104 protein-coding genes, 1 tRNA gene and 1 pseudogene (2 of these 106 only partly in view) are annotated in these 115,343 nt (G+C 67.9%); 75 read left to right on the top strand and 31 right to left on the bottom strand.

From position 1 onward, the window contains the following. The 3 genes in view from paaD to C8D78_RS06970 are tightly spaced (at most 52 nt apart) and all read left to right on the top strand, a layout consistent with a single transcriptional unit that may run on beyond the window. Positions 1–197: the 3' end of a 1,2-phenylacetyl-CoA epoxidase subunit PaaD gene (paaD, locus tag C8D78_RS06980; protein WP_120951437.1), read on the top strand. Its footprint begins 376 nt before the window's first position; 197 of the gene's 573 nt are visible here — the last part of the coding sequence; the start codon falls outside the window, past its left edge; it ends in the stop codon at positions 195–197. Between the two features lie 10 nt (positions 198–207). Then, the gene (gene paaE / locus C8D78_RS06975; protein ID WP_120951435.1) at positions 208–1,434 is read left to right on the top strand and encodes a 1,2-phenylacetyl-CoA epoxidase subunit PaaE; all 1,227 of its coding nucleotides are present in this window, start codon (positions 208–210) and stop codon (positions 1,432–1,434) included. A 52-nt stretch (positions 1,435–1,486) separates the two neighbouring features. Beyond that, positions 1,487–2,266 (top strand): enoyl-CoA hydratase/isomerase family protein, encoded by a 780-nt coding sequence (locus C8D78_RS06970; protein ID WP_120951433.1) that lies wholly within the window; start codon positions 1,487–1,489, stop codon positions 2,264–2,266. A gap of 48 nt (positions 2,267–2,314) precedes the next feature. Here the strand turns inward: C8D78_RS06970 and C8D78_RS06965 are convergent, their stop codons facing one another. Continuing rightward, positions 2,315–2,779 (bottom strand): Lrp/AsnC family transcriptional regulator, encoded by a 465-nt coding sequence (locus C8D78_RS06965; protein WP_120951431.1) that lies wholly within the window; start codon positions 2,777–2,779, stop codon positions 2,315–2,317. A 159-nt stretch (positions 2,780–2,938) separates the two neighbouring features. Between C8D78_RS06965 and C8D78_RS06960 the strand changes: the two genes are divergently transcribed. From C8D78_RS06960 to C8D78_RS06930, 7 genes are all read left to right on the top strand, one after another. Next, positions 2,939–4,234, top strand: coding sequence for a thiamine pyrophosphate-dependent dehydrogenase E1 component subunit alpha (locus C8D78_RS06960; RefSeq protein WP_120951429.1), 1,296 nt, complete (start codon positions 2,939–2,941; stop codon positions 4,232–4,234). Beyond that, entirely contained in the window at positions 4,231–5,343 is a 1,113-nt protein-coding gene (locus C8D78_RS06955) for an alpha-ketoacid dehydrogenase subunit beta (protein ID WP_120951426.1), read from the top strand. Before C8D78_RS06960 ends, C8D78_RS06955 begins: the two co-directional genes overlap by 4 nt. Positions 5,344–5,345: 2 nt before the next feature. Continuing rightward, positions 5,346–7,001 (top strand): dihydrolipoamide acetyltransferase family protein, encoded by a 1,656-nt coding sequence (locus C8D78_RS06950; protein WP_120951424.1) that lies wholly within the window; start codon positions 5,346–5,348, stop codon positions 6,999–7,001. Positions 7,002–7,212: 211 nt separating this feature from the next. Continuing rightward, positions 7,213–8,028 (top strand): MBL fold metallo-hydrolase, encoded by an 816-nt coding sequence (locus tag C8D78_RS06945; RefSeq protein ID WP_120951422.1) that lies wholly within the window; start codon positions 7,213–7,215, stop codon positions 8,026–8,028. Between the two features lie 119 nt (positions 8,029–8,147). Then, positions 8,148–9,434, top strand: coding sequence for a MinD/ParA family ATP-binding protein (locus C8D78_RS06940; RefSeq protein WP_120951420.1), 1,287 nt, complete (start codon positions 8,148–8,150; stop codon positions 9,432–9,434). 35 nt (positions 9,435–9,469) lie between these two features. Further along, positions 9,470–10,207 carry a GAF and ANTAR domain-containing protein gene (locus tag C8D78_RS06935; RefSeq protein ID WP_120951418.1) on the top strand — a complete coding sequence of 246 codons (738 nt, stop codon included), beginning with the start codon at positions 9,470–9,472 and terminating at the stop codon, positions 10,205–10,207. Positions 10,208–10,244: 37 nt separating this feature from the next. Beyond that, positions 10,245–11,459: an MFS transporter gene (locus tag C8D78_RS06930; protein WP_120951416.1), complete on the top strand. Its 1,215-nt coding sequence runs from the start codon at positions 10,245–10,247 to the stop codon at positions 11,457–11,459. A gap of 29 nt (positions 11,460–11,488) precedes the next feature. On the opposite strand, the gene C8D78_RS06925 is transcribed toward C8D78_RS06930, so the two are convergent. After that, positions 11,489–12,535, bottom strand: a complete 1,047-nt coding sequence (locus C8D78_RS06925) for a phosphatase PAP2 family protein (protein ID WP_425266678.1) — start codon at positions 12,533–12,535, stop codon at positions 11,489–11,491. Between the two features lie 295 nt (positions 12,536–12,830). Here C8D78_RS06925 and C8D78_RS06920 point away from each other — a divergent pair, with 295 nt between their 5' ends. From C8D78_RS06920 to menD, 3 genes are all read left to right on the top strand, one after another. After that, complete coding sequence (locus C8D78_RS06920) at positions 12,831–13,859, top strand: o-succinylbenzoate synthase (RefSeq protein ID WP_120951412.1); 1,029 nt, start codon at positions 12,831–12,833, stop codon at positions 13,857–13,859. A 148-nt stretch (positions 13,860–14,007) separates the two neighbouring features. Next, positions 14,008–15,837 carry an arginine--tRNA ligase gene (gene argS / locus C8D78_RS06915; protein WP_120951409.1) on the top strand — a complete coding sequence of 610 codons (1,830 nt, stop codon included), beginning with the start codon at positions 14,008–14,010 and terminating at the stop codon, positions 15,835–15,837. Then, entirely contained in the window at positions 15,834–17,567 is a 1,734-nt protein-coding gene (menD, locus tag C8D78_RS06910) for a 2-succinyl-5-enolpyruvyl-6-hydroxy-3-cyclohexene-1-carboxylic-acid synthase (protein ID WP_120951407.1), read from the top strand. The genes argS and menD overlap by 4 nt, the downstream gene beginning before the upstream one ends. An 81-nt stretch (positions 17,568–17,648) precedes the next feature. Here the strand turns inward: menD and C8D78_RS06905 are convergent, their stop codons facing one another. From C8D78_RS06905 to C8D78_RS06890, 4 genes are all read right to left on the bottom strand, one after another. Further along, positions 17,649–18,425, bottom strand: a complete 777-nt coding sequence (locus C8D78_RS06905) for an amino acid ABC transporter ATP-binding protein (protein WP_120951405.1) — start codon at positions 18,423–18,425, stop codon at positions 17,649–17,651. Next, on the bottom strand, positions 18,422–19,396 hold the full coding sequence (locus C8D78_RS06900; RefSeq protein ID WP_120951403.1) for an amino acid ABC transporter permease: 975 nt from the start codon (positions 19,394–19,396) through the stop codon (positions 18,422–18,424). Before C8D78_RS06900 ends, C8D78_RS06905 begins: the two co-directional genes overlap by 4 nt. 38 nt (positions 19,397–19,434) lie before the next feature. Beyond that, positions 19,435–20,385, bottom strand: a complete 951-nt coding sequence (locus C8D78_RS06895) for an ABC transporter substrate-binding protein (protein ID WP_120951401.1) — start codon at positions 20,383–20,385, stop codon at positions 19,435–19,437. Positions 20,386–20,642: 257 nt separating this feature from the next. Further along, a complete protein-coding gene (locus C8D78_RS06890; protein ID WP_120951400.1) occupies positions 20,643–22,073 on the bottom strand; it encodes an isochorismate synthase in 1,431 nt (476 codons plus the stop codon). A gap of 153 nt (positions 22,074–22,226) precedes the next feature. Between C8D78_RS06890 and C8D78_RS06885 the strand changes: the two genes are divergently transcribed. The 4 genes from C8D78_RS06885 (at position 22,227) to C8D78_RS06870 (ending at position 26,912) form a co-directional block, all read left to right on the top strand. After that, entirely contained in the window at positions 22,227–23,018 is a 792-nt protein-coding gene (locus C8D78_RS06885; RefSeq protein ID WP_208641892.1) for a demethylmenaquinone methyltransferase, read from the top strand. A gap of 12 nt (positions 23,019–23,030) precedes the next feature. Continuing rightward, positions 23,031–24,467: a geranylgeranyl reductase family protein gene (locus tag C8D78_RS06880; protein ID WP_120951395.1), complete on the top strand. Its 1,437-nt coding sequence runs from the start codon at positions 23,031–23,033 to the stop codon at positions 24,465–24,467. Next, a complete protein-coding gene (locus tag C8D78_RS06875; RefSeq protein ID WP_120951393.1) occupies positions 24,464–25,564 on the top strand; it encodes a polyprenyl synthetase family protein in 1,101 nt (366 codons plus the stop codon). Before C8D78_RS06880 ends, C8D78_RS06875 begins: the two co-directional genes overlap by 4 nt. A gap of 490 nt (positions 25,565–26,054) precedes the next feature. Further along, positions 26,055–26,912, top strand: coding sequence for an endonuclease domain-containing protein (locus C8D78_RS06870; protein WP_120951391.1), 858 nt, complete (start codon positions 26,055–26,057; stop codon positions 26,910–26,912). A 201-nt stretch (positions 26,913–27,113) separates the two neighbouring features. Here C8D78_RS06870 and C8D78_RS06865 read toward each other — a convergent pair whose 3' ends face one another. Beyond that, positions 27,114–27,542 (bottom strand): hypothetical protein, encoded by a 429-nt coding sequence (locus tag C8D78_RS06865; RefSeq protein WP_120951389.1) that lies wholly within the window; start codon positions 27,540–27,542, stop codon positions 27,114–27,116. Positions 27,543–27,562: 20 nt separating this feature from the next. Further along, a complete protein-coding gene (locus tag C8D78_RS06860; protein ID WP_120951387.1) occupies positions 27,563–28,228 on the bottom strand; it encodes a trimeric intracellular cation channel family protein in 666 nt (221 codons plus the stop codon). Positions 28,229–28,288: 60 nt separating this feature from the next. Here C8D78_RS06860 and C8D78_RS06855 point away from each other — a divergent pair, with 60 nt between their 5' ends. The 13 genes from C8D78_RS06855 (at position 28,289) to C8D78_RS06795 (ending at position 43,363) form a co-directional block, all read left to right on the top strand. Beyond that, positions 28,289–29,131: a sirohydrochlorin chelatase gene (locus tag C8D78_RS06855; protein WP_120951385.1), complete on the top strand. Its 843-nt coding sequence runs from the start codon at positions 28,289–28,291 to the stop codon at positions 29,129–29,131. Between the two features lie 54 nt (positions 29,132–29,185). Beyond that, positions 29,186–30,931 carry a nitrite/sulfite reductase gene (locus tag C8D78_RS06850; RefSeq protein WP_120951383.1) on the top strand — a complete coding sequence of 582 codons (1,746 nt, stop codon included), beginning with the start codon at positions 29,186–29,188 and terminating at the stop codon, positions 30,929–30,931. Further along, entirely contained in the window at positions 30,928–31,638 is a 711-nt protein-coding gene (locus C8D78_RS06845; RefSeq protein WP_120951381.1) for a phosphoadenylyl-sulfate reductase, read from the top strand. Before C8D78_RS06850 ends, C8D78_RS06845 begins: the two co-directional genes overlap by 4 nt. Further along, complete coding sequence (cysD, locus tag C8D78_RS06840; RefSeq protein WP_244208284.1) at positions 31,635–32,738, top strand: sulfate adenylyltransferase subunit CysD; 1,104 nt, start codon at positions 31,635–31,637, stop codon at positions 32,736–32,738. The genes C8D78_RS06845 and cysD overlap by 4 nt, the downstream gene beginning before the upstream one ends. Next, positions 32,738–34,162, top strand: a complete 1,425-nt coding sequence (locus tag C8D78_RS06835; protein WP_120951379.1) for a sulfate adenylyltransferase subunit 1 — start codon at positions 32,738–32,740, stop codon at positions 34,160–34,162. Before cysD ends, C8D78_RS06835 begins: the two co-directional genes overlap by 1 nt. 160 nt (positions 34,163–34,322) lie before the next feature. After that, complete coding sequence (locus C8D78_RS06830) at positions 34,323–35,489, top strand: RtcB family protein (protein WP_120951377.1); 1,167 nt, start codon at positions 34,323–34,325, stop codon at positions 35,487–35,489. A gap of 240 nt (positions 35,490–35,729) precedes the next feature. Next, on the top strand, positions 35,730–36,953 hold the full coding sequence (locus C8D78_RS06825; RefSeq protein WP_244208283.1) for an ABC transporter substrate-binding protein: 1,224 nt from the start codon (positions 35,730–35,732) through the stop codon (positions 36,951–36,953). A gap of 62 nt (positions 36,954–37,015) precedes the next feature. Then, positions 37,016–37,741, top strand: coding sequence for an ABC transporter ATP-binding protein (locus tag C8D78_RS06820; RefSeq protein WP_120951373.1), 726 nt, complete (start codon positions 37,016–37,018; stop codon positions 37,739–37,741). Further along, positions 37,731–38,687 carry an ABC transporter permease gene (locus tag C8D78_RS06815; protein ID WP_120951371.1) on the top strand — a complete coding sequence of 319 codons (957 nt, stop codon included), beginning with the start codon at positions 37,731–37,733 and terminating at the stop codon, positions 38,685–38,687. The genes C8D78_RS06820 and C8D78_RS06815 overlap by 11 nt, the downstream gene beginning before the upstream one ends. A 189-nt stretch (positions 38,688–38,876) precedes the next feature. After that, positions 38,877–39,173 (top strand): putative quinol monooxygenase, encoded by a 297-nt coding sequence (locus tag C8D78_RS06810; protein ID WP_120951369.1) that lies wholly within the window; start codon positions 38,877–38,879, stop codon positions 39,171–39,173. A gap of 144 nt (positions 39,174–39,317) precedes the next feature. After that, a complete protein-coding gene (gene cobA / locus C8D78_RS06805; RefSeq protein WP_120951367.1) occupies positions 39,318–40,610 on the top strand; it encodes a uroporphyrinogen-III C-methyltransferase in 1,293 nt (430 codons plus the stop codon). 89 nt (positions 40,611–40,699) lie between these two features. Beyond that, the gene (locus C8D78_RS06800) at positions 40,700–42,166 is read left to right on the top strand and encodes an FAD-dependent oxidoreductase (RefSeq protein ID WP_120951365.1); all 1,467 of its coding nucleotides are present in this window, start codon (positions 40,700–40,702) and stop codon (positions 42,164–42,166) included. A gap of 174 nt (positions 42,167–42,340) precedes the next feature. After that, positions 42,341–43,363 carry a DNA topoisomerase IB gene (locus C8D78_RS06795; protein WP_120951363.1) on the top strand — a complete coding sequence of 341 codons (1,023 nt, stop codon included), beginning with the start codon at positions 42,341–42,343 and terminating at the stop codon, positions 43,361–43,363. A 19-nt stretch (positions 43,364–43,382) separates the two neighbouring features. On the opposite strand, the gene C8D78_RS06790 is transcribed toward C8D78_RS06795, so the two are convergent. Together C8D78_RS06790 and C8D78_RS06785 are read right to left on the bottom strand one after the other, a co-directional pair. Continuing rightward, positions 43,383–43,964, bottom strand: coding sequence for a hypothetical protein (locus C8D78_RS06790; protein WP_120951828.1), 582 nt, complete (start codon positions 43,962–43,964; stop codon positions 43,383–43,385). A gap of 114 nt (positions 43,965–44,078) precedes the next feature. Continuing rightward, complete coding sequence (locus C8D78_RS06785) at positions 44,079–44,897, bottom strand: DUF1206 domain-containing protein (RefSeq protein WP_120951361.1); 819 nt, start codon at positions 44,895–44,897, stop codon at positions 44,079–44,081. 235 nt (positions 44,898–45,132) lie between these two features. Between C8D78_RS06785 and C8D78_RS06780 the strand changes: the two genes are divergently transcribed. Next, positions 45,133–45,669, top strand: coding sequence for a hypothetical protein (locus C8D78_RS06780; RefSeq protein ID WP_120951359.1), 537 nt, complete (start codon positions 45,133–45,135; stop codon positions 45,667–45,669). 90 nt (positions 45,670–45,759) lie between these two features. On the opposite strand, the gene C8D78_RS06775 is transcribed toward C8D78_RS06780, so the two are convergent. The 5 genes from C8D78_RS06775 to C8D78_RS06755 form a co-directional block, all read right to left on the bottom strand. Continuing rightward, positions 45,760–48,528, bottom strand: coding sequence for a cation-translocating P-type ATPase (locus tag C8D78_RS06775; protein ID WP_244208282.1), 2,769 nt, complete (start codon positions 48,526–48,528; stop codon positions 45,760–45,762). Between the two features lie 29 nt (positions 48,529–48,557). Then, positions 48,558–49,388 carry a polyphosphate kinase 2 gene (gene ppk2 / locus C8D78_RS06770; protein WP_120951357.1) on the bottom strand — a complete coding sequence of 277 codons (831 nt, stop codon included), beginning with the start codon at positions 49,386–49,388 and terminating at the stop codon, positions 48,558–48,560. Between the two features lie 395 nt (positions 49,389–49,783). Beyond that, positions 49,784–50,464: a FadR/GntR family transcriptional regulator gene (locus C8D78_RS06765; RefSeq protein ID WP_120951355.1), complete on the bottom strand. Its 681-nt coding sequence runs from the start codon at positions 50,462–50,464 to the stop codon at positions 49,784–49,786. Next, complete coding sequence (locus C8D78_RS06760; RefSeq protein WP_120951352.1) at positions 50,461–51,735, bottom strand: MFS transporter; 1,275 nt, start codon at positions 51,733–51,735, stop codon at positions 50,461–50,463. The genes C8D78_RS06765 and C8D78_RS06760 overlap by 4 nt, the downstream gene beginning before the upstream one ends. Positions 51,736–51,895: 160 nt before the next feature. Beyond that, positions 51,896–53,338: a PucR family transcriptional regulator gene (locus C8D78_RS06755; RefSeq protein ID WP_120951351.1), complete on the bottom strand. Its 1,443-nt coding sequence runs from the start codon at positions 53,336–53,338 to the stop codon at positions 51,896–51,898. Positions 53,339–53,484: 146 nt separating this feature from the next. Here C8D78_RS06755 and C8D78_RS06750 point away from each other — a divergent pair, with 146 nt between their 5' ends. The 7 genes from C8D78_RS06750 to C8D78_RS06720 all read left to right on the top strand — a co-directional run bounded on the left by C8D78_RS06750 (position 53,485) and on the right by C8D78_RS06720 (position 65,013). Beyond that, the gene (locus C8D78_RS06750) at positions 53,485–54,915 is read left to right on the top strand and encodes a gamma-aminobutyraldehyde dehydrogenase (RefSeq protein WP_120951823.1); all 1,431 of its coding nucleotides are present in this window, start codon (positions 53,485–53,487) and stop codon (positions 54,913–54,915) included. A 105-nt stretch (positions 54,916–55,020) separates the two neighbouring features. Beyond that, complete coding sequence (gene gabT, locus C8D78_RS06745; protein WP_120951349.1) at positions 55,021–56,376, top strand: 4-aminobutyrate--2-oxoglutarate transaminase; 1,356 nt, start codon at positions 55,021–55,023, stop codon at positions 56,374–56,376. Positions 56,377–57,606: 1,230 nt separating this feature from the next. Then, positions 57,607–58,290 (top strand): hypothetical protein, encoded by a 684-nt coding sequence (locus tag C8D78_RS06740; protein ID WP_120951347.1) that lies wholly within the window; start codon positions 57,607–57,609, stop codon positions 58,288–58,290. Between the two features lie 2 nt (positions 58,291–58,292). Continuing rightward, positions 58,293–59,633 carry a glycosyltransferase family 2 protein gene (locus C8D78_RS06735; protein WP_120951345.1) on the top strand — a complete coding sequence of 447 codons (1,341 nt, stop codon included), beginning with the start codon at positions 58,293–58,295 and terminating at the stop codon, positions 59,631–59,633. A 19-nt stretch (positions 59,634–59,652) separates the two neighbouring features. Continuing rightward, the gene (locus tag C8D78_RS06730; RefSeq protein WP_167467867.1) at positions 59,653–61,476 is read left to right on the top strand and encodes a polysaccharide deacetylase family protein; all 1,824 of its coding nucleotides are present in this window, start codon (positions 59,653–59,655) and stop codon (positions 61,474–61,476) included. A gap of 58 nt (positions 61,477–61,534) precedes the next feature. Next, positions 61,535–63,322, top strand: a complete 1,788-nt coding sequence (locus C8D78_RS06725; protein ID WP_120951341.1) for a polysaccharide deacetylase family protein — start codon at positions 61,535–61,537, stop codon at positions 63,320–63,322. Next, the gene (locus tag C8D78_RS06720) at positions 63,310–65,013 is read left to right on the top strand and encodes an endo-1,4-beta-xylanase (RefSeq protein WP_244208281.1); all 1,704 of its coding nucleotides are present in this window, start codon (positions 63,310–63,312) and stop codon (positions 65,011–65,013) included. The genes C8D78_RS06725 and C8D78_RS06720 overlap by 13 nt, the downstream gene beginning before the upstream one ends. Positions 65,014–65,057: 44 nt before the next feature. Here C8D78_RS06720 and C8D78_RS06715 read toward each other — a convergent pair whose 3' ends face one another. After that, positions 65,058–65,813, bottom strand: coding sequence for an AMIN-like domain-containing (lipo)protein (locus C8D78_RS06715; RefSeq protein WP_120951339.1), 756 nt, complete (start codon positions 65,811–65,813; stop codon positions 65,058–65,060). 240 nt (positions 65,814–66,053) lie between these two features. Here C8D78_RS06715 and C8D78_RS06710 point away from each other — a divergent pair, with 240 nt between their 5' ends. After that, a complete protein-coding gene (locus tag C8D78_RS06710) occupies positions 66,054–66,926 on the top strand; it encodes a universal stress protein (protein WP_120951337.1) in 873 nt (290 codons plus the stop codon). Here C8D78_RS06710 and C8D78_RS06705 read toward each other — a convergent pair. From C8D78_RS06705 to rarD, 4 genes are all read right to left on the bottom strand, one after another. Beyond that, complete coding sequence (locus tag C8D78_RS06705) at positions 66,893–67,708, bottom strand: class I SAM-dependent methyltransferase (RefSeq protein ID WP_167467866.1); 816 nt, start codon at positions 67,706–67,708, stop codon at positions 66,893–66,895. The genes C8D78_RS06710 and C8D78_RS06705 overlap by 34 nt on opposite strands. Positions 67,709–67,893: 185 nt before the next feature. Beyond that, entirely contained in the window at positions 67,894–69,426 is a 1,533-nt protein-coding gene (locus C8D78_RS06700; RefSeq protein WP_120951333.1) for a putative bifunctional diguanylate cyclase/phosphodiesterase, read from the bottom strand. Next, entirely contained in the window at positions 69,413–69,811 is a 399-nt protein-coding gene (locus C8D78_RS06695; protein ID WP_167467865.1) for a DUF7793 family protein, read from the bottom strand. Before C8D78_RS06695 ends, C8D78_RS06700 begins: the two co-directional genes overlap by 14 nt. A gap of 95 nt (positions 69,812–69,906) precedes the next feature. Beyond that, on the bottom strand, positions 69,907–70,908 hold the full coding sequence (rarD, locus tag C8D78_RS06690) for an EamA family transporter RarD (RefSeq protein WP_244208280.1): 1,002 nt from the start codon (positions 70,906–70,908) through the stop codon (positions 69,907–69,909). Positions 70,909–71,038: 130 nt separating this feature from the next. Between rarD and C8D78_RS06685 the strand changes: the two genes are divergently transcribed. The 9 genes from C8D78_RS06685 (at position 71,039) to C8D78_RS06645 (ending at position 81,865) form a co-directional block, all read left to right on the top strand. Beyond that, positions 71,039–72,487, top strand: a complete 1,449-nt coding sequence (locus C8D78_RS06685) for an FAD-dependent oxidoreductase (RefSeq protein WP_120951329.1) — start codon at positions 71,039–71,041, stop codon at positions 72,485–72,487. A gap of 192 nt (positions 72,488–72,679) precedes the next feature. Next, on the top strand, positions 72,680–74,134 hold the full coding sequence (locus C8D78_RS06680) for an amidase (protein WP_208641891.1): 1,455 nt from the start codon (positions 72,680–72,682) through the stop codon (positions 74,132–74,134). 168 nt (positions 74,135–74,302) lie between these two features. Then, on the top strand, positions 74,303–74,590 hold the full coding sequence (locus C8D78_RS06675) for a hypothetical protein (protein WP_120951327.1): 288 nt from the start codon (positions 74,303–74,305) through the stop codon (positions 74,588–74,590). Between the two features lie 111 nt (positions 74,591–74,701). Further along, positions 74,702–76,114, top strand: coding sequence for a GAF domain-containing protein (locus C8D78_RS06670; RefSeq protein WP_120951325.1), 1,413 nt, complete (start codon positions 74,702–74,704; stop codon positions 76,112–76,114). A gap of 144 nt (positions 76,115–76,258) precedes the next feature. Continuing rightward, a complete protein-coding gene (gene exaC, locus C8D78_RS06665) occupies positions 76,259–77,782 on the top strand; it encodes an acetaldehyde dehydrogenase ExaC (protein WP_120951323.1) in 1,524 nt (507 codons plus the stop codon). Between the two features lie 151 nt (positions 77,783–77,933). After that, positions 77,934–78,956 carry an alcohol dehydrogenase AdhP gene (gene adhP / locus C8D78_RS06660; protein WP_208641890.1) on the top strand — a complete coding sequence of 341 codons (1,023 nt, stop codon included), beginning with the start codon at positions 77,934–77,936 and terminating at the stop codon, positions 78,954–78,956. Further along, a complete protein-coding gene (locus C8D78_RS06655; RefSeq protein ID WP_120951319.1) occupies positions 78,956–79,366 on the top strand; it encodes a DUF779 domain-containing protein in 411 nt (136 codons plus the stop codon). The genes adhP and C8D78_RS06655 overlap by 1 nt, the downstream gene beginning before the upstream one ends. 163 nt (positions 79,367–79,529) lie before the next feature. After that, positions 79,530–81,131, top strand: a complete 1,602-nt coding sequence (locus tag C8D78_RS06650; RefSeq protein WP_120951317.1) for an amino acid permease — start codon at positions 79,530–79,532, stop codon at positions 81,129–81,131. Positions 81,132–81,259: 128 nt separating this feature from the next. Then, positions 81,260–81,865, top strand: coding sequence for a TetR/AcrR family transcriptional regulator (locus C8D78_RS06645; RefSeq protein WP_120951315.1), 606 nt, complete (start codon positions 81,260–81,262; stop codon positions 81,863–81,865). Between the two features lie 100 nt (positions 81,866–81,965). Here C8D78_RS06645 and C8D78_RS06640 read toward each other — a convergent pair whose 3' ends face one another. The 3 genes from C8D78_RS06640 to C8D78_RS06630 form a co-directional block, all read right to left on the bottom strand. Further along, the gene (locus C8D78_RS06640; RefSeq protein WP_120951313.1) at positions 81,966–82,601 is read right to left on the bottom strand and encodes a DUF2461 domain-containing protein; all 636 of its coding nucleotides are present in this window, start codon (positions 82,599–82,601) and stop codon (positions 81,966–81,968) included. 241 nt (positions 82,602–82,842) lie between these two features. Beyond that, a complete protein-coding gene (locus C8D78_RS06635; RefSeq protein ID WP_120951812.1) occupies positions 82,843–84,324 on the bottom strand; it encodes a catalase in 1,482 nt (493 codons plus the stop codon). 40 nt (positions 84,325–84,364) lie between these two features. After that, entirely contained in the window at positions 84,365–84,832 is a 468-nt protein-coding gene (locus C8D78_RS06630) for a Fur family transcriptional regulator (RefSeq protein WP_120951311.1), read from the bottom strand. Between the two features lie 102 nt (positions 84,833–84,934). On the opposite strand from C8D78_RS06630, the gene C8D78_RS06625 reads away from it, so the two are divergent. Together C8D78_RS06625 and htpX are read left to right on the top strand one after the other, a co-directional pair. After that, complete coding sequence (locus tag C8D78_RS06625) at positions 84,935–86,206, top strand: MFS transporter (RefSeq protein ID WP_120951309.1); 1,272 nt, start codon at positions 84,935–84,937, stop codon at positions 86,204–86,206. A 78-nt stretch (positions 86,207–86,284) separates the two neighbouring features. Further along, positions 86,285–87,160: a zinc metalloprotease HtpX gene (gene htpX / locus C8D78_RS06620; protein WP_120951307.1), complete on the top strand. Its 876-nt coding sequence runs from the start codon at positions 86,285–86,287 to the stop codon at positions 87,158–87,160. Positions 87,161–87,292: 132 nt separating this feature from the next. On the opposite strand, the gene C8D78_RS06615 is transcribed toward htpX, so the two are convergent. Beyond that, positions 87,293–87,784 (bottom strand): YajQ family cyclic di-GMP-binding protein, encoded by a 492-nt coding sequence (locus C8D78_RS06615; protein ID WP_018773569.1) that lies wholly within the window; start codon positions 87,782–87,784, stop codon positions 87,293–87,295. A gap of 198 nt (positions 87,785–87,982) precedes the next feature. Between C8D78_RS06615 and C8D78_RS06610 the strand changes: the two genes are divergently transcribed. Together C8D78_RS06610 and C8D78_RS06605 are read left to right on the top strand one after the other, a co-directional pair. After that, positions 87,983–88,237 carry a hypothetical protein gene (locus C8D78_RS06610; RefSeq protein WP_120951809.1) on the top strand — a complete coding sequence of 85 codons (255 nt, stop codon included), beginning with the start codon at positions 87,983–87,985 and terminating at the stop codon, positions 88,235–88,237. Positions 88,238–88,410: 173 nt separating this feature from the next. Beyond that, a tRNA-Tyr gene (locus C8D78_RS06605) sits at positions 88,411–88,492 on the top strand. Positions 88,493–88,665: 173 nt separating this feature from the next. On the opposite strand, the gene C8D78_RS19575 is transcribed toward C8D78_RS06605, so the two are convergent. After that, positions 88,666–89,304, bottom strand: coding sequence for a LysM peptidoglycan-binding domain-containing protein (locus tag C8D78_RS19575; protein WP_147429558.1), 639 nt, complete (start codon positions 89,302–89,304; stop codon positions 88,666–88,668). 120 nt (positions 89,305–89,424) lie between these two features. On the opposite strand from C8D78_RS19575, the gene C8D78_RS06595 reads away from it, so the two are divergent. The 4 genes from C8D78_RS06595 to C8D78_RS06580 all read left to right on the top strand — a co-directional run bounded on the left by C8D78_RS06595 (position 89,425) and on the right by C8D78_RS06580 (position 91,923). Continuing rightward, positions 89,425–90,018 (top strand): DinB family protein, encoded by a 594-nt coding sequence (locus C8D78_RS06595; protein WP_208641889.1) that lies wholly within the window; start codon positions 89,425–89,427, stop codon positions 90,016–90,018. Between the two features lie 71 nt (positions 90,019–90,089). After that, positions 90,090–90,467 (top strand): META domain-containing protein, encoded by a 378-nt coding sequence (locus C8D78_RS06590; protein ID WP_244208278.1) that lies wholly within the window; start codon positions 90,090–90,092, stop codon positions 90,465–90,467. Between the two features lie 131 nt (positions 90,468–90,598). Next, a complete protein-coding gene (locus C8D78_RS06585; protein WP_120951301.1) occupies positions 90,599–90,775 on the top strand; it encodes a DUF1059 domain-containing protein in 177 nt (58 codons plus the stop codon). After that, the gene (locus C8D78_RS06580) at positions 90,772–91,923 is read left to right on the top strand and encodes an EAL domain-containing protein (protein ID WP_120951299.1); all 1,152 of its coding nucleotides are present in this window, start codon (positions 90,772–90,774) and stop codon (positions 91,921–91,923) included. Before C8D78_RS06585 ends, C8D78_RS06580 begins: the two co-directional genes overlap by 4 nt. Here the strand turns inward: C8D78_RS06580 and C8D78_RS06575 are convergent. After that, positions 91,920–92,423, bottom strand: a complete 504-nt coding sequence (locus C8D78_RS06575) for a DUF1810 domain-containing protein (RefSeq protein ID WP_120951297.1) — start codon at positions 92,421–92,423, stop codon at positions 91,920–91,922. The genes C8D78_RS06580 and C8D78_RS06575 overlap by 4 nt on opposite strands. 117 nt (positions 92,424–92,540) lie before the next feature. Between C8D78_RS06575 and C8D78_RS06570 the strand changes: the two genes are divergently transcribed. The 6 genes and pseudogenes from C8D78_RS06570 to C8D78_RS20100 all read left to right on the top strand — a co-directional run bounded on the left by C8D78_RS06570 (position 92,541) and on the right by C8D78_RS20100 (position 96,978). Beyond that, on the top strand, positions 92,541–93,473 hold the full coding sequence (locus C8D78_RS06570) for an ABC transporter ATP-binding protein (protein WP_120951295.1): 933 nt from the start codon (positions 92,541–92,543) through the stop codon (positions 93,471–93,473). Further along, positions 93,466–95,058, top strand: a complete 1,593-nt coding sequence (locus C8D78_RS06565) for an ABC transporter permease (protein ID WP_120951293.1) — start codon at positions 93,466–93,468, stop codon at positions 95,056–95,058. The genes C8D78_RS06570 and C8D78_RS06565 overlap by 8 nt, the downstream gene beginning before the upstream one ends. A gap of 155 nt (positions 95,059–95,213) precedes the next feature. Then, a complete protein-coding gene (locus tag C8D78_RS06560) occupies positions 95,214–95,906 on the top strand; it encodes an MgtC/SapB family protein (RefSeq protein WP_341867111.1) in 693 nt (230 codons plus the stop codon). A gap of 111 nt (positions 95,907–96,017) precedes the next feature. Further along, positions 96,018–96,560, top strand: coding sequence for a GNAT family N-acetyltransferase (locus tag C8D78_RS06555; protein WP_120951289.1), 543 nt, complete (start codon positions 96,018–96,020; stop codon positions 96,558–96,560). After that, positions 96,560–96,754: pseudogene (locus C8D78_RS20105) on the top strand (VOC family protein); the annotation flags it as partial. The gene C8D78_RS06555 and the pseudogene C8D78_RS20105, both read left to right, overlap by 1 nt. 77 nt (positions 96,755–96,831) lie before the next feature. Then, positions 96,832–96,978: a VOC family protein gene (locus C8D78_RS20100; RefSeq protein ID WP_341867113.1), complete on the top strand. Its 147-nt coding sequence runs from the start codon at positions 96,832–96,834 to the stop codon at positions 96,976–96,978. 13 nt (positions 96,979–96,991) lie between these two features. Here C8D78_RS20100 and C8D78_RS06545 read toward each other — a convergent pair whose 3' ends face one another. Beyond that, positions 96,992–97,426, bottom strand: coding sequence for a DUF7144 family membrane protein (locus tag C8D78_RS06545; protein ID WP_244208277.1), 435 nt, complete (start codon positions 97,424–97,426; stop codon positions 96,992–96,994). A gap of 187 nt (positions 97,427–97,613) precedes the next feature. Between C8D78_RS06545 and C8D78_RS06540 the strand changes: the two genes are divergently transcribed. The 3 genes from C8D78_RS06540 (at position 97,614) to C8D78_RS06530 (ending at position 99,516) form a co-directional block, all read left to right on the top strand. Beyond that, entirely contained in the window at positions 97,614–98,342 is a 729-nt protein-coding gene (locus tag C8D78_RS06540) for a Type 1 glutamine amidotransferase-like domain-containing protein (RefSeq protein WP_120951800.1), read from the top strand. A 136-nt stretch (positions 98,343–98,478) separates the two neighbouring features. Continuing rightward, the gene (locus C8D78_RS06535; protein WP_120951287.1) at positions 98,479–99,024 is read left to right on the top strand and encodes an acyl-CoA thioesterase; all 546 of its coding nucleotides are present in this window, start codon (positions 98,479–98,481) and stop codon (positions 99,022–99,024) included. 78 nt (positions 99,025–99,102) lie between these two features. Beyond that, on the top strand, positions 99,103–99,516 hold the full coding sequence (locus tag C8D78_RS06530; RefSeq protein WP_120951285.1) for a thioredoxin family protein: 414 nt from the start codon (positions 99,103–99,105) through the stop codon (positions 99,514–99,516). A gap of 97 nt (positions 99,517–99,613) precedes the next feature. Here C8D78_RS06530 and C8D78_RS06525 read toward each other — a convergent pair whose 3' ends face one another. Next, a complete protein-coding gene (locus tag C8D78_RS06525) occupies positions 99,614–99,892 on the bottom strand; it encodes a putative quinol monooxygenase (RefSeq protein ID WP_120951283.1) in 279 nt (92 codons plus the stop codon). A 111-nt stretch (positions 99,893–100,003) separates the two neighbouring features. On the opposite strand from C8D78_RS06525, the gene C8D78_RS06520 reads away from it, so the two are divergent. Next, positions 100,004–101,680 (top strand): AMP-binding protein, encoded by a 1,677-nt coding sequence (locus tag C8D78_RS06520; RefSeq protein ID WP_120951281.1) that lies wholly within the window; start codon positions 100,004–100,006, stop codon positions 101,678–101,680. Between the two features lie 146 nt (positions 101,681–101,826). Beyond that, complete coding sequence (locus C8D78_RS06515) at positions 101,827–102,747, top strand: PDDEXK family nuclease (RefSeq protein ID WP_167467864.1); 921 nt, start codon at positions 101,827–101,829, stop codon at positions 102,745–102,747. Positions 102,748–102,829: 82 nt separating this feature from the next. Here the strand turns inward: C8D78_RS06515 and C8D78_RS06510 are convergent, their stop codons facing one another. Next, positions 102,830–103,810, bottom strand: coding sequence for a DNA-3-methyladenine glycosylase family protein (locus C8D78_RS06510; RefSeq protein ID WP_120951277.1), 981 nt, complete (start codon positions 103,808–103,810; stop codon positions 102,830–102,832). A 187-nt stretch (positions 103,811–103,997) separates the two neighbouring features. Here C8D78_RS06510 and C8D78_RS06505 point away from each other — a divergent pair, with 187 nt between their 5' ends. After that, on the top strand, positions 103,998–104,435 hold the full coding sequence (locus tag C8D78_RS06505) for a VOC family protein (RefSeq protein ID WP_120951275.1): 438 nt from the start codon (positions 103,998–104,000) through the stop codon (positions 104,433–104,435). Between the two features lie 23 nt (positions 104,436–104,458). Here C8D78_RS06505 and C8D78_RS06500 read toward each other — a convergent pair whose 3' ends face one another. Beyond that, on the bottom strand, positions 104,459–105,592 hold the full coding sequence (locus tag C8D78_RS06500) for an SLC13 family permease (RefSeq protein WP_120951797.1): 1,134 nt from the start codon (positions 105,590–105,592) through the stop codon (positions 104,459–104,461). 130 nt (positions 105,593–105,722) lie between these two features. On the opposite strand from C8D78_RS06500, the gene C8D78_RS06495 reads away from it, so the two are divergent. From C8D78_RS06495 to C8D78_RS06475, 5 genes are all read left to right on the top strand, one after another. Continuing rightward, complete coding sequence (locus C8D78_RS06495; protein WP_120951273.1) at positions 105,723–107,108, top strand: cystathionine beta-synthase; 1,386 nt, start codon at positions 105,723–105,725, stop codon at positions 107,106–107,108. Positions 107,109–107,125: 17 nt separating this feature from the next. Then, on the top strand, positions 107,126–108,346 hold the full coding sequence (locus C8D78_RS06490) for a cystathionine gamma-synthase (RefSeq protein WP_120951271.1): 1,221 nt from the start codon (positions 107,126–107,128) through the stop codon (positions 108,344–108,346). An 81-nt stretch (positions 108,347–108,427) separates the two neighbouring features. Further along, positions 108,428–108,976, top strand: coding sequence for a winged helix-turn-helix transcriptional regulator (locus tag C8D78_RS06485; protein WP_244208276.1), 549 nt, complete (start codon positions 108,428–108,430; stop codon positions 108,974–108,976). After that, complete coding sequence (locus tag C8D78_RS06480; protein WP_120951267.1) at positions 108,973–110,382, top strand: MFS transporter; 1,410 nt, start codon at positions 108,973–108,975, stop codon at positions 110,380–110,382. The genes C8D78_RS06485 and C8D78_RS06480 overlap by 4 nt, the downstream gene beginning before the upstream one ends. Before the next feature lie 99 nt (positions 110,383–110,481). Next, a complete protein-coding gene (locus C8D78_RS06475; protein ID WP_120951265.1) occupies positions 110,482–111,900 on the top strand; it encodes a glycosyltransferase 87 family protein in 1,419 nt (472 codons plus the stop codon). 133 nt (positions 111,901–112,033) lie between these two features. Here C8D78_RS06475 and C8D78_RS06470 read toward each other — a convergent pair whose 3' ends face one another. Beyond that, positions 112,034–113,224 carry an acyl-CoA dehydrogenase family protein gene (locus tag C8D78_RS06470; protein WP_120951263.1) on the bottom strand — a complete coding sequence of 397 codons (1,191 nt, stop codon included), beginning with the start codon at positions 113,222–113,224 and terminating at the stop codon, positions 112,034–112,036. Between the two features lie 237 nt (positions 113,225–113,461). Between C8D78_RS06470 and C8D78_RS06465 the strand changes: the two genes are divergently transcribed. Both C8D78_RS06465 and C8D78_RS06460 read left to right on the top strand, forming a co-directional pair. Then, positions 113,462–114,115, top strand: a complete 654-nt coding sequence (locus C8D78_RS06465; RefSeq protein ID WP_120951794.1) for an MOSC domain-containing protein — start codon at positions 113,462–113,464, stop codon at positions 114,113–114,115. A gap of 390 nt (positions 114,116–114,505) precedes the next feature. Further along, positions 114,506–115,343, top strand: the 5' end (the start) of a protein-coding gene (locus C8D78_RS06460; RefSeq protein WP_120951261.1) for a DEAD/DEAH box helicase. 1,289 nt of this gene lie beyond the right edge of the window; 838 of the gene's 2,127 nt are visible here — the first part of the coding sequence; its start codon is at positions 114,506–114,508; its stop codon lies off the right edge, out of view.

The raw sequence follows: 115,343 nt of genomic DNA, 5'->3' as shown, positions 1-115,343 counted from the left end.
ACGGCATCGCACCGCCCAGCGGCCGGAGTGCTGCCGGCGGACATTCCGGACCCGTCAGGCTCTCACTTGCCGTCAAATGCCCGCAGTGTTCATCGCTGAACACCAAGGAACTCACCCGCTTCGGCTCCACGTCCTGCAAGGCGCTTTACGTCTGCCAGGACTGCAAGGAACCGTTCGACTACTTCAAAGTTTTGTAAGGAAGCACCTATGCCTGTTGTCCGCCAGACAGCCGCCGAGTCCGCCGCAGCCACCGGCCGCCGCCGCGCGTCCTTCCACACGCTGACCGTTGATGAAGTCCGCCGGCTCACCGACGACGCGATCGAGGTCACGTTCGGGGTCCCGGCCGCGCTCGCCGGGCAGTTCGACTACCTGCCGGGCCAGTACGTCGCCCTGCGGACCACATTGCCGGATGAGACCGGCGAGCCCCACGAGATCCGCCGCAGCTACTCCATCTGCGCCGAACCGCGCAGCTTCGAGGACGGCAGCAGCGAGATCAGGGTGGCCATCAAGAAGGACCTCGGCGGCCTGTTCTCCACCTGGGCCAACGCCGAACTCAAGGCCGGGGACGCCCTGGACGTCATGAGCCCCATGGGTGCGTTCGTCTCCAAGCACGGCCGGGACGGCAAATCGGTTGAGCAGAACGTCATGAACTCGATGAACCATCCGGAAGAGCTGGCGGGGGAGCCCGGCTCGTTCGTGGCCATCGCCGCCGGCTCCGGTATCACTCCGGTAATCGCCATCGCCCGCACCCTGCTGGCAGCCCACCCCGAGACCCGCTTCGATCTCATCTACGCAAACAAGGCCGCCATGGACGTGATGTTCCTTGAAGAACTCGCGGACCTGAAGGACAAATACCCGGCCCGGCTCGCGTTGCACCACGTGCTCTCCCGCGAACAGCGGATTGCGCCGCTGCTCAGCGGCAGGATCGACGCCGAGAAGCTCCAAGCGCTGCTGGGCACCGCCATCCACGCTGACGACGTCGACGAATGGTTCCTCTGCGGCCCGTTCGAACTCGTCCAGCTCTGCCGGGATACCCTCGCCGCGCGCGGCGTCGCCCCGGAGCACGTCCGCTTCGAACTGTTCACTTCGGGCAAGCCGGATCGCCCGGAGGGCAACATCGGCAGGCCCGTCATCGCCGACGAGTCGCAGGACACGTACAAGATCACGTTCAAGCTGGACGGTCTGCAGGGCGAAGTTTCGAGCCCCACCCACGCCCGGGAATCCATCCTCAACGCCGCCCTCCGGGTCCGCCCCGACGTGCCGTTCGCCTGCGCCGGCGGCGTCTGCGGCACCTGCCGGGCCAAGGTGGTTTCCGGCAAGGTCACCATGGATGAGAACTATGCCCTGGAACAGGACGAGCTCGACAAGGGCTACGTCCTGACCTGCCAGTCCCACCCCACCACCCCGGAAGTCACGGTCGACTTCGACGTCTAGGTTCTTTCGACGCCCGTTTTTCGACGCCCGGCTTTCCCACCCAAGGAGTCCCATGATTTCCCTCTCCATTGCCGACGGCGTCGCCGAGGTAGTGCTCGACGCCCCGCACAAGCTGAACTCCCTCGACGAGCAGGCACTGGCTGACTTGTCCCGGGCTTACGACGACGCCGCCGACGCCGCCTCACGCGGCGAGGTCCGGGCGCTGCTGCTCCGCGGAGAGGGCCGCGCCTTTTGCGCCGGCCGCGACATTGCCGGCGTGACCCCGGAGAGCGACGACGCGCAGGCCTATCTGGGCGGCCTCGTCCAGCCGCTGCTCAAGAAAATGAGCGCGTTCCCGGCGCCCACGTTCGCCGCGGCCCAGGGCGCCTGCCTCGGCGTCGGGCTCGGCCTGCTGCTGGCCACGGACGTGGTCTACGTGGCGGACAACGCCAAGTTCGGCTCACCGTTCGCGAAGCTCGGCGCCACCCTGGATTCCGGCGGGCACTGGTATTTCACCGAACGCCTCGGCATGCACCGGACCCTGGACCTGATCTACACGGCCGAGCTCATGAGCGGTACCGAGGCCGTGGCGCAGGGCCTGTTCAGCCGGGCCATGCCGGCGGCGGAGCTGCTGGCGAACACCCGTGCCATCGTGGCCACCGTGGCTACCGGCGCCACGGGTGCCTTCACCGCCAGCAAGGAGCTCGTGGCGCACATCCGAGACCAGCGTCTGGGGCTCTGGGAGGCCATGGAAGAGGAGAACGCCGAGCAGGCGCGGTTGTGCAAGAGCGAGGACTACGCTGAGGGCTTCCGCGCTTTCCAGGAGAAGCGCACCCCGGTTTTCAAGGGCTGACAGCCGCCCGGGCGCCGGCCCCCGGGCCCGGATGAAGGGATGCGTGCACTAGCGCGTATCCAGGTCCTCGAACACCAGGAACGTCTGGGTGTCCAGGACCCCCGGCATCGACTGGAGCTGGTCGAAGATCACCCGGCGCAGGTCGATGTTGTCCACCGCGCGCACCAACAGGATGACATCGAAGTCGCCGCCCACCAGCGCGATGTGATGGACCTCGGGGATGGCGCGCAGGAGCTCACGGAGCTCGCGCCAGGAGTGCTGGCGCACCTTCAGCGTCACATAGGCCGAGGACTTCAGGCCGGCCTTGATGGGATCGACCAGGGCCGTGAACTTGGTCAGGACCCCCTCGCCGGTGAGCCGGGCAATCCGGGTATAGGCGTGGGCGCGCGAAATGTGGACGTTTTCCGCCACCTGGGTCACGGACATCCGGCCGTCCCGGGTCAGCTCCGCAATGATGTTCCGGTCCACGTCGTCCAGCGGGACCGCCACTTGGTCTGCCTCGAGCTCTGCCATTCGTCTACAACCTCCGCCGGTAATCCAGCTCACACTTACGATTTGTCTTCAAGATTAGGGCAAATATGTGGACTTCTCCATGATTCTCCGCGGGGCTGGATACGAAACATCACCCGACGGCATACTTAGAAAGATTAGTGGCTACAGAAGGACGGACCAATGACGATCTCCGCAGACCACGCTGCGCAGCAGCCCGCGACGGCGGAGCCGGGGGCGGCGCCCGCCGCCCGGCACGCCTCGCAGCAAGCCGGCTCGCAGCATACTGAGCAGCAGGATCCAGCCAGCGAGGCCGTGCGGAAGTTCGGCATCACGGTTGAGGACTACATGCTCCCCGCCCGCCACCAGATCCAGATGGTCGGCCCCGACGGCACCCTGCACCCGCACACCGAGCAGGGCACCCAGCCCGGGCACGAGTACACCCTGCCCGGCGAGGCCGAACTACTGGCCGCCTATGAGCAGCTGGTCGTCGGCCGCCGCGTCAATGACCAGAACTCCGCGCTGGTCCGGCAGGGCCGGATGGCCGTCTACCCGTCCAGCCACGGCCAGGAGGCCTGCCAGGTCGCTGCGGCGCTGTGCCTCGCCGACGGCGACTGGCTGTTCCCCACCTACCGTGATTCGGTGGCCGTGATGGCCCGCGGCGTGGACCCCGTCCAGACCATGACGCTGTTCCGCGGCGACTGGCACGGAGGCTACGACCCCTCCAAGCACAAGGTCGGCATCCAGTGCACCCCGCTGACCACCCAGCTGCTGCACGGCGTCGGCGTCGCCCACGCCGCCAAGCTGCGCGGCGAGGACACCGTGGTCCTGGCCATGTGCGGCGACGGCGCCACGAGCGAGGGCGACTTCCACGAGGCCCTGAACTTCGCCGCCGTCTTCCACCTGCCGGTGGTCTTCTTCGTCCAGAACAACCAGTACGCGATCTCCGTGCCGCTCGCCCACCAGTCTGTCGCGCCGTCGCTTGCGCACAAGGCCGTGGGCTACGGCATGGCCGGTGAACGCGTGGACGGCAACGACGTCGTCGCGCTGCTCGCCGTCCTCGGCCGCGCCGTCAAGCTCGCCCGGGAAGGCTCCGGCCCCCTGCTTGTGGAGGCCCACACCTACCGGATGCAGGCGCACACCAACGCCGACGACGCCACCCGCTACCGGCAGGACAGCGAAGTTGCCGAATGGGTAGCCAAGGACCCGCTGAGCCGGATGACGACCTACCTGACGGACCGCGGGCTGCTCGACGACGGCCTCGCCGCCAGGATCGCCGACAAGGCCGAGGCGGTTGCCACGCAGCTGCGCGAAGGCCTCAGCGAAGAGGTCCCGGTGGAGCCGCAGGACCTCTTCAAGTACGTCTTCTCGACACCCACCCCACAGCTGAAAGAACAGTCCGCCATGCTCGCCGACGAACTCGCCCGCGACGCCGCGTCCACCGCGGCCGCATCCACCGCAAAGGGGTCCGGAAAATGAGCCCCACCATCACCACGTCCTCCGAGGCGAACGGCAACGTCAGCGCCGCCACCGCCCGCGCGGCCGCCCGGGCCGCGGTTGAGGCCGAGAAGACCGGCCCGCAGACCATCACCCTGGCCAAGGCCCTGAACACCGCCATGGCCGACGCCATGCACGCGGACGAATCGGTCCTGGTGTTCGGCGAGGACGTCGGCATGCTCGGCGGCGTCTTCCGCATCACGGACGGCCTGACCAAGACGTTCGGGACCAGCCGCTGCTTCGACACCCCGCTGGCCGAATCCGGGATCGTGGGTATGGCCGTGGGCATGGCCATGAACGGCATGCGCCCGGTCATCGAGATGCAGTTCGACGCCTTCGCCTACCCGGCCTTCGAACAGATCGTCAGCCACGTCGCCAAAATGCACAACCGCACCAAGGGCACCGTGAAGCTGCCCATGGTCATCCGCGTCCCGTACGCGGGCGGCATCGGCGGGGTGGAACACCACTGCGATTCCTCCGAGGCCTACTACGCCCACACCGCGGGCCTGAAGGTCTTCACCCCGGCCACGGTCGCGGACGGCTACCGGATGCTCCGCGAAGCCATCGACTCCGACGACCCCGTCATGTTCATGGAGCCCAAGAAGCTGTACTGGTCCAAGGACCTGGTGGACCTGGACGCGCTGCGCGACGAACACACCGCGAACACCGAGCGCGGCACGTCCTCCGAGGGCCGTGCCGCCGTCGCCCGCCCCGGCACCGACGCCACCCTGATCGCCTACGGGCCGTCCGTCCCGACGGCGCTCGCCGCCGCTGCGGCCGCCGCCGAGGAAGGCCGCTCGCTGGAAGTGATCGACGTCCGCTCGATCGTGCCGTTCGACGACGAAACGGTGTGCGCCTCGGTCCGCAAGACCGGCCGTGCCGTGGTCATCGCCGAGGCCCACGGCTTCGCGTCCGTGGCCTCGGAAATCGTGGCCCGGGTCCAGGAGCGCTGCTTCCACCACCTGGCCGCGCCGATCCGCCGCGTCACGGGCTTCGACGTGCCGTACCCGGCGCCGAAGCTTGAGCATTTCTACCTGCCCGGCGTAGACCGCATCCTCGACGCCGTTGACGACCTCCAATGGGAAGACTGACCATGAGCGAACCGAAAGTATTCCTCCTGCCGGACCTCGGCGAAGGCCTCACCGAGGCCGAGCTCGTCAACTGGCTCGTGGCCGTGGGCGACGAGATCCGCGTGGACCAGCCGATCGCCGAGGTCGAGACCGCCAAGTCCATGGTGGAGGTGCCCTCCCCGTACGCCGGCACCGTCGCCGTGCTGCACGGTGAGCCCGGTCAGACGCTCGACGTCGGCAAGCCGCTGATCTCGGTGATGCCGGTTGGGGCTGCCGCTTCTTCCGGTGGGGCCGGTCGGGCCGGCACGGATGATGCCGCCCCCGGTAGTTCCGTTGCGGGTGGCGCCGCCACAGGCGATGCCGCCCCCGCCCCTTCGCCGGACAGCATACGTCCTGCGGACGATGCTGCCGGCTCCGTCAGGCCCGATGCCACTCCCGGGGCGGCATCGCCTGCGTCGGCTGGGTCTGCGTCGCAGGCTGTTGTTGACGACTCACCTGACGCCGTCGCCGAGTCGTCGGCTGATGTCGCCGCCGAGGTTTACCGCGAGGAGGAGAAGGCCGGGTCCGGGAATGTCCTGATCGGGTATGGGACGCCGGGCGGGCATGGGGTTGCCCAGCGCACCCGGGCTCCTAAGCGGGCTACGGGGGCTGCCCCCGTTGCTCGGCTGTCGGAGGCCGAGAAGGCTGCCGATGACCTTTTGCTCCTTCGCACCCGGGTCCCGGGCAAGCTGGGGGCGGTTATTTCTCCGCTGGTCCGCCGGATGGCGCGCGATCATGGGGTCGACTTGGGGGGACTCCAGGGGTCGGGGGCCAGCGGGCTCATCATGCGGCGGGACGTTGAGGCGGCCATCAACCCCGCTCCGGAGACGGAGCGCCCGGCGGTTGAACCTGCCAGGCCCGTCGCGGCGGTTTCGGCGGACACAGCCAGTGCGTCCGGGGCCACGGATTCGCGCACCGGGCTGGGCATCGCCGGACGCACGCCGGTCCGCGGGGTGCGGAAGGCCGTCGCGGCAAACATGACGCGCAGCCGGTCCGAGATCCCGGAAGCAACAGTGTGGGTGGACGTGGATGCCACCGCACTTGTGGAGATGCGTGCCGCACTGAAGAAGTCGGACCCGCACAACACGCCGGGCCTGCTGGCGTTCATCGCCCGGTTCGTCACGGCCGGACTGAAGAAGTACCCCGAGCTCAACACCAGGATCGTCACCACTGAGGACACCACCGGCGGTGCCAGCCAGGAGATCGTCGCGTTCGACGGCGTCAACCTCGGTTTTGCGGCGCAGACCGACCGCGGGCTCATGGTCCCGTCCGTCCGCAATGCCGACAGGCTCAGCGCCCGCGAACTGGACACCGAGATCCGCCGGCTGACCGCCGTCGTCCGCGAGGGCAAGGCGACCCCGGCGGAACTGGGCAGCGGCACATTCACGCTGAACAATTACGGCGTGTTCGGGGTGGACGGCTCGGCCGCGATCATCAACCACCCCGAGGTCGGGATTCTCGGCGTCGGGCGGATCATCGACAAGCCCTGGGTAGTCAACGGGGAACTCGCGGTCCGCAAGGTCACCGAACTGACGCTCACCTTCGACCACCGCGTCTGCGACGGCGGCACGGCCGGCGGCTTCCTGCGCTACGTCGCCGACGCGATCGAGAACCCCGGCTCGGCACTCGCGGACATGTGAGGCCCGCCCGGGGATCCGGGCCGTCGGCTCGCGCCGCACCGCGGCGCGGCGCGAGCCAGTCGGGGGGCTTCCGGGCATCCCCGCAATCGCCGCGGGACGGGCACGTCCTGAAGGGAACTTCCGGCCGTCGCGGGTAGAATCGAGGCCTGAACTGCGCACGATCAGCGCCGCACCAACAACGCCGGAAAAGCGTCGGAAATACGGAGATTCAATGTCACGATGGCTCGAAGTCGGTCCGGACAACTACGTACTGACAACTCAAGGTTCGTCGCTCAACACCGGTCTGGTGGTCGGCAGTGAGCGCGCCATGGTGATCGACACCGGCGGCGGGCCCCGGCAGGGACGCGAGATCCTCGCTGCGGTGCGCCAGAAGACGGCGCTGCCTCTCGTCGTCGTCAACACGCACGCCCACTACGATCACTTCTTCGGCAACGCCGTCTTCGCCGCCGACGGCGTCACGGAGTTCTGGGCGCACGAGAACTGCGCCGCCGAAATCGAGGAGAACGGCGACGAGCAGCGCAGGTTCGTGGCCCAGGCCGAGCCGGAGATGGCGGCCGGGGAGGGCACCGACGTTGAGCTGGTGGTTCCCAACGCGATCGTGAAAGACCAGCCGGTCCTCGTGGACCTTGGCGGACAGGCCGTCACGTTGTTTTATCTGGGCCGCGGCCACACCGACGGCGATCTGCTGGTCGGCACCGCGAGCACGCTCTTCGCCGGCGACCTCGTGGAACAGGGTTCCCACCCATCATTCGAGGACTCCTTCCCGGAAGACTGGGCCGACGCCCTCCGGCACCTGTCCGCGCTGCGGCACCGCTACGAGTTCCTTATTCCCGGCCACGGCGAGCCGTGCTCGGACCAGTTCGTCAAGACCATGGCCCACACCATGACCACCGCGGTGCGCCAGGCCATCCAGGCCACCCGCGAAACCCCGGACGACGCGACCAAGGCCATCCCGATCCTGCCGTACGGGCCCGAGCAGTCGCGCTGGTTCATCACGCGTCTGCAGGACACGCGCGCCCACCGCTAGCCGCGGGATTTTCGGCATCCGATGGTAAGGGTGCGCACTACTGCCCCTAGACTTGTCCCTTGAACGATGTCAATCGAGCACTGCAGCGGTCTGCGCTGTGATCCCTGGGGGGAACAAACATGCCAGAACCGGTCGAAAACAAGACCGCCAACGCCCTCGCTGAAGCTGAAGAAGCTGCAGAGCAGGCCCAACTGCCGCGCCGGAGAGACCGCCGCCGCGGCGACGACTCCGACGCCTGGACAGGAACCATGCCCATTATTTCCAGCAACCAGGCTGAACAGCGCCCCACAACTCCGAGCAGTTCCTGGGCGGAGGCCGCCGCTGCAGCCGACGCGCCCGCGAGGCCGCAACCGGCGAAGCCGGCCAACGACCCCGTTAGGACGCCGCCTGCCCCCGAGGCCGCGCCCGCAGTGCCTGCACAGCCGACCCGCTCCACCCGGTCGGCCAGCCGGGCCGCGGCCCTGGCCGACGCCCCGGTGCCTGACTTCATCAGTTCCCCGGGTCTCTTTGTTCGCGAGCAGAAGCCCCGGCCCGTCGGCGGGTTCCGCGGCGCTCTGTACAACCTGACCGGCGGGGGGCTCAACCTGGGTCCGAGCCCCCGCCAGCGCGAGGAAGACGAGCTGGCCCGGCGCATCTCCCGCCAGCTCCAAGGCAGCTACAACACTGCTGTCCTGAGCCTCAAGGGCGGCATCGGCAAGACCTCCACCACGGTCGGGGTAGGACTGACGCTGGCCGAATTCCGGGGCGATCCGCCGTGCGCGATCGACGCCAACCCCGACTCCGGCGATCTCGTGGAACGCGCCCTCGGCGAGGGCATCTACCAGCAGCAGAGCCCGCGCACCATCACGGACCTGCTCAAGAACATCGAATCCGTGGATTCCCTGACGGCCCTGGCCCGCTACATGCACCATGCCGGCAGGCTCCATCTCATTGCCGGCGAACAAGACCCCGAGGTGTCGGATTCACTGACGGCGGAGGAATACCTCCGGATCCGCAAGCTCATCTCCGCCTACTACTCGGTGGCGCTGATCGACTGCGGCACCGGCGTGACGCACAATGCCATGAGCGGGATCCTGCAGTCGGCGGACAACCTCATCATTGCGGCCGGGTACGCCGTCAGCGGGGCCAAACGGGCGCGCAGCACCCTGCACTGGCTGGCCAGCCACGGCTACGAAGACCTGGCCCGCAACGCCGTCGTGGTCATCACGGACAAAGACGAGGTCTCCACCCGGGTGGACAAGGACGCGATCGAGGAACACCTGTCCGGCATCTGCCGGCAGTTGATCGCCGTTCCGCACGACCGGGGAGTGGCCGACGGCGACCTCGTGACCCTGGACGTGCTCCGCCCCGAAACCCGGCGTGCGTACCGCGAGATCGCCGCGGCGATTGTCGACGGGTACGTCTAAACGCGCCCGCACAGCCCCCCGCGGTAGATTTAGCCATGGCCAACAACTCAATCGGGCACGACGCCGCCCTGCACCTCCAGGACCTGCTCCTGGGGACTGACAACGTCGAGGACTTCCTGGGCCAACTGGCCGTGTTCTCGGCAGCTGAGCTGAGCCGCGCCGCCGGCGCCGAGATCGAATGCGGCGTCACGCTGCAGCGACGGAAGCGCACCATGACGGTGGCCGGCAGCAGCCCGCAGGCGGTCACCCTCGACCGCATCGAGCAGAGCCTCGGCGACGGCCCCTGCATCGAGGCGCTGCGAACCAAGGCCGTGGTCCTGCTGGCGGATGTCGACACCGATCCCCGTTGGCCCGCCTACCAACGCCAACTCGCGGCCAGCGGCTGCCGCAGTACCCTGGGCGTTCCGCTGGAAATCGGCGAGGACGCCGCGGCGGCCCTGAACTTCTTTGGTTCGGAAACCGGGCTGTTCACCGAGGACATCATCACGGAAGCAGCCGGATTCGCCGATCTCGCGGGACGCGCCCTGAGGCTGGCCGTCCGGCTCGGAACCTTCCAGTCCCGGGCCGAGGACCTGCAGGCCGCCCTGGAAAACCGTACGTCCATCAACCTCGCGTGCGGCGTGATCATGGCCCAGAACCGCTGCTCCCAGGATCAGGCCATGGCGATCCTCACCCGGGTGTCCAGCAACCGAAACCAGAAGCTCAGGGAAGTCGCCGCTGACGTGCTCCGGAACGTCACCAGCGAAGAAGTCCGCACCCACTTCGACGCCTAGGCCGGGGACCGCCCGCCGGTTGCCTAGGATGAAGGGGATGACCACCACACGCCTCGCCCCGTTCAGCCTCCGCAGTATCGCCGTACCCGCCTTCGGGCCGGCCCTGATGTTCAGCCTGGGCGAAGGCGCGATCCTGCCGGTGGTTGCCCTGTCCGCCCGCGACCTGGGCGCCTCTGTGGCCGGTGCTGCGCTGATCGTGACGCTGATAGGCCTCGGATCCTGGTTCTTCAACCTGCCGGCGTCACTGATCACCCTAAAATTCGGCGAACGCTGGGCGATCGTGGGAGCCGCGGCCGCCAGCGCGTTCGCCCTCGCCGCCGCGGCCGTCGCGCCGCTGGTTCCCGGCGGTCTCTGGGTGCTGGCGGCGGCGATGGTGGTGGTAGGCATGGCTGCCAGCGTCTTCAGCCTCGCCCGGCAGAAATACCTGACCGAGGCCGTGCCGGTCATGCTCCGGGCGCGGGCCCTGTCCACGCTCGGCGGCGTAAACAGGATCGGGATATTCATCGGCCCGTTCATCGGCGCCGCCGTGATGCAGTTTGCCGGCATCAGCGGCGCCTACTGGGCCGGCGCCGTGGCGATGGCCGCCGCGGCGGCCGTGTCTGTCACCATCCCCGACCTCGAGGCGAAGCCGCTGCCTGCCGACGGCGTCGCCCCGCCGCAGCCCACCCTCCGCAGCGTCGCGGTGTCCCACTCCGGCGTGTTCATGACCGTGGGAGTGGGGGTCCTGCTGCTGAGCGCGCTCCGTGCCTCGCGCCAGGCGGTCATCCCGCTCTGGGCCGACCACCTCGGCATGGACCCCACCCATGCCTCCCTCATCTACGGGATCTCGGGGGCCATCGACATGCTGGTGTTCTACCCGGCCGGAAAGCTGATGGACCGCAAAGGCCGGCAATGGGTGGCCGTCCCCTCCACGCTCATCATGGGGGTAGCCATGGTGCTGATCCCGCTGAGCACGGACTTCGTCTCCCTCATGCTGGCGGCACTCCTGATCGGCTTCGGCAACGGGATCAGCTCAGGCCTGAACATGACGCTCGGGGCCGACTTCTCGCCCGACAACGGCCGCGGCCAGTTCCTCGGCATCTGGCGCTTCATGGCTGACGCCGGGGCCACCGGGGGACCCGTCCTGCTCTCAGCGGTCACCGCCGCCGTGGCGCTCGGTGCCGGCGTTGCCGCGACCGGTGTGCTCGGCTTCGCCGCCGCCGCGGTGTTCGCCGTCACCATCCCGCGCCTCAAACACCGCCGCAACTACTGACCGGGCTGGCTGCCGGGTCACAGGGCCGGCTAGGACCCTGCCGGAGGGCTGTCCGCAGCCGGCGTCCGGGCGGCCAGGCCGAACAACCAGACGCCGGCCACGGTGGCGAGGTAGCCCGCGATGATGATCAGTGACGTTCCCGCCCAGAAATAGCTGATGGTGCTGATCTCCTGCCCGCCGGGGCCAAGGCTGAGCAGGGCGTAGGCTGCCACGCCGGCCGCGGCAACGCCCGTGAGTACGGGCAGCACCACCCACAGCCTGGCGGAGGCCCAGTGCCGGTTGTAGCCCTCCCAGACGTTCCAGCTCCGGCCCCGGCGGATGACCAGCCAGCCGGCCGGGAGCATGAAGGCGCCCACCACCAGGAAGGCAGCCACGACGTCGGCGGGCCGGTGCCACTGGTTGATCAGGGTGGACACGCCCGTGGCGACGGCGAAGCTGCCGCCCAAGTAGCCGGCCAGCGGCCGCCAGCGCGGCGAGACCAGAATGAAGACAGCGGCCGCGGCAGAGGCCGCCAGGGTGGTGTGGCCCGAGGGCAGCGAATTCAGCTCAAGGGTCTCCACCCCGCGGTACGGCCGGGCCGGGAGAAGGTCTTTCAGGATCTGCGTGGCAAGGTTGGCACCCACGCAGGCAGTGATGGCGATTCCTGCGGCGGACCAGCGGCGCCGCAGGATAGTGACGAATACGACGACGATCGACGCAAACACCACTGAGATCGCCGGCAGCCAGTCCAGCAGTTTAGTGGCGGCCTTGCCCGCGGCACCGCTGAGCGCCACCGCTTCCACGAGGGCCGACTCGTCGATGAACTGGCCCGTGGTGGTACGGACAAAGAAAAAGTAGGTGGCGGCCAGGGCGGCGACGCAGGCCAGCGTGGCCAGCAGGAACAAGGCGGCAGGGCCCTTGCCGGGGGAGTCCTCTGCACGCGGATCCGGCGTCATGCCGGTGCCATTCCCGGGGGCCTGCGCCTCGAGGACCTGTGTCTCCGGGGCGCCTGCGCCAGGGCTTTGAAGTTCCGGGACCTGTGCCTGGGGGCCTGGGGCAGACGGGTCCCATGGGGTACGTTCCTGCCGAAAACTCATGCCATCAAGGCTCCCACAGAACCCTGCGCGCCACCTGAAGGGCCCGGCGCGCGGCCGGGGGAGTGGTGCCCCCGCCAATAATCGAGTACCCACCACTCGTGCCAGACCGGCCAACCAAATCATAGAGTCGTTCTTGCCGGCGCGGTTTGTCCCCGGCATCACGCTCCTTGAGCGGGGCCGGCGGAGACGAGTTTCCTGGACCAGGAACTCACCCCCAGTCGACGCCGGCCCATCAAGGAGTTCAGGACTTTTCCCTAATGACTCCCCAGTGCAGTGGAATTAGTACAGTGGAATTATGGCTGACCTTCCGCTGGACCCCGCAGGACGTGCTGCCGCCTGCCTGCCGGGCCTCGATGAACTCCTCGCCGATGCCCATGTTGTCAGCCTGCCCATGCGCGTGAAGTTCCGGGGCATCCTGCAACGTGAAGCCCTGCTGGTCCGCGGGCCGGCGGGCTGGGGCGAATTCTGTCCTTTCCCCGAGTACGACGACGCCGAGGCCTCCCGCTGGCTTACAGCCGCGATCGAGGCCGGCTGGTCCGGCTTCCCGGCACCGCTGCGGGACCGCATCCCGGTCAACGCCACGGTCCCTGCGGTGCCGGCGCACCGGGTGCCCGAAGTCCTGGCCCGCTTTGGCCGGGTGGACGCGGTCAAGGTCAAGGTCGCCGAACGCGGCCAGAGCCTCGATGACGACGCCGCCCGGGTCGCCGCTGTCCGCCAGGCCCTGCCGGACGCCGCGATCCGCGTGGACGCCAACGGCGGCTGGGACGTTCCCGACGCCGTCACGGCGCTGCGGCGGCTCGCCGTCGTCGGACTCGAATACGCCGAACAGCCCGCGCCGGACATCGAGGGCCTCGCCGAGGTCCGGCGGCGGCTTCGCGCCGCAGGCGTGCCCGTGCTGATCGCCGCGGATGAAAGCGTGCGCAAGGAGGAGGACCCCCTCAAAGTCGCGCGCGCCGGTGCCGCGGACCTGATCGTGGTCAAGGTCGCCCCGCTCGGGGGAGTGCGGCGGGCCCTCGAGATCGTGGCGCAGGCCGGGCTGCCCGCCGTCGTGAGTTCGGCGCTGGACACCTCCGTGGGAATCCGGGCCGGGCTGGCGCTCGCCGCGGCACTGCCCGAGCTGCCCTACGCCTGCGGCCTGGGGACGGTGTCCCTGCTCGCGGCCGACGTCACGCCTGATTCCCTGGTACCCGACGACGGCGCGATCACCCTCCGGGAGGTCCGTCCGGCGCCGCAGCTGCTGGCCGAGCACGCCGCATCGCCGGAACGCAGGGACTGGTGGCTGGAACGGGTGCGGCGCGTGCATGCGGTGCTGGCCGGTCCGTAGGGCCGCCCGGAGCCGCGCCGCCGCCACAACAACGCGGGGTCACTTCGCGCCCATTCAAGGCCCCGGGACGGGCGCTATCTGACCCCGCGTTGCTTTTGAGCCGCGGGGTCGGGGCTGCGGCGGGGGCTGGTACTGATAATTTGGGACTGTGAATAATCCGGCCGAATTGGTTGTCCCCAGAGTCCAGGCTGCAATTGCCACCGCGTTCGGCGAAGAGTTCCGGCACACGGACCCGGTGGTCAGGCCCTCCCAGTTCGCCGACATCCAGATCAACGCCGCCATGGCCCTGGCCAAGAAGGCCGGCCTGCCGCCCCGGGACGCCGCCGCAAAGATCGTGGACGCCCTGGACCTGGACGGCATCTGCGCCGGCGTGGAAATCTCCGGGCCCGGCTTCATCAACCTGAGCTTTGACGGGACGTGGATCGAGGAACTGCTCAATGCGGAGGCGGCGCAGGCAGCGTCCCCTGCCACGGCGGTCACACCGGCGGCGACACCGCGCCGCGTCGTGGTCGACTATTCCTCTCCCAACGTCGCGAAGGAAATGCATGTGGGCCACCTGCGCACCACGGTGGTGGGGGACAGCGTGGTCAAGGTCCTCGAAGCCCTCGGCGACACCGTGATCCGGCAGAACCACATCGGCGACTGGGGCACCCCCTTCGGCATGCTGATCGAACACTGGCTGGAAATCGGCGAGGACTCCCCGGAGGCGGCCCTGCTGGTGGAGGACCCCAGCGCGTTCTACCAGGCCGCCCGGGCCAAGTTCGATGCCTCGGCCGCCGACGCGGACGGCTTCGCCACCCGCGCCCGGCTCCGCGTCGTGGCCCTGCAGGGCGGCGACGCCGAGACCTTCGCCGTCTGGCAGCGGCTCGTCGCCCAGTCCAGGCGATACTTCAACGCCATCTACTCCATGCTGGGCATCAGCCTCACCGACGACCACATCGCCGGCGAAAGCTCCTACGACGCGCATCTGGCACAGCTGTGCCAGGAACTCGAGGAGCGCGGCCTGGCCCGGATCAGCGACGGCGCCCTGTGCACGTTCCCCGAGGGCTTTACCGGCCGCGACGGGCAGCCGCTGCCGCTCATTATCCGCAAGTCCGACGGCGGCTACGGCTACGGCACCACGGACCTCGCCACCATCCGCTACCGGGTCCGCGACCTGGAGGCCGACAGGGTCCTTTACGTCGTGGGCGCCCCGCAGAACGTCCACCTGCGGATGGTCATGGCCACCGCACGCGATGCCGGCTGGCTGCCGGACACGGTCGAGGCCGTGCACGTCCAGATCGGCAACGTGCTCGGCGAAGACGGCAAGATCCTCAAGTCCCGCTCGGGCGCCCCCGTGAAGCTCATGGCACTGCTCGAGGAGGCCGTGGACCGCGCCCGCGCCGTCATCGACGCGTCCCGGCCCGAGCTCAGCGACCAGGAACGCGCCGTGACCGCCCGCCAGGTGGGCATCGGCGCAGTCAAATACGCCGACCTCTCCACCGGGCACGACACCGAGTACGTCTTCGACTTCGACCGGATGCTCGCCCTCACCGGCAACACCGGACCGTACGTGCAGTACGCGGCCGCACGCATCCGCTCCATCCTGCGCAAGGCCGGGGTCCTGGAGCAGTTCGCCGACGGCGGCGACGCCGGCGGCCTGGGTGGCGTCACCCCGGCACCTGACGCCGCGGAAACCGCGGACAGCGGGCCCGCGACGGCGATCGCCGTCGTCGAACCCGCGGAACGCGCCCTTGCCCTGCACCTGCTGGAGTTCGACGCCACTCTGAATAAGGTGCGCGACGCGATCGAGCCGCACCGGCTTTGCGGCTACCTGTTCGAGCTCGCGCAGCTGTTCACGTCCTTCTACGACCAATGCCCCGTACTCAAAGCCGAGGAATCAGTCCGGGACTCGCGGCTGGCCCTCTGCGCCCTGGTGCTGCGCCGCCTGTCGGGCGGCCTGGACCTGCTGGGCATCGAGACGCCGGAGAACATGTGACGCCGGCAGATTCCGCCGCCGGGCCGTCCGCCTCCGACGGCCTGGGAGCGGTGGAGGCCGCCCGCATCGTCGTCGACACCTTGCTCGACGCCGGGGTGCGCCACGTGGTGCTCTCGCCGGGGTCGCGCTCCGCGCCCATGGCCTACGCCCTGGCCGAGGCCGAAGCCGCCGGCCGGGTGGAACTGCTGGTCCGGATCGACGAGCGCTCCGCCGGGTTCACGGCCCTCGGCCTGGCGCTGTCCACCGGAGCCCCGGCCGCCGTCCTCACCACATCCGGAACCGCGGTGGGCAACCTCCTTCCGGCGGTCATGGAGGCGAACCATGCCGCCGTCCCCCTCGTGGTCCTCTCCGCCGACCGGCCGGAGGAACTGCGCGGGACCGGCGCCAACCAGACCACCGTGCAGCTTGACCTGTTCGGCGAGCACGTCCGGTTCGCCGTCGACGTCCCCGCGGGCAGGGATCCGCGGCGCGCCGTCGAAACGGCCCTCAGCGCCGCCACCGGAGTCTTCGAGGAGACGCCTCCCGGGCCGGTCCAGCTGAACCTGGCCTTCCGCGACCCGCTGGTCCCGGCCGTGGGCGACGGCCTGCCCGAGGTTGCCGGGCGCCGCGCATACCGGGCCGCCCGGCATCCGCTGGCGCTGGACTTCCCGGCCGCGTCCTCGGCCCTGCCGGAGCGGCGGACCGTGGTGCTGGCCGGGCACGACGCCGGCCCGGTGGCCGAGGCCTTCGCGCGCGCCCACGGCCTGCCGCTTCTGGCCGAACCTTCCTCCAACGCCCGGTTCGGGCCCAACGCCGTCGGGCCCTACCGGCTCCTCATCGGCCACTTCGGCGCGGGCTCGGCACAGCCGATCGAGCGGGTGGTCCTCTTCGGCCGGCCCACCCTGTCGCGCCCCGTGAGCCAGCTGCTGGCCCGGGCCGATGTCCCCTCCGCCCTGTACCAGCCCGTCCCGGTGGCCTGGTATGAACCGGGCCGCCGCACCGACCTGCCGCTGCAGACCCTGACCGACCTGGCGGAGTTCGCCGGCCGCGGCACGGCCGCCTGGCTCGATGCCTGGCTCCTGGCCGGAGCCGCCGCGCAGCATGCCGTGGACCTGGCCCTGTCCGCTTCGCCCGCCGCGACCGGGCCGTCCGTCGGCGCCGAGGTCTGGAAGCACGCCCGCGGGCAGCTGGTCCTGGGCTCCTCGAACGGCATCCGTGACGTGGATCTTGCCGGGACGCCGCCGTCAGAACCGCAGGCCACCATGTTCGCCAACCGGGGCCTCGCCGGGATCGACGGGACCACCTCCACCGCCACGGGCATCGCGCTCGGCGGCGGCCAGGAAACCACGGTGCTGATGGGTGACGTCACGTTCCTGCACGACGCCGGCGGGCTCCTGCTCGGCGCCGGAGAGACCGAACCGCAGCTGCGGATCGTGGTGCTCAACGACGCCGGCGGTGCCATCTTCGGGCTCCTGGAGCACGGCGCGGTGGCCGCGGCCGGAGGCTACGGCGACGCCGTCGAACGCCTCTTCGCCACCCCGCAGCAGGTGGATCTCGGCGCGCTGGCCGCGGCCTACGGCGTCGCGCACCACCCGGTGACCACGACGGCGGAACTCGCCGAGGCACTGTCCCGCCCGGTGGAGGGCCGGAGCATCATCGAAGTGCGCACGGACCGGCACCGGCTCGGGGAACTGCACCGCGCCATCCGGGCTGCGGTGGCCACGGCCGTGCAAGGCCTCCCGCAGCCCTAGCCCCGGTTTCCGCTACGAAAAAAGACAGCCGCTACGTGGATCCACGTAGCGGCTGTCCGAAATCGGTGCGGAATTCCGGAACTACAGCACCCGGCTCAGGAACTCCTTGGTGCGGGAGTGCTGCGGGTTGGCCAGGACCTCCCGCGGATCGCCGGACTCGACGACGACGCCGCCGTCCATGAACGTCAGGCGGTCACCGACCTCGCGGGCGAAGCCGATCTCGTGGGTCACCACGATCATGGTCATGCCGGACTTGGCGAGGTCCTTCATCACGTTCAGCACATCGCCTACGAGCTCCGGGTCAAGCGCGGACGTGGGCTCGTCGAAGAGCATGAGCTCGGGGTCCATGGCCAGCGCCCTGGCAATCGCAACACGCTGCTGCTGGCCGCCGGAGAGCTGGTTCGGGTAGTGGCCGGAGCGGTCCGCGAGACCCACCCGGTCCAGCAGCTCCAGGGCCCGCTTCCGTGCCACAGCCTTGGACTGGCCCTTGACCTGTACTGGGGCTTCCATGATGTTCTGCAGCGCAGTCTTGTGCGGGAACAGGTTGAAGCGCTGGAACACCATGCCGATCTCACGGCGCTGGGCGGCGATTTCCTTGGTCTTCAGGTCGTGGAGCCTGCCCTTGACCTCGCGGTAGCCGATCAGGTGGCCGCCGACGGAGATGCGTCCGGCGCTGATGGTCTCCAGGAGGTTCACGCAGCGGAGCATGGTGGACTTGCCGGAACCGGACGGGCCGATCACGACCGACACCTCGCCCTGGTTGACGTTCAGGTCGATGCCGCGAAGCACATGGTGGTGGCCGTAGTACTTGTGAAGACCCTCGATCTTTACCAGCGGTTGCTCGGTGGTGATCGTCATTTTGCCTCCTCCTCGGGGAAGTCCATCTTGAGGGCCGGCTCGGCGTCGGCGCTCGGAGCGCCAGCCGCGGCCGCCTTGGCCGCCGCGGGATTCACCGCGGCCGGAACCCTGTTGTCCACGCCCTTGCCGTAGTGCGCCTCAATGAAGTGCTGGCCCACCATCAGGAGGCTGGTGACGAGCAGGTACCAGAATGCGGCGACGATCAGCAGGGGAATCGGAAGGTAGATGCGGTTGGCCAGTGCGTTGGTCGCAAAGGTCAGATCCAGGGTGAACGGCACGGCCAGAACCAGGGAGGTGGTCTTGAGCATGCCGATGGTTTCATTGCCGGTCGGCGGCACGATGACGCGCATGGCCTGCGGCAGGATGATCCGCCGCATGATCTTGCCCTTGGTCATGCCGAGCGCCTCGGCGGCCTCACTCTGGCCCTGATCCACGGACTTCAGGCCGGCCCGGAAGATCTCGGCGAGATACGCGGATTCGTTCAGGCCCAGGCCAAGGATGGCCGGGATCAGACCGTGCGTGGGGTCCGAGGTCACCCAGGTGAAGGCGGCCGGACCAAAGGGGATTCCGAGGGCGATCGTCGGGTAGAGAACAGTGGCGAGCCCCCAGAAGAGCAGCTGGGTGTAGACCGGGGTCCCGCGGAAGAACCAGACCCAGGTCCAGCTGGACCAGCGGAACACGGGGTTCTCGGACTGCCGCATGAAGGCCAGCAGGATGGCCAGGACAATCGCCAGGACCATGGAGGCAAACGTCAGAACCAGGGTCCAGACCACGCCCTGGACCACCTTGGTGTCCAGGATGTAGGTCCCGACGACGTCCCAGCGGAAGTTGGGGTTCGTGAACAGGCTCTGCAGGAAGGCGGCAAGGACGCCGACGATGATGACGGCGCTGATCCAGCGGCCGGGGTGCCGCACGGGTACTGAATTATTCAGTACCGGTGCAGCAGTGTGGCCCTCAGCATGACTGTCCATCGTTGCCCCTGATGTGCGCTCGGTTGAAGGGATACTCATTAGCCGACCGCCGGGTTGACCTCGGACTTGGTGATGGCGCCGTCAGCGGCTCCCCAGCCCTCCAGGATCTTCTTGTACGAGCCGTCTTCCATCAGTTTGGTGACGGTCTTCTGGACGACGTCGGCCAGGGCCTTGTCGGACTTGGCGACGGCGATGCCCTGCGGCGCGGCGTCGTAGACCTCGCCGAGCTTCTCGAGCTGGCCATTGGTCTGCGTCAGCGCGTAACCGATGATGGGGGAGTCGGCCGCCATCGCATCGATGCTGCCGTTGACCAGGCGGGTGGTGATATCGGTCTGGGTCTTGAGCGTCACGATGTTGATGGGCTGCTTGCCCGCGGAGACGCACTTTTTGTTGCGGCCCGAGAGGTCCGGGTCTTCCTGGATGGTGCCGGTCTGCACGCCGACGGACTTGCCGCAGAGGTCATCCAGGGAGACCTTTTTCGGGTTGCCCTTCTGTACTGCCCAGGCGGTGCCGGCGTTGAAGTAGCTCACCATGTTCACCGCGGCCAGCCGCTCCGGGTTGATGGTGAAGGAGGAGATGCCGAGGTCGTACTTCGGGCCAAGGGCCGGAAGGATGCCGGTGAACTCGGCCGTCTGGACCTGGACCTTGAGGCCCAGCGCGGCGCCGATCGCCTTGGCGATGTCGACGTCGTAGCCCACGGGGGTCTGGCCATCGGTGCCGAGGAATTCCGCGGGTGCGTACGAGGTGTCCGAGCCCACGGTCAGGGTGCCCTTGGACTTGATCGCCGCGGGCAGCATGGCCGCCAGGGCGTCGTCCTTCTGGACCGTGCTGGGGTCGAAGCTGGCCTTGGCGCTGCCAGAAGCGGAGGCCGCGCCCGAGCCGCCGGTCTCGGAGGCGTTCGTGCAGGCCGACAAGGCCAATGCGCTCACGGCGAGGACCGTGGCGGCCTTCAACGCGGGGTTGCTCAGGAGCGAACGGGAGATCTGCATTTGATTACCTTTTGTTGCCGAAGGGATGCGTAACGAGGCCGGTTTATAGTCTAGCGCCGAACAAGAGATGTACGTCACAGAAAACTAAGTTTCACTATTGGATAACTAAACCAGACCCAAATGCAATATCCCCAACGGGCCGTCTGTCTGTAATCCCGGAACCTGTTGCTCGCGAGCCCCCGCCGGCCCGGCCGCGCCGGCCCCCGCGAGCCCCGCCGGCCCCGAACCGGAACCGCGCGGTGCCTCGGCCTCTCCGGCTAGCTGCTGATGCCGAGCGACTCCAGCATCGGGCGGAACTTCGCCCAGGTCTCTGCGAGTTCTGTCTCGGGCACCGAGCCGTCCACCACGCCGCAGCCCGCGTACAGCCGGACGGTCTGCGGGGATTCGATCACCGCACCCCGCAGGGCAATGCCCCACTCGCCGTTGCCGGCCGCGTCGAGCCAGCCGACCGGGCCGGCATAGGGGCCGCGGTCCAGATGCTCAAGCTTGCGGATCAGTGCCCCCGCCACGTTGGTGGGTGTGCCGCACACGGCGGCGGTCGGATGCAGCGCGTTGATCAGGGCCAGGCACGTCGGGACATGGCCTTCCACCTCGGCCAGCTCGGCCTTGACGTCAGAGGCCAGGTGCCAGACATTGGGCAGCTCAAGGATGAACGGCTCGTTGTGCGCGTTCATGGCCTCGGAGAACGGCGCCAGCTGGGTGGTCAGGGACTGGATCGCGATGTCGTGTTCGTGCCGCTGCTTCTCGGAACCGGCCAGCACGCGCTCGGCGAATTCCAGCGGCGAGCCTGCCATGCCGTCGGCGTCGCGGCGGTCCAGGGTGCCGGCCAGGACACGGGCCTGCGCGGTGCGCCCCTCCACCTGGATCAGCATCTCCGGGGTGGCGCCTACCAGCCCGTCCACCCCGTACGTCCAGCATTCGCGGTACCGGGCGGAGAGCTCGCGCAGCACCTGGGCGGCGTTGACGCCGGTGGGGACGGTGGCGACGACGTCGCGGGCCAGTACCAGCTTCTCCAGGGCGCCGGTCCGGATCTCCCGTACCCCGGCGGCGACGGCGGCCATCCAGTCCTCCTCGCTGAGCGAGCCGGTGTGCAGCGTTGCCCCGGCAGCCAACGGCAAGGGGCGCACGACGGCGCCGCCGGCCTGCGCGGCGCCAGGCAAGGGCGCGGCCGTTACCGCGCCTGCATCCGGTGCCGGGCCGTCCGCCGGGGAACCGGTGGTGCCGGGGACGTCGGCACCGGGGCTGGAGCCGGTGCTGCCGGTTCCGAGCCAGCGGGCCAGGGCGGCGCGGGCGCCCGCTTCGGTGAGTTCGCCGTCGTCGAGCGTGAGCTGGGTCAGCCAGGCCTGGCCGTCGCGGAGTCCAACGACGATTTCGGGGACCAGGAGGCGGGACTCGTGGGCGGAGACTTTGGAGAAGGCGAAGGAGCCGAACGCGACCGGGCCCGTGCCGGGGCAGTCCACGGCGTCCTCGATGTCCGCCTCCAGGACCAGGTGGCGCCACCAGATGTCCGCCTCCAGGAAGCGTTCGGGGCCGGTGGCGGTGAATCGGGCGATCTCGCCGAAGCCCACGAGCCCTGCCTCGCGGCGGGTCCAGCAGAGGACATCGTCCCGGACCAGAAACGACGGCAGGCCCCCGGGGAATGTTTCGGCATCGAGGGGAACTGTCAAGGTGCGGAACGTGCTCGTCATGATGGCATAACACTAGCCCGTGATCGCCCGGGGAGTGGATAAACCGGTGCAGGCCGGGGCGGCACTCCGCCGGCGCGGCCGTTGCCGCAGGTGAAAGCGGCCTTGATTGGCGGCCCGTTCGTGGGGGAGCCGATCATTTGAGACAATGTGATGGTGAACCGAGCATCCTTGGATAAGCGTCCGGACGAAGTAGCCACGATGTTTGACGACGTCGCCCCCAAATACGACGTCGTCAACGATGTTCTGTCGATGGGGCAGACCCGTCGTTGGCGCAAGGTAGTGGTGGAGGCCGTGGGCGTATCGCGCGGCCAGAGCGTGCTGGACCTCGCCGCCGGCACCGGCACTTCCAGCGAGCCGTATGCCGACTCCGGCATCAACGTCATCGCCTGCGACTTCTCCCTCGGCATGCTCAAGGTCGGCAAGCGCCGCCGCCCGGACATCGACTTCATCGCCGGGGACGCCACCCGCCTGCCGTTCGCCGACAACACCTTTGACGCCAGCACCATCTCCTTCGGCCTGCGCAACGTCAACGAGCCCAAGAAGGCCCTGGCCGAAATGTTGCGGGTCACCAAGCCCGGCGGCCGGCTGGTCATCGCCGAGTTCTCCCAGCCCGTGGTGCCGCTCTGGCGCACCATGTACACCGAATACCTCATGCGCGCCCTGCCGGCCATGGCCGTCAAGGTCTCGTCAAACCCGGACGCCTACGTCTACCTCGCCGAGTCGATCCGTGCCTGGCCGGACCAGGACCACCTGGCGGCGTGGCTGCAGGAGGCAGGCTGGGAATCCGTCACCTACCGCAACCTCAGCGGCGGCATCGTCGCCGTGCACCGCGCCCAGAAGCCGGCCGGCACCGCGACTGATCCCGCGGCAGGCGCGGCTGCACTGGCGAACCACACCGGCCCCGTGGCCAAGCTGCGCCGCAACATCGCCCGGCCCGGACGTTAGCCGATCCGCATCGTGAATGTACTGATCGTTGGAGCGGGCCCGGCCGGATCCACCGCCGCCTACTACCTCGCCAAAGCCGGCATTGACGTCACGGTCCTGGAGAAAACCAGTTTCCCGCGCGAGAAGGTCTGTGGCGACGGACTCACCCCGCGCGCGGTCCGGGAAATCCAGAAGCTGGGTCTCCCGCATCCCGAAACGGAGGGCTGGCGCCGGAACAAGGGCCTGCGCCTGATCGCCGGGGGCCGCACAATCGAACTGCCCTGGCCCGAGGTCGCCGACTTCCCGCAGTACGGACTGATCCGGACCCGCCTCGGCTTCGACGAGGAACTGGCCCGCCACGCCCAGTCCGCGGGTGCCGTCGTGCTGGAGCGCCACAGCGTCACCGAAGCCCTGCGTGCCGAGGACGGCCGCGTCACGGGCGTCCGCGCCGCGCTGCTGGACGACGCCGGGCGGAAGACGGGTGAGACGCGCGACTTCACCGCCGACGTCGTGCTCGCCGCGGACGGCAATTCGACGCGCACCGCCGTCTCGCTGGGCATCGGCAAGCGCGACGACCGGCCGCTCGGCGTGGCCGTGCGGACGTACTTCACCTCGCCCCGGCACGAGGACGACTGGATGGAAGGCTGGCTGGAACTTCCCGGCCGCGACGGCAAGCTGTTGCCCGGCTACGGCTGGGTGTTCGGCGTCGGTGACGGCACCTCCAACGTGGGCCTGGGCATCCTGAACTCCTCAAAGGACTTCGGCAAGCTGGATTACAAGCAGGTGCTGCGCGAATGGACCGCCGGCATGCCCGCCGACTGGGGCTTCACGCCGGAGAACCAAGTGGGGGAGATCCGCGGCGCCGCGCTGCCCATGGGCTTCAACCGCACCCCGCATTACTCGCCGGGCCTGCTGCTGCTTGGCGACGCAGGCGGCATGGTGTCCCCGTTCAACGGCGAGGGTATCTCCTACGCCATGGAGTCCGCCCGCTACGCGGCCGAATTCATTGCCGACGCCGCCGCCCGGTCCGCGTCGGCGGGCTGGGGCCCGGCCGACGCCGACGCGCACCTGGCCCGGTACGCCGGTTACGTGCAGGATCAGTGGGGTTCCCACTTCACGCTGGGCCGGGCGTTTGCCGCCCTGATCGGGAAGCCGGCCGTGATGAAACTGGCGCTCCGGACGGGCATGCCCATCCCCGTGCTCATGCGGTTCGTGGTCCGGATGCTGGCCAACCTCACCGATCCTGCGGCCAAGGGCTTCGAGGACCGGGTCATCCGCGTCCTCGAGTCCCTGGTACCTGCCACCTCCAACCAGGCCGCGCCCACCAAAGCTGCCGCCACCAAAGCTGCCTCCACCAGGGCCGCGCCGGCCAATGGCAGGCCCACCCATGCCACGTCCACCACGGACAGCGTTCCGCACTCCGGCGCCAACTCCGCGGATTCCGCAACAAAAGTTAGGGTTAACCCGTGACCAACTCTGCAGACCAAAGCTGGACGCACGCCGGACACGGCCTGCCGAGCTCTGAGCCCAGCCTCAACACCACGGCGATCGCCACCGGCCTCCAACTCCCGGCAGGCTTCGCGGCGATTGCGGGCGACCCCGATCTGGGCCCGGCGATCACCACCAACCTGGCGCGCGTCGAGAAGAAGCTGCGCGAGGCCATTGCCAACTCGGATCCGCTGGCTGATGCGACGTCGCGTCACCTTGTGGAAGCCGGAGGCAAGCGCATCCGGCCGCTCCTGACGCTGCTGTGCGCCCACCTCGGCGACGCCTCGCTGCCTGCCGTGGTGCAGGCCGCCGTCGTCGTTGAGTTGACGCACCTTGCCACCCTGTACCACGACGACGTCATGGACTCCGCGCCGTTCCGCCGCGGCGCGCCCACGGCCCATGAGGTCTGGGGCAACTCGGTCGCGGTGCTGACCGGCGACCTCATCTTTGCCCGCGCCTCCATCCTCGTCTCCGAACTCGGGTCCCGCGCGCTGGGCATCCAGGCCCGGACCTTTGAGCGGCTCTGCCTGGGCCAGCTGCACGAGACCGTGGGCCCCCGGCCGGACGAGGACCCCTTGGCGCACTACTTGTCCGTCATCGCGGACAAGACGGGCTCGCTGGTGGCGGCCTCAGGCCAGCTCGGCGCGATCTTCTCCGGCGCCGACGAGGCCTACGAGTCCCTCCTGGTCGAGTACGGCGAGAAGGTGGGCGTAGCCTTCCAGCTCGCCGACGACGTCATCGACGTCACCGGAATCAAGGTCAAGTCCGGCAAGTCGCCGGGAACCGACCTGCGCGAAGGCGTCCCCACCCTGCCCGTGCTCCTGCTGCGCAACGCCGCCCGCGACGGCGACCAGTCCGCCGTCGACCTGCTGACGCTGATCGACGGCGATCTCAGCTCGGACGAGGCCCTGACCGCGGCCGTGGCCGGACTCCGGGAACACCCCGTCACGGCGGAGTCCTGGGTGGTGGCGCGCGAGTGGGCCGATGAGGCCATTGCCGCGCTTGCCCCGCTGCCCGAGGGCGTCGTGAAAGCCTCGCTGACCAGCTTTGCGCACGCCGTAGTGGACCGCAGCAGCTAGGGCAGATTTCCGCCGCCGGTGCCGCCGGTTGGCCCGCGCCGCCGGCTCTGCCGCCGGTTGGCCCGTGCCGCCGGTTCTGCTGGCACTGCCGGCTGGGCGCTTCCGGCTTGCCGCTTCTTAAACGGAATGGCCCCGGTTCCTCACAACGTTCGAGTCTTCCGTTGTGCCGAACCGGGGCCATTTCTCCGTTCGCATCAGATCCACCGGAGGCATTTGGTGAACCCAGAAATGACTCTATGACAGTTGTGTCATAGAGTCTAGTCTTTTCTGTAAATTTGTTGTCATAAGATTTCGATCTGTTGCCGAACGTTGTCGCGCTGGAATTTCCCACCTTTGCTCGGGCATCGGCGGGACGCGCGGCCCGGTGGGGCGACACGCCGTCGGGCGTCCTCAAAACCGGAGAAAACCAGCAGCGCCAGGTGGTGCGGACTTATCCACATAGCCGAGGTTGTGGCTGCCCGGTGTGTCATTCCACGAGTGTGCTTGCGGCATGGACCTTGCGAGTTACCTGGAATACGTCGGCTCGGTTGCCCGCACGGCCACGTTGCTGCGGGCCGGTTTTACGTCGACCGGAATCCGCGCCGCGGTGGCTGCCGGGGAATTTCGTCGTCTTCGCCATGGAGTAGTAGCGCTGCCCGGGGCGCGGGCGGACTTCGTGGCCGCCGTGCTCGCGAACGGCACGCTCACCTGCGTCTCCGCCGCGCCGTTCCAAGGCATATGGCGCCTCCATGAGCCCGAACGGCTGCACCTGCTGTGCGCACACGGACCAGCCCCGGGATTAGAACCCGGATCAGCGCCCGGATCCGCACCCGGCGCTGTCATCCACCGCGTAAGCCTCGTTCCGCGGGAATGTCCGCAGCCCGTGGCCAGTCTGACGGACACCTTGCTCCATGCGCTGCGCTGCCGGCCCCCGGTGGATGCCGCCGTCATGGTGGAAAGCGCTCTGCTGCAGGGCCGCACCACCCTTGATTACCTCAGGGTGCGCCTGCCGGGAAACCGGAACGGGGCCGCCCGCGCAGTCCTGGAACTGGTCGACGGCACCGCTGATTCGGCAATCGAGGTCGTAGCCAGGCTGCTCTTCAGGAGCCAGGGAATCTACACCCAGACTCAGGTGAACCTTGCGGGGATCGGCTTTGTGGACTTCCTGCTTGAAGGATTCCTGATCGTGGAGATCGACGGGAGCACCCATCTTGAGCGCCCGCAGGTCAAGAAGGACCGGGCGCGGAACAACGCCAGCACGCTGGCCGGTTACGCCGTCCTCCGGTACGGGTATCACGACGTCGTCTACAACCCGCAGAAGGTGGTGGATGAGGTGTGGCAGGTGCTGCGCGGCCGCGTTATCCGCTGAATTTCCCCAGGTATGAACTTCCGACGCCGCAGAAGACCGGCGGTTCGGCCGGACACTCCGGTGAGGGACGCCAAAGCTGGGGAGAATCGGCGGCACCGCCGGGGCCGGGGGAGGCGTAAAGGGTTATGGCAGGGCGGCAATGCCACCTAGGGAGTCAGGACGGCTGCGGCAGGAGTAGCGGCCGGCAGGAGGAAGCGGAGCCTAGTCCTCGTCCTCGTCGTTGAAGGCCCACTCGAACATGTCGAAGACGAACTCCGAGAAGGTCCCTTCCTCGCTCTTCCACTGGCCGCGGGCGTTATTGCGGCGGTACACGATCGGGTCCGGGACGCTGAGGTCCCCCACGCGGAAGCCCCAGGTGAACTGTTCTTCCTCGTCCTCGAGGAACATCAGGAAGCCCTCGTCATCGACTTCGAGCTCTTCGGGGTCCCAGAAGTAGTGGTAGGCCTCCATGAGGTCCTCGCAGCCGCCGAGGGCCAGGTAGAACTCGCGCAGCACCAGCGGGATCTCGAACTGGTGTTCGGCGAGGGCCGCGTCGAGCTCGTCGGCCGGGAGGCCATCTTCTTCCTGCCATTCGTCTTCGAGATACTTCGGAACAAGCGCGCGGAATTTCTCGAGGAACATGTCAGTCATGCTCTTATCCTAGCTAATCCTCAGCTGTCACTTTCCGCCGAGTCTAGGCCCAGCCGGTGCCAGCCGCGGACCGCCAGGGGAACGTACCAGTGGCGCCGCCAGGCCGTGACCCGGAAGGCAAAGACGAGGGCGGCGACGGCCGAGGCAGTCACCGCTGTGAAGGTCCCCGTGAGGGACAGGATCACGGTCGATGCCGCCCCGGCGAACGCGGGGAGCGCATACAGATCCCCGGGGTCAAAAAGCCGCGGCACCTCGTTGGCGGTGATGTCGCGCAGCAGCCCCCCGCCCACCGCCGTCGTGACGCCCAGCAGGACGGCTGCCACGGGATTCATGCCGGCGGCCAGGGCCTTGAGCGTGCCCGTGATGCAGAACAGGGCCAGTCCGCCGGCATCGAAGAGGACCAGCAGCGAGGTGTAGCGCTGAACACTGGAGAACAGGAAATACACCAGCACCGTGGCGAGCAGGGGCGGCGCCAGATATGCCGGGTTGGTGAAGGCCGCGGGCGGACCCGCGTTGATGATGATGTCGCGGATGACGCCCCCGCCCAGGCTCACCACTGAGGCCAGGAGCAGCGAGCCGATGATGTCGAACTGTTTGCGGGCCGCGAGCAGCGAGCCGGAGACCGCAAAGAAGAAGACGCCGGCGAGGTCGAGCCAGACCAGGACAATGCTGAAGGAGAAGGTCACGAAGCATCCCGGTCGATATCAAGGGGCGGATAGGGCGGCTCCAAGGTTACGCTAACGGCTATGAATAGCCCCATCCTGATCGCCTGCGCCCACGGCACGTCCAGCCCGCTCGGAGCCGCGGAGGTCAACGCCCTCCGGGACGGCATCGCCGCGCTGCGTCCCGGACTCGACGTCCGCGAGGCCTACGTCGACGTGCAGGAACCGGACTTGCCGGCCGTCGTGGCGGGGCTCCCGGCGGGGGAAACCGCCGTCGTGGTTCCGTTGCTGCTCAGCGTCGGCTATCACGTCAAGGTGGACATCGCACGGGCCGTGAAAAGCCGGCCGGGCACTGTGGCGGCCGCGCCGCTGGGGCCGGACCCGCGCCTCGCCGCGCTGCTGGACCAGCGTTTGCGCGAGGCCGGCGTAACGGACAACGACGCCGTAATCCTCGCTGCTGCCGGGTCCTCCGACCCCACCGCCGCGAAGAATGTCGAGGAACTCACCGGCCAGCTCCGGGCGCTGCGGTCGAACCGGATCGTGGCCGCCTACGGCGCGTCGGCCAAGCCCTCGGTTCCCGACGCCGTCGCCATGCTCCGCGAGGAGGCCGCGGGCGGTGCCGGCGCGGGGGAATCGGCCGGGGCTGTGGATCTCGGCGGAAGGGTGGTCATCGCCTCGTACCTCCTGGCGCCGGGCTTCTTCCACGACCAGCTGGCCAAGGCCGGCGCGGACCTGGTCACGGCGCCGCTCCTGCCCTCGCCCGTCCTCGCCGACATCGCGCTCGAACGCTACGACGCCGCGCTGGAACGCTACGACGCCGCGCTCGCCGCGCCCCTCCAGACCCGGCCTGAGGCGCCGGCCGAAGCACAGGCAAAGGGCGTGTTCAAGGCTTTCCGGCGGTTCGTGACGAAATATTTCCCTAGGTGACTCCCCGTTTCTGACCCTTTGTGACGGCATTAGAGCCGCCCCTACAGTCGATGCATGACTGATACAGCTCTAGCCGGAGCGTCTACGGACGAGGCTGCCGCCGGCCGCCCCAAGCGCCCCTCCCGTCCCGCCGCGAAGCCGCACGGGCAGTGGAAGGTGGACGGCACCGCGCCACTGAACGCCAACGAAACGTGGAAGCAGGAAGACAACGGCCTCAACGTCCGTGAGCGTATCGAGTCCGTCTACGCCAAGCACGGTTTTGATTCCATCGACGGCACGGATCTGCACGGCCGTTTCCGCTGGTGGGGGCTCTACACCCAGCGCAAACCCGGGATCGACGGCGGCAAGACGGCCACGCTGGAGCCGCACGAACTCGAAGACAAGTACTTCATGCTCCGGGTCAGGATCGACGGCGGCGCACTCACCACCGAGCAGCTGCGCGTCATCGGCCAGATCTCCGTGGACTTCGCGCGCGACTCGGCCGATCTCACGGACCGCCAGAACATCCAGCTGCACTGGATCCGGGTAGAGGACATTCCCGAGATCTGGCGACGGCTTGAGGGCGTGGGGCTGTCCACCACGGAAGCCTGCGGTGACGTCCCCCGCGTGATCCTCGGCTCCCCGGTTGCGGGCATCGCCAAGGACGAGATCATCGATCCCACGCCTTTGATCCAGGAACTCGCCGAACGCTTCATCGGGGACCCGGAACTGGCCAACCTGCCGCGCAAATTCAAGACCGCCATCACCGGCCACCCCAGCCAGGACGTGGTGCACGAGATCAACGACGTCGCCCTGGTGGGCCTGGTCCACCCCGAACTCGGCATCGGCTACGACCTCTGGGTGGGCGGCGCACTCTCCACGAACCCCATGCTGGGCAAGCGCCTCGGCGCCTTTGTCCGGCCGGACCAGGCCGCCGACGTGTGGCTCGGCGTGACCAGCATCTTCCGCGACTACGGCTACCGGCGCATGCGCACGAAGGCCCGCCTGAAGTTCCTGCTGGCCGACTGGGGGCCGGAGAAGTTCCGGCAGATCCTCGAGGACGAATACCTCGGCTATAAACTCAGCGACGGTCCCGCCGCGCCCAAACCGTCCACGCCCGGCGACCACATCGGCGTGCACGAACAGAAGGACGGCAAGTTCTTCATCGGCGCCACCCCGCTTGCCGGACGCCTCTCCGGCGGCCAGCTCGTCAAGCTCGCGGACACCCTGGAAGCCCGCGGCTCCCAGCGCCTGCGCACCACCCCGCACCAGAAGCTCGTGGTCTTGGACGTCCCCAAGGACCAAGTGGAGCCCCTTGTGGCCGAGCTCGACGCCCTGGGCCTGTCCGCGCGGCCGTCCGTGTTCCGCCGCGGCACCATCGCCTGCACGGGCATCGAGTTCTGCAAGCTGGCCATCGTGGAAACGAAGGTGACGGCGGCGACTGCGGTTGCCGAGCTGGAGCGCCGCCTGGCCGACCTCGTCGAGAGCAAGCAGCTGCCCCAGGCGCTGTCCCTGCACATCAACGGCTGCCCCAACTCGTGCGCCCGGATCCAGACGGCGGACATCGGACTCAAGGGCATGATGCTGCCCACGCCCGACGGCGATCCCACCCCCGGGTTCCAGGTCCACCTCGGCGGCGGGCTGGCGTCCGACAGCCGCGAGGAGGCGGGCCTCGGCCGCACCGTCCGCGGCCTCAAGGTCTACGTCGAGGACCTCCCCGACTACGTGGAGCGTGTGGTCCGGAAGTTCGTCGCCGACCACGCCGAGGGCCAGACCTTCGCCGAGTGGGCTCACGCTGCTGAAGAAGGAGACCTGCAATGACGGCTGCGCTCCGCACGCATGACGAGCTGAAGGCCCTCGCCGAGGCCGGCGCCGCCGAGCTCGGCTGGGACGCCCCGGCCCGCGATGTCATCGCCTGGGTGACCCGGAATTTCGAGCTGCCCGCGGTCGCCGTCGCCTGCTCCATGGCCGACGCCGTCCTGCCGGCGCTCGTCGCGGACCAGCTCCCCGGCGTCGACGTCCTGTTCCTCGAAACCGGCTACCACTTCCCGGAGACGTACGCGACGCGCGACGAGGTTGCGGCCAACCTGCACGTCAACGTCGTGGACGTCCTGCCGGAGAACACCGTGGAGCAGCAGGACCGGCTCCTGGGCAAGGACCTCTTCGCCCGCGACCCCGCCCAGTGTTGCGCCCTGCGCAAGGTGGCGCCCCTGCGCCGCACCCTCGCCGGCTACGAGCTCTGGTTCACCGGAGTCCGCCGCGACGAGGCCCCCACCCGCACCAACACCCCGCTGGTCACCTGGGACGAGGCCAACGGCCTGGTCAAGGTCAACCCGGTGGCGGCATGGAGCTTCGACCAGCTGGTGCAGTACTCCGACGACAACCTCCTTCCCGTCAACCCGCTGCTTTCACAGGGCTACCCGTCCATTGGCTGCCAGCCCTGCACCCGCAAGGTGGCGCCGGGCGATGACCCCCGCGCGGGCCGCTGGGCAGGAACCGACAAGACAGAATGCGGACTACACGTATGAGCAACTTCCCTTCCGTGGCCGTCGACCCCGATGCCGCCCCCATCACCAACGAGGACCTGGAGCAGTCTGTGCAGGACAACGACGCTGCTGAGACGCCGATTGCCGCCCCGGGAGTGGCATCGGGCCTGTCGGAGCCGCGCGCTGGGCTGATCGAAGATCAGCCGCGCGGCGCAGGGGCGGGGGCGGCAATCGGCGTCGCAGCCCCGGGCCGCCTTTCCAGCCTCGACACGCTCGAGTCCGAGGCCATCCACATCATCCGCGAGGTGGTTGCCGAGTTCGAGAAGCCGGCGCTGCTGTTTTCCGGCGGCAAGGACTCCGTGGTGATGCTGCACCTGGCCACCAAGGCTTTCTGGCCCGGCAAGGTGCCCTTCCCGGTGCTGCACGTGGACACCGGGCACAACTTCCCCGAGGTCATCGAGTTTCGCGACCGGACCGTGGAGCGGCTGGGCCTCAAGCTCGTCGTCGGGTCCGTCCAGGACTTCATCGATTCCGGCGAGCTGGCCGAGCGTGCCGACGGCACCCGCAATCCGCTGCAGACCGTCCCGCTGCTGGATGCGATCCAGCGCAACAAGTTCGACGCCGTCTTTGGCGGCGGCCGCCGGGACGAGGACAAGGCCCGGGCCAAGGAGCGCATCCTGAGCCTGCGCGACGAATTCGGCCAGTGGGATCCGCGCAACCAGCGCCCCGAGCTGTGGAACCTGTACAACGGCCGGCACACCGTGGGCCAGCACGTCCGGGCGTTCCCGATCAGCAACTGGACCGAACTGGATGTGTGGCGCTACATCGAACGCGAAGGCATCGAGCTGCCGGGCCTGTACTACGCCCACGAGCGCGAGGTCTTCGCCCGCGACGGCATGTGGCGCGCCGTCGGCGAGGTCTCCCGGCCGCGCGAGAACGAACCGGTCATCAGCAAGACGGTCCGGTACCGGACCGTCGGCGACATGTCCTGCACCGGCGCCGTCGAATCGGCCGCCGCCACCGTGCGTGACGTGGTCATTGAGGTTGCCGCCTCCACCATCACCGAACGTGGCGCCACGCGGGCCGATGACCGCATCTCCGAGGCCGCCATGGAAGACCGCAAGAAGGACGGCTATTTCTAATGAGCACGGACACTTTCCTCCCGGCCCCTGACCTCGTTGCCGCGGCGCTGCCCACGACGCTGTTCCGCTTCGCCACCGCGGGCTCCGTCGACGACGGCAAGTCCACCCTCGTGGGCCGGCTCCTGCACGACTCGAAGGCGATCCTCGCCGACCAGCTCGACGCCGTCGCCCGCACCTCCGCGGACCGCGGCTTCGGCGGGGCCGGGGCTACCGGCACGCAAGCGATCGACCTCGCCCTGCTGACCGACGGACTGCGTGCCGAACGCGAGCAGGGCATCACCATCGACGTCGCCTACCGCTACTTCGCCACTGACCGCCGCAGCTTCATTCTCGCGGACTGCCCCGGGCACGTGCAGTACACCAAGAACACGGTGACCGGCGCGTCCACTGCGGATGCCGTCGTCGTGCTCATCGACGCGCGCAAGGGAGTCCTGGAGCAGACCCGCCGGCACTTGTCCGTGCTGCAGCTGCTGCGCGTGGCGCACGTGATCGTCGCCGTGAACAAGATCGACCTCGTGGACTTCAGCGAGGACGTGTTCCGTGACATCGAGGCCGACGTCCAGAAGGTCGGGCGCGAGCTCGGGTTGGGATCCGACGGGGTTGCCGACCTCCTGGTCATCCCCGTTTCCGCGCTCGACGGCGACAACGTCGTGGACCGCTCGGACCGCACGCCCTGGTACGCCGGCCCGGCCCTGCTCGAAGTCCTCGAGTCGCTGCCGGCCGCCGACGAGCTCGAGAGCCACCTGGAAAGCTTCCGGTTCCCCGTCCAGCTGGTGGTCCGGCCGCAGGGCGCCCTGGCCCCGGACGCTCTCGCCGGCGGCCTCGACGTGGGGGCGTACCGCGACTACCGGGCCTACGCCGGCCAGATCACCGAGGGTTCGGTGAAGCTGGGGGACCAGGTCAGCGTCCTCACCCCGGGCCAGGCGCCGCGCACCACCACCGTCATCGGGATCGACTTCGCGGGCCGCGAGCTCGCCGAGGCTGCCGCCCCGCAGTCCGTGGCGCTGCGCCTGGCGGACGAGTTCGACGTCGCCCGCGGCGACACAATCGCGGCCGCCGGCACCGTCCGCGAGGCCTCCGCCGACCTCTACGCCGCCCTGTGCTGGCTCTCGCCGAAGCCGCTCCGCGAGGGCGCCAAGGTGCTGGTCAAACACGGCACCCGCACCGTCCAGGCCCTGGTCCGGAACGTGACGGGCAAGCTGGATCTCGCCAGCTTCCAGCTCGAACCGACCACCACCCTGGAGCTCAACGACATCGGGCATGCGCAACTCCGGCTCGCCGCCCCGCTCCCGCTGGAGAACTACCTGCACCACCGCCGCACGGGGGCGTTCCTGGTGATCGACCCGCTCGACGGCAACACCCTCGCCGCGGGCCTGGTCAACGACCACCCGGGCGACCACGAGGACGAGCGCTACTCGATCTAGGCTGCTCGAACTGGCTGCAGGCACCCGGCTGCTCGGGAGTCGCCGGAAACGCTCGGGGTCGCCGTAAAGTAACGGCGACCTCGAGCGTTTCCCGCGATCTCGCCGCTTTGACCCTTGCCACCCGGCCGGCGGACCATGATCATCGTCATGGAGGGGTGCCGTGGAAGTCATCAACAGTCGGCTCGTCAGCTGGGCGTCGATTCTGGATGACAAGACCCGCGAGCAGGCCCTTGCCACGGCTCAGCTGCCTATCATCTACCCGCATCTGGCACTGATGCCGGATGCCCACCTGGGCCTGGGCGCCACAGTGGGCTCCGTCATCCCCACTCTGGGTGCTGTAATCCCGGCCGCCGTGGGAGTCGACATCGGCTGCGGCATGATTGCCGTCCGTACGCAGTACGCCCTCAAAGACTTGCCCAAGGACCGGAAACGCCTGCGCGAGGGTATCGAGCACGCCATTCCCCTGTCCTCCGGGAAGTGCAACCGCAGGATCACCGCCACCGCCGAACCGCGGCTGGCTGAGCTGCGGCAAATGGCGGCGACGGCGGGCTTCGAGCCCGCTCAGTACGCCGCGAACTGGAAGCTGCAGCTGGGATCCCTGGGATCGGGCAACCACTTCATCGAGGTGTGCGCGGACGAGACCGACGCCGTCTGGCTGTTCCTGCACTCAGGCTCCCGCGGCGTGGGCAACAACATCGCGCAACGGCACATCGGGCAGGCCCGGAGCGGGGACCGGATGAGGACCGCCGACCTGCCAAATCCTGCCCTGGCCTACCTTGAGGAGGGCACTCCCGAATTCGAGCGCTACATCAGGGAACTTCATTGGGCCCAGCACTTCGCACTGCTGAATCGTGAGGAGATGATGGACCGGGTAGTCCGGCAGTTTGAATCATGGGCAGGAGGACGTGTCCGGGAGACCGAACGGATCAACTGCCACCACAACTTCACCGCGCAGGAGAAGCACTACGGCAAATCCGTCTGGGTCTCGCGCAAGGGGGCGATCCGGGCCGAAGCGGGGGACGCCGGGCTCATTCCCGGCTCCATGGGAACGGCGTCCTACGTCGTTGTCGGGCTGGGGAACCCGGTGTCCCTGAACTCATCGCCGCACGGCGCCGGGAGGGCATACTCGAGGACCGCCGCGAAGAGAATGTTTTCGCTGGCCGAGCTCAAGACCGCCATGCAGGGCATCGAATTCCGTCCCAGCGAAGCGTTCATAGACGAGATCCCGGCGGCGTACAAGCCCATCGACCAGGTGATGCGCGACTCCGCCGATCTCGTCAAGATACGGCACAAGCTGCGGCAGCTCGTCAACGTCAAAGGCAATTGATGAACTCAGGGGCCCGGATGGCGGTCCCGGCTGCCCGGGCCGAATGTGACGTTCCGTGAACCCCTGTGACCCCCGGTTTCCGGACCGTTGAACCTCGTTCATGACACTCCCTATGGTGAATCCATGACAACCACTGAACGCCTCTCCGTCCGCTTCCGGCGGACCTTCCTGGGGCGGCGATGTCGCCGGCGCTGACCACCCGCCCGGCCAATCCGTCTTTCCCAGAACAGGACTTCACGCATGTCATCCACACCTCGAAACACCAGTAGCCAGAACCCCGAAAACCCCGTGCCCGGCCAGCAGCCGGGCACTAAGCAGGGCACCACGCCCGGCACCACCAGGATCGTCGCTGGCGAGACCGGCAAACCCAGGCGCCGGCGCACCCTCGAGATCGCCCTGGCCGCGGGGCTTGTGCTCCTGATCGGCGCCGGCGCGGCCGTGGCCTCCACGCTGTCCCGAGGCCAGGAAACCGCCCCGGCGGCAGCCTCAGACAGCGGGCCGGCCAGCGAGCTCAGGCTCGGCTACTTCGGCAATATCACCCACGCACCGGCCCTGGTCGGCGTCAGCAAGGGGTTCCTCGCCAAGGACCTCGGCGCCACCAAGCTCAGCACGCAGGTCTTCAACGCCGGCCCTGCCGCGATCGAGGCCCTGAACGCCGGCGCCATTGACGCCACCTACATCGGCCCCAGCCCGGCCATCAACTCCTACGTCAAGAGCAACGGCCAGTCCATCAGCATCATCGCCGGCGCCGCGTCCGGCGGGGCCCAGCTGGTGGTCCGGCCCGGGATCAACTCGGCGGCCGACCTCAAAGGCAAGACTCTCGCGTCGCCCCAGCTTGGCGGCACCCAGGACGTGGCCCTGCGGGCATGGCTCGGCAAGCAGGGATTCAAGACCTCCACGGACGGCGGCGGCGACGTCGCGATCAACCCCACGGAGAACGCCCAGACCCTGAAACTGTTCCAGGACGGCAAGCTCGACGGCGCGTGGCTGCCGGAGCCCTGGGCCTCCCGCCTGGTCCTGCAGGCCGGCGCGAAGGTCCTGGTGGACGAGAAGGATCTCTGGGACAAAGGCGCGTTCGTCACCACGGTCCTGATTGTGAACAAGAAGTTCGCGGCCGAGCACCCCGCCACGGTGCAGGCGCTCCTGAAGGGCCACACCGAATCCGTGGACTGGCTCAACGCGGCCCCGGCGGCGGAGAAGGCCACCGTCCTCAATGACGCACTCAAGGCAGCGTCCGGCAAGGCTCTGCCGGCCGGCGTGATCGCCCGCTCCCTGAAGAACATCACCTTCACGGTGGACCCACTCGCCGGGACATACAAGAAGCTGCTCCAGGACGGGGTCGACGCCGGCACCACCAAGCAGGCCGATATCAACGGCATCTTCGACCTCACGGCCCTCAACAGGGTCCTGGGCGAGAGTTCGGCCGGCACGAAAATCTCCGCCCAAGGGCTCGGCAAGGACTAGCCCCCTCGCCTCCGGCTGTGAGCCAGCCGCCAGATATCCGCCACAACAGTAAGGACCTGACCATGCCAGTCGTACTGGAAAACCTGGGCAAGCGCTTCGGCGACGGCGCCCCGGTGCTGGACGACGTCAACGCCACCATCGAGCAGGGCGAGTTCGTCGCCTTGCTCGGTGCGTCCGGCTGCGGCAAGTCCACGCTGCTGAACATCATGGCGGGACTGGAAGCCCCGACGTCGGGCGCCCTCGAGGTGCCCAGCGACGGCGCCGCCTTCATGTTCCAGGACTCGGCCCTGTTCCCGTGGCTGACGGCCCGGGAAAACATCGAGCTGGCCCTGAAACTGCGTGGCGTCGGGAAAGCCGACCGCCGGGTCCGGGCGGGAGAGCTGCTGGAGCTGGTCCACCTGGGCGGCGCGGGGGACAAGCGGCCGCACGAACTGTCCGGCGGGATGCGCCAGCGCGTGGCCCTGGCCCGTTCCCTGGCCCAGGACCGGCAGCTGCTGCTGATGGACGAGCCTTTCGCGGCGCTGGACGCCATCACACGCGACCTCCTCCACGATGAGCTCGAACGCATCTGGAAGGAAACCGGCCGGACCATCGTCTTCGTCACCCACAACGTCCGCGAGGCCGTCAGGCTCGGCCAGCGCGTGCTGCTCCTGTCCTCCCGGCCGGGCCGCGTGGTGCAGGAATGGCACGTCAGCGAGGAGCACCGCACCGACGCCGGCCTGGCCGGCCAGCTCACCGGCGAAATCACCGCCCGGCTACGCGAGGAGATCCGCCGCCATGCTCAGTAACCAACTCCCCGTGGCGGACGCCGAAGCCGCTGCGGAAGCTCCGGCCGAAACCCGCAAGGTCCACGCCGCCCTGACCCGTTCCTCGACCGGCAAGGAGGACCTGCGCGAGCTCGAGGCGGGCCTCGATTCACTGCAGTCCGACTCCATCCGCAAGTCCCGCATCGACTGGAGCCGGATCCTGCTGCCGCTGGCGGCGCTCGCGGTGCTGGTCATCCTCTGGCAGCTGTACGTGTCGCTGGGCTTCAAACGGCGGGACCTCGTACCCGGCCCCCTCGATGTCATCGGCCAGGTCGGAACCCTGTGGGGCGAGGGCAAGCTGCAGGAGGCCGTCTGGACCTCGCTGCAGCGCGGCGTCGTGGGCTTCCTGATCAGCGTGGTCGTCGCGACTCCGGTGGGCCTCCTGCTGGCGCAGGTGGCCCCGCTCAGACGCGCGTTCGGCCCGCTCATCTCCGGGCTGCAGGTCCTTCCGTCCGTGGCATGGGTGCCCGCGGCCATCCTCTGGTTCGGCCTCACGGACGCAACGGTCTATTTCGTGGTGTTCATGGGTGCCATCCCGTCGATCATCAACGGCCTGATCTCCGGCGTGGACCAGATTCCGCCGCAGTACCGCAGCGTCGGGAAGGTCCTTGGCGCGTCCCGGCTCCAGCTTGCCCTGCAGATCATCCTGCCGGCCGCGCTGCCCGGGTACCTGGGCGGCCTCAAACAGGGGTGGGCGTTCTCCTGGCGCTCGCTGATGGCCGCGGAAATCATCGCCGTCGGCGGCACGATCGGCTTCGGCCTGGGCTCCATGCTGAACCAGGGCCGCGACCTCTCGGACATGACCATCGCGATGTCCGCGATCCTGCTGATCCTTGCCGTTGGCATCCTGATCGAACTGCTCGTCTTCGCCCCGATCGAAAAGCGGCTCCTCCGCCGCCGGGGCCTGCTGGCCGGGAGCACTCGCTAAAGCACCCCTCCCAAGCACCCCCTCCAAAGCAACGCGGGGTCACTTACGGCCCATAAACTCCGGGTTTATGGGCCGTAAGTGACCCCGCGTTGCGTTTGTTGCTACGCCTTGTCCGGATCCCGGGACGGGCCTACACTCGCGGCTATAGGCCGGATTCCGGCCGATCCATCCGATTCTGAGGAGACAGCCGTGGCGCCAAAATTCGGAGTGCTTGCACTGGTCGAAGCCAAGCCGGGGAAGGAACAGGACGTTTGGGACTTCCTCAACGGCGGCCGCGACATCGTCCTGGCCGAGCCGGGCACGCGGACCTGGTACGCCTTTAGGGTCAACGACAACACCTTCGGCATCTTCGACACCTTCGATACCGAGGAGGACCGGCAGGCCCATCTGGGCGGTGCCATCCCCGCCGCCCTTGGCGAACACGGTCCCGCCATGCTCGCCAAGGACCCCGACATCAAACTCATCGAGCTCATTGCCGTGAAATAGGCCGTAGGGCTGCCGAGCCGACGGGTCCCCCGGCCCGCGGTGGCCCCTTCCGGCTGCCGGCGCTATGTGACGCGGCATTACCTTGCGTGAACTGGTGTTTCCCCACCGTTGTTCCGCTCTGTGACGCCGCCCTATCGTCGATGCATGGCAATTCAGGACATTTACCCCACGGCGCTGCGCCTCCTCGGCCGTCCCGTGCTGGTGGTAGGCGGGGGTCCCGTGGCCGCGCGGCGCGCCAAGGGACTGCTCGACGCCGGAGCCCTCGTCACGGTTGTGGCCCCGGCTGCCTGCCCGGCGCTCTCCCGCCTCGCCGACGCCGGCCTCCTGGCCTGGGAGCCGCGGCCCTACCGCCCGTCCGACGTCGGCGCCGTCTGGTTCGTCCAGACTGCCACGGGCGACGCCGCCGTCGACGCGCAGGTCTCGGCCGACGCCGAGGCGCAGCGCATCTGGTGCGTCAACGCCTCCGACCACGAAGCGTCCGCCGCCTGGACGCCAGCCGTCGCCGTGGTGGACGACGTCAAGATCGCCGTCAACGCCGGGGGAGACCCGCGCCGCGCCATGGCCCTGCGCGACGCCGTCGCCACGGCTCTGGAAACCGGAGACCTGCCGCTGCGCCGGCACCGTCTTTCGGGCACCGGCGCAACCACCGGAGCAGGTTCCGTTGCCCTCGTGGGCGGCGGACCGGGAGACAGCGGACTCATCACCGTCCGCGGCCGCCGGCTCCTGGGCCAGGCCGACGTCGTGGTGGCGGACCGCCTCGGCCCCCGCGAGCTCCTGGCCGAATTGGCCCCCGACGTCCGGGTGATCGAGGTCGGCAAGACCCCGGGCCACCACCCGGTGCCGCAGGCCGAGATCAATGCCATCCTCGTCGCTGAAGCCCGACAGGGCCACCGCGTGGTCCGGCTCAAGGGCGGTGACCCGTACGTCCTGGGCCGCGGCGGCGAGGAGGCCGAATTCTGCCGGCAGAACGACGTCGACGTCGAAGTGGTCCCCGGTGTCACCTCCGCGATCTCCGTCCCCGCCGCCGCAGGTATCCCCGTCACGCACCGCGGACTGGCCAAGGGCTTCAGCGTGGTCACCGGCCACGAGGAGCTCTCCGAGGTCCCGGCCCGCGCCGACCACACCGTGATCCTGCTCATGGGCGTGGGTCAGCTGCGCGAATCCGCGGCCTCCCTGGCGCACGCCGGTTTGCCAGCAGGCACGCCGGTTGGCATCGTAGAGAATGGATACCTGCCGGACCAGCGGGTGACCATCGGGACGCTCGGGACCATCGCGGACCAGGCCGAGGCCGCAGGTGTTGCGAACCCGGCCGTGATCGTGATCGGCGACGTCGTCCGGGTCAGCCCGTTCGCGCCCGCGCATTTCAAGGTCGCGGACTACAGCACCACCACCCCGAACGCCCCGCGCACCACCAAGACCCGCGTACTGACCCCCTAACACCCGTCGATTGCTCCACAACTGCCGTTATCAAGCCTCAAGAGGGCGGTCATGGAGCAACGGATGCAGAAGAACAAAGGAACACAGCCGTGTCAACGAACACCCCTGTAGGAACCGCCGCCCGCCCGCTGCGCGTCGCCGTCGTCGGTTCCGGCCCCGCCGGCGTCTACGCCGCGGACATCCTGACCAAGAGCGAGGCCGTCAAGAGCGGTGAACTCACCGTCAGCATCGACCTCTTCGACCGCTACCCGGCACCCTACGGCCTGATCCGCTACGGCGTGGCCCCCGACCACCCCCGCATCAAGGGCATCGTCAACGCCCTGCACAAGGTCCTGGACCGCGGCGACATCCGCTTCTTCGGCAACGTGGACTACGGCACGGACCTGTCCATCGACGATCTCCGCACGCATTACGACGCCGTCATCTTTGCCACCGGCGCCATCAAGGACGCGGACCTGAACATCCCCGGCATCGAGCTCGAGGGCTCGTACGGCGGCGCGGACTTCGTCTCCTGGTACGACGGGCACCCCGATGTGTCCCGCGACTGGCCGCTGGAGGCCAAGGAAATCGCGGTCATCGGCAACGGCAACGTGGCCCTGGACGTGGCCCGCATGCTCTCCAAGCACGCCGACGACCTCCTCGTCTCGGAAATCCCGGACAACGTCTACGCCGGGCTGAAGTCCTCGCCCGTCACAGACGTCCACGTGTTCGGCCGCCGCGGCCCGGCCCAGGTGAAGTTCACGCCGCTGGAGCTGCGCGAACTGTCCCACTCCAAGGACGTCGACATCATCCTCTATGCCGAGGACTTCGAGTTCGACGCCGAGTCCGACCGGCAGATCCAGAGCAACAACCAGACCAAGACCATGGTGGGCACGCTCACCAACTGGATTGCCGAACAGCCGGAAGACCTTTCCGAGCTCAAGGCTTCCCGCCGCCTGCACCTGCACTTCCTGCACAGCCCGGTCGAGATCTACGACGGCGCCGAGGCTCCCGGACGCGTCGCCGGGATCAAGTTCGAGCGCACCGAACTGGATGGCACCGGCAACGCCCGCGGCACCGGCGAGTTTGTCGACTACCCGGTCCAGGCCGTGTACCGCGCCATCGGCTACTTCGGCTCGGCGCTGCCCGAGGTAGAGTTCGACCACAGCAAGGGTGTTGTGCCGAACGACGGCGGCCGCGTTCTGGACGCCGCCGGCACCCACGTGCCGGGAATCTACGCGACCGGCTGGATCAAGCGCGGACCGGTGGGTCTGATCGGCCACACCAAGGGCGACGCCCTGGAAACCGTGACCTACCTCCTCGAGGACCGCGAAAACCTGCCGCTGGCCGCGGCGCCCGCCCCGGAGGCGATCGTCGAACTCCTGGCCGGCCGCGGCATCCAGTACACGAGCTGGGAAGGCTGGCTGGCGCTCGACGCCCACGAACGTGGCCTCGGCGAGACGGCGACGGCTGCCGGCGCCTCGCACGGCGTCGAGGTCGCCCGTGAGCGCATCAAGGTGGTCCCGCGCGAGGAGATGGTGGAGATCTCCCGCGGCGGAGTGGCCGCGGAGGTCTAGCCCCCGCCCACAGCACAACCCGCACAGCACAGCCCAACGCGGGGTCACTTCGCGCCCATCCCGGACGGGAACATGGGCGCGAAGTGACCCCGCGTTGTTTGCTGACGTGGCAAGACGGGCGGTAGTCAGTAGGCTTACCGTTATGGATGAGCACGTTTCGCGCAGGGGGCCCCAGTGAGGCTCCGTCACAGCAACGCGTCCGGCCGCGGGTACCGCCGGGTCCCCGCCGGGACCGGCTTTAGCTACCGGGACCTCGACGGGGCCACGCTGCCGCCCGGTCCGGTGCGCGAGCGGCTGGAGCGCATCGGTATTCCGCCGGCCTGGTCGGATGTCTGGATAGCCCCGTACGAGAACGGGCATATCCAGGCGACGGGGCTGGATGCAGTCGGCCGCCGGCAGTACATCTACCATCCGGGATGGCGGGAGAAGAAGGACCGGCTCAAGTTCGACCGGGCCCTGCAGTTGGCCGAAACGCTCCCCACGGCGCGCCGCCGCGTGACCATGGACCTGCGCTCCGAGGGGCTCACCCGGGAGCGGGTGCTGGCGGCCGCGTTCCGGATGCTGGACAGCGGCTCGCTCAGGGTGGGCTCCGAGCGCTACACCAACGAGAACGGCAGTCACGGCCTGGCCACGCTGTTGTGCGCCCACGTCAGGGTGCGCAAGGACGAGCTCCGGCTCAGTTTCCCCGCCAAGAGCGGCAAAACCTGGGAGTCACGGATCGACGACGCCGACCTCGTCGCCGTCGTGCGCCAGCTCAAGCGACGCGGCGGAAACGGCCGCCTGCTGGCCTACAAGGAGGGCAGGCACTGGCATCCGGTGTCCAGCGCGGACATCAACGAGTACGTCAAAGAGCGCACGGGGGAGGACTTCACTGCCAAGGACTTCCGCACCCTTCGGGGAACGGTGGCGGCCGCCGTCAGCCTGGCCCGGAGCGGGCCGCAGGCCAAGGTGGCCGGCCGCAAACGTGCCGTGAGCCGGGCCATGGTCGATGCGTCCGCGGTGCTGGGCAATACGCCGTCGATCGCCCGCAAGAGCTACGTGGACCCCCGGCTGCTTGACCATTTCGCAGCCGCGGAGACCATTGACCCCAAGCGGCTGGATTCCGCCGAATCCGAGGTCCGGGCCCTGCTCTACCAGGAAGGTGACGTGGTCCCGCTGCCGGCCAAGGCCCTGCCAGCGAAGAACCGTCCGGCCTAGGCCGCTGCGGAGCTGGCTTTCAGAACTGCGCGTTGATGAACCCGATCATGATCGCCGTCCACCAGCACAGCTGCGAAATCAGCAGGCACGACATCATGTGCGCCCTCTGGCCGACGGTGAGGTCCGTGAACGAGGAATCGGACGGCAGCCGGGCCAGCCGCCGCATGAGCGGGATGAGCAGGATCCCGTTGAGGCTGAGCACGAGGACGGCGGCGAGCTTGACGTCGGTCATAGGGTTGGTCAGGTGCGGGTTCAGGAACACGCCGGTGGCCAGCATGCCGGCCAGGCCGCCCCAGATCAGCGGCGTGGCCGCCCCGTCGAGCCGGATGATTTCGCTCAGTTCGCGTCTGCCGATGAGCCACAGGAAGCCGTGCCAGTCCACCAGGATGATGGCGCCGAAGGCCACCACGAGGAAGAGCACGTGCAGCACAACGGCGATGTTGTAGGCAAAGGTGTCGACGTGCACTGCCGTGGACATCGTGACCGACAGCAGCCAGGCTACGGCGGCCGCTGCGCACAGGACGGCGACGAGGCGCCTTGTGGACCGCTCGGACTCACGGTGCCGTCTGATCGTGCGCCTGCTGACCGGAACGTAACTCATGGCATACCTCTGCGAGACCTGCCGCCGGCGGCCGTCCCAGCTGGGCCCGAGGGGTAGCACCACGATAGTCCCGCTGGCGGCCTCCAACAAGGAACCCGCTACCTCGACGTTGAGTTACATCCGTCCGAAGCGGGCGCGCACCAGCGCGAATCCGCCGTAGGCGATAAATCCCGCCCCGATCGCCAGGAGCAGGTAAGGGCCGAAGGGATGGTCCCGGAGCGCCTTGAGGCTGCCGTCCAAGCCGGTGGACGAGTCGGGATCATTGGTTGCCGCGGCGACCACGAACAACAGCCCCGTCAGGATCAGCGCCAGCCCTTTCGCCACGTGGCCCGCGACTCCGAGGGCGCTGATCAGCTTGCCGCGACGGGTCCCCTCGAACCGGTGCAGTTCCTCTTTGAACTTCTTTCCGAGGCCTTTGACGATGAAGTACACGCCGATCCCCATGATGGTCAGGCCGAGACCGATCAGGACCGGTGTGCCGAAGGGGCTGCGGATGACCGTGGCACTGAAGTCCCGGGTCGAATCGCCTGAGTCGCCGGGCTGGCCAAGAGCGAAGCCGACGAAGCTCAGCCCGACGCTGCCATAGGCAATCGCGAGGAAGCCCGAGGAGACGAGTTTGCCCAGCCGCTCACCCCGCGGCAGGTGGCGGGCCCGCAGGGTCGCTTCGCTCAGCTGCCAGAGCGCAAGCCCCGCGCACCCGACGCAGGCCGCCCACATCACGGCCGGACCCCAGGGGTTGGCATCGAGTTGTTCAATGGCGCCGGAGGGTTCGGCCTGCCCGGGGGCACCCAGGACCAGGGCGACGGCGATCGCCCCGATGATCACATGCAGCAGCGCCATCACGGCGAATCCGGAACGCGCGACGACGTCGAGTACGGGGCTGTCCGACGCTGCCTCGGCGGCGTCGGCGGCGTCGCCTAAAAGGGCTTCCATTCCGGACTCTTCATGTGTCATGACGGTGCTGCTGAACCATATCTGCTCCGGTGAATCGGCGTCCTGCCCCCGCGCCGATTCTACCCCGGGGCAAAACGGCAGCCGGGACTATCAAGCTGGTGCTAAGTATGCTTACCATAGCCGGGACAGGACCGCGCTCGCGGACCTCCGGCACGTGGCAGTCCCGCTGCCGCCGCGATTTTCGGATTCGAAGACAGACGATAGGAAGCTCAACATGGCAGGAAATCTTGTTGCCCGATCCATTCACGACCTGACGGCAGCCGCCTGGTTCGGCGGTTCGCTGATGGGCGCCATTGGGCTCAACGGCGCCGTGGCGGAAGCCAAGGACCCGGCGGAACGGACCCGGTTGTCGAGCCTGGGGTGGAAGAAGTGGGCGCCGTACCAGGCCGCGGCGTTCGGTGCGCATTTCCTTTCGGGACTCGCCATCATCCGGGAGAACCAGGGCCGGATGGCCAAGCAGGACGGCGTCGCGCGCCTGAGCGTCTACAAGTCCGTGGTCACCCTCGCCGGCGCGGCCGTGACCCTGTACGCGGGCCTGCAGGGAGCCAAGGTCGAGAAACTGGCCGCCGAAGGAGCCAAGGGCGCCACGGAGCCCAAGCCCGGCGCCTCGGAGGAGCTCCGGGCCGCGCAGCAGCAGCTGAAGGTCCTGCAGTGGGCCATTCCCGTGTTCGCGGGCTGGGTAATTGTTCTCGGCGCCAAGCACGGCGAAATGCAGCGCCCCAAGAACGTCCTGAAGGGCCTCGTTCACTAGGACCGGCCCGGCGGGAGTCTCAAACCGCCGGGAGCCTCAAACTGCCGGGGCCGGAACGCGACGTTCCGGCCCCGGCGGCTGCCGACGCGGTCACGCAGGAACGGGCGGCACCAGGGCTTTGGCCTGATCCTTCGGGTGCCTGGCCCGGAGGATCAGCTTGAACAGTTCGCCAAGGAGCAGCAGCAGCACGGCCGGCACGAGGCAGTTCACCCACTGCGCACCGGTGAGCGGGACGGTGCCGAACAGGTCCTGGAGCACCCGGATCTGGGTGATCAGCATCGAGCCCACGACGGCCCAGGCGAAGGCCCAGAGCAGCTTCGGGTTGGACACCGTGGAGGGTCCGAAAGCGCTCTCCTCGGGGAAACGCAGGTTCAGTGCGACGGTGATGTTCATCAGCCCCAGGCCGACAATTGCCATGCTCTGGCCAATCTCGAGCGAGCCGTACGTGGTCTTGCCGATCTGCACGAGCACCAGGGTCGCGGCCGCCATGAACAGCCCGACGACGAACAGCCGGATCATCATCGACCGGACGATGATCTGTTCATTGAATGGCCGCGGCTTGCGGTCCATGATGCCCGGCGTTGCCAGGTCCAGGCCCATGACCGCGCCGATCGGGGCGACAATCGCCATATGGATCCACAACACCTGCGCCGGACTGAGCAGCGCTGTTCCGGCGATCGCGAACGCTGAGGACCCGATGAAGGCCAGAATGAACATGAACAGGTTGGCGACCTGGATCCGGATGAACTTCTGCAGGTTGTCATAGACCAGCCGGCCCTGCTCGACCGCCGTCACGATGGTGGCGAAGTTGTCGTCGGCCAGAATCATCTTGGCGGCCCCCTTGGCGACGTCGGTGCCGGTGATGCCCATCGCGATCCCGATGTCTGCCGCGGCGATGGCGGGGGCATCGTTGACGCCGTCACCGGTCATCGCGACAACGTGGCCCTTGCGCTTGAGCACCTGCACCAGCCGGACCTTGTGCTCGGGCGCCACGCGGGCGATCACGCCGATCCCGTCCACCTGGCTGTCGGCCTCGGAGTCGGACATCGCGGCGAACTCGGCGCCGGTGACCGCCCGTCCCCGGATGCCAAGCTCGTCGGCGATCGCCGCCGCGGTGACGGCATGGTCGCCGGTGATCATCCGGACCCGGATGCCGGCGTGTTTCGCCTTGGCAATAGCGGCCACCGCCTCGGCACGCGGCGGGTCCACCTCGCCGATCAGCGCCGAAATCTCCAGGTCCTGCATCAGCGCCATGAGGTCGCCCGAGGGCTGGAACGTCGCGGGGTCAAACTCGCGCTGCGCCAGGGCGAGCACCCGCCTGCCTTGGCTGGCGATGCGATCGTTGGCGTCCAGCACTTTCCCCCGCATTTCCTCGGTCAGGGGCTCGGCGCGGCCGCCTGGCATCCGCGCCGACGAGGACCGCTCGAGGACGACGTCGGGCGCTCCCTTGACGTAAGCCCGGATCACGGGCCTGCCGTCGGCGCCCGGCATCCGGTGGAAGGTGGCCATGAACTTGTAGTCGGAGTCAAAGGGGACGGAGGCCACCCGCGGATGGTTCCGGCGGAACTCCGTGACGTCCACGCCGCCCTTCTGCGCGAGCACGTACAGCGCGGCCTCGGTGGGGTCCCCGATGACGTCGCCGTCCTGGATGTCCGAGTCGTTGCACAGGGCGCAGGGGAACATCACGTAGTCCAAGTCGCGTTCGGCGTCGCCGGTGGTCCGTTTGACCTGGCCCTCGAAGCTGTATCCCTCCCCGCTCACGGTGTAGTGGTGCTGCACCGTCACGATTTCCCGTACCGTCATCTGGTTCAGGGTCAGGGTGCCGGTCTTGTCGGAGTTGATGGCGGACGTGGAGCCCAGCGTCTCAACCGCAGGCAGGACCTTCATGATTGCGTTCTTCTTGGCCATGTTGACCGAGCCGACGGACAGGATGGTCGTGACGACGGCCGGCAGCGCATCCGGGATGGAGCCAACCGCGAGCGCCACCCCGATCCCGAAGAGCACCGCGAAGGAGTCGCCCTGGGCCAGGCCCATCACGACGATCGCGACGAAGGCGAAGAGGGCCGCGATGATAATGAAGATGGTGAGCCGGTCGACCTGCTTCGTGAGCGGGGTCTTCTCCACTTTTTGCGCGGACAGCATGTTGGCGATATGGCCGACCTCGGACCCCATGCCCGTGGTGGTAACGAGGATCTCGCCGTGGCCCCGGGTCACGTTCGTGTTCATGAACGCCATGTTCACGCGGTCTCCGATGCCGACGTCGTGCCGGCTGATAGCTGCGGTGTCCTTCTCGACCGCAACGCTCTCGCCGGTGAGGGCGCCCTCCTCGATCTGGAGCGTCGCGGCCAGGATCACCCTGCCGTCGGCCGGGACGCGGTCGCCGGCGTCGACCATCACGATGTCGCCGGGCACGATTTGTTCGGCGGGGAGCTCGGCCATGACGCCGTCGCGGCGCACCTTGGCCATCGCCTTCATCATCTGCCCCAGGGAGGCGGCGGCTTCTTCGGCCTTGCCCTCCTGGTGATATCCCAGCCACGCGTTGAACAGCGTCAGCAGGGCAAGTCCGATCGCGGTCCCGTATTCCGCGATCAGCAGGCTGACCAGGGCCGCGACCACGAGCACGATCTGCATGTAGTCCCGGTAGTGCTTGAAAAACCGTTTCCAGACCGGCTCCTGCTTCGCGGCTGCCAGGGCGTTGGGGCCGTACTCCTGCAGCCGCTGCTGCGCCTCGCCCGTGCTCAAGCCGCGGGTCGGGTCCACCCTCAGCTCGGCCGCCACCTCGGCCGGGGCAAGCGCGTACCACGTCGCGTCCGCGTCGGTCGCGGCCAAGCCAGCCGCTGCGCCGGGATTGTCGCTCATGACTTTCTCCTCATCGCCGGGGGCGGTGTTCAGAACGGGGTCGGGATATGCCGCACGGCCAGGGTCGGCTCGCGGTAGTTGCCGGACTTCTGGCGCTTCGGCAGCTCGACGTCGAGCCCCGGGAACGGCTCGTAGGGAATCTGGCTGAGAAGATGGCTGATGATATTGAGCCGGCCACGCTTCTTGACGTCATTGTGCGCGACGTACCACGGTGCCCAGGCGGTGTCGGTCGCCTCGAACATGGCGTCCCTGGCCCGCGAGTAGTCGTACCACCGGCTGTAGGATTTCAGATCCATCGGCGACAACTTCCAGGTCTTGCGGGGATCATCCTTGCGGCTCTCGAGCCGCCGGGTCTGCTCGTCCGCGCTGACCTCGAGCCAGTACTTGAGCAGAATCATGCCGGAGTCCACCATCGCCTTCTCGACCATGGGGGTCATGTCGAGGAACCGCTGGGTCTGTTCCGGGGTGCAGAAGCCCATCACACGCTCGACGCCGGCGCGGTTGTACCAGCTGCGGTCAAAGATGACCACCTCGCCGGCCGACGGAAAATGCGCCATGTAGCGCTGGAGATACATCTGGGACTTCTCGCGCTCGGTCGGGGTGGGGAGGGCCACCACCCTGAACACCCGGGGGCTCACCCGCTCCACAATGCGCTTGATGGTGCCGCCCTTGCCTGCCGTATCGCGGCCCTCGAACACGATGCAGATCCTGGCGCCGGAGGACTTCACCCATTCCTGCAGGGCGACCAGCTCACCTTGCAGGACGGCCATCTCCGCTTCATATTCCTTGCGGCGCATCTTCTTCCCGGCCTGCTCGTCCTGACCGTCGGCGCTCTTGTTCTTTTTCTTCTTGCCCACCATCGACCTCCTCGCGGCGTACCTGCTGGGGCAGATCACAGCACTGCGACAACCGACGAGACTGTCATTCGATGAGACCGGCACATTCGTCCGGGGGACTGGGGCGGAAGTGCAGAAACCCAGATCGCGGGCACCCTCGTACAGCGTCCTACCAGTCTTAGTGTTGACCGGGGCCGGAATCCGGTCTACGGCACTAAGACCCTAATGAGGTGCCTGCTCAACGCGATGCCAGGGCGCTCCCGGAGCGGCGGCCCGCGGTGTCCGGAACAGCACGAGGACCCCCGGACGGAACAAGAGTTCCGTCCGGGGGCCCTCGGCCGGCCAGGCCCCGCTGCTGGGCGCAGGGGCGCAGGCTGAGACAGAGCATTGCCGGGCCACCTTGGGAAAACCCTAGGAGGCTATTCCCGCAGCCATTCCGCGCAGGAATTCAGGTTCCGGGTGACGCTCTCGACGGCGGCCGCCTCGTCATGGGCGGCGATCGCCGCCACGAGTTCGTCGTGGCCCTCAAGCGGCAGGCCGTTGAAACCTCCCCGCCGCTGCTGCCGGAGCAGATCATTGTGGAAGACCGCGCCGAAGCTGACATACAACTCATGCAACAGCGGGTTGGCGGACGCCTGCGCCACCAGCACATGGAAATCCCAGTCCGCGCGGGCCCACGCGGTGTAGTCGCCCGCCAGCCACGCGGTGCGTCGCGCGGTGAGCAGCTCGCGCAGGGCCGCGACGTCGTCGGCCGTCGCGTGGCGGGCGGCCAACCGGGCAGCCTGGGTGTCCAGCCCCACCCGGACCTCGAGGATGTGCTCTTGGGAGTGGTCCTGGTACATCCGCTGCGTGGCCCCCGCGATCTCGCTCGTGGCCCGGACGTACGTCCCGTCGCCGCGGCGGACCTCGAGCATTCCGCTGTGGGCCAGCGCCTTGACGGCCTCGCGCAGGGTGCCGCGGGAGACCCCGAACGCGGCCATCAGCTCCGGTTCGGCCGGAATGCGCTGATCCAGCGGCCACTCACCCGAGTGGATCAGCACCCGCAGCTTGCCGGTGATTTCCTCCGCCAGCGGGGGACGGTGCGACGCTGTCAGTGTCATCGCCGGGCTCCTTCGGGGGCGCGTGAGGCGGAGGCCGGAGCGGCGGGGCGCGGTTCCTGCGCCCTGGCCGTCAGGAGATGGCCCACGGCAATCTGGCCGAGGGCCACAGCCAGCAGGAGGGCCAGCGGCAGCGTCCAGGAGTTGGTGGCGCTGTGCAGCAGCCCCATGCCAAACGGCCCCAGGGTCGCCAACAGGTAACCGGCGGACTGGGCCACGGTGGACAACGCGGTGGTCTCGGCGGTGGTCCGGCCGCTGCGGCTGATCATCACCATGACCAGCGGGAAAATCCCGAGCCCGAAGCCCAGCAGCACCGCGGTCAGCGGAGCCCAGGCCGCCGGCAGGACCAGCATCGCCAGGACGCCGAGGGCCATGGTCACGGTGGCCAGGTAGAACGCGGTCCGCAGCATCCGGGGGCGTGAGCCGATGGCGACCAGCACCATGCCGGCGGGTACGGAGACGAGCTGCATGAGCCCGAACATCAGCCCGCTTTCGGAGGCGGAGAGCCCCGTCGTGGCCAGCATGTAGGGGAACCAGCTGAGGACGGCATAGGCCAGCAGCGCCTGCACCGTGAAGCCCAGCGTGATCATCGCGCCGGTACGGGTCCGCAGCAGCGGCCACGGGGAAACCCGGGCGGCTTTGCCGGCGGCCGGGTTGCGGTGGGCGTGCACGGCAATCGGGAGGAAGCCCAGGCAGGCGCCCAGGGCCAGGAAGCCGATGGACCCGACGCCCGCGGAGGGCGAGCCGAGCGCTTGGGCCACGGGGACAATCAGCACGGCGGTGACCGTGGCGCCGGTGGTCATGGTCAGCGTGTAAATCGCTGTCATCAGCGACGTGCGGTTGGCGAAATGCACCCGGATGAAGGACGGCATTGCCACATTGCAGATGGCCAGCCCGGACATCCCGGCCACGGTTCCTGCGAGCAGCATCCCGGTGGACGGAATGCCCCGGAGCAGGAGCCCGGCGGCCAGCATCACGAGGGAGAGCAGGATGGCCTTTTCCAGTCCCAGCTGCCGTGTCAACCAGGACGTGGCGGCTCCGGCAACGGCGAAGCACAGGGTGGGAATCGAGGGGAGCAGGGCTGCGATCAGCGGGCCGTATCCCAGGACGGCCTGCAGGTCGTGGAACAGTGCCGCGGAACCGGTGATGCCCGCGCGCAGGTTCAGTCCGATCAGCACCAGCGCCACGACGCCGGCCACAAGGACGCCGCGCTGCCGGCCGGTGCCGGGGGGAGCTGTCTGGGGAAGAGCGGAAACCGCCGTGCTGCTAGCCATGCCTGTCATATTGAAAGGTTAGACGTTTGATGTTTGGGACTCAGCCTTTAGTGGCGAAGATCTCCTAAGCAACGCGGGGTCACTTGGCGCCCATGTCACGGCCCCGGATGGGTGCGAAGTGACCCTGCGTTGCTTTGGGGGTGGGGGATGCGGGCGGCTCTTAGCGGGGCTGCCGGGCGCTCAGCCGCTGCACCGCCAGTGCGAGCCAGAGTTGAACCCGGTCCGCCGTCTGCGCGGGGTCGTAGCCGGTAAGTTCGGTGATCTGCGCCAGCCGGTAGCGGACCGTGTTGCGGTGCAGGGTGAGTTCCTCGGCGACCGCCGCCACCGAGCCGTTGTTGCTCAGATAGCTCTCCAGCGTGGTCATGAGTTCCGCGCCGTGCGCGGCGTCGAAGGCCCGCAGGGGGTTGAGCGATTCGTTGGCCATGTCCGCGAGCGGGACGTCCTCGCTGGCCAGCAGCAGCGAGGTCAGGCTCAGCCGCTCGGGTTCGTTGACCGGGAGGCCGTGGCTGGCGGCGTCGCGGGCCTCGAAGTAGCTCCAGCGCAGGCCGTTCGGTTTGGTGTAGGCCCCACCAATGCCGATCGTGGCGTGGATTCCGGCCTCGGCGAGGTGGTCGCTGAGGTTCCGGGCGCGGGCGCTGGCCCCGCTGCCGTCGTCGGGCATCACCACCACCAGATCCTTCCCGACGACGGCGCTGACCGCCGCGTCGAGCGGCTGCGGCAGGGAGGAACTTACGAGTTGTTTGTGGTGGGCCGCCGATTCGGCAAGCAGGACGACGTTCTTGCGGGTGCTGTTGATCCCGACGCCGGCGAGGCGCCTGGTGGCTTCGGTGGTTTCCAGAGTCCCGTGGATGACGTCTTCGAGGACCTGGCCGGCCAGCGCCCGCTGGGCCTGCCGCTGCTTGACCATGTTGTTGAGTTCGACGCTGATCAGGTTCTGGGCGTAGCCCACGATTCCGGAGTCCTCGAACGGCTGCTTCACCCAGAGCGTGCACGCATCGCGGCGCCCGGTCGGGATGGGGTAGGAAGCCCAGCCGTCGGCCGTGGGTGCCGGATGCCCCGGCACGCTGTTGAACAGCTGTGCCGTGAACTGGGTCAGGACGATCTCGGTCCGCAGCATCGACCCCAGGTGTTTCAGGAGTTCGGCGAGGCCGCCGCCGGTCAGCAGGGCCCGGGCCAGGATCTGGTGCCCGGCGATGAGCCGCTCGAGCTTCACCAGATGGTCCGCGGACTGGGCGTCGGCCACGAGCTTGCCGATTGCGATGAAGGGCGTTTCGTAGGGAACCTCCACCACCGGAAGCCCCCACCGGTTGGCCTCGGCGATCAGGGCCGGCGGCACGGCATCGTGCGTCAGGCCCACCCCGAAGCCGATCCCCACGGCACCAGCGCGCTGGACCTGCCGGACGAAGCGGCGCTGCTCCGCGGCGCTCTTCAGCCGCATCCCGGTCGTCAGGATCAGCTCGCCGCCGTTGAGGAACCGCTGCGGATCCTCCTGTTCCGTGACGGCCACCCAGACAATGTCCTGGTGCCAGGTGGTTTCGGCGAGGCCGGCCTTGGTGAGGCGGAGGGAGGGAACTCCCAGCAGGGCGGCGAGTGAAATGGCCATGGAATCAGGATAACCGGGCGCTGGTCAAGCGCACTAAAGCTCCGGAGGCATGGTGTGCAGGTGCCTATTCCCTGGCTTGGCCCGCTGGCATAGGCTCGTGACCAGTCACACATCCGTCATTGGCAGTAAGAAAGAGGTTGTACACCGTGGTTCAAACCTTGCAGAACTTCATCAACGGCGAGTTTGTCACGCCCGCCGGCACCGGGTTGCTGCCCATCGTGAACCCCACCAACGGAGACGTGGTGGCACAGGCGCCGATCTCGGTGCAGGCCGACGTCGACGCTGCCATGACAGCTGCCAAGAACGCCTTCAGGACCTGGAAGCGCACCACGCCCGGGCAGCGCCAGCTCATGCTGCTCAAGCTCGCGGACGCCGTGGAGGCCAACAGCGACGAGCTCGTGGAGGCTCAGCACCGCAACACCGGCCAGGTCCGCTCCCTGATCGCCGCCGAGGAAGTGGCCGCAGGCGCCGACCAGCTGCGCTTCTTCGCCGGCGCCGCACGCATCATGGAAGGCAAGTCCGCCGGCGAGTACTTCGAAGGCCACACCTCCTACGTGCGGCGCGAGCCGATCGGCGTCGTCGCCCAGGTTGCGCCCTGGAACTACCCGTTCCTCATGGCCATCTGGAAGATCGGGCCCGCCCTGGCCGCCGGCAACACCGTGGTCCTCAAGCCCTCGGACACCACCCCGGAATCCACCCTGGTGCTGGCCCGGATTGCCGGCGAGATCTTCCCGGCCGGCGTCCTGAACGTGGTCCTGGGCACCGGCGAGACCGGCGCCATGATGGTCGAGCACAAGGTCCCCGGCCTGGTCTCCATCACCGGTTCCGTCCGCGCCGGCATCGCAGTGGCCTCGGGCGCCGCCAAGGGCCTTAAGCGCGCCCACCTGGAGCTCGGCGGCAAGGCCCCGGCCATCGTGTTCGCCGACGCCGACCTCAAGAAGAGCGCCGCGGCCATCGCCGAGTTCGCCTTCTTCAACGCCGGCCAGGACTGCACCGCGATCACCCGCGTGCTGGTCCAGGATTCGGTGCACGACGACGTCGTCGCCGCCATGGTCGAGCACACGAAGACCCTGCACACGGGCTCGCAGAACGATGAAGACAACTACTACGGCCCGCTGAACAACGTCAACCACTTCAATGCGGTCACCTCTGTTGTCGAGCACCTCCCGGCGAACTGCAAGATCGAGACCGGCGGGCACCGGGCGGGGGACAAGGGGTTCTTCTTCGAGCCCACCATCGTCACCGGCGCCAAGCAGAGCGATGACATCGTGCAGAAGGAAACGTTCGGCCCGGTCATCACGGTGCAGAAGTTCAGCACCGAGGACGAGGCCGTGGAGCTGGCGAACGACGTCGACTACGCCCTCGCCTCCAGCGTCTGGACCTCGAATCATGGCACCGCGATGCGCCTGAGCCGGGACCTGGACTTCGGCGCCGTCTGGATCAACACGCACATCCTCCTCACCGCCGAGATGCCGCACGGCGGCTTCAAGCAGTCCGGCTACGGCAAGGACCTGTCCATGTACGGCGTGGAGGATTACACGCGCATCAAGCACGTGATGTCTGCGCTCGATGCCTAGCGCTGTCGCATAACGCAACTGCCTAACGCTGTCGCATAACGCAGCCGCACCCCAACCTGACGCATAACTCGCGCGCATCAACCGCACGCTTAGAAAGGCTTTCCCATGACCACCACCGCACATGACATCACCTACCGGCTTGAGCAGAAACGCCGCGTCCAGGCCGACTTCCCGGGCCCCAAGTCCGTCGCCCTGACTGAGCGCCGCAAAGCGGTCGTCGCCGCAGGTGTCGCGTCCAGCGTTCCGGTGTTTGTGGCCGACGCCGACGGCGGCATCATCCACGACGTCGACGGCAACTCCTTCATCGACCTCGGCTCCGGCATCGCCGTGACGAGTGTCGGCGCCTCGGACCCTGCCGTCGTCGGCGCCGTGAAGGAAGCCGTGGAGCACTTCACCCACACCTGCTTCATGGTCACCCCCTACGAGGGCTACGTGGCCGTCGCCGAGCAGCTGAACCGCCTCACCCCGGGCGACCACGAGAAGCGCACTGTCTTGTTCAACTCCGGTGCCGAGGCGGTCGAAAACGCCATCAAGGTGGCACGCCTCGCCACCGGCCGGGACGCCGTGGTCGCCTTCGACCACGCCTACCACGGCCGCACCAACCTGACCATGGCACTGACGGCCAAGGCCATGCCGTACAAGACCAACTTCGGCCCGTTCGCGCCCGAGGTCTACCGCATGCCCATGAGCTACCCGTTCCGCGAGGAAAACCCGGAGATCACCGGAGCCGAGGCCGCCAAGCGCGCCATCACCATGATCGAGAAGCAGATCGGCGGCGAGCAGGTTGCCGCGATCATCATCGAACCCATCCAGGGCGAGGGCGGCTTCATCGTCCCGGCCGAGGGGTTCCTGCCGGCGCTGGCCGCGTGGGCGAAGGACAAGGGCATCGTCTTCATCGCCGACGAGGTCCAGTCCGGCTTCTGCCGCACCGGCGAATGGTTCGCCGTGAACCACGAAGGTGTTGTCCCGGACATCCTGACCATGGCCAAGGGCATCGCCGGCGGCATGCCGCTCTCCGCCATCACCGGCCGCGCCGACCTCCTCGACGCCGTCCACCCTGGCGGCCTCGGCGGCACCTACGGCGGCAACCCGGTCGCGTGCGCCGCCGCCCTGGCATCCATCGGCTCGATGGAGCAGTACAACCTCAACGCCCGCGCCAAGCACATCGAGGAGATCGCCCTTGGCAAGCTGCGTGAACTGGCGAGCGAGCAGCCCGTCATCGGCGATGTCCGCGGCCGCGGCGCCATGCTGGCGATCGAGCTCGTCCAGGCCGGTTCCAAGGAACCGAACCCGGAGCTGACCAAGGCTGTCGCAGCAGCCTGCCTCAAGGAGGGCGTCATCATCCTCACCTGCGGCACCTACGGCAACGTCATCCGCCTGCTCCCGCCCCTGGTGATCAGCGATGAGCTGCTGCTGGACGGACTCGGCGTCCTGGCCGCGGCCATTAGGGCCAACGCATAACGGAGCAAGCAGATCCGCTTGTAAGAATGACAAGAAGGCAGCATCCCCGCCCGGCGGGGGTGCTGCCTTTGGGTTTAAGGACAAGATCCGGGACCCGGATGTCCTTGCTTCCCGGCGCCCGGGGGACAGCGGGGCGACGCCGGTACCGCTACCGCCCTGCCTGAGCGCCGGTCCGAAGCCGCTGTCCGGCGCTGCCTGGTCCGCCTCCAACGTAACGTTCGTAACGTTCGCGCCCATCTGACCGGCCGTCCCGGGCCGGGGCAGTCAAAGCCGCGTGCTCGTACCAGCACGCCGGGCACGCAGGGCGCAACCTGGCGTCCACAGGACCTTCCGCATCGAAGCAGGGACGAACGCCCAGCTCAGGCCGTTGCCCGGAACCGGCCCGGATGAGCGAGGGGCGTCAATAGCGGGCGATTGGCTGGCAGCTCCCGCTCTCCGCCAGGCCCGTCCGTAAGTACCTTCAAGAATTTTTTAGAGTACCGGCTACTCGTGTTCGGGGTCTGGAACGCTACGTAACTTGGACCTATCAACGGGCCGGGACTTGGACCTATGAAAGGGCCGGGCAGCTGCTCCTGCAAGGCTCAACTCTGAGGAGGCTGGTCCATGAAACCCCTCGACATTAGCGCAGCCCCGGAGACGGGACTGCGCAGAGCCGGCGGCGCTGTCGGCTTGGCCCCGCGCCTCCCGGCCTCCGAAAGCGGAACTCCGTTCCCGATCCTTCCGTGTCAGCTGCCGGGGCGGGATGCTGCCGTCCGAAGGCGCCTGATAGCGGGGGGATCCCACCCTCCGAGGATCCTTCGACGCCGGCCCTACTTCGCCTCCCGGAGCGGAAGCGACGCCCCATAGCCGATGACGGCTCCAAAGCCAAAGACAACATCTTGCTCGAGACAGGGGAAATGCAATGACCCAGCTTTCAAAGGGAACCGAGGAACTGGCCGGCGACGCCCTCGCCGCGGGGTCAACCTCTGTGGACAAACCCGGCCATCCCGGTCGGCGCCTTTTGGGGCATACCGGTCTTCATGCCGCACAGCCGACTCGAACGCCGGAACGAATGGCCGCCGTTGTCCCCCCGGGAGCCGGGATCTGGGCCGAGGCCCGCGCGGCGGCCCAGCCTGGAACCCATGAAAGGGCCATCGGCCGCTTGATCCGCGAGGCACAGGCACCGTCCAGGCAAGCTAGTCACGGCCGCGCCGCAGCGGCTTATACGCATGGAACAGGGGAGGGCATCCGATGACGCACATCGAGACAGTCGCCGTGACCGCACAGGCAACCTTCGGCCGGGATGGCGCGATGTTCAATGGCCTGCTCGGGTTCGTGGCCCAGCTGAGCGTGGTGCTGTGGGGCCTGGTGATCCTCACCGCGGTCTTCCGTTTCGTCGGCATCCGGATCTATCGGCGCGGCGGTGCCCGCACGCGGCTTGTCGGGACCGTGCAGCAAGACGGGCGCCGCTCGGCTCTCCTCGGGACAGCGGCGAAGAGCGGGCGCCGCTCGGCCCTCGTCCGGACCGTGGCGCCGGCCGCCACCCTTCAGACCGCAACGCTTCCGGCGTCCGCGGTTCAGGCCGCCGCCCTTCAGGCGTCCACCCTGCAGGCCGCCACACTTCCGGCCTCCGCGGCCGAGAGCGCCCGGGTCCAGGCGTCCGCCAGCCCGCTGCCAGACGCCGGACCAGTCCGCTTGGGCCCGTCCACCGCAGTGGAGAAGGAAGTCTTGCGTACCCCCTCTGAGCTCGTCGACGTCCTGAGGACCGACGCTGCAACAAAGGTCACGTTCGACGAGGCCCCGCAGCCAGCCGAGGCGTCGCCCGCCGCCGCGGCGCACGTGAAATTGCCGTATCGCGCGCCTCGCGACCGGCGTGCCGAGCCCCGCTCCCCCGCGCACGTGCGCGCGTTCGCCTCGCACTCCACGGAGGCCTGAGCATGGACATCGCTCTGGTGATCTTCTGGTTGTTCGCCGGCGTCAGTATCCTCTACGTCGTGCACTTCGGCCTTTACCTGGTGGGCGCCAACTTTTACGACGTCTGGCAGGAGCAGCGGAAGGGGACCCGAGGCGTCCGGCTTCCGGTCGAGTACGAGGCGGAATGCGCCGCCACGGCCACCTGGACCCGGCGGGCCATTCCCGAGGTGCCCGGGCTTGTCTCCGTCGTCATCGCCGCCCACAACGAGGAGGCGGTGATTGTCCGGACGCTCGACTCCATCCGGCGCAGCATCTACCGCTCCTTCGAGGTCCTCGTCGCTGACGACGCGTCCACGGACCTCACCGGCCGGCTGGTCCGCGACTACCAGCTGCGTCACCCCGAGATGGACCTGCGCATCGTGCGGATGCACAAGAACGTCGGCAAGGGCGCGGCGCTCAACTCGGCGCTTCGGCGGCACGCGCGCGGCCAGTTTGTCATGACGATGGACGCCGACTCGATCATCGCGCCGGACGCCATCACGAACGCCCTGTCCTACTTCGATGACCCGTATGTGGCCGGTGTCGCCGCGAACGTGCAGATTCTGGAGGAGACGACGGCGCTCGGCATCCTGCAGCGGTTCGAGCACATGATCGGCTATCGCTCAAAGAAGCTCTACTCGCTGCTGAACTGCGAGTTCGTGGTGGGTGGGGTGGCCTCCACTTATCGGATGCGCGTGCTGCGCAAGGTCGGCTTCTACGACACGGACACCCTCACGGAGGACATCGGCCTGAGCACGAAGGTCACCAGCCTGGGCAACCGGCGGTTCCGCATGATCTATGGCGCTGATGTTGTTGCGAAGACCGAGGGCGTGCTCACGCTTGGCGCCTTGGCGAAACAGCGCTACCGGTGGAAGTACGGAAGCCTTCAGAACCTCATCAAGTACCGCGGCATGATGCTCAACCCGAGCCGCCGCTACACCGGCTCGTTGACCTATTACCGGATGCCCATGGCGCTGCTCAGCGAGTTCACACTGCTCATCTCGCCCCTGGCCTGGACCTACGCGGTCTACTGGTCGCTGGCCACGCAGACTCCTGCCCTGATACTCGGTGCGTACGTGACCATCACGGTCTATACACTCCTGACGATTTGGATGGATGAGAATCTGACCGTGCGTGAACGGGCTCGGCTGTCCATCTACGCGCCGACTGCGTACTTCCTCTTCTACATCATGGACCTGGTGCAATTGACGGCGGAGCTTCGCTGCATCGCGCGTTCGCGCGGCCTGTTCCGTCGCCCTGAGATCAACACCTGGAAGTCGCCGCAGCGGGCCGGCGGTGCGGCGGTGGTCGCTCATGCCGCATAAGCGCCGGCGGGTTCTCCGTGTGCTGCTGAATCCGCTCGTGGTCACCTCGGTGGTGGTCGTCATGATGACCGCCGGGTGGCTGCTGTACACCGGCGGGACGGGCAGCAGTGTCGCCCGGGCCCGGCCCGGCGCGAACCTGTTGCCCGCGCTCGATTCGACTGCGGTCAGCGCTCCGATGGCGTCCGGCGCGTCGGCGGCCGCCATACCCGTGGGCGGCTGGAACGTCAGCCATAGCGGGGATGCCCGGACCTCGCTGGAGCTGATCGGCGGGCAGCTGGGCGCCCAGGCGCTGAAGCTCGACATCACCGGGTACGTCTCGGGCGATGTCACGCTGACAACTCCGCGGGTGGATGTCAAGCCCGGCAAGTCCTACCTGTTCAAGGCGTTCACCACCAGCGACACGGACTTCACGCTGCTGGCCCGCAAGCACCACTCCGACGGCACCACGACACTGGAGCAGCTGCGGAACCCGCTCCAGCGGCCCGGCACCTCACTGTTCACGGTGAGCGACGCGTTCGCCAGCGGAGACTCGACGACCTCGGTGGAGTATGTCTTCCGGCTCGCATCGAAGGGCATCGTCACTGTCGAGGGCGCGTACCTTGAGGCGGCGGACGACGTCCGGGTGCCCCCCGCCGTGGCGGCGGTCCCCAATCTCGTCCCCAATATTGTTCCCGACACCAAGGCCGCCCCCAACTCCAAGCCGGCCCCCAATTCCAAGCTCACTGGTCCCCAAGCTGCCGCACCCGACTCGTGGTCCCCGTACACCTCCGGGGCGTCGACCGTGACGTCCGGGCGGGGCGAAGACAAGGATGGCAGCTTCCTCTGGACCCGCGTGGCGAACTACCAGAGCGGCGAGGCGAAGTGGCAATACCGGCCGGTCCCGGTGACCCCCGACCGGTACTACGAGTTCGGTGCGACCTACCAGTCCGATCGCGAGGTGGACGCGGTGGCGGAGTTCGAGCTCGCGGACGGCGGGCGCGTGTTCCACAATCTGGCGACAGTGCCGCCGGCGGGAGAGTGGACCACGATTACGGAGGCTTTCCAGGTCCCCGACGGGGCGAAAGCGGCGATGGTCACCCTGGTGGCGCACGGGGACGGCACCACAGGCGTCCGCAACTACACGCTGAAGGACATCACCAAGCCTGGACCCCTCCGCTGGGACCAACCCATGGTCTCGATCACGTTCGACGACGGCTGGCAGTCGGTGCACGACCACGCCTTGCCGCTGCTGGACAAGTACGGCTACCGGTCCACCCAGTACGTCAATGCCAGCTCCATCGAGACGCCGAACTTCATGACGGCCGCCGAGGTGCAGCAATTGCACGAGGCAGGGCATGAGATCGCCGCACACAGCTACGAACACGTCGATCTCACTTCGATCGGCACCGACAAGCTGGACGAGGAGCTGCGCAAGAGTGAGGAGGCGCTGGCCGCTGCCGGCCTCGGCACCGTGGACCTCGCACCCCCGTACGGGAGGTCTGACGCCCAGGTTGACTGGTACGCGAGCAAATACTTCGACATCGTGCGCGGAACCAACGAGGGCATCAACACCCGGCAGAACCTCGAAACGCACGATTTGAAGGTCTTCTACGTGACCGAACAGACCACGCTGGACAGCCTGGCCAAGGCGCTCGCCGAGACGTCCCGGGCGAACGGCTGGCTCATCCTCGTCTACCACCAGATCGCGGCCCCCGGGTCGACCGGCGCTCCGGAGAAGACGTTTGCGACGGACGGGAGCACCATCACCAGCGACGTCCTCGCCGCCCAGCTGCAACTCATCGACAAAAGCGGCATCGAAGTCCAGCCGGTCGCGCAGGCGTTCAGAAAGTTGCAGGGCCCGTGATCACCATTCGGCGGAGTAACCCGGGGCCGTTGGCCACTCGAAAAGAAATGAGAAGCTCATGACCAGAACAAGATCCAGCGTGGGGCGGGGGCGCACCAAGTTCGTGACCATCGCGTTGGCGGTGGGGGCCATGGTCGCCGCACTCCTGTCTCCGACGGCCGCGTACGCCGCCGCGGACAACCCCACAGCTACTCCGCTCGTGTCCTTCACCTTCGACGACAGCCAGCAGAGCGCCCTGACGCAGGCTGCGCCGACGCTGCAGAAGTACGGGCTCACCGGCACCAACTACGTCATCACCAACTGCGTCGGCATGACGACAGTGCCGAACACCTGCCGCGCCAACACTGATGTGCCGTACTTGACGTGGGACCAAGTCACTCAGCTGCAGAACACCTATGGCTGGGAGATCGGGTCGCACACCGTCGACCATCAGTGCCTCGTGAGCTCCGGAGGCGACTGCCAGAAGACCAAGCTGACGGCCGCTCAGGTGGAGGCCGAGCTGGCCGACAGCAAGACCGCACTCACGGCGCACGGCTTCAACCCCACAGCCTTCGCCCCGCCGTACGGCGACTACGACATGTCGGCGGTCGCCCGGATAGCCAAGTACTACACCTCGATGCGCGGCTTCGCCGACACGGGCAGCAACATCTGGCCACTTGGCGATTACCTGCTCCGCGACGTTCCCGTCCAGGAGGTGACCACCCCGGTCGCCACCTTGAAGGCAAAGGTTGACGATGCGATCGCGAACAAGACGTGGGTGGTGTTCACGTTCCACGACATCAGGCCGGCGCCGAGCCAGGTCCCGGACGACTACGAGTACGGCACGGCGGAGCTGGACCAGTTGGCCGCGTACGTACAGACCAAGGTGGCGGCCGGCCAGATCAAGAACGTCAACATCAGCAACGCGCTGGTGAACGGCACTCCCAACAAGCTCGCGAATCCGACGTTCAACAACGGCATCGCCGACGGGTGGCGCACCGACGCCCCGGCGACGATCACCGCGGACGCCGCGAACAACGGGAGCTACCCCGACTACGCCAAGTCGGTGAAGCTGGTTTCGGGCACCACGACGAGTCACCTGTTCTCGCCGACGGTCCCCGTGTCGCCGACGACGACCTACATGTTCAAGTCATTCCTCAATGTGGCCGCGATTTCGTCCGGCGAGGTCGGGTTCTATGTTGACGAGTACAACTCGGCGGGAAAGTGGATCTCCGGGCAGTACCGCAAGCGGGAGAACTCGCGGTGGGTGGAGTCGATGAACTTCACCTACACGCCAAGCTCGACCAGCGTGGCCTCGGCGAGCCTGCAGATCTGGGTGGCCGGCACCGGCATCACGGCCTACGTGGACAACGTGCAGATGCTGGCGCTGGGCGCGGAGACGACACCGCCGCCGCCAACCAACCTGGTCGCCAACGGCACGTTCGACGCCGGCATCAGCTCGGGCTGGATGACAGACTCGGCTGCCACCATCGTGGCCGACGCCGCGAACAACGGGAGCCCGGCCAACCCGGTAAACTCGGTCAAGATGACGGCCACCACGGCGAACAAGCACCTGTTCTCTCCGCAGATCGCGGTGACGCCCGGCACCTATGAGATCGCCGGGTACCTGAACGTCACGGCGCGAACCAGCGGTGAGGTGGGCTTCTACATCGACGAGTACAACGCCGCCGGGCAGTGGATCTCGGGGCAGTACAAGCTCGGGATAGCGGCGGCCGGCGTGGCCAACGTCGACCTGACGTACTCGCCCAGCACAACTGCGGTCGCCAAAGCGAGCCTGCAGGTCATCGTCCAGGGCAACTCGGGACTGCAGGCGTACTTCGATGACGTCCGCTGGTGGCGCCCCTGATGGCCGGGCGCCCGCGCAGACTGATCGTGCTGGCGTCCGGCCTTCTGCTCGCCCTCGCGGGCTGCTCCTCGACCGACCCGACACCGAAGCCCGACGTGGTTGTTGACCTGCTCCAGCAGGACTGGCAGCACACGTCGGGGGTGACTGCCGACGGCGACGTGCTGCGCGTCGCCGCCACCGCACGGAGCATCGTCCAGCAGAACGGCGGGGGAGGCCAGCCGAACCCGCCGCTCAACCTGGCCGGCACCCACTTGGCGGTAAGCGGGGACTTCACACTCAGCGCAACGTTCGCCGACGTGACTGCGGACGCGTCCTGGGCGCTTTACGACCGGCCCCCGGTGATCGCGGACGAGTTCCGCGTCGAACCGGCGGGCCTGCGGCTCACCCTCCAAGGCGACGGCCTGGAGATCGCCGTCTTCGACGGCACGCAGAAGAGCGACGTGACGCAGCCGGTCCCCGTGCACGACGAGCGCGTGACGGTGAGCGACCCGGGAGCGCCGCTCACGGTGCGCCGGTCCGGCGACACGCTGATGATAGCCAGCGGGGCGGACAGGCTCGCCTCGCTGCCCCTTGGAAAGGTGTTCTCGTCCGGGAACCTGTGGCTCGGATTATCAAGCGATTCCGGCGCCTTCAACGTCACATCACTCAAGGCGGCTGCGCCGGAGAGCGCCGGTTTGCGCACGTCGGGGGCTGCGGTCGCCGACGTACACCCGTCGGCCGAGGGCCTGCAGGCACTGGCCGCCAAAACCCGGCCGGACTTTCGGATCGGCGCGGCCGTGGCGCTCGGCCCCCTAACCGCCGACGCGGACTACGCGCGGGAGATGGTGTCCAACTTCGGCTCCGTCACGCCGGAGAACGCCATGAAGCCGCAGGCGCTCTCCCCGCAACGGGGCGTCTACACCTTCGAGGAGGCGGACGCGATCATCGCCATTGCAAAGAGCAAGGGCATGATCGTGCACGGCCACACCATCGCCTTCAGCGAGGCAATGCCGCACTGGATGCGGGAACTGCCCAGCGGGACGGCCGCGGAGCGCCAGTCCAGCGCCACCGCGCTACTGGACTACATCCGCACGGTGGTGACGCACTTCAAGGGCAAGCTGGACTCCTGGGACGTGGTGAACGAGCCGTTCGACGTCGACCAAGGGACCAGCCTGCAGCAGAACGTCTGGTACCGGGTCTTCGGGCCCGGCTACCCGACGGTCGTGTCGCAGGCGGTCTACAAGGCCGATCCCGCTGTCAAACAATTCATCAATGAAAACGGGGCCGACGTGCCGGGGCGCCGCCAAGCCGCCCTGCTCAAGCTCGCGCTCGACACCAACGCGCGGGGCGGGCACATCTACGGCGTGGGGCTTCAGGCGCACGTCTACGACTTCAGCACGGACGCCATTCCGGCGGGAAAGCTGTCCAAGACGCTCGCCAAGTTCGAAGCGGCGGGCCTCCGCGTGCGCATCTCGGAGAACGACGTCAAAGACGACCCGGGGACCGGCGCGCAGGCGGAGCAGTACGCCACGGTGCTGGCCACTTGCCTGCGCTCGAGCGCCTGCGTCTCCTACACGACGTGGGGCGTGGACGACCGCTACGACTGGTGGGTCGACGACCACGGCAACCTCCAGCAGGGCCACGACTTCATTTTCAACGACGGGCAGCCGACTCCCGCATACGACGCGATGAGGCGTGCGCTGGGCGGGTGACCGCCGGGTCGCGCCCGCCGGGCTCCGGGTCCCCGGGTTGCGTCCTATTTCCAGGCGCTCGCGTCGAGCTGGATGGCCACCACGTATAAGTGCTGGCCCTGCTCGATCTTCTCCACCTCGTAGACGCGGACTTTCGTCTTCGGCGCCGGGTTCATCGGACGGCCGACGCCGATTCCATAGCTCAGCACGCCCTCGAAGTCCCCGGCAGGCGCGTAGCGTGTGAGGGCGGTGTACCCTATCGCCGTTGGCGGGGCGCTCGTCACCGTGCTGGCCTTGCCGTCCGCGGTGTGCGCCTGGGCGCCCCGGAAGGTGACCTTGAGGATGCTGCCCGTGCCGGGCATCGGGATGGGCAGGCCGCTGGCGTCGTTCTTGAGTTCGGGGACCGCCTCGATGTCGTAGCTGGGGAATCCTGCATTGAACCGGAAACTCAGCTGGTCATAGGGCGGGGTGTCCGCGGGGTGCTGCCCGGCGCCGATCGCATACAACGTCGGCAGCGGAGCCGCCGGCGGGGGAGCGATCGGTACAGGGTTCTGGTGGTTGGTGTGCAACGGGGTTGTGGGCCCCGGGACCGACCAATCGTGGGTGACCGTGGAGGAGATCACCTTGTCACCGGCATGCGGCGGTGCCGTTTCGTCAGCATCGCCGGTCGCTGACGGCGAGGGCGCCGCCGTCGAACCGGCGGACGGGGACTGTGACGGCGGCTGGCTGCTGGTTGACGGGGACTGCGACGGCGGCTGGCTGGTGGGGGAAGGCTGCGGGGCCGGCGGCGTGCACGCGGCCAGAACCAGCGTTAGCGTCATGACTCCCCCAACGGGCCATGCAATCGTTCTGCGGCTCCAGACGGCTTTCATGATGGCCTCCCCTCCACCATCCCAGCGTAGGCGCGGAAGATTGTCCTGCTCAGGGCCATAAGTCACCACCGTTCTTAGGTCCGCTGGACTAGAGTCGTTCCTACCACTGCAGGAACGCAGACCGGCCGACGTCGCCCGGAATCCCCGGGGACATCTGGCCGCTGCCACAAACCCACGAGGGGTTCATACATGCGATACGTAGTCGGCTACACACCCACCGAACGCGGCGCGGACGCCGTTGCCCTGGCCTCGGCCATGGCCCGGGCGCAGGGAGCACATCTCGATCTCGTCTATGTGGTGGACCGGCACACGCCCTATGCGGCCATGAATCCGGAAGGAAACCGGGTCAGCGCCGCCGAACAGCAAGTCATCACGGCCGAACGCCAAGGGATGGAACTGGTCCCGGAGGGCCTTGAAGCCCACTTCCACGTACGCCAAGCGGACTCGTTCGCGGCCGGTCTCATCGATGCGGCACTGGAGTACCGGGCCGGCCTGATCGTTGTCGGCGCCGCCAGCAGCGGCCTCTTCAAGCGGCACACCGTGGGCAGCGTGGCCAACGCTCTTCTGCACGCAGCACCGGTTCCGGTGGCACTGGCACCGCGCGGCTACCGCCGGACCGAGGCGATCACGCGCCTGACGCTGGCCGTGGGCCAGCGGGCCGGAGCGGAAGCGGCGATCGACGTCGCGATCGAATCCGCCGAGCGCCGCGGCGTGCCGCTTCGGCTGGTCTCCCTGGTGGAACTGGATGCCGAGGGGGCCGGCGGCGAAAACGTCAATGCCGCCCACGTCCACGCCAACACCATCCTCGCCGCCGCCGCGCACCGGTTGCCGGAAGGACACCACGTCAGCGTGGAGGTAGCCCACGGGCGCACGATCGAAGAAGCAATTGATGACTTGGAATGGGACGACGGCGAGATCATGATCGTCGGGTCCTCGCGTCTGGCAGAGAAATACAAACTGTTCATCGGCAGCACCGCCAACAAGGTGCTGCGGGCACTGCCCGTTCCGATGGTAGTGGTCCCGCGCGATTACCAGCGGGTGGATACCTTTCCGGAGGTGTGATTCCCGGAAGTCTGGAGCCTCGGAGCCAGGACCGCCCAGTACGCCGGAATGCTGCCGGGCGGTCCGCCGGGCTCCATCGGCACCGTTTTCAGGATGGCCGGACCCTCCGCGAGGAGTGTCCACCGCCGCGCGGGAAACACCCGCGCGCGCTGCGCGGCGCCGAAATGACCCGGTTTTGGCAGCGTCGTAATGGCCTGGCGGAGCGGTCCCGGGATCCTCTCGCCCGTGGCGCCCAAACCCCGGAGATAGCTCAGCGCGCTGCCCGGGACATTGGTCTCCACCAAGTAGATCCGGCCCCTGGCGCCGAGGAGCGCTTCGGCCGATGCCGCGAGGCGTGCCTGACGGCGGCGGCTCAGGACGTGGAATACGCCGCGGACAAAGACGTTGGCGTCGCCCAGTTCGCGGGCGAGCCCGGCCGCGGCTTCTGGCTGCGTGGCATCCAGGCTCCTGAAGCTGAGATCCGGGATCCGGGCGTGGGCGGCATGCGCTGCGGCCACTGCCTCCGGCGAGACATCGACGCCCACCACGGAGGGGAATATCCCGGCGAGGCGTCCCGAGAGGGCCCCGTTCCCGCAGCCGAGATCGACCACGGGAAGGCTCGTGTCCATCAGGGCGGCCATGGTCTGCAGGTGATGCCGGATCTCCTCATTCCCGGTGCCCGGCGCGGCATCCCAGATGATCGGTTCCCGCAGGGAGCCGTGCGCCACACCTCGCCAAAAGGCATCCCAGCGGCCGTCCGGCCGCCGCGGACGGTGCAGGGACAGTGCCGCGACACGGCCCACCAGCCTGAGGGTGTCTGCCGCCCGGGCCACCCTTCCCGCGGGACCGGCCGCGTTGCCGGGTGCTGGGTTGCCGGGGGCTGGGTTTCGGGTTGCCGTGTTGGGCGGGCCCGCATTCTCGGGTGCCGGGTCATGCGGGGGCGCGTTGTCCGTGGCTGGGCTGTGTCCGCCAGCCTGAACGGGGCCGCTCACGCCGCGGCCCCGTTCCCGTGCGCCAAAAGGTCCGTCATGTCCGCAACCGGCAACGGCCTGCTGAAGAAGTACCCCTGGCCGAATTCGCAATTCATCTGCTGCAACCTCTCGGCCTGCTCCCGGTCCTCGATGCCCTCGGCGACGGCGCCCAAGCCGGCCGAATGGATCAGCTGCAGGATGGCCGCGACGAAAGACTCCTGCTGCCGGTCCGTGGTCAGCCCGTCCAGCAGCGACTTGTCGATCTTCGCCATCGCGGCCGGCAGGGTGCGCAGATAGCTGATGGACGAGTAACCCGTGCCGAAGTCATCAATTTCGATCCGGACGCCGAGGTCGTTGAGGGACTGCATGGTGGCTGTCACCTCCGGGCCGCCGCGCATGATTGCGGTTTCGGTGATCTCGATCGAGATGTCGCCGGGGTCGACGCCGTGCCGGGCCAGCAGGCTCTCGACATAGGGGGCCAGATCGAGGTGGTGCAGGTCCGCCGGCGAGAGATTGATGTGGGTGCTGAAGCCCGCCGGAAGGCCGGGACCGGACTTCCAGCGGCCGGTTTGCGCGATGGCCTTCCCCAGCACCCAGTGACCGATTTCCACCGTGAGCCCGGCTTCGTCGGCGGCCTCGAGGAAGGTATCGGGCGCCAGCGTGCCCATTGAGGGGTGGCGCCAGCGGATCAGGGCCTCGGCGCCGGCAATCCTGCCGGAACGCAGATCCACAATGGGCTGATATTCCAGCTCGAGCTCATCTGTGGCCAGCGCCGTCCTGAGCTCCGCCACCAGGTGGACCCGCTGCTTGGCGGCCTCGTGCATGGCCGCGGAAAACACCAGGAGGGTGTCCCGGCCGCGTTTCTTGGCCTCGTGCATGGCGATGTCGGCATCGCGGATAAGCTCCTCGCTGCGCAGCCCGGGTTCTCCCAGCCGGACACCGGTCCCGGCCGTGAGGGCGACCGCGACGCCGCCGGCAACTATTCTGTCCTTGAGCGATTCGCCGAGCCGGGAAGCGATCTCCAGCACAGCGTCCGGTTCCCGGTCCACGATGAGCACCGCGAACTCATCGCCACTGAGGCGGGCAAGCAAGTGGCCGGCTCCGGCCGCCGCGCCGAGGCGCTGTGCCGTCTCCCGCAGGACCGCGTCCCCCGCTGCATGGCCGAGGCTGTCGTTGATGAGCCGGAAGGAATCGAGATCCAGCAAGATCAGCGCGGGCTGGCGGTCGGCACCGGCCGCGGCGACGGCTTCGGCCACTTTCTCCTGCAGCAGCGAGCGGCTGGCCAGCCCGGTCAGTTCATCGGTGTTGATGACGCGCCGGAGCTCGGCTTTGGCCGCTTCCAGGAGAGCTGTCCGCTCGGCGACCCGGACCTCGAGGTCTTCATACATGCTCTGGAGCTCCTCGGCGAGCAGGTTGATGCCGGTCGTGACGGCGTCGATGCCGTCCCGTGCCGGTGAAACCTGCAGGCGGTTGGACAGATCACCCGAGGACAAGACGACGATGCCGTCTACGAGTTCCTCGAGGCGGCGGTCATCATCACGCCCTGTCATGGCCCTGGGAGGTCAGCCAGCGGACAGCCTCATCGCTGTTCGTGAAAAAGCGGGTCGGAACCGGCGCCGAATTGACGCCGAGGAAGAAGTTGGCGAGGACCCGGTCCACGGCGGACGAGCCGAGGAGCGCGATGGCCGAGGCGTCGCAGGGCTTGGCGAACACGGCCCGGGCAGCCCGGCTGACGGAGTCCGTGGTGGCCATGTCGATCAGGAGCGGCGTGGGCTGCCCCCCGCACAATTCATTGACCCGGTCCATGGCGAGCTGGGCGTTGGGGGCGTCAATCACCACGCCCCGGGCCCATTTGAGGCGCAGGATGCCGTCGCCGTCGAAGTCGAGGGACGAGATATCCCGCCCGCCCGGACTGTCAAGATCCTTGTCTGGCACCAGCAATCCTTAATTCCGCCCCAACTGTCCGTTCATGATGACACTAACGCACGGCGGCCTTGGTGCGCAGGTGGGGGCGGATTGGCCAGGTGCAGCTACGCGGCGGCGCGGGCCCGTTTCCGGGTGAGGGAGGACTTCCGGGCCGTGAGCAGCATGTCCACGGTCAGCACCAGCAGCGCCAGCCAGACCACGCCGAAACCCATCCAGCGGTCCAGGGTCATCGTTTCCTTGAACACCACGAGGGCAACGATGAACTGCAGGACGGGTGCGAAGTATTGCAGCAGTCCAATGGTGGTCATCGGCAGCCGTCGGGCAGAGGCGCCGAAGAACAGCAGCGGCACGGCGGTGATGACGCCCGACGCCACGAGCAGCCAGAAATGTCCGGCACCATTCGTGGCCAGGCTGGCGGCACCGGTGAGGGCGAGGACGATCATCGTGGCCGCCGCCAGCGGCGCCAGCACGATTGTTTCCACGGTGAGGCTCGTGATCGCGTCCGCCCGGGGGCCGACGCGCTTCTTCACGAAGCCGTAGAGGCCGAAGCTCAGCGCCAGCGTCAATGCGATCCAAGGCAGTTTGCCGTAGGAGACCGTGAGGACCCCGACGGCAATGAAGCCGATGCCGACGGCGGCCCACTGCAGCGGCCGCAACTTTTCTTTGAGGACAAAGACCCCCAAAAGCACGGAGACCAGAGGGTTGATGAAGTAGCCCAGCGACGCCTCAACGGCCTGCCCGGTGGTCACCCCGTAGGTGTACGTCAGCCAGTTCACTGCGATCAATGCCGCGGCGATGGACAGCGGGAGGATCACTGTGCGGTTCCGGAACGCGGCGGCCAGCACCCGCCAGGACCGTGTGATGGTGATGAGCAGGACGCAGAACAGGAGCGACCAGACCACCCGGTTGGCGACGATTTCGACCGCGCCGGCCGGATGCAGAACGTAGAAGTACAGGGGTAGCAGCCCCCAGAGCCCGTAGGCCCCGATCCCGAACAGGATCCCCGCCGTCGTGTCCTTATCTACCGGCGCCGGGCCCGCTGAAGGTGCCGGGGCGCGCGATACGGCCGGCGGGGCTGGGGAGATGGATCCGTCAGGTTTAGGCACAAGACCAATAACACCACCTGCGCGGCGCCTATTCCTACCAGCCGGACCACATGCGGGCCGGCGACATTTAGAATAGGGGCCTGTGCGCTGTATCTACTGGCGCTGTCCCTAAGACTCAGAAGGGCTCCCGGTGTCCAACTCGGCCGAATCCACATCCACTCGTCCCCTGCGTGTCGCGATTGTCGGTGCCGGCCCGGCCGGCGTATACGCCGCGGACATCCTGACGAAGTCCAATGAGGTCAAAGGCGGCGACGTCGAGGTCAGCATCGATCTCTTTGAGGCATACCCGGCCCCGTATGGCCTGATTCGGTACGGAGTGGCTCCGGACCATCCGCGGATCAAGGGGATCGTCAACGCTCTGCACAAGGTCCTGGACCGCGGGGACATCCGGTTCCTTGGCAATGTCACCTATGGCCGGGACCTGACGCTGCATGACTTCCGTGCCTTCTACGACGCCGTCATCTTCTCCACCGGGGCCATCAAGGACGCGGATCTGGACATTCCCGGAATCGGCCTCGAGGGCTCCTTCGGCGGGGCGGACTTCGTGTCCTGGTACGACGGCCACCCGGATGTGCCGCGGGACTGGCCGCTGGAGGCCAAGGAGATCGCGGTGATCGGCAACGGCAATGTGGCCCTCGACGTGGCCCGGATGCTGGTCAAGCACGCCGATGAACTCCTGGTCACCGAAATCCCGGACAATGTCTACCGGGCGCTGAAGGACTCTCCCGTCACGGACGTCCATGTCTTCGGCCGCCGCGGCCCGGCCCAGGTGAAGTTCACGCCGCTGGAACTGCGCGAACTCAGCCACGCCAAGGACGTGGACATTGTCCTGTATCCGGAAGACTTCGAGTTTGACGAGGCCTCGGACGAGGCCATCCGCAGCAACAACCAGATCCGGACCATGGTCAACACCCTGACCAACTGGCTCGTCGAGGAACACGCCGAGGCGGAGGAACCGTCCTCGCGCCGCCTGCACCTGCACTTCCTGCACAGCCCGGTCGAGATCCATGACGACGCCGCCAACCCCGGCAAGGTCGCCGGCATCAAATTCGAGCGCATGCAGCTGGACGGCACCGGAAACGTCAAGGGAACCGGGGAGTTCCTGGACTACCCGGTCCAGGCCGTCTACCGGGCGATCGGCTACCACGGTTCGCCGCTGGACGAGCTGGAATACGACGCCCGGCGGGGCGTTGTCCCCAATGAAGGCGGCCGCGTCCTCGACGCCGACGGGAACCCCGTCCCTGGCATCTACGCCACGGGCTGGATCAAGCGCGGGCCTGTCGGGCTGATCGGCCACACCAAGGGCGATGCGCTGGAAACCATCGGCTTCCTGCTGGAGGACCGGTTGACCCTGCCGCCGGCGCAGAACCCGGACCCGCAGGCCATCATCGATCTGCTTCAGGAACGGGGTATCCAGTACACCACGTGGGAAGGGTGGATCAAGCTCGATGCCCACGAGCTCGCCCTTGGAGCCGAGTGGTCCGCGGCGGAGTCCGCCAACGGGATCGAGCGCGAGCGCATCAAGGTTGTGCCACGCGAAGACATGATCGAGATTTCCCGCGGCTCGTCCGTGCCGTAGGTACCGGCGGGCACTGTCCCGGCGCGGCGCCCGGACGTAGAATTTTCACGCACAAGGACTGCCGGGGCGGACGCCGTACCGCAATGATCTGCCCCTCACGGTTCCGGTGCTGTCATCCCCCGTCTGTGTGAATACCGTCTGTGAATACCGTCTTGTGACTCCCGTCCTGTGAACCGCGTCGGGGAGGTAGCCGTGGATGAACAACTCCGCTGGATGGATGCCACGGAGCAGGCCGACCTGGTCCGCTCCGGACAGGTCAGCGCCGCCGAACTTCTCGCCGAGGCGCGGGACCGCATCAGGACACTGAACCCCGCCTTGAATGCCGTGGTCATGGAGCTGGCCGGCAGCGCGGAAGCAGGCTCGCCGCACCCCGCCGCCGGGGAGGACGCCACGACCGTCGAAGGCCCGTTTCCCGGGGTGCCGTTCCTCGTCAAGGACCTCGCGCTGGAGATCGCGGGGACACCGTTCTCCGAAGGCTCGCGCTGGCTTGCCGGGAACATCTCACGCCACGACCAGGAGCTGACGCGGCGCTTCCGGCGGGCCGGGCTGGCCATCATCGGCAAGACCAACACGTGTGAGTTCGGCCTGAGCCCGCACTGCGAACCAGTGCTGCACGGGGCCACGCGCAATCCCTGGGACCTGTCACTGTCCACGTCCGGGTCGAGCGGAGGGTCGGCGGCCGCGGTGGCAGCCGGGATCGTCCCGATGGCCCACGGCAACGACCTCGGCGGGTCGCTGCGCTATCCGGCGGCGTGGTGCGGGGTGTTCGGCCTCAAACCGACCCGGGGCCGGGTGCCGCTGGGCCCGGAATACGGTGACGTCGTCGGCGGCCTCGCGGCCGAATTTGCGCTGACCCGCACAGTCCGCGACGCCGCGGCGCTGCTGGACGCCGTCGCCGGCCCGGCTCCCGGGGACCCGTACTGGGCTCCGCCGCGGCCTCGCCCCTATGTGGCCGAAACCTCGACGCCGCCGGGACGGCTCAGGATCGCCGCCACGGCCACCCCCAACGGCGGTCAGCAGGTCCATCCTGACTACCTGCGGACCTTTGGCGCCACCGTGGACCTGCTGGGCAAACTGGGCCACCACGTCGAAGAGGCTCGTCCAGACCCCCTGGACCGGGCCGGGCACCGGGCCATCCGGGCGGTGTACGCTGCCGCGGCCGCCTGGATCGAGGGGTACTGGACCCGGCGGCTGGGCCGGGGACCGGAACCGGGTGAGCTGGAGCCCTATACCGAGGTCCTGTTCGGACGCGGCAGGAAGATCAGCGCCGGAGACTACCTGCAGGGCATGGAGGAGTTGCAGCGGTTTAGCCGCAGGGTTGCCGGCTTTTTCCAGACATACGATCTCTGGCTGACGCCGACGGTCGGCTGGCCGCCGCTGCCACTGGGCACGCTGACGGGAACGCCGGAGGACCCCCTCCGCGGCGAACGGGAGGCCGGGCGCTTCCTCATGTTCGACGGCGAGTACGCCAACATCACGGGCGGCCCGGCCATGTCCGTTCCGCTGGGGGCCGATTCCGCCGGACTTCCGGTGGGGATGTCCTTCCTCGCCGGATTCGGCGACGAAGCGGTTCTGTTCCGGCTGGCGGCCCAGCTGGAACAGGCCAGGCCCTGGGCCGACAGGAGGCTCGATGCCGCCGTGCCGTGACAGCTGTGTGCGGGGCCGGGTTGTGGCCGTGCCGTGGCGGTTGTATGCGGTGCCGTTGTACGGGGCGGCGTTGCTGATGCGGGGCCACTGCCGAAGAGGTGACGCAGGTGTGCCGTGGGCCCGTTCGAAAAGCGTCAAACACCGCAATCCATCTGAAGGAGACAGACGATGTATCTGGGAATGTACAGCTTCCGCGGTGACCCGGCAGAGCTTCTCGCCGGCCACGACCGCCTGCTGGCCCTCCTGCCCGCAGGCCAGTTGGAACTGCACCTGTGCGTGCAGACGGAGGACGGCATCGCCGTCCTGGACACCTGCCCGAACCGGGAGGTCTTTGACCGGTTCAGCGGCGGGCGGGAGTTCCAGGAGCTGGTTGCCGCTGCCGGCCTGCCCCGTCCCGAAATCGCGCGCCTGGGCGAGATCAAAACCTACGTGCTGCCGCCGGGCGTCACTGCCTGAGCCCGCCGAGCCCGCGCGGGCCGGTGCATTTCCAAAGTCACCGGGCGCAACTAGACTGGGCCGGACGAGGCCGCCTCCGGTGCGCCGTCGAGCCCGTCCGGTGGGAGTTCAATGAGGAATCTGGTCCATCCGGCAGCACTGTTGCCGCCAGCAGGCGGGGTCAACGCAGCGCTGCGCCAGCAGCATGCCAGCGCCGGGCACGAGGAACTGGATTCGCGGGGGTTTGTCTTTCCCGAGAACCTGCAGTTGCCTGGACTGAGCAGCTTGATCCGGGAGTCGTGGCGGCGGTCGGCGGAACTTCACGCCAACCCGGACAACCCCGAAGCACCCCTTGCCATGGACCGCGACGAGCTCGAAGAGTACCGGCGCCAGCATCCGCTGGCCGCCATCATGCCCGTGATCCACAAGCTCCTGGTCCTGCCGAGTCACGACAGCGGAATGCTGGTGGCCGTGGGCGACGAGGTGGGCAGGCTGCTCTGGGTGGAGGGCGACGCCGCCCTGCAGCGCCGGGCCGAAGGCATGATGTTCGTCCCGGGCGCCGACTGGTCCGAGGCGACAGTGGGCACCAGCGCCCCGGGCACCGCGCTGGCCCTTGGCCGGGGCATCCAGATCTCCGGTGCGGAACACTACAAGCGTTCGGTGCATCCGTGGAGCTGCACGGCCGTGCCCTTCCACGATCCGGATTCCGGCGCCCTGCTCGGAGTCGTGGACATCACCGGCACCGAGTCGGCGGTGGCCCCGCACACGCTCTCGCTCGTTGAGGCGACGGTTGCCGCGGCCCAGGCGCATCTGCGGGTGGAGCGGCTGCAACTGGCCGCAGCCCGCCAGACCTCGCCGTCCCGGCGGCGGAGCTCGGCCGCACCCGGAACGGCCGCACCTGGAACCGCCGCAACAGGAAAGGCCGGGGCGCCGGCCGCCAACAGCCTGTACCGCAACAGCCTCCAGCTGCTCGGCCGCGACCAGGCCCTGCTCAGCATCGACGGCCGCACCGTGGCTCTGTCCGCCCGGCACAGCGAGATCCTGGCCCTCCTCAGCACCCGCCCCGAAGGGCTGAATGCCGAGGAGCTTTGTACCCTCCTGTACCCCGGGGAGGCTTCCACCATGACCCTCCGCGCGGAGATGGTCCGCCTGCGCAAGGTCCTTCAGCAGCTCAATCCCGGCGCGGTTCCGGAGTCCCGCCCGTACCGCCTGCCGCTGGACCTGGTTCCGGACTCCGGACAGGTGCTGAAATGCCTGCAGCGCGGCGCGCACCGGATAGCACTGGAAATCTACCGTGGCGGCGTTCTGCCGCGCTCGGAGGCGCCCGGCATCGTCGAGCTGCGGGCCAGGGTCTCCGAGCTGATGCGCGAGGCCCTGCTGACCGACGGCAGCGCCGAATCGCTGCTGAAGTACGCCGAACTGCCCGAGGCAAAGGACGACGTCGAGGTCCGGACCGCCGCGCTGAAGCTGCTGGCGCCCCGCTCGCCCAAGCGCGCCGCCGTCGTCGCCGATCTGGAACGGCTGGACCGGGAACTGCGCGCCTGAGCCGCTGCATTCCGCAGGGATGCCCGCGAGGTGACCCGGCTCACACGGTTGCAACCTGACTGCAACCTTTGCGTCCCTAGGCTGAGGACAACGGGGGCCGGAAGCGCCTTGCACCCCCCATCTTGCACAGCAAAGGAGCTAGCAATGACTGTTTACGCCCAGCCCGGCACCGAGGGCTCGAAGGTCACCTTCAAGGACCGCTACGAAAACTGGATCGGCGGCGAGTGGGTTGCCCCGGTCAAGGGCCAGTACTTCGAGAACATCACCCCGGTGACCGGCAAGGCCTTCTGCGAGGTGGCCCGCGGCACCGCCGAGGACATTGAGCTGGCGCTCGACGCCGCGCACAAGATTGCACCGTCCTGGGGCAAGACCTCCGTGGCCGAGCGCGCCGCGATCCTGAACAAGATTGCCGACCGGATCGACGCGAACACCGAGATGCTCGCGGTCGCCGAGTCCTGGGACAACGGCAAGCCGATCCGCGAAACCCTCAACGCCGACATTCCGCTCGCCGCCGACCACTTCCGCTACTTTGCCTCCGCCGTCCGTGCGCAGGAGGGCCGGCTGTCCCAGCTCGACGACGACACCACCGCGTACCACTACCACGAGCCGCTCGGCGTCGTCGGCCAGATCATTCCCTGGAACTTCCCGATCCTCATGGCCGTCTGGAAGCTCGCCCCGGCGCTCGCCGCCGGCAACGCCGTGGTGCTCAAGCCGGCAGAGCAGACGCCGTCCTCGATCCTGGTGCTGATGGAACTGATCAGCGATCTCCTGCCCGCCGGTGTCATCAACGTGGTCAACGGCTTCGGCGTCGAGGCCGGCAAGCCGCTGGCCTCCAGCCCGCGGATCCGCAAGATCGCCTTCACCGGCGAAACCACCACGGGCCGCCTGATCAGCCAGTACGCCTCCCAGAACCTGATTCCGGTCACCCTGGAGCTCGGCGGCAAGAGCCCCAACATCTTCTTCAACGACGTCGCCGACACCAACGACGCGTTCTACGACAAGGCGCTTGAAGGCTTCACGCTCTTCGCTTTCAACCAGGGAGAGGTCTGCACCTGCCCGTCCCGCGCCCTCGTCCAGGAAGGGATCTACGACTCCTTCATGGCGGACGCGCTGGCCCGCACGCAGAAAATCATCCAGGGCAACCCGCTGGACACCGAGACGCAGCTCGGCGCCCAGGCCTCCAATGACCAGCTCGAGAAGATCCTGTCCTACATCGACATCGGAAAGCAGGAAGGTGCCAAAGCCCTCACCGGCGGTGCCCGGGCCGAAATGTCAGGCGACCTGGCCGGCGGCTACTACGTGCAGCCCACGATTTTCGAGGGCCACAACAAGATGCGGATCTTCCAGGAGGAGATCTTCGGGCCCGTGGTGTCCGTGACGCGCTTCAGCGACTACAACGACGCCATGGGGATCGCCAACGACACCCTCTACGGCCTCGGCGCCGGCGTCTGGTCCCGCAACGGCAACGTCGCCTACCGTGCAGGCCGCGAAATCCAGGCCGGCCGCGTCTGGGTCAACAACTACCACGCCTACCCGGCCGGTGCCGCGTTCGGCGGGTACAAGTCCTCCGGCATCGGCCGCGAGAACCACTCGATGATGCTGGACCACTACCAGCAGACCAAGAACCTTCTGGTCAGCTACAACGAGAACAAGCTCGGCTTCTTCTAAGCCGCATTGACCCGGGCGGGGCGGATCGGCAGTGATCCGCCCCGCCCGCACCACGACCGGCCAGCACCCAGGCATGCAGCACCTCCCGCCACCCCACGGAGCACACCGACCCCTACTACCTACGCCCAAAAACAACGCAAGGATCGCGCCAATGACGACGAGAATGCAAGCAGCTGTTGTAACCGAATTCGGCAAGGATCTCCAGATCCAGGACCTCCCCATTCCCGCCCCAGGCCGGGGTGAGGCGCTGGTCAAGGTCATCACCACAGGCGTCTGCCACACCGACCTCCACGCCGCGGAAGGTGACTGGCCGGTCAAGCCGTCGCCGCCGTTCATCCCCGGGCACGAAGGAGTGGGCGAGGTGGTGGCCCTCGGTGAAGGCGTCACAGACCTGGCGGTCGGAGACCTGGTGGGCAATGCCTGGCTCTGGTCCGCGTGCGGGGACTGCCAGTTTTGCCGGACCGGCTGGGAAACCCTCTGTGAGGCCCAGAAGAACGCCGGCTACAGCGTGGACGGTTCCTTCGGCGAGTACATGCTCGTGGACAGCCGCTTCGCCGCCCGCATCCCGGCCGGCTCAGATCCTGTGGAGGTCGCGCCGGTTCTCTGTGCCGGCGTCACCGTCTACAAGGGCCTCAAAATGACAGAGGCCAAACCGGGCCAGTGGGTCACCATCTCCGGAATCGGCGGACTCGGCCATATCGCCGTCCAGTACGCCGTCGCCATGGGGCTGCGGGTCGCGGCGGTGGACATTGCCGACGACAAGCTCGCCCTGGCCAGGAAGCACGGCGCGGAGCTGACGGTCAATGCCCTCAACGAGGATCCCGCCGAAGTCATCCAGCGCGAAACCGGAGGATGCCATGGAGTCTTGGTCACGGCGGTGCACCCGTCAGCGTTCGGACAGGCCATCGGGATGGCCCGGCGCGGCGGAACGATCGTATTCAACGGGCTGCCGCCGGGCGACTTTCCGGCACCGATTTTCGAGATTGTGCTCAAGGGGCTGACCGTCCGGGGCTCGATTGTTGGCACCCGGCAAGACCTGGCGGAGGCCCTGGACTTCTACGCCCAGGGCAAGATCCACCCCACGGTTTCCACCCGGGAACTCTCCGAGGTCAACGCCGTTCTTGACGAGATGAAGCACGCCAAGATCGACGGCCGAGTAGTGCTGACGTTCTGATGCCACACACCAGGCTCGACGCCGCCGTGACCCGCCCCGGGGAGGACTTCTCCCGCGTGGCGCTCACCCCGGAGGCTGTGGAATTGCTTCGCAAGCTGTGGGTGCAGCACGGACCGCTGATGTTCCATCAGTCCGGCGGCTGCTGTGACGGGTCCTCGCCGATGTGCTATCCGGCAGGAGAGTTCATCACGGGCGACTCGGACGTGTTGCTCGGCCTGTTCGACATCTCGGACGGAATCCAGCCGCAGACGCTCGAATTCTGGATGTCGCGGGAGCAGTTCAACTACTGGAGCCACACGCACCTGACCGTCGACGTCGTCCCCGGGCGGGGGAGCGGATTCTCCGTGGAGGCGCCGGAAGGCAAGCGGTTCCTGATCCGCTCGACCCTGATGGAAAACTGGCCCGTCTAGGCGGTCCGTAACGGGTAGGCCACGCGCAGGCGGGCCGTGCAGGGGAACCTGCCCGGCCCGCTTTTTCGTCTCACTATGTGGGACAAAAATGGCCGTCCAGTGGATGGACACTACACTAGACAGGTCTGTTTCCATACCAGTTATCGAGATTGCGTACTTTCCTATGAACCTTTTCCGGACCAAATCAATCGAGCAGTCCATGTCCGACGCCGATGAACCCGGACGCAAGTTGAAGCGCTCCCTCAGCACGTGGGACCTCATGATCATGGGGGTCGCGGTGGCCGTGGGCGCCGGGATCTTCTCGGTCGGAGCCAAGGCGGCGGCGAATTTTGCCGGCCCCGCCGTGACCGTCTCCTTTGCGATCGCTGCCGTCACATGCGCGCTCGCCATCATGTGCTACGCGGAATTTGCCACGGCCATCCCGGTTGCAGGCTCCGCCTACGTCTTCACGTACGCGACCATGGGGGAGGTCCTGGCGTGGATTATTGGCTGGAACCTGATCCTTGAACTCTTCACGGCAGGCGCCGTGATCGCGAAGTACTGGGGCATCTACCTCAGCAAGGTCTTCGCGCTCATGGGTTTGGACATTCCGCCGTCGATCTCCCTGGGCGGCGTCGAACTCTACTGGGGCGCCTTCCTGATTGTCGCCGTCTTCACCGTGCTGCTGGTCCTCGGGACCAAGCTGTCCGCCCGCGTCGGCAACATCTTCACGCTCATCAAGATTGCCGTGGTCCTCTTCGTGATCGTGGTGGGCTTCACCTACGTGAAGTTCGAGAACTACGCCCCGTTCGTCCCCGCCTCCCAGCCCACCGGGGGCACCGGAACCGCTGACGTCCTCAAGCAGTCGTTCTTCGGCTTCCTGACCGGCGCCGCCCCGGCCCAGTACGGAACCCTCGGGATATTCGCCGGCGCAGCACTGGTCTTCTTCGCCTTCATCGGCTTCGACGTCGTCGCCACATCGGCCGAAGAGGTCAAGAACCCGCAGAAGACGCTGCCCCGCGGCATCTTCGGCGGCCTGGCGATCGTCACGGTACTGTACATCCTGGTGTCCCTGGCACTGACCGGCATGGTGTCCTACACGAAGCTGGCCGAGGCCAAGAACCCGACGCTCACCACGGCTTTCGAGGCCGTCGGCAACACCGACGCCGCCAAGATCATCGCCTTCGGCTCCCTCGTGGGCCTCACCACGGTCATCATGGTGCTCCTCATGGGCCTGTCGCGCGTCGTCCTGGCCATGAGCCGCGACGGCCTGCTGCCGCGCTCCCTGTCCAAGACCAGCACCATCCGTGCGACGCCGGTCCGCCTCCAGATCATCTGCGGCGCCGCCGTGGCCCTCGTCGCCGGCCTGACCAACGTGGACCTGCTGGAGGAAATGATCAACATCGGGACCCTGTCCGCCTTCGTGATGGTGAGCCTGGGGATCCTGGTGCTGCGCAAGAAGCGCCCCGATCTGAAGCCGGCCTTCCGCGTCCCGTTCGGCAAGGTGCTCCCGGTCGTCTCGGCAGTGCTCTGCCTGTACCTCATGACCAACCTCGCCGTGGAAACCTGGATCTTCTTCGCCATCTGGCTCGTGATCGGTCTCGCGATCTACTTCGCCTACGGCCAGCGCCATTCCCGGCTGAACGAAAAGTTCGCGGCGGCCCGTGCATCCGTGAACGGCTCCGGTAAGGAGAACGCGGTCGACGGCGTCGAGCCGGGCGCGGCTGTCGCGTCGTCCGTTGCCCCGGCATCGGCCGAGGACGAGGACGCGCTTACCCGCTCCTGAGCCGGGAACGGGCGGTCCGAGGAATCTGAAGTCGCCGGAAACGTGCGAGCTCGCTGGAAAGTCCCGGCGAAATCGCACGCTTCCGGCGACTTCGCCGTTTCGGAGGCTGCGCTCCCTAAGATGGACACATGGCACGCCCAGCAAGACCGGAACGCAAATCAGAGTTGTTGTCGGCGATTCTCGACTACCTCATGGACAAGACACTGGCCGAGCTGACGTTCCGCAGCCTCGCCGACGGGCTGGGCGTCAGCAGCTACGTTCTGGTCTACCATTTCGGGCACCGCGAACAGCTGATCAACGAGATCATCCGGGGCATCGAATCGCGGCTGGACAGCGTCCGAGCCACTGACGTCAGGGACATCGACCGGGACGCATGGCGTGCCTTCCTCCTGGAGTCGTGGCAGTGGACCATGGCGCAGCGCAACCGGCATCTGGCCCGGCTGGAATTTGAGGCGACGGCACAGGACGTGGTCGCGGCGGTCCCGCGCGGCACTGCCCAAGAGCACTTCCGGATGCTGCACGAGAAAGCCCGGGACTGGCTCATCATCCAGGGCATCCGGCCGGAGTTTGCCGACACCGACGCGCGCCTGTTTACCGCAGCGTTCTACGGGCTACAGTTCGATTTCGTCGTCAACAACCAGCCCGAGGAAGCCACCAAGGCCTTCGAACTGATGATGCTCGTCTTTTTCAACAACCTCGACAGGCGGCTCGCCACCGACGGCCAGCACATCTGAGCCGGTCACCTGAGCCTGTTTGTCCGAGCTTGTTTGTCTGAGCTGGTCATCTGGGCGGGTCATCTGGGCGGGTCATCTGAGCGGTTCATCCGGCCTGATGTCAGGGCGCCGCGTAACGGCCGACCCACTCCACGAGGGGTCGCAGCTGTTCCCAGCGCTGCGCCACTTCTTCCACCGCTTCGGGGCCGGCAAGCCAGCCAGGCTGGCCCACATTGACGCCGGCCGTGAGGGATTTGTGCTTGAGCAGCTCCGCCCTGGGATGGTCTTTGTCGAAGCCCCGCGGCACGGTCTTCAGGCTTTCGCCCTCCACCGCGAATCCTTCCGCCGCGACTTTGCGCACGATCACCCGCAACGCCTCGCCGCTGTCCGGATCATCCACGGCGCCGCGAAAGCGGGCGAGCTGGGCCGGTGTGTGCGTATGGCAGCCGCCGCCGATGAGCAGGCCGTCGGCGCTGAGCTGCACGTAGAAACCCACCCCTTCGGCCAGCGCAGCGAAGGCCCCCTGGGCGGTCTTGTAAGGGGACTTGTCCGGGGAAAACCTGACATCCCGGTTCGGCCGAAAGAGCTTCGCCGGGCCAAAGCGTGGCTCCAGCTCGGCCAGCAAATGGGTGAGCGGCCCCTTCACCGCGGCGTCGTAGACCGGCTTGTGCTCCAGCCACCAGTCCCGGTTGTTGTTCTGTTCAAGATCGGAGTAGAACCGGAAGGCGTCGTCCGGAATGCCTGCGAATGCGGTCATTCCTAAATCCTATGGACCAGCAGTGCGTGGTGGCGAGCGGCACCTGCCCGCATGTGGATAACCGCAAAACGCCCCGCCACGGAAATCCGTGGCGGGGCGTTTTACCAGTCGGCTGGACGGCCGGTCACAGCCGGTCTAAGCCGGCTCTGCACAGCCGGTCTGCGCAGCCGGGCCGCACAGCAGGCCTAAGCGAAGGCCCGAGCGGCCGGCCCCCAAGGACAGGCCGCTCGGCAACAGGCGATCAGAGCTTGTTGGCGGCTTCGGCGTCGGACTCCACCTGGCCGGCGCCAAGGTTGGCGCGCAGCTTGGCGCCGAACCCGGCGTCGACGTTGGTCCAGTACGCGATGGCGCGTTCCTTGATGTCGGCGTTCTTGACGCCGCTGACGGCGCCGGTGACGGTCTCCAGCAGGCGGGCCTTCTCGCCGTCGTTGTAGACCTCGCGGTACAGCGTGCCGGCCTGGCCGAAGTCGCTGTCCTCGGCGTGCAGGGAGTGCGCGGAGAGCGTGAGCTCGCCGTCGTTCTCCCAGCCGCCACCCGCAACCGCGGGCTCCACGGCGGCGGGGCCGCCGACGGAGTTCGGTGCGTAGACGGGAACGGACGGGGCGTTGAAGTGGTAGCGGCCCTGTCCGTCCTGGCTGTAGTTGTTGACCTGGTTCTGGGGGGCGTTCACCGGGAGCTGGGCGTGGTTGGTGCCGACGCGGTAGCGGTGGGCGTCCGCGTAGGAGAAGATGCGGGCCTGCAGCATCTTGTCCGGGGACGCGGCGATGCCCGGCACGAAGTTCGACGGCGCAAAGGTGGCCTGCTCGATCTGCGCGAAGTAGTTCTCCGGGTTGCGGTTCAGCTCCATGGTGCCGACCTTGACCAGCGGGTAGTCGCTGTGCGGCCACACCTTCGTGAGGTCAAAGGGGTTGAGCCGGTACGTCTTGGCGTCCTCGTACGGCATGACCTGGACGTGCAGGTCCCAGGACGGGAAGTTGCCGGCGGCAATGTTTTCCTGGAGATCGCGGATGTAGAAGTCACCGTCGGCGCCGGCCAGGACCTCGGCCTCGTCGCCGGTCATGGACTTGACGCCCTGGTTGGACTTGAAGTGGTACTTGACCCAGAAGCGCTCGCCCTCGGCGTTGATCCACTGGTAGGTGTGCGAGCCGTAGCCCTGCATTTCACGCCACGAGGCCGGCAGGCCGCGGTCGCCCATGAGCCAGGTGACCTGGTGGGCGGATTCCGGGGAGAGGGTCCAGAAGTCCCACTGCATGTCCGCGTCGCGCAGGTGGGTGCCCGGCAGGCGCTTCTGGGAGTGGATGAAGTCCGGGAACTTGATGCCGTCGCGGATGAAGAACACCGGGGTGTTGTTGCCGACGAGGTCGTAGTTGCCCTCGGTGGTGTAGAACTTCACCGCGAAGCCGCGGGGATCGCGCCAGGTGTCGGGGGAGCCCGCTTCGCCGGCCACGGAGGAGAAACGGATGAGCATGTCCGTCTCGGTGCCGGGCTGGAACAGCGCAGCCTTGGTGTACTTCGAGACGTCCTCGGTGGTCTTGAACGTACCGAATGCCCCGCCGCCCTTGGCGTGGACAACGCGCTCCGGGACACGCTCGCGGTTGAACTGCGCGAGCTTCTCGATCAGGTAGTGATCGGTCAGGATGATCGCGCCGTCGGCACCGACGGACTTGGAGTGGGCGTCGGAAGTGACGGGAGCGCCGGACTGTGTCGTGGACACGGCGGGCACAGAGATGTTCTCAGTCATCGTTCTCCTTTGGTTGGGGTTGTTAGTTTCGTTCGGAAGGAAGTTGTTGGGTGCGCTGGCAGTCCTGGCAGATGCCCTGGTAGAGCACATCGGCAATCTGAATGGTCATCGGCTTCGCGTTCGCGTCCCAGTGCGGGGTCAGGCACGGCGCATGGCCGACGGCGCACTCGACGTCCTCCACCCGCCCGCAACTGATGCAGACCGCGTGGTGGTGGTTGTCTCCCACCCTGGTCTCATACAGCGCGGGGGAGTGCGGGGGTTCGAAACGGCGCAGCATGTGCAGATCGGTCAGATCACCTAGGACCACATAGACCGACTGGGCCGTCAGTTCCGGCAGGTCTTGCCGGGCGGCGGCGAGGATCGCTTCGGCCGGCGAATGCGGGTGATGTTCGACGGCGGCCAGCACGGCCAGGCGCTGTTTGGTCACACGGCGGCCGTGGGCACGCAGGGCGGCAGCCCATGCATCGTGGGTGCCCAAGGAGTCCGTCATGGACTCATTCAAGCACTTATTATGATTCCCTCACAATAAGGCAGTGCTAACTATGTCCGTCCGCAGCACAAGGCACGCACTGCCCGCCGCTAGAGTTGCCCGGTGGGGAAATTTCTGGCGGACATCACGCCATTGCGTGAAAGTCCGGCCTTCCGCCGCTTGTGGGCCGGGTCCGCCGTCTCCGCACTGGGCAGCCAGCTGACCGTGGTGGCCGTCAGCCTGCAGATCTACCGGCTGACCCAGGACAGCCTCTACGTGGGCCTGCTGAGCATCTTCGCCCTCGTGCCACTGGTCTTCGGCGGCCTCCTGGGCGGTTCGATCGCCGACGCCCACGACCGCCGCACCGTGGCACTCCTGGCCTCTTCCGTCCTCTGGCTGACTACCGCGGCGCTGGCACTGCAGGCGTGGCTGGAACTGGGCAACGTGTGGCTGCTCTACGCGCTGGTTGCGGTGCAGAGCGGCGCCCAGGCCATTAACCAGTCCGCCCGTACCGCAATCATCCCGGTGCTGGTGCGCAAGGAACTGCTGCCCGCCGCAAACGCCCTGAGCATGATGATTTTCGGCCTGACCATGACCGCCGGCCCGCTGCTGGCCGGTGTGCTCGTGGCGTGGATCGGTTTCGGCTGGACCTACACGATCGACGTCGTCAGCTTTGCCTTTGCGTTTTGGGCGCTCCTAAGGCTGCCGCTCATGCCGCCCGGGAAGCACGCCGGGCCCGCCGGGCTGCGTTCCGTGGTCGAGGGTTTCCGCTTCCTCGGCACCCGGCCCAATCTCCGCATGACGTTCGTGATCGACCTCGTGGCCATGATCTTTGCCCAGCCCCGGGCGCTGCTGCCCGCCATCGGCGCGCTGATGATCGGCGGCGGCGATGCCACGGTGGGCATCCTGCTGGCGTCCATGGCGGTGGGGGCGTTCCTGGCCGGGCTGTTCTCCGGACCGCTTGGCGGTGTGCGCCGGCAGGGCACCGCCGTGGTCTGGTCCGTGATGGGCTGGGGCGCCTCGGTCGCGGCCTTTGGCCTGGTGGTGGTCCTGGCAGACCATACCGGCAGCGGCGCCGTGACGGTGTGGCTGCTGCCCGCCGCCCTGTGCTGCGCCCTGGCCGGCATCGCGGATTCCGTCAGCGCCGTCTTCCGGACCACCGTCCTGCAGGCCTCCACCCCGGACCACCTGCGCGGACGGCTGCAGGGAGTGTTCGTGGTGGTGGTGGCCGGAGGGCCGCGGATCGGGGACATGCTGGCGGGCGGCGCGACTAAACTTTTGAATGAAGGATGGGTTCTGCTGCTCGGCGGCGTGCTGTGCATTGCCGTGGCCTGGACGGTGGCCCGCCTGCAGTCGGGATTCCTCCGCTACGACGCGCGGAACCCGGTACCGTAGCCGTTCGTTTTTCTTCGTAGGCCGTTGAACTGCAAAGTTGTTGAACGGCCGTTGAACTACAGGGCATCAGGAGGACCAGTGCATCAGCATCACAACGGACTGAAGACCGCGGCGCTGTTCGGAGTCCTGTGGGCCGTGCTGCTTGGCCTGGGGGCGTTCATCGCCGCCGGGACCCGCAGCGCCGCGCCGATCTGGATCATGGCGCTGATCGGCGTCGGGACCACGGCCTACGGGTACTGGAACAGCGACAAGCTGGCCATCCGTGCCATGCAGGCGTACCCCGTTACGGAGGCGGAGGCGCCCCAGCTCTACCAGATCGTCAGGGAGCTGTCCGGCCGGGCCAACCAGCCGATGCCGCGCATCTACGTCTCGCCCACCATGGCGCCGAATGCCTTCGCCACCGGCAGGAACCCGCGGAACGCGGCAGTGTGCTGCACCGAGGGCATCATGCGGCTGCTGGACGCCCGCGAACTGCGCGGCGTCCTTGGCCACGAACTGATGCACGTCTACAACCGGGACATCCTGACGGCGTCGGTGGCCGCCGCCGTCGCCGGCGTCATCACCTCGGTGGCGCAGATGATGCTGCTGTTCGGCGGCGGGGACCGCCGCAACGCTAACCCGTTCGCCGCGATCGCCATGGCGCTGCTGGCACCGTTCGCCGCGTCCCTGATCCAGATGGCCATCTCCCGCACCCGGGAGTACGACGCCGACGAGGACGGCTCCTCGCTCACCGGAGATCCGCTAGCGCTTGCCTCCGCCCTGCGCAAGATCGAGCAGGGCGTGCAGCTGGCGCCGCTGCCGCAGGACCAGCGGCTGGTCAACGCCTCGCACATGATGATCGCCAACCCGTTCAAGGGCGCAGGCGTGGCCAAGATGTTCTCCACCCACCCGCCGATGGCCGAGCGGATCGGCCGGCTGGAGCGGATGGCCGGACGCCCGCTCGGCTCGGGCTAGCCGCCCGCCGGCCTGCGTGTCCGGCGACGCGCGAATAGTCTCATGATGCGCAAAAGGGCTGGCGCCACCGGAATACCGGTGGCGCCAGCCCTTTTGCGCGTCGTGCGCTAACTTGAGCCGCGAGCGAGGCCGCTAGCTGCGGAAATTCACGAACTGCAGGTCGGCCTCGTCGAAGCCTTTCAGCAGGTTCATCGTCTCCTGGAGGTCGTCGCGGGACTTGGACGTCACCCGGAGCTCGTCGCCCTGGATCTGTGACTTGACCGACTTGGGGGCCTCGTCCCGGATCAGCTTGTTGATCTTCTTGGCGAGGTCCTGGGCAATGCCCTCCTTGATGGAGGCTTCCAGCCGGAATTCCTTGCCGGAGGCGTAGGGCTCGCCGGTGTCGAGTGACTTGAGCGAGATGCCGCGGCGGATGAGCTTTGACTGCAGCACATCGAGCACAGCCAGCACCCGCTCCTCGGAGTTGGCCTTCATGAGAATCTTCTCGCCGCTGAAATCAACCTCGGCGCCGACGCCCTTGAAGTCGTAGCGCTGGGCAATTTCCTTCTGCGCCTGGTTCAGCGCGTTCGCGACTTCCTGCTTGTCTACCTTGCTGACGACGTCGAACGTGGATTCGCCTGCCATGACTGTCCTCCTGGTGGTTGCCGGTTGCCTGGTGTCAGGCCGGGATATCTGCATTCCAGCCTAGTACGGATGCCCCGGATCTGGAGGCCGTCCGGGCGCGATGACCTCTCACAGTCCACTCATAGCTCAATCACGGCGGGAACGAAGCCGGGCTCGGCAGAGTTGCAAGAGTTGGAACCGCTGCTGAAAGGCAAGAACATGCACCACAAAGCCGTCCGCTACGTCACCCGCACTACCGCCGCCGCTGCCAGCACCCTGGCTACGACGGCCACCTCTGTTGCCGCCGCCGCGCTGGCGGCCTCCATCATTTTGAGTCCGGCCGCCGATGCGTCGGCGCGCATGGACGGGGTCCATTCGGATCTGGCCCGCGCCGTGCAGCTCAACCAGGTCACGCCGGAGCAGGCGGCACGTTTCGAGGCCCGGCTGGCCGGACGCATTCTTGGAGAAGCCTGAATCTCCGCGGTTTTTGGCCCATTTTTTGGCCCTCTTTTGCCTCAGCAAGCCGCCGATTCGATTCTTCGGCGGAAGTTCTGTAAAGTTGTCTTGCCCGCGGGTGCTGGAAGCGGAACGGACTGGAAACAGCCGTTCCGGGACTGGAAACCGCGAGTGATCTTCTTTTGAAGTTCGGCAGATTACCCGAGCGGCCAAAGGGGGCTGACTGTAAATCAGCTGGCAACGCCTACGGGGGTTCGAATCCCTCATCTGCCACCCTTGGAAAGCCTCCGGAACCATTTGGTTCCGGAGGCTTTTCCTTTTGTCCCAGAACCCCGATAACCCCTTGTCTTTCCGGAGTCGTTTCGCTGACGCCTTCGCTGACGCCTTCTGTCCGGGCACTGTGGCCTGGGGTCTTCCGCCCGAGCCCCCGGCTCGCGGCTCACGGCTCAGCTGGCCGGCGGGTTCGGGATGACCACCGTCGTACCGGCCGGCGGAATCCATTCGCGGCCGGTCAGCAGGTTCAGGTTGGCGATTCGCAGTGCATAGAGCGGCACCCCGTAGCGGCTCGCGATCCCGGCGGGGGTATCTCCGGCGCTTGCCCGGTACAGGAACTGTCCCTGCCCGTCCTGCCCGGTGACGCTGCCGCCGGCCCCGAGCTGGGGCACGTCCACGCCCCTGAGGTCGATGACCTGCCCCTCGGTCACGGACGGCGATTCGTTGAAGCTCTTGAGAATCTCTGGAGTCATCCGGAAGTGGGCCGCGATGCCCTCCCAGGTATCGCCGTCGACGGCCGTGTACCGCATCGGCTGGAAGAACCCGTTGGTTTCCGTCCGCCCCTGCAGGCCCTCGTCCGCGGGAGATGGCGCTGGGGGCGGAGCGGGGGATAGGGCTGCAGGCGACGCCGGAGACGCAGGGGCTGCCGGCTGCCCCGCCGGACTTCCTGCGGAAGGGTTCGCGCCGGAGTCGCAGGCCACCAGCAGGATGGTGAGAACTGCGAACAGGGCGGCAGCGAGGACCGCGGCAAGTGCCGAGGGAACAACTGCAGTGGCTGCCAGATGGCGCCCGGCGCCGGAACCATGACTCACGTTGGGTGTCCTGTCATTGAGGGCCTCCCCCCGAGGCCCGCTGCGCCGATTATTCCATACGTTTGAATAAACAGGTGCTTCCCGATGGCCAGGCTCTCCGGGTTCGGTATAGTGCCGGTCATGGACGACAAAGCAATCTTGCACGGCTACCTGCGCACCCGGCGGGACAGCCTCCTGGCGAAGCTCGAAGGCCTCAGCGAGTACGACGTGCGCCGGCCCCTCACGCCGACCGGAACCAACCTGCTGGGCCTGGTGAAGCATGTGGCGAGCGTCGAACTCGGCTATTTTGGCGATGTCTTTGGCCGGCCCAGCGAGCTCGCGCTGCCCTGGCTCGCCGACGACGCGGAGCCCGACGCCGACATGTGGGCCACGCCGGCCGAGACACGGGAGCAGATCATCGAGCTGCACCGGGCCTCGGCCGCACACAGCGACGCCACGATCGATCAGCTCGGCCTCGATGCGCCCGGCGTCGTGCCCTGGTGGCCGGCGGAGCGCAGGCACGTGACCCTGCACCAGATCCTCGTGCACATGTGCATGGAAACCGCGCATCACCTTGGCCACGCGGACATCCTGCGCGAACTGCTCGACGGCAGGGCCGGCCAGCGCCCGGGCGACGCGAACCTCTCGCAGCGCACGCCCGAGGAGTGGGCCGTCCACCGGGCCCGCATCGAGGCGGCTGCGGCCGCCGTTGGAGCGCCGGCTGCCGGCCGCTAGGAGCCCGAAGGTGCCCCGGAGAGGCAGCATGATTCTTCCGTTCGTGAGATCCCGAGGACTACTATGGCGGCATGATCCGGTTGCGTCGAAGCGGTCTGCTGGTTGTTGCCATGCTGGTTGCCGGCCTGGCGTTTACGGCAGTCACGGGGTGCTCCGGTCCGGCCTTGAAATCGTTCGCCGGAAGTTGGGGGCAGACCGTCAAAGGTCAGCCCAACCTCACGATCACCGACGACGGCTCCTTCCAGGGAACGGACGGCTGCAATCGTTTGACAGGCAAAGGATCAATTTCGGGCGACTCCTTCGACTTCGGCCCGATCGCATCGACCATGATGGCCTGCAGCAACGTCGACACGTGGCTATCGCAGGCGCACACCGCCAAAGTGAACGGGACTGTGCTGGTCGTCTACGGCAACAGCGGCAATCAGATCGGAACCCTGGCCAAGCAGTGACCGTGCGGGCTTCGCGGCCGGTTGGAGTTTGTGTTCCGACAACACTCCGCAATTCTGCGAGCAAAATCTCAGTTTCGGTGCGGGCCCATCGTAGGGTTGTCGGGTTCGCCGTTGAAGAAGAAGGAGCTTTCGTGAAGTCGTTTGCCTGTGGAGATGTGGTTCCCGGTTGTGAAGCCCGCTGGGTGTGCAGCACCGAAGATGAGATTCTGGTCAATGTAGCCGCCCACGCCGCATCCGCGCACGGGCTGGAGGCGCTGCCGGCCGACGTCGTGCAGTCCATCCACAAAGCCATCGTTCCCGTTAGTTGATTCACGGGGCAGGCGGCCCCCCGTCCGGCGCCAGGGCCGCTCAGGGCCCGGGGTGGACCGAACATCTGGCGGCCGCCTGCCAAGGTGTTGGCCTTTCCTCGGCCTACCAGCCGATCGTCGATACTGCCCGGGGGACGGTGGTGGGCTACGAGGCGCTGGCGCGGTTCCCCGGGTTCGCCGAGAAAAACCCGGAAGCGTGGTTTGCCGCGGCGCGCGCGCACGGGAAGGCGGCCGAGCTTGAGGCGGCAGCCCTGCGGGCCGCCCTCGTGGCGCGCCCCAGCCTGCCGGCAAACTGCTTCCTGACCCTCAACGTCTCACCCGAGCTGCTGCTGACGGAGAGCATCCGTGACATCTGGCGCAGCCAGGGAGACCTCGGCGGGCTGGTGATCGAGTTGACGGAGCAAACCCCCATCGACTCCTATCTGGAGCTCGAGCCTGACCTCAACCAGCTGCGCGCGGCCGGCGCGCTGATCGCCGTCGACGACGCCGGAGCCGGCTATGCGGGACTCCGTCACCTCCTTGCCCTGCGGCCCTCGCTGATCAAGATAGACCGCGAACTCATCCAGGATGTCGATCGCGACGAGGCCAAGCGCGCCCTGATCTCCATGCTCGGAACCTTTGCCAGCCGCGTCGATGCCTGGATCCTGGCCGAGGGAGTGGAACGGGTGGAGGAACTGGACGCCCTCGTCGCCCTCGGCGTTCCCCTGGTGCAGGGATATTGCCTGGCCCGGCCGGGTCCGGCGTGGGAGCCGATCGGTCTTGACGTCGCCCACCGCCTGGCGTCCAAACCGCCCGTGACGCACCAAAGCATTATTCGCGACATCGTGGAACCGGCCGCGACTGCCTCAAGCACGGAGACTGCGGCGGCCGCGTTTGGAGAGAACCCGGCCCTGCAGTCCGTGGTGCTGATCGGGGAGCATTTGCGTCCCGTGGCGGTGCTCGACCCCGCAGCCGCTGCGGTGGGCATGGTGAGCCCGGGGATGCGGGTCAACCTGGACACGCCGATCAGCGAGGCGCTGGCGCGCTCCATGACGCGGGATCGGGACAGCCGGTTTGACCCCCTGCTGATCACGGACAACGCCGGCCGCTTTGCCGGGATCGCCCGCATGGAACGGCTGATCACGGCGCTGGCAGCGGCGGACGGCTAGCCAGGTCCCGGTCCCGGTCCCGGACCCGGACCCGGTTCCAGCCCGCCGGCCGCTTCCGGACCGGCGGGCTGTCCGGCCAGCAGTTGGCCCGTGGCCGGGTCCGGCACGCCGCCGAAGTAGCGATCCAGGACGTCGCGGAACACGGACTCGCCGGGGGCGGCCGCAAGGAACAACGTCATGGACGAGTGCAGCTTCCGTGCGTCGATGTCGCCAAAGATGTGCACCGCGGAGCGGCCCTGCACGGCCGCCACAGCCGCAGCGGCTTCCACGAGGCGGGGGCCCAGGACGCCGTGCCGGTAGTAGGCACGTGCCTCGTCCAGTGATGTGATGGCGTACCTGCGGGCGGTCTCGCTGCGGCCCAGACCCGCGAGCTGGGGGAACACGAACCACATCCAGTGACTTCGCTTCATGCCGGCCTTCAGCTCGGCCAGGGCATGCCCGTAGGTGCCCCCGGCGTTTTGGGCAGTCACGAACCGTTCAAGATCATAAGGGTCTTCCATGCCCGCTAGGCTACGTCGCCGGGGCGCGGCGCGACAGGCTGAGGCGCAGGCCGCCCGTCTGCGGACGGGTACTTCGGCCGGGGCGGCATTGCCGGCCCCGGGCGTATCGTGTCCCCCATGACGAGCGTCTTGGAAATGGCCGGGGTTGTGAAGCGGTTCGGGCCCGTGGTGGCCCTGAACGGGTTGGATTTTTCAGTCGAGGCGGGCGAGGTCCACGGCTTCCTGGGACCGAACGGGTCGGGGAAATCGACAACCATCCGCCTGCTGCTGGGCATGCTGCGCGCCAACACGGGCTCCATCCGGGTGCTGGGCCTTGACCCGTGGCGCGACGTCGCGAGCCTCCACCGGCGCCTGGCTTACGTTCCCGGGGATGTGGCGCTGTGGCCCAACCTGACCGGCGGAGAGGTGATCGACCTCCTCGGCCGGCTCCAGGGCGGCCAGGACGTGGCCCGGCGCGACCGGCTGCTGGAGCTCTTCGACCTCGACCCGACGAAGAAGTCCCGGGCGTACTCCAAAGGCAACCGGCAGAAGGTGGCCCTGGTCGCCGCGCTGGCCACCGACGCCGAGCTGTTCCTGCTGGACGAGCCCACCAGCGGACTGGATCCGCTGATGGAGGAGGCGTTCCGCGGCTGTGTCCGGGAGCTGCGGGACCAGGGCCGCACGGTTTTGCTGAGCAGCCATATCCTCAGTGAGGCGGAGGCGTTGTCGGACCGCGTCAGCATCATCCGCGAGGGCCGGGTGGTGGAGACCGGGCGGCTTGAGGAACTCAGGCACCTGACGCGGACCTCGGTCACGGCCGACGTCGTGGCGGTGCCCGCCGGCTTGGATGCCCTGCCGGGTGTCCACGACGTCGTCGTTACCAACCACCGCGTCAGCGCCCAAGTGGAACCGTCCGGCCTGGCCCCCCTCATGCGGGCCCTGACCGACGCGGGACTTGTCGCGCTGACCAGCCAGCCGCCCACACTGGAGGACCTCTTCCTGCGCCATTACGGCACGGCGGTGCCGGAGGCCGCGGCCGGGCTGGGAAGCGGGCGCACCGCTGATGCGTGAAACGTTGGCGGGGACCGGAGTCCTCATTAGGCTCGGACTCCGGCGTGACCGGTGGCTCTTGCCGGCGTGGATCGCCGGATTCGCCGCAACAACGTATTCCACCGCGGTGGCCGGCGCCGAACTGTACCCCGATGTCGCGAGCCGGGTGGAGGCCGCCACCGCCCTGAACGCCACGGCCTCTCTCGTGGCCCTGTTCGGCCGGGTGTACGACCCCACGTCCCTGGGCGCCCTGTCGCTCATCAAATACACGGCATTCATGGCCGCCATCCTGGCCGTCCTCATGGTGTTCATCACCGTCCGGCATACCCGCAGCGACGAGGAGTCGGGACGGCTCGAGCTCCTGGGCGGCGGCCGGCTGGGCCGCGATGCGCCGCTCGCCGCCGCCCTCGCCATCAGCTTCGGAATGAGTATTGTCCTCGGCCTCATTACGGCGGTGTCTTTGGCCGCCGGCGGACTGCCGGCCGCGGGCTCGCTGGCGTTCGGGCTGGGCTGGGCCGCCACCGGCATGGCGTTCAGCGCCGTGGCCGGGGTAACCGCCCAGCTGACGGCCAGCGCGCGGGCGGCCACGGGCATGGGCGTCGGCGTCGTTGCGGTGACCTACGGGCTGCGGGCGGTGGGGGACCTGGCCGAACCAGGGCCGTCGGCGCTCTCCTGGCTTTCGCCGATCGGCTGGAACCAGCAGATCCGGGCCTTTGCCGGCGACCAGTGGTGGGTGCTCGCCCTGCCGCTGGCACTCTGCGCCGCGCTCGTGCCCGTGGCGCGGGCGCTCCGTGCCCGCAGGGACCTCGGCTCCGGCCTGCGGGAGGAACGTTCCGGCCCTGCCCGCGGTTCGCTCCGCGGCGTCGGAGACTTGGCCGTGCGGCTCCAGGTCCGGCTACTTGCGGCCTGGGCAGCCGCCTTCGTGGTGTTCGGTGTGGTGATCGGATCGCTGGTTGGTAATGTCACGGATTTGTTGAGTTCGCCGAACGCGCAGGACCTGATCAAGATGCTGGGCGGAACCCAAGCTATGACCGACGCCTTCATTGCCGCGGAGATCAGCGTCATGGGACTCTTGGCCGCTGCCTACGGACTGTCTGCCGCCAGCCGGCTCCGTGACGAGGAGACGGACGGTCACGTCGAGGCCCTGCTGGGCACGGCCACCACCCGTCCCCGGTGGGCCACCAGCCATTTCGCGCTGGCGCTGGCCGGCGTCGCGGTGCTCATGCTGCTGGCCGGACTATCGGTCGGAGCCGGCGCAGCCATTGTCCTGGCCGACGTAAACCAACTCGGCCGCGTCACGGTTGCCGCTGCCGCCCAGATCCCCGCGGCCTGGGTCATGACATCAGCGGTACTGGCCGTATTCGGCTGGGCACCCCGGCTCACCGGGACAGTCTGGGCCCTGCTGTTGATCTTCGTCGCGCTGGGTGAATTCGGCGTGCTGTGGAACGCCCCGGAGTGGGTGATGGAGCTCTCCCCGTTCCGGCACTCGCCGCTGCTTCCGCTGGACGCCGGCGCCGTTGGGCCATTGCTGGGACTCACCGTGGCGGCCGCGGCGCTCGCTGCGCTGGGCTACGCCGGCTGGCGTCGCAGGGATCTGGCCACATGAGCGGAACAGGCCCGCCACTACTCGCCGACAGGGGGCAGCGGTAGTATCAGATTCGAGAGCTCCTGGCGCATTCCGGCAATGACGGAGCGCCGCTCTCGGGCCGAGTCGGAGGGCGGATGGGCGACGCGTACGGGCTTTTCACCAGGACGACACTGGTGGAAATCTGGCTCCTGCTGGCGACATTTATCCTCTGCTCCTTCATAGGTGCCGAGCGCCAAGTGCGGCAGAAGGTCGCGGGGTACCGCACCCACGTCCTGGTCGGACTCGGATCGTGCACTTTCACGCTGATCTCCGCCTACGGCTTCTCGGCTGCACTGCCCCCCGGGGGCACCATGGACCCGGCCCGCATCGCGGCCCAAATTGTCAGCGGAATCGGGTTCCTCGGCGCCGGCGTGATTTTCAAGGGCCGGAACGTGGTCCGGGGCCTCACCACGGCCGCCAGCATCTGGGTGGCGGCCGCGGTCGGCATGGCATGCGGGGCCGGGATGCTTTCCCTGGCGCTCTCGCTGACCGCCTTCCACCTCATCACCTTGTACGTGGTCTCTCCCGCGGTCCGCAAGATCCCCACCCAGGACGCCAACAAGGTCCTGCACCTGGGCTACGCCGACAACCAGGGCGTGCTCAGGGAGGTCTTGGCGGTCGCCACCAACATGGGCTTCAGCTCTTCGATCTTGAGCACCAACAAGGCGGGAACCGACCAAAAACCCATCGTCCTCATGGACATCCGCTTCCACGGTCACCTTCCGCTGCGGGAGCTCGTCCCCTATCTCCTGGACGTGCCCGGAGTGAAAAGCGTCACCGTCCACGGCGCCGATCCGAACGAGGACGACGACGACGGCGGCGCCTGAGAACGTGCCGCGACGGGACCCCGCTTGATGACACCGCTTCATGATGCAGAGCGGCCCGTCCCGGACGGCCCTGCGTTTGAAGCCGTCCCCGATGGCCGTTAGAGTCTCCGGATGACCGAGAACAGCACCGCATTGACGGGTACGGTGCGCGTGCGGGTGCTGCACCGGTCCGACGCCCCCCGCCTGGCCGAGGCCTATCAGCGCAACCGCGAGCACCTCGCGCCCTGGGAGCCTTTGCGGGCGGAGGAGTTCTTCACCGCCGAGGGGCAGGCTGCCAGCATCGAGTCCAAGCTCGGGTTGTTCATCGCGGGGTCCGACGTGCCGTGGGTCCTCATGGACGGTGCCCGCGTGGTTGGGGTGCTGAACCTCAGCGGGATTGTCCGCGGTCCGTTCCTCAGTGCCCACCTCGGTTATTGGGTGGACAAGGACATGACCGGGCGCGGCATCGGTTCGTCCGCGCTGGACTTTGCCATCCAAACCGCGCGCACCGAGCTGGGGCTGCACCGGCTGCAGGCCGCCACCCTGCCGCACAATGCCGCGTCGCAGAAGATCCTGAAGCGGGCCGGCTTCGAGGAGATCGGCCTGGCCCCGGAGTACCTGCGGATCGCCGGTTCCTGGCAGGACCATGTCCTGTTTCAGCGGATTCTGTTCTGATGGCAGCCGACCCGGTTGACCCGGCGTCCCTTGGCTCCCTGCACCATGTTGAACTCTGGGTGCCGGACCTGCAACGGGCCCAGGACCAGTGGGGCTGGCTCCTGGGCCGGCTGGGATACGAGGCCTACCAGGACTGGGAGCACGGGTGCAGCTGGCGTCGCGGGCCCACATATATCGTCGTCGAGCAATCGCCCGCCCTGCTCGGGACCGTGCACCAGCGCACTGCGCCGGGGCTGAACCACCTCGCCTTCAGTGCGGGACCCGGGAGCAGGTGGACGCCCTGTCACGCGAGAGCGTCAGCCATGGCTGGAGCGAACTCTTTCCCCAGAAGTACCCGCATGCCGGCGGTCCCGGCCACTTTGCCGCCTACCTCGTGAATACAGATGGGTACGAGGTGGAACTGATTGCGGCAGGCTGACCGCGTCGGTGCCCTACGGGTTGCCGGACGGAGGCGCCTTTTCGGCCTTGAGTTCCTCCCCGTGCGCGATGATCGCGAAGATGATCAGCACGTCGACGGCGATGACGATGAAGGACCACCACGGCTGCTGCGGGATGAGCATCAGCTGAACCACCGCGCTGACGCCCGCGACCACCACGGCGACGATCCGGGCCCACGTTGCGCCGGAGAAGAGCGCGACGGCGGTGAGGATCAGGCCCGCACCGATCGCGATATTCCACCAGCCCCAGCCCTTCGCATCGAAGATGTACAGGGTGCCCGGGGTGGACAAATAGTAGGTGTCGGGCCCGGTGAGCGCGACCAGACCTTGAAGGCCGCTGAAAACACCGTTGATGATGAGAATGACTCCGGCGAAACGGACCCAGCCGGTCCAGCCAGTCGAAGCGACAGGATGATGGGCAGTACTCATTTTGCCGACCGCTTTCCGTTGAATGCTCTGCCGTCGGCCTCATGGTCGGCGCAGTCGTGAGGTGAAGGTAGTACCGATTCCGATTATGTTCCTGTCAGTCTGGGACGGTCAATCGCTGCAGGAACTTTGAAGCCGCCCCATGCGCCCGGACCATTGCGCCCGCCTCGCAGACGGGTACGTTGAAGCCATGACCATCTTGCTTGTAGGCGGCGGCCCGGACACGGTGACAACTCCCGCCGTCTTTGACCGGTTCGTCGAGGAACTCCGGCGCCGGACCCCGGACAGGGCTCCACGGGTGGCCGTGATTCTCTTCGACAACCACGGCAGCTCGGAATATTTCCTGCCCGCCTATCGGCAGCCGCTGGAAACGCGCCTGGCCTGCGAGATACTCCCAGTCCTGCTCCGCGCCAACGACGCGGCGGATCCTGTCGGGTTCGACGCGGTGGACGGAATCGTGGTGGGCGGAGGACCGACGCCGGGCTACCTGGCAGGCCTGCTGCCGTTTGCGGAGGCCATCCGCCGGGCAGTCTCCGACGGTGTGCCGTACATGGGTTTCTCCGCGGGGGCGATGATAGCGCCGGGGCGGGCGATCGTCGGCGGCTACCGGCTCCGGGGCGCCGAGGTCTGCCCGGCGGAATGCTCGGAGGGCCTCGAGGAGTTGGAGATCCGGGACGGGCTGGGCCTGGTGCCCTTCGCCGTCGACGTCCATGCCGCGCAGGCCGGAACGCTCGGCCGGGCCGTCGGCGCAGTGGCGGCAGGTCTCGTGGACCGTGCCGTTGCCGTGGACGAGAACACCGCCCTGGTCCTGCATCATGCTGACCTACAGCAGCTGGAGGTCCTTGGCACCGGCAACTGCTGGACGGTCCGCGGCGCCGGACCCAAAGCCGCCGTCTCGATCCTGTCCGCGCGTAGGTAGCCCGGGGCTATCCCGCCGGGGGCGGTGCCGAACCAGTGCGCACGCAGTGCCGAACCCGTGCGCCCGCAGCCTGCGCCCGCAGCCTGCGGCCGCCCCGCCCCTTGGCACTCTTATTACTCACGGGTAACATTGCCTCATGCACCTCCTGCTCCGCACCCTCCTGCTGCTGTTCACGTCCTCGCGCCGCCCGCCCCTGAGCATCTGGGACAGCTCCTCGCTGCCGCTGCGGGTCCTGCCCACGGACATCGACATCGCCATGCATGTCAACAACGGCATGTATTTCTCGCTCATGGATCTCGGACGCTTCGACCTCATGGCCCGCAGCGGAACCTGGCAAAAGATGCGCCGCCGGGGCTGGTCCCCGGTGGCGGCGGGGGAGACCATCGCCTTCCGCCGGTCGCTGCAGCTCTGGCAGCGGTACAGCATCGAATCCAAGATCATCGGACTCGATTCGAAGGCCATCTACTTCGAACAGCGGATGGTGGTGGACGGCGAGGTTTACGCGCGCGCCCACATCGCCACCCGGCTGGTCAGCAAGGGCAAGCCTGTCAGCCAGGAGGAAATCATCCGTGAATTCGGAGCGCCCCCGGCGGAGCTGGAACTGCCCGAATGGATCCACGAATGGCGCGAAACCAACGCCCTCCCCGGCGCCCGGCGCCCCGCCCCGCACGCCTGGAGCTGATCGGCGCCGCCATTTGCCTGGATGTGCCAACAGCGAAATGCCGGGGACAATCCACGCCGGCTCCCGTACCGTTGACTCATGGCTACCGTAGACATCACAGGTGAACAGTTCGCAGCGACCGTCGAAGACAACGACATTGTTCTTGTCGATTTCTGGGCCGAATGGTGCGGCCCGTGCAAGCAGTTTGGCCCCACGTACTCGGCAATCTCCGAGAAGCACCCGGACGTTGTCTTCTCCAAGGTGGACACCGAGGCCGAGCAGCAGCTCGCTGCCGAAGCCGGCATCACGTCGATTCCCACGCTGATGGCCTTCCGCGAAAAGGTCCTGGTGTTCTCGCAGCCCGGCGCGCTGAACGCCCAGCAGCTGGAGCAGGTGGTGGACGCCGTCAAGGCCCTGGACATGGAAGAAGTCCACGCCCATGTGGCCCGCTCCCAGGCCGAAGCTGCCGCCGCGGCGGGCCAGCAGGACGGGACTCAGATCCCGGACGCCTAATCCACCCCGGCTTAAAGCAACGCGGGGTCACTTCGCGCCTATCCCTGAGGGGATCATGGGCGCTAAGTGACCCCGCGTTGCTGTTGTAGGGGAGGGTTTAGAGCTTTTCGAGCTTGACCGGTTCGGCCAGCAGCGCGCTGAGGGACTCGTTCAGGTCCTGGACCGCCGTGCCCTTGGAGTGCGTGTCCAGGTCTTCCTGGCTGGCCCACCGTTCGGTCAGCACGAGCTTGTCCTCGCTGGCCTCGGTGAGTTCGTAGCGGATGCAGCCGGGCTCGTTGACCACTTCGTCAATCGCGATGTCCAGGGCGAGCTTCACGCGGAAGAATTCGCCGTCGTTGGGGATGAAGGTGGCCAGCAGGTCGATAGGTGCGCTCATGGCACCCACCCTACCGGGCGGCCCTGCCGGCGTCCGAAGATGACCTGAAATTTCATAGGACTTCCAAGCTTTGCTCTTCTTTTGCCTCCGCTCAGTTGGTAGCGTCACACCATGCTTGCTTACACAGCCGGGGACACTGACGTCCCGCTGCTCGAGGAAACCATTGGCGCGAACTTCGAACGGATCGCGGCGCGGTTCCCGTATCACGATGCCTTGATCGAGGCGGCCGCGGTGCCCGGCGAAGAGGCCCGGCGGTGGAGCTATACCAAGCTGAACGACGACGTCGACCGTCTGGCGCGTGCGCTCCTGGCCCTGGGCGTCGCGAAGGGCGAGCGGATCGGCATCTGGAGCCCGAATTGCGCCGAGTGGACCATCCTCCAGTACGCCACCGCGAAGGCCGGGGCGATCCTTGTCAACGTCAATCCCGCCTACCGCAGCCACGAGCTCGAGTTCGTGGTCAAGCAGAACGGCATGCGCATGCTGGTCACCGCGCCCTCGGACAAGAACAGTGACTACACGGGGATGGCGCGGCAGGCGCTGGCGGCGTGCCCGGAGCTGCGCGAACTGGTCTTCCTCCCCACCGGCGGCGCGGACGGGCTGGTTGCCGGCGATCCCGAAGGTGAGGCGGAGCGGACGTACGCCGAGCTGCTCAAGCGGGCAGACGACGTCGGGCACGCGGCGCTGCGGGAGCGCATGGCGGCGCTGGATCCGCAGGATCCCATCAATCTGCAGTACACCTCGGGCACGACCGGATTCCCGAAGGGCGCCACGCTGACACACCACAACATCCTCAACAACGGGTTCTCGATCGGAGAACAGCTGGGCTACACGGAACACGACCGAGTGGTGATCCCGGTGCCCTTCTATCACTGCTTCGGCATGGTGATCGGAAACCTGGCGGCCCTCAGCCACGGCGCCGCCACCATCATTCCTGGCCGGTCGTTCTCGCCGGCCGCGGCGCTCGAAGCCGTGCAGGACTTCGGCGGTACTTCTCTCTACGGGGTGCCGACCATGTTCATCGCCGAGCTCGCCCTGCCGGATTTCGCCTCCTACGACCTCTCGACACTGCGCACGGGCGTCATGGCCGGGTCACTGTGCCCGATCGAGGTAATGAACCGGGTTATCACCGAGATGAACATGAAAGATGTGGCCATTTGCTACGGCATGACGGAGACCTCGCCGGTGTCCACCATGACCCGGAGCGTGGACACCATTGCCCAGCGGACCGAGACCGTGGGCCGGACCATGCCCAACATGGAGAGCAGGATCGTGGACCCGGCCACTGGGGAGACGCTGGAGCGCGGGGAAATCGGCGAGCTCTGCACGCGCGGCTATGCCGTGATGCGCGGGTACTGGAACCAGCCCGAGAAGACCGCCGAAGCGATCGACGCCGAAAGGTGGATGCATACCGGGGACCTCGCCCGGATGGACGCCGACGGCTACATCGTCATCGAGGGCCGCATCAAGGACATGGTGATCCGCGGCGGCGAGAACGTCTATCCGCGCGAAATCGAGGAATTCCTTTACACCCACCCCGACATCCAGGACGTCCAGGTGATCGGCGTGCCGGACGCCAAGTACGGGGAGGAACTGATGGCCTGCGTCATCCTGAAACCGGGATCCGCGCCGCTGGATGCCGCCGGCCTGGCCGAGTTCTGCCGCGGCAAGCTGGCGCACTACAAGATTCCGCGCTACGTGGACGTCCGGGAGAGCTTCCCCATGACCGTCTCCGGCAAGATCCGCAAGGTGGACATGCGCCGGGAGGCCGCGGCCCGGCTGGGCCTCTAAAAACCAACGCCCAACACCAACGCGGGGTCACTTACGGCCCATCCGGAGCCCCCGGATGGGCCGTAAGTGACCCCGCGTTGTGGTGATTCCTGAGGGCCTGTGGATAACCTCAGCGCCGAGGCTGATCCGCGGTCACAATAGTGCCCATGGTCCGCATTGTGCCGCTCCCCGGAAGCCTCGTCCAGACACCGTTCACCGTGTATGAGTCACGCGCGCTGGGCGTCCGGCCCAAACGTCTGCGCGCCCATGATTTGTCCGACGGCGGCCGCCTTATCTATCTGCCCGCCAGCCGGCACCTTGAGATCATCGAAAGGGCTCGGGTTCTCGCCGCCGCCACCCCTGGCGCCTGGGCTTCGCACGAAACCGCGGCCGTACTGACCGGCCTTGGACTGCCGCCGTGGCTGGGCGGGTGTCCGACCATCCACCTCAGCAAGCCCCATGAACTGCCCAGGGTCCGCCGGGCCGGGGTCACAGGCCACCGCGTGCGGTGCATCCCCGGCGAGCTGACCGAGGTCGACGGCATCCCGGTGACCGCACCGCCCCGGACCTGGCTGGATCTGGCGGCGGTCCTGCCGCTCAACTACCTCATTGCCCTGGGCGACCAGCTCATCCGGCAGCCCCGGCCCAGCCTCGAACAGAGGCGGGAACCCTACGCCTACAAGGACGGCCTGCGGCTGTTGATCCGCCAGCATCCCAACATGAAGGGCGTCGAGAAGGCCCGGCTGGCCTTGGAAGAGATGCGCGTGGGAGCAGACTCCTTCCCGGAGACGTTCTTGCGGCTGGCGCTGCTGGATGCGCGTCTGCCGGAGCCGGAGCTGCAACTGAGGCTTGATCCGGATGACCGGCGCTCGCCGGCTGCTGACTTGGGTTACCGGAGATTCCGGCTCGCCGTCCAGTACGACGGCGCTCCCCACCTCACCCGGGTACAGCAGTCGAAAGACAACCGTCGCGACGAGGCATTCCGCAGCGCGGGCTGGGCGTACTTCAAAGCCAACGCCGATGACCTCGCCGAGGGGTTCGAATCCGTCATCGCCAGGATCAAACGGGCCCGGCTCCGCCCGGTTTAAGGCAACGCGGGGTCAGATCGCGCCCATGTAGGGGCCCCGGATGGGCCGTAAGTGACCCCGCGTTGGTTGGTGCGCTGGCCGGTCAGTGGCCGCGGTGGTCCTGGATCGTCATCCGCGGGCCGAAGGTCGGTTTCCGGAAGCCGCTGAGCCCGATCATGCGGACCACCCGCTGCCGGTGCCCCGCCCAGGGCGCGAGCAGCCTGAGCATGCCGGCATCGTCCGTGCGGCGGCCGGTCAGGGCGGCACCCACGTAGGCGGCAAGGTGGTAGTCGCCCACCGCGATGGAGTCCGGGCATCCGTGCGTGCGCTGCACCACCTCCGCGGCCGTCCACACCCCGATGCCGGGAAGGGTCTGAAGCTTGGCCGCGGCCTCCGCCGCGGGGAGGGCGGCGAGACGTTCAAGCGCGACGGCGGACCGCAGCGCGCGCATCACGGTTGCCGAACGCTGCGGTCCCACGCCGGCCTTGTGCCATTCCCAGGACGGGATATGCAGCCACTGCGCGGCCGTCGGCTGGACCAGCAGATTGGCGGGAGCGACGGTGCCGGCACCCGGAGCCGCCGTCCCGAAGCGGTACATCAGGTACCGGTAGCCGCGCCGGGCCTCAATGACGGTGACTTTCTGTTCCAGGATGGTCGGCACCAGCGAGTCGATCATCCGGCCGGTGGCGGGCAGCCGCACCGTGAGGTTCCGGCGTCGGGCTTCGACCACCATGCGCGGGAGGGTGGCCTGGAACGCGGGGGCGTCGAAGCAGGACCAGTCGTCCTCGCTCCCGAGCATGCGCGGCACGGACCTGACGGCGTCCGCAGCCCCGGGCCCCCAGGCCTGCGCATCCACCGAGGGGTCCGCCCGCGGCCCGGAAGTCGCCAGACGCAGCGTGGCCGGGCCGGCCGGCGTCGTGAATGCGAGCCAGGTCCCGTCCGGCGCGGCGCGGATGGACGGGTCGCCGTGGCCGCGCAGGAGCGTGCCGATGGTCTGCATCAGGTCGAACGGGCCGCCTGGATGCCACCGCAATGACGCGTCCGCCGCGGCGGCAAGGCCGGCGGGGAGGTCAGCGATGCTCATCCGAACATGTTCGCATGCCCGCCTGACAGCGGCCGTATCCGCAGCCGTACCCGCAGCCGCGAAGCGCGGGCCGAAGCGCGGGCCGTAGGGCCCTTAACCCCCGGCGCCGCCGGGGCTAAAATCCGGCTGTGGCGTGGAGCCTCCACGACCGACTCTTAGCCCCGATCCTTGTTCTTAGGAGAGTGTGATGGCTGGTGGAGTAGTACATTTCGAAATCCCGGCAGACGACGAGGGCCGCGCCCGCGGGTTCTACAGCTCGGCGTTCGGCTGGGAGATAAGTTCCGTGCCGGAGATGAGCTACGCCATGATCAAGACGACGGCGACGGACGCAACGGGCATGCCCGCCGTTACGGGCTCGATCAACGGCGGCATGTTCCGCCGGGAAGGTGACCTCACGTCCCCGGTGGTCACGGTGGACGTTGATGACATTGACGCGGCGTTGGAGAAGATCACATCCCTGGGCGGCAGCACGGTCTTGCCTCGGCAGGCAATCGGCACCATGGGCTGGGCCGCCTATTTCAAGGACACCGAAGGCAATGTAGTGGGCCTCTGGCAGAGCGCACCGCGCGAGGGCGCCGCCGGCTCGGCGTCGGGTGGGGCCGCGGCGAACGACATCGGCGCCTGAGGCTTCCGGCCCGGTCCCCGGCCTCAGTGCCTTCCCGTGGTGAGCCACAGTGCCACGACCGCCAGCGGGACGGTCAGGACGACGGCGACGACGCCGGCCAGGGCGAAACCGCCCCAGCGGATGTCCACGTTGAGGGCGCGGAGCCGCTCGTGCCACAACAGCGTGGCCAGCGACGCCCACGGGGTCACCAGCGGGCCGAGGTTCACCCCGATCAGCAGGGCCGCCAGCCGGGCGGGGGAGCCGCCGACCGGTTCCAGGGCCAGGTAGGCGGGCAGGTTGTTGACCGCGTTGGCCGCCACGGTGCCGAGTCCGGCGAGCTGCAGCAGCGCCGGCAGGGTCTCGCCCGTTCCTGCGATCCCTGACAGGAAACGGGTCAGTCCGTTCGCGTGCATGGCCTCCACCACCATGAACAGGCCGGACGTGAGCATAAGCGGCCGCCACGGAATCATGGACCAGCGCAAGGCCGAGCGGCGCCGCCAGAGGAACAGCAGCACCAGGACGGCAGCCGCGGCGATGGCGGAGATCTGCACCGGAACCCCGGAGACGAGTGCCGGCAGTAGCACCACCATGACGCCCGACGCCGCGTACAGCAGCACCCGGTCCCGGACCTTGTGGATCGGCTGCGGCCCGTATTTGCCGCGCAGATCCTTCCGAAACGCCAGCCACAGCAGCACCAGCGGCACCAGGATGCCCACCAGGGCCGGCGCCCACACCAGCGCGGCGAACGCGGCGGGGCTGAGCTTGAGCCGGTCCTGCGCCAGCAGGTTGGTCAGGTTGGAGACCGGCAGCAGCAGCGAGGCGGTGTTCGCCAGCCAGACCGTGGTCAGCGCGAACGGCAGCGGGGGAATGCGGGCGTGAATAGCCAGCAGCACGACGACGGGAGTCACCAGCACCGCCGTCGTGTCCAGCGACAAGAACACCGTCGAGACGGTGGCGAGGGCGATGACGAGGAGCCACAGCAGGAGGACCCGGCCGCGGCCCAGGGCGGCAATCCGCTCGGTGACCACCCGGAACAGGCCGGCCTCATCCACCAACTCGGTGACCAGCGACATCGCCACCACGAACGCCAGCACCGGCACGGTCCGTGCCGCGAGTTCCTGGAAGGCGGGGACCGGCAGCAGCCCGGACGCCAGAGCCGCGCAACCGGCCAGCAACATGCCCGTGGGCAGTGCATAGCTTTTGAATTTCTTCAGCCCGGCGATCCTTTTCACCGGCTAATCGTCGCACCTCGGGGCGCCGGAGCCGCGCCGACGTGCCTGCCGCTCCGGAGACGGTAACTTTGTACCTATGAAGTATGCCCAGTCCGTTCTGGACCTCATCGGCCACACGCCGCTCGTCAAACTCAACCACGTGACCGACGGCATCGCAGCCACCGTCCTGGTGAAACTCGAATACCTCAACCCCGGCGGTTCCATCAAGGACCGCATCGCGGCAAAGATGATCGAGGAGGCCGAACGAACGGGCAAGCTCCTGCCGGGGGGCACCATTGTGGAGCCGACGTCGGGCAACACCGGCGTTGGCCTGGCGCTCGTCGCGCAGCAGAAGGGCTACCGGTGCATTTTCGTTGTGCCGGACAAGGTCGGCGAGGACAAGCGGGCCGTGCTCCAGGCCTACGGCGCCGAAGTGGTGGTCACGCCCACCGCGGTCCCCCCGGACAGCCCGCAGAGCTACTACGGCGTCTCGGACCGGCTCGTCACCGAGATCCCGGGCGCGTACAAGCCGGACCAGTTCTCCAACCCGGCCGCCCCGGCAAGCCACTACGAATCCACCGGGCCGGAGATCTGGAACGACACCGACGGCCGGGTCACGCACTGCGTGATCGGCGCCGGCACCGGCGGCACGATCACCGGCACCGGGCGGTACCTCAAGGAAGTTTCCGCCGGGCGGTCCGAGGCCGACGGCGGCGTCGTCAAGATCATCGGCGCGGATCCCGCCGGCTCGGTGTACTCCGGCGGAACCGGCCGCCCGTACTTTGTCGAGGGTGTCGGCGAGGACATGTGGCCGGCCAACTACGACAAGTCCGTCCCGGACGATGTCATTGCCGTGAGCGACGCCGATTCCTTCGCGATGACTCGCCGGCTTGCCCGCGAAGAGGGCCTGCTGGTGGGCGGATCGTCCGGCATGGCGGTTGTGGCCGCGCTGCAGGTCGCCGCGGACCTGCCGGCGGACGCCGTCGTGGTGGTCATCCTGCCGGACTCCGGCCGCGGCTACCTGGCCAAGATCTTCAACGACCAGTGGATGCGCTCGTACGGTTTCCTGGCCAGCGGGGACGAGGCGTCCGTGGGGGAGATCCTCAAGGCCAAGACCGGTGAACTCCCGGACCTCGTCCACATCCACCCGAACGAGTCCGTCCGCGATGTCATCAACATCATGAACGAGTTCGGCGTCTCGCACATCCCGGTCCTGTCCCAGGAACCGCCCGTGGTGATGGGCGAGGTGCTCGGCGCCGTGGACGAGCGCACGCTCACGGCCAAGCTCTTCAAGGGCGAGGCCAAACTTTCGGACAAGATCTCCGAACACATGGAGGCCCGGCTGCCCGTGATCGGCTCGCTCGAATCGATCTCGACCGCCCGTGAACTCCTCTCCGACGCCGACACCCTCATGGTGACGTTTGTCGGCGCTCCGGTGGGCATCCTGACCCGCCACGACCTCCTCGCGTACCTCAGCAACTGACCAGTTCAAGGAGTCCCATGTCCCAGCCAGAAAACTCTGCCTCGAAAACCCCGGGTTTCAACACTCGCGCCGTCCACGCCGGCCAGGCCTTCGAGCCACGCACCGGCGCGGTGGTGCCGCCCGTGCATTTCTCCACCACGTACGCCCAGGACGGGATCGGCGGACTGCGGGCCGGCTATGAGTACGGCCGCGGCACCAACCCCACCCGTGATTCGCTGCAGGAGCAGCTGGCCGCACTGGAGGGCGGGACCGCCGCATTCTCCTTCGGCTCTGGCCTGGCCGCCGAGGACTCCATGATCCGTGCCCTCACCCGCCCCGGCGACCACATTGTGCTCGGCAACGACGCCTACGGCGGAACCTACCGCCTCATCAGCCGGGTCCTGGGGGAGTGGGGCATCGGCAACACCCCCGTGGACATGTCCGACCTCGACGCCGTCGCCGCGGCCGTCGCGGCAGGCGGCACCGCCGACAGCACCATCGCCGGCGGCGGCAAGACCCGCCTGGTGTGGGTGGAGACGCCGTCGAACCCGATGATGAAGATCACCGACATCGAGGCCCTCGCCAAAGTGGCCCACGACGCCGGCGCCCTCCTCGTCGTGGACAACACCTTCGCCTCCCCGTACCTGCAGACCCCGCTCGCCCTTGGCGCCGACGTGGTGGTGCACTCCACCACCAAGTACATCGGCGGCCACTCGGACGTGGTCGGCGGCGCGATCGTGGTCAACGACCCGGAACTGGCGGAGAAGATCGGCTTCGTCCAGTTCGCCGTCGGCGCCGTGTCCGGCCCGATGGACGCCTTCCTCACCACCCGCGGCCTGAAAACCCTCGGCGTGCGCATGGACCGGCACAGCGAGAACGCCCAGGCCGTGGCCGAATGGCTGCTCGAGCGTCCCGAGGTGGAGGCCGTGCTGTACCCCGGCCTGCCCTCGCACCCCGGCCACGAGCTCGCCAAGAAGCAGATGAAAAAATTCGGCGGCATGATTTCCGTGCAATTCAAGGGCGGCGAGGCCGCGGCGCGCAAGGTGGCCGAATCGACGTCGGTCTTCACCCTGGCCGAGTCTCTGGGCGGGATTGAATCGCTCATGAACTACCCCTCAGAGATGACGCACGCCTCCGTCAAGGGCACCGAACTGGCCGTGCCGGTCAACCTGATCCGGCTTTCATGCGGCATCGAGGACGTGGAAGACCTGATCGCCGACCTCGAGGCCGCGCTCTCGACGCTGGAACCCGGCAGCTAACCACCGCCCCGGGCCCCGGCAGCCATATCCCGCGGCGGCCAACCCTAGCTTTCTCTAAGAGAGTCAGCTAGGGTTGGCCGCATGGCACTCCGATCCGACTGGTCCCAGCGGACCTGCAGCATGGCCCGCGGCCTCGACATCCTCGGCGACCCCTGGAGCATGCTCGTCCTGCGTGAGGTCTTCTTCGGCAACGGCCGCTTCGAGGCCATGAAAGTCCGGCTCGGGGCGGCCGATTCGGTGCTCACCAGGCGGCTCTCCGGCCTCGTGGACGCCGGGCTCCTCACCCGGCGGCCCTACGACGACGGCGGCCGCACCCGCCAGGAATATGTCCTCACCACCAAGGGTGAGGATGCCCTGCCGGTGCTCAACGCCGTCGTGATCTGGGCCGAAAAGCACCTCCCGGCGCCCTCCGAACAAGCCCACATGTTCGTCATCCACAACGGCTGCGGGGCGAGGACTTCCTCCGCGGACACCTGCACCTCCTGCGGCGACCCTCTGACGGCCGCGAACACGAGCTGGCACAGCCTCACCCGCACCACGGACCCCGTGCCCCTGGCCTCGGCTGGCACGCGGGCCCCTGCCCCGGGCCGCCCCGTCCCCACCCGCCCCGAGAACGGAACCGCCGCATGAGCGCCCCCGACACCACCCTGAGCCCCGCGCCGGTCCGCCGCCGGCTCCACCCGGCGTGGACGGTGGCGGCTGTCGCCTTCCTCGCACTCGTCGGCGCCGCCGGGTTCCGGGCAGCGCCCGGCGTGCTGATGATCCCGCTGCAGAACGAGTTCGGGTGGTCCACCACCGTGCTGTCTGCCGCGGTCAGCATCAATCTCGTCCTCTTCGGGCTCACCGCACCGTTCGCAGCCGCCCTCATGGAGCGCTTCGGCATCCGCGCCGTCACGGCCGTTGCCCTCATGCTGATCGGCGCCGGCAGCGCCCTGACGGTCCTGGTGACCCAGTCCTGGCAGATCCTCCTGACATGGGGACTGCTGATCGGCCTCGGCACCGGCTCCATGGCCCTGGTCTTCGCCGCCACCGTCGCCAACACCTGGTTCGCCAAGAGCCGCGGCCTGGTGATCGGCATCCTCACCGCCGGCAGCGCCGCAGGACAGCTCGTGTTTTTGCCCTTCATCGCGCAACTGGCCCAGGACCCGGGCTGGCGGCAGGCCTCGCTCCTCATCGCCGCCGGCGCCCTGGCCGTGGTGCCGCTGGTGCTGAAGTTCCTGAAGAACTCACCGGCCGAGATCGGCGTGCTGCCCTACGGGGCCGCGCCCGCAGCTGCAGGCGGGACCGCCGGGGCAGACTCGACCGGACGCGAAGCTGGCGCGCACGAAACTGCCGGGCCCGAAAGTGCCGGGACAGAAGCCGCCGGGCCCGAAATTGCCGCGCACGGCGTGGCGGAGCCGCGCCGCAACGCCGCGGTCCGGGCCCTGCAGGTCCTCAAGCGGGCCAGCAAGGTGCGCACCTTCTGGGCTCTCGTGGCGGGCTTTGCGATCTGCGGCGCAACCACCAACGGCCTGATCGGCACCCACTTCATCCCCTCCGCGCACGACCACGGCATGCCCGAAACCACCGCGGCCGGCCTGCTCGCCGTCGTGGGCCTCTTCGACATCGTCGGCACCATCGCCTCCGGCTGGCTCACGGACCGCTTCAACCCCCGGATCCTGCTCGCCGTGTACTACCAGTTCCGCGGGATCGGCCTGCTGGTCCTGCCGCTGCTGCTCAGCGCCACGGTCCAGCCCAGCATGATCGTGTTCGTGGTCATCTACGGCCTCGACTGGGTGGCCACGGTGCCGCCGACCGCCGCCATCTGCCGCCAGGTTTTCGGTGCCGACGGGAGTGTCGTCTTCGGCTGGGTGTTCGCGGCACACCAGCTCGGCGCGGCCGCCGCGGCCCTGGCCGCAGGCGCGGTCCGTGACGCGACCGGCCAGTACACGTACGCCTGGTTTGCCGCCGCCGCCATGTGCACCATCGCCGCCGTCATCAGTGCCTCCATCCGCAAGGACGCCCGGAAGCCGGAGTCGGTCCCGGTTCCGGCTTAGCTGTTCTGTAGACTGACCCGGACAGCGAGGGCGCGTTTCCGCCCGGACGGAACCGACCAAACGGCCAGCGTCTACACCAGCAGCCCGATTGGGGTAAACATGTCAGTGCTCGATTCCGACGCCGGATCGGCCCGGCCCGCCTCGAAACCGGCCTCCTCTAATCGGCCCGGCCCGAAGCCGTTCTCCTCTGATCGGCCCGGCCGGCGGCTGCCCGATCAGCGACTGCTCCGGCTTTCCGTTCTCCTGGCCATCGCTGCGGTGGGGTACTTCATCTGGGTCTCACTCGGCGTCTGGGCCAAGCAGGGGCTGGACTTCAGCGTCTACTGGTACGGCGGCAAGATCCTCAACGACGCCGGCGCGGCGCCGTCAGGACTGTACACGGGAAACGTGGACTGGGCCGGCGGCCCCAAGCTGATGTTTACCTACCCGCCGTTCGCCGCCCTGATCTTCGGGCTGCTGGCCCGGTTGCCGGAGGCCGCGGCGCTGACCTTGTTCAACAGCGCCGGCGCCGTCGTGGCGATCCTGACCGCAGGCCGCGCGGTCCGGTACTGGAACGCCCGGACGGACTGGCGCGCCACCTTCCGGTCGCCGGGCAACTGCTGGGCCGCCGCCGCGTTGGTCCTGGCGGTGCTCAATCTCGGCCCGTGGCGCGAGACCCTGCTGTTCGGCCAGATTAACATCCTGCTAATGGGCCTGATCGCCGGGGACCTGCTGACCCGCAACCCGCGCTGGATGCGGGGCTTCCCCGGCAGTGGCTTCCTGGTGGGCGTCGCCGCGGGCATCAAGCTGACCCCGCTGGTGTTCGGGCTGTACTTCCTGGTCCGCAAGGACTGGCGCGGACTGGGCAACATGGCTGCGGGCTTCGCCACCACGGTGGTGCTGGGCTGGCTGTTGCGTCCCGTGGAATCACTGCAGTTCTGGCTCCGGATGCTGCCGGACACGTCCCGGCTGGGCGGCGCGGGCTACGTGGACAATCTCTCGCTTAAGGGCGCCCTCCTGCACTTCGGTGTTCCCGAGTCACAGGTCACCGTGCCCTGGCTGGTGCTGAGCCTGGCGGTCGCGGCCCTCGGCGCCGGGGTCATCAAGGCGGCCAGCGACCGGGGCGCCCGCGTCGTCGCGGTGTCGGCGACGGCGCTCACCATGCTGTTGATCAGCCCGGTCTCCTGGTCCCACCACTGGGTGTGGGTTGCGGCGGTCTTTCCGGCTTTCGCATGGACACTGCGGGAAACCCCGCGCCGTTACGCCGGGATGCGCTGGACCATGGGCGGGGTCCTGGGCATCTCGATCCTGGTGTTCCTGTTCTCGCCGAAGACCATCGGCACGGCGCTGGGCGCGGAGAACCTCGATGTGCAGACTCCCGGGTTGTGGATCATGGCCTCCAGCGCCGGGGTCTTCTGCGCCGTGGCCATCCTGGCGTGCTGGCTCGTAGCCCTCCGCCGGGAGTCCCTGCCGGCGGACATTGAACTGGGGTCCGAACCTGCTGCTGACCGGGACGTCCGGGCCGGCTCCACGCTGTAACCGTCGTATATAAGCGTCATATCCACGGGCGTCGCTGCAGGCGCGGACCCGCGGGCAGCGTTAGATGCGCGCCCGGATGGCGTCTCACGCCACTGTTCGCTGCTCAAGGCCGTCCGATAGTCACAACGGGGGCCTACCGGAACGCGGGGAGCCCCGTGATGTGCTGGCCCAGGATCAGGGTGTGGACCTCGTCGGTACCCTCGTAGGTGCGGACGGACTCCAGGTTGGCGGCGTGCCGCAGCGGGGAATAGTCCAACGTGATGCCGTTGCCGCCCAGAATGGTCCGGGCCTCCCGGGCAATGCTGAGCGCTTCCCGGACGTTGTTCAGCTTGCCCAGAGAGATCTGCTCGGGACGCAGCGCGCCGGCGTCCTTGAGCCGGCCCAGATGCAGGGCCAGCAGGGTGCCCTTCTGGATTTCCACGAGCATGTTCACAAGCTTTTCCTGCGTCAGCTGATATCCGGCCAGCGGCTTGCCAAACTGCAGCCGGTCCTGGGCATAGGCCAAGGCCGCCTCGTAGGAATCCCTGGCGGCACCCATCGCGCCCCAGGCGATCCCGTACCGGGCCTCGTTGAGGCAGGAGAACGGGCCGCGCAGCCCCTGCGCCGCCGGAAGCAGGGCCTCCGGGCCCAGCCGCACGGCGTCGAACGTGATGTCGCACTGGATGGAGGCGCGCATCGAGAGCTTCTGTCCGATCGGCGTCGCGGTGACCCCCGGGCTGCCGGCCGGGACGAGGAAGCCACGCACGCCGTCGTCGGTCATGGCCCACACCACCAGCACATCGGCCACGGATGCGAGCCCGATCCAGCGTTTGGCGCCGTCCAGGACCCAGCCGGCATTCTCGCCGGCGCCGTCGCGGCGGGCAAAGGTCTTCATCGATGCGGGGTCCGAGCCGGCCGTGGGCTCGGTCAGGGCAAAAGCGCCGATCAGCTCGCCGGCGGCCATCCGGGGGAGCCACTCCTGCTTCTGGTCTTCGGAGCCCCACTTGTGGATGGCCGTCATGGCAAGGGAACCCTGCACGGAGACAAACGTCCGGATCCCGGAGTCGCCGGCCTCGAGTTCCATCGCCGCGAGGCCGTACTCGACAGCCGAGCGGCCGGGGCAGCCATAGCCCTGAAGATGCATGCCGAGCACACCGAGTTCGCCAAGTTCCGGGGCAAGGTCCAGGGGAAACACGGCGTCGTCGTACCAGCCGGCGATGCCCGGACGGATCCGTTGGTCCGTGAAATCGCGGACGCGCTCGCGCACTGCGCGCTCCTCCGCGCTCAGCAGGGAATCGATCGCCAGGACATCGGACACGTTGGAAAGGTAGGCCTCGTTGCTCATGCCAGCATCCTACGGCGGGCCGGCCTGCACCGTTGCGCCGACGTTCCTGCCCGGTTCCTTCCGGACCCGGGCGCGGACCCCGGCCGACACTCCGGTGTCGCCGGGCTGTCCGGCGACGTGCCGGAAAGCAACCGGGCTGGAGCGTCGCACGGGGCCCGGCAGCCTGCGGGGAACTTGTCCCGCCCGGCCCAGCGTTGAGTCCGGTCCCGGGCCGTGCCGCAGGCCTACACTGGTGCCATGGAAACCGCATCTGTGCTTGCTGTCTGCCGGGTCCACGAGCTCCTGGAGGACCCGGGCAGCGTCGGGGTCACCGCGATCGACAAGCGTCCCGTGGAGGGACCGGTGCGGGTGCACAAACTCGGCCTGCGCGGCGATATCCAGGCGAGCCGGATCCACCACGGCGGCGAGGACCAGGCACTCTACGCCTATTCGCAGGACGACGCCGACTACTGGGCCGCCGAGCTCGGGCGGGACCTGCCGCCGGGCATCTTCGGAGAAAACCTGCGGATCACGGGCCTCAGCGCCTCCAACGCGGTGATCGGCGAACGCTGGAAGATCGGACTGGACGTCGAGGTGGAAGTGACTTCACCGCGCGTGCCGTGCGCCACGTTCCAGCGCCGGATGGGCGAGCCGCACTGGGTCAAGAGGTTCAGCGAGGCCGGCCGGGTGGGCACCTACCTCCGGGTGGTCCGGACCGGCAGCATCGAAGCCGGAAACCACATCCACCGTCTCTTTGTCCCCGCCCACGGCGTGACCATCGCCAAGTGGTTCACCGACCCCACGCTGGAGGACATGGAGGCCCTGCGCGACGCCGACGCCGACGGCGAGATCCGCCTCCAGCCCGAGTATCACGAGCGTTTCGAGTCGCTGCAGCGCCAGTTCGGGGTCTAGCCGCCCGGCGCCGGTGTGCGCAAGCTCACCGGCCGCCATCGGCCCCTCAGCTACCACTGTTCTGATTCATGCCCTACACTTGAAATATCCCCCACTCCGGAAATCCCTTATTCCTGCCCAATTCTTGAGGCAGGACTGGCAAGTGTTGGGGCCCGCAACTGTGATGCGGGCATTTTCATAGGGAGAGCCGGCAAAAGAAAACGCTGTACAGACTGCTGGGATAGCAGCCAAGAGATGCAGCGGGAAGTCCTGCCACGGGATTGCGAAAGCGCCGGACTTCTATGTGACCCGCCGGTCAACCGTACGCCCGGCAATTCGTGTCACGCGTACTGCGGCTCCGCTCACCTCGGGTTGTGCCGCTTGGCCCCTATGGATGAGGAAATTTCACCTATGCCCGAAAATCAGAACAACTCCGTCGACACCGAACTCGCCACCGAGAACAACCAGGCCGACGTCGAGACTTCTGAAACGGCTGCACCCGCAGCCGGCTCCGCCCCGGAATTCACCGAGGCTCCTGCGAACTTTGAGGCTCCGGCCGCAGAGACCGCCCCGCAGGCTGAAACCAAGACCGAGGCCGTTTCCGCCCCGGCCAAGGACGAGGACGCCGAGGAAGAAGGCGTCAAGTTCGTAGACCTCGGCATCGACGGCCGCGTCCTGGCCGCCCTGCAGGACGTCGGCTACGAGAAGCCGTCCCCGATCCAGGCAGCAACCATCCCGCTGCTGCTCGAAGGCCGCGACGTCGTGGGCCTGGCCCAGACCGGCACCGGTAAGACTGCAGCATTCGCAGTACCGGCACTGTCCCGCCTGGCCGAGCTCCACGACCTCAACGGCCCGTCCCGCAAGACCCAGGCCCTGGTGCTGGCTCCCACCCGCGAGCTCGCCCTCCAGGTCGCCGAGGCCTTCACCTCTTACGCCAAGCACATCGATGACTTCACCGTCCTCCCGGTATACGGCGGCTCCGCCTACGGCCCCCAGCTCGCAGGCCTGCGCCGCGGCGCCCAGGTGGTTGTCGGTACCCCCGGCCGTGTCATCGACCACATCTCCAAGGGTTCCCTCGACCTGTCCGAACTCCAGTACCTGGTGCTGGATGAGGCCGACGAGATGCTCCGCATGGGCTTCGCCGAAGACGTTGAACAGATCTTCCAGCAGACCCCTGCGGGCCGCCAGGTTGCGCTGTTCTCCGCCACAATGCCGAGCCAGATCCGCCGGCTCTCCAAGCAGTACCTGA

It is taken from the genome of Arthrobacter oryzae (genome assembly GCF_003634095.1).
Classification (GTDB): Bacteria; Actinomycetota; Actinomycetes; order Actinomycetales; family Micrococcaceae; genus Arthrobacter; species Arthrobacter oryzae.
Note: the sequence above shows the minus strand (reverse complement) of the source record. Positions and strands in the feature narration are given on the sequence as shown.

Coding starts and splice junctions, on each gene's coding strand:
- C8D78_RS06570 (WP_120951295.1), top strand. CDS start 92,541: ATGACGAGCGTCTTGGAAATGGCCGGGGTTGTGAAGCGGTTCGGGCCC.
- C8D78_RS06505 (WP_120951275.1), top strand. CDS start 103,998: ATGGCTGGTGGAGTAGTACATTTCGAAATCCCGGCAGACGACGAGGGC.
- C8D78_RS06515 (WP_167467864.1), top strand. CDS start 101,827: ATGGTCCGCATTGTGCCGCTCCCCGGAAGCCTCGTCCAGACACCGTTC.
- C8D78_RS06935 (WP_120951418.1), top strand. CDS start 9,470: ATGGCCAACAACTCAATCGGGCACGACGCCGCCCTGCACCTCCAGGAC.
- C8D78_RS06920 (WP_120951412.1), top strand. CDS start 12,831: ATGGCTGACCTTCCGCTGGACCCCGCAGGACGTGCTGCCGCCTGCCTG.
- C8D78_RS06865 (WP_120951389.1), bottom strand. CDS start 27,542: ATGACTGACATGTTCCTCGAGAAATTCCGCGCGCTTGTTCCGAAGTAT.
- C8D78_RS06755 (WP_120951351.1), bottom strand. CDS start 53,338: ATGGCCATTTCACTCGCCGCCCTGCTGGGAGTTCCCTCCCTCCGCCTC.
- C8D78_RS06710 (WP_120951337.1), top strand. CDS start 66,054: ATGCGATACGTAGTCGGCTACACACCCACCGAACGCGGCGCGGACGCC.
- cobA (WP_120951367.1), top strand. CDS start 39,318: ATGGCAATTCAGGACATTTACCCCACGGCGCTGCGCCTCCTCGGCCGT.
- C8D78_RS06790 (WP_120951828.1), bottom strand. CDS start 43,964: ATGAGTTACGTTCCGGTCAGCAGGCGCACGATCAGACGGCACCGTGAG.
- C8D78_RS06595 (WP_208641889.1), top strand. CDS start 89,425: ATGGACGACAAAGCAATCTTGCACGGCTACCTGCGCACCCGGCGGGAC.
- C8D78_RS06465 (WP_120951794.1), top strand. CDS start 113,462: ATGGAAACCGCATCTGTGCTTGCTGTCTGCCGGGTCCACGAGCTCCTG.
- C8D78_RS06855 (WP_120951385.1), top strand. CDS start 28,289: ATGAATAGCCCCATCCTGATCGCCTGCGCCCACGGCACGTCCAGCCCG.
- C8D78_RS06565 (WP_120951293.1), top strand. CDS start 93,466: ATGCGTGAAACGTTGGCGGGGACCGGAGTCCTCATTAGGCTCGGACTC.
- C8D78_RS06735 (WP_120951345.1), top strand. CDS start 58,293: ATGGACATCGCTCTGGTGATCTTCTGGTTGTTCGCCGGCGTCAGTATC.
- C8D78_RS06965 (WP_120951431.1), bottom strand. CDS start 2,779: ATGGCAGAGCTCGAGGCAGACCAAGTGGCGGTCCCGCTGGACGACGTG.
- C8D78_RS06905 (WP_120951405.1), bottom strand. CDS start 18,425: ATGACGATCACCACCGAGCAACCGCTGGTAAAGATCGAGGGTCTTCAC.
- C8D78_RS06520 (WP_120951281.1), top strand. CDS start 100,004: ATGCTTGCTTACACAGCCGGGGACACTGACGTCCCGCTGCTCGAGGAA.
- ppk2 (WP_120951357.1), bottom strand. CDS start 49,388: ATGGTGGGCAAGAAGAAAAAGAACAAGAGCGCCGACGGTCAGGACGAG.
- C8D78_RS06645 (WP_120951315.1), top strand. CDS start 81,260: ATGGCACGCCCAGCAAGACCGGAACGCAAATCAGAGTTGTTGTCGGCG.
- C8D78_RS06530 (WP_120951285.1), top strand. CDS start 99,103: ATGGCTACCGTAGACATCACAGGTGAACAGTTCGCAGCGACCGTCGAA.
- C8D78_RS06740 (WP_120951347.1), top strand. CDS start 57,607: ATGACGCACATCGAGACAGTCGCCGTGACCGCACAGGCAACCTTCGGC.
- C8D78_RS06490 (WP_120951271.1), top strand. CDS start 107,126: ATGTCCCAGCCAGAAAACTCTGCCTCGAAAACCCCGGGTTTCAACACT.
- C8D78_RS06510 (WP_120951277.1), bottom strand. CDS start 103,810: ATGAGCATCGCTGACCTCCCCGCCGGCCTTGCCGCCGCGGCGGACGCG.
- C8D78_RS06820 (WP_120951373.1), top strand. CDS start 37,016: ATGCCAGTCGTACTGGAAAACCTGGGCAAGCGCTTCGGCGACGGCGCC.
- C8D78_RS06480 (WP_120951267.1), top strand. CDS start 108,973: ATGAGCGCCCCCGACACCACCCTGAGCCCCGCGCCGGTCCGCCGCCGG.
- C8D78_RS06470 (WP_120951263.1), bottom strand. CDS start 113,224: ATGAGCAACGAGGCCTACCTTTCCAACGTGTCCGATGTCCTGGCGATC.
- C8D78_RS06900 (WP_120951403.1), bottom strand. CDS start 19,396: ATGGACAGTCATGCTGAGGGCCACACTGCTGCACCGGTACTGAATAAT.
- C8D78_RS06615 (WP_018773569.1), bottom strand. CDS start 87,784: ATGGCAGGCGAATCCACGTTCGACGTCGTCAGCAAGGTAGACAAGCAG.
- C8D78_RS06630 (WP_120951311.1), bottom strand. CDS start 84,832: ATGACGGACTCCTTGGGCACCCACGATGCATGGGCTGCCGCCCTGCGT.
- C8D78_RS06930 (WP_120951416.1), top strand. CDS start 10,245: ATGACCACCACACGCCTCGCCCCGTTCAGCCTCCGCAGTATCGCCGTA.
- adhP (WP_208641890.1), top strand. CDS start 77,934: ATGACGACGAGAATGCAAGCAGCTGTTGTAACCGAATTCGGCAAGGAT.
- C8D78_RS06675 (WP_120951327.1), top strand. CDS start 74,303: ATGTATCTGGGAATGTACAGCTTCCGCGGTGACCCGGCAGAGCTTCTC.
- C8D78_RS06670 (WP_120951325.1), top strand. CDS start 74,702: ATGAGGAATCTGGTCCATCCGGCAGCACTGTTGCCGCCAGCAGGCGGG.
- cysD (WP_244208284.1), top strand. CDS start 31,635: ATGAGCAACTTCCCTTCCGTGGCCGTCGACCCCGATGCCGCCCCCATC.
- C8D78_RS06940 (WP_120951420.1), top strand. CDS start 8,148: ATGCCAGAACCGGTCGAAAACAAGACCGCCAACGCCCTCGCTGAAGCT.
- C8D78_RS06610 (WP_120951809.1), top strand. CDS start 87,983: ATGCACCACAAAGCCGTCCGCTACGTCACCCGCACTACCGCCGCCGCT.
- C8D78_RS06825 (WP_244208283.1), top strand. CDS start 35,730: ATGTCATCCACACCTCGAAACACCAGTAGCCAGAACCCCGAAAACCCC.
- C8D78_RS06700 (WP_120951333.1), bottom strand. CDS start 69,426: ATGACAGGGCGTGATGATGACCGCCGCCTCGAGGAACTCGTAGACGGC.
- C8D78_RS06835 (WP_120951379.1), top strand. CDS start 32,738: ATGAGCACGGACACTTTCCTCCCGGCCCCTGACCTCGTTGCCGCGGCG.
- C8D78_RS06650 (WP_120951317.1), top strand. CDS start 79,530: ATGAACCTTTTCCGGACCAAATCAATCGAGCAGTCCATGTCCGACGCC.
- C8D78_RS06775 (WP_244208282.1), bottom strand. CDS start 48,528: ATGAGCGACAATCCCGGCGCAGCGGCTGGCTTGGCCGCGACCGACGCG.
- C8D78_RS06725 (WP_120951341.1), top strand. CDS start 61,535: ATGACCAGAACAAGATCCAGCGTGGGGCGGGGGCGCACCAAGTTCGTG.
- C8D78_RS06715 (WP_120951339.1), bottom strand. CDS start 65,813: ATGACGCTAACGCTGGTTCTGGCCGCGTGCACGCCGCCGGCCCCGCAG.
- C8D78_RS06850 (WP_120951383.1), top strand. CDS start 29,186: ATGACTGATACAGCTCTAGCCGGAGCGTCTACGGACGAGGCTGCCGCC.
- C8D78_RS06950 (WP_120951424.1), top strand. CDS start 5,346: ATGAGCGAACCGAAAGTATTCCTCCTGCCGGACCTCGGCGAAGGCCTC.
- C8D78_RS06765 (WP_120951355.1), bottom strand. CDS start 50,464: ATGACACTGACAGCGTCGCACCGTCCCCCGCTGGCGGAGGAAATCACC.
- C8D78_RS06890 (WP_120951400.1), bottom strand. CDS start 22,073: ATGACGAGCACGTTCCGCACCTTGACAGTTCCCCTCGATGCCGAAACA.
- C8D78_RS06640 (WP_120951313.1), bottom strand. CDS start 82,601: ATGACCGCATTCGCAGGCATTCCGGACGACGCCTTCCGGTTCTACTCC.
- C8D78_RS06475 (WP_120951265.1), top strand. CDS start 110,482: ATGTCAGTGCTCGATTCCGACGCCGGATCGGCCCGGCCCGCCTCGAAA.
- C8D78_RS06955 (WP_120951426.1), top strand. CDS start 4,231: ATGAGCCCCACCATCACCACGTCCTCCGAGGCGAACGGCAACGTCAGC.
- C8D78_RS06655 (WP_120951319.1), top strand. CDS start 78,956: ATGCCACACACCAGGCTCGACGCCGCCGTGACCCGCCCCGGGGAGGAC.
- C8D78_RS06760 (WP_120951352.1), bottom strand. CDS start 51,735: ATGGCTAGCAGCACGGCGGTTTCCGCTCTTCCCCAGACAGCTCCCCCC.
- C8D78_RS06970 (WP_120951433.1), top strand. CDS start 1,487: ATGATTTCCCTCTCCATTGCCGACGGCGTCGCCGAGGTAGTGCTCGAC.
- C8D78_RS06575 (WP_120951297.1), bottom strand. CDS start 92,423: ATGGAAGACCCTTATGATCTTGAACGGTTCGTGACTGCCCAAAACGCC.
- C8D78_RS06845 (WP_120951381.1), top strand. CDS start 30,928: ATGACGGCTGCGCTCCGCACGCATGACGAGCTGAAGGCCCTCGCCGAG.
- C8D78_RS06870 (WP_120951391.1), top strand. CDS start 26,055: ATGGACCTTGCGAGTTACCTGGAATACGTCGGCTCGGTTGCCCGCACG.
- C8D78_RS06895 (WP_120951401.1), bottom strand. CDS start 20,385: ATGCAGATCTCCCGTTCGCTCCTGAGCAACCCCGCGTTGAAGGCCGCC.
- paaE (WP_120951435.1), top strand. CDS start 208: ATGCCTGTTGTCCGCCAGACAGCCGCCGAGTCCGCCGCAGCCACCGGC.
- C8D78_RS06945 (WP_120951422.1), top strand. CDS start 7,213: ATGTCACGATGGCTCGAAGTCGGTCCGGACAACTACGTACTGACAACT.
- C8D78_RS06780 (WP_120951359.1), top strand. CDS start 45,133: ATGGCAGGAAATCTTGTTGCCCGATCCATTCACGACCTGACGGCAGCC.
- C8D78_RS06590 (WP_244208278.1), top strand. CDS start 90,090: ATGATCCGGTTGCGTCGAAGCGGTCTGCTGGTTGTTGCCATGCTGGTT.
- C8D78_RS06960 (WP_120951429.1), top strand. CDS start 2,939: ATGACGATCTCCGCAGACCACGCTGCGCAGCAGCCCGCGACGGCGGAG.
- C8D78_RS06500 (WP_120951797.1), bottom strand. CDS start 105,592: ATGTTGCTGGCCGGTTGCGCGGCTCTGGCGTCCGGGCTGCTGCCGGTC.
- C8D78_RS06485 (WP_244208276.1), top strand. CDS start 108,428: ATGGCACTCCGATCCGACTGGTCCCAGCGGACCTGCAGCATGGCCCGC.
- C8D78_RS06815 (WP_120951371.1), top strand. CDS start 37,731: ATGCTCAGTAACCAACTCCCCGTGGCGGACGCCGAAGCCGCTGCGGAA.
- C8D78_RS06540 (WP_120951800.1), top strand. CDS start 97,614: ATGACCATCTTGCTTGTAGGCGGCGGCCCGGACACGGTGACAACTCCC.
- C8D78_RS06555 (WP_120951289.1), top strand. CDS start 96,018: ATGACCGAGAACAGCACCGCATTGACGGGTACGGTGCGCGTGCGGGTG.
- C8D78_RS06545 (WP_244208277.1), bottom strand. CDS start 97,426: ATGAGTACTGCCCATCATCCTGTCGCTTCGACTGGCTGGACCGGCTGG.
- exaC (WP_120951323.1), top strand. CDS start 76,259: ATGACTGTTTACGCCCAGCCCGGCACCGAGGGCTCGAAGGTCACCTTC.
- C8D78_RS06525 (WP_120951283.1), bottom strand. CDS start 99,892: ATGAGCGCACCTATCGACCTGCTGGCCACCTTCATCCCCAACGACGGC.
- C8D78_RS06535 (WP_120951287.1), top strand. CDS start 98,479: ATGCACCTCCTGCTCCGCACCCTCCTGCTGCTGTTCACGTCCTCGCGC.
- C8D78_RS06925 (WP_425266678.1), bottom strand. CDS start 12,535: ATGAGTTTTCGGCAGGAACGTACCCCATGGGACCCGTCTGCCCCAGGC.
- C8D78_RS06495 (WP_120951273.1), top strand. CDS start 105,723: ATGAAGTATGCCCAGTCCGTTCTGGACCTCATCGGCCACACGCCGCTC.
- C8D78_RS06785 (WP_120951361.1), bottom strand. CDS start 44,897: ATGGAAGCCCTTTTAGGCGACGCCGCCGACGCCGCCGAGGCAGCGTCG.
- gabT (WP_120951349.1), top strand. CDS start 55,021: ATGACCACCACCGCACATGACATCACCTACCGGCTTGAGCAGAAACGC.